The 109,049-nt window shown below is 66.0% G+C and carries 105 protein-coding genes and 3 pseudogenes; 61 read left to right on the plus strand and 47 right to left on the minus strand.

Features of this window, described 5'->3' with window-relative positions:
• Both ACETK3_RS15035 and ACETK3_RS15040 read left to right on the plus strand, forming a co-directional pair.
• On the plus strand, positions 1 to 235 hold a 235-nt coding region (locus ACETK3_RS15035; RefSeq protein ID WP_373993140.1), incomplete at its 5' end, for a transposase.
• A 349-nt stretch (positions 236 to 584) separates the two neighbouring features.
• The gene (locus ACETK3_RS15040) at positions 585 to 1,157 is read left to right on the plus strand and encodes a recombinase family protein (protein ID WP_237429414.1); all 573 of its coding nucleotides are present in this window, start codon (positions 585 to 587) and stop codon (positions 1,155 to 1,157) included.
• 433 nt (positions 1,158 to 1,590) lie between these two features.
• On the opposite strand, the gene ACETK3_RS15045 is transcribed toward ACETK3_RS15040, so the two are convergent.
• The 6 genes from ACETK3_RS15045 to ACETK3_RS15070 all read right to left on the minus strand — a co-directional run bounded on the left by ACETK3_RS15045 (position 1,591) and on the right by ACETK3_RS15070 (position 5,908).
• Positions 1,591 to 1,911, minus strand: a complete 321-nt coding sequence (locus ACETK3_RS15045; protein ID WP_237429413.1) for a hypothetical protein — start codon at positions 1,909 to 1,911, stop codon at positions 1,591 to 1,593.
• Positions 1,911 to 2,543 (minus strand): division plane positioning ATPase MipZ, encoded by a 633-nt coding sequence (locus tag ACETK3_RS15050; protein WP_373993141.1) that lies wholly within the window; start codon positions 2,541 to 2,543, stop codon positions 1,911 to 1,913. The genes ACETK3_RS15045 and ACETK3_RS15050 overlap by 1 nt, the downstream gene beginning before the upstream one ends.
• Before the next feature lie 547 nt (positions 2,544 to 3,090).
• The gene (locus ACETK3_RS15055) at positions 3,091 to 3,888 is read right to left on the minus strand and encodes an SDR family oxidoreductase (RefSeq protein WP_237429412.1); all 798 of its coding nucleotides are present in this window, start codon (positions 3,886 to 3,888) and stop codon (positions 3,091 to 3,093) included.
• A gap of 82 nt (positions 3,889 to 3,970) precedes the next feature.
• Positions 3,971 to 4,417 carry a hypothetical protein gene (locus ACETK3_RS15060; RefSeq protein ID WP_236800514.1) on the minus strand — a complete coding sequence of 149 codons (447 nt, stop codon included), beginning with the start codon at positions 4,415 to 4,417 and terminating at the stop codon, positions 3,971 to 3,973.
• An 89-nt stretch (positions 4,418 to 4,506) separates the two neighbouring features.
• Positions 4,507 to 4,956 (minus strand): hypothetical protein, encoded by a 450-nt coding sequence (locus tag ACETK3_RS15065; protein ID WP_236800513.1) that lies wholly within the window; start codon positions 4,954 to 4,956, stop codon positions 4,507 to 4,509.
• A gap of 175 nt (positions 4,957 to 5,131) precedes the next feature.
• Entirely contained in the window at positions 5,132 to 5,908 is a 777-nt protein-coding gene (locus ACETK3_RS15070) for a class I SAM-dependent methyltransferase (RefSeq protein WP_237430578.1), read from the minus strand.
• A 196-nt stretch (positions 5,909 to 6,104) separates the two neighbouring features.
• On the opposite strand from ACETK3_RS15070, the gene ACETK3_RS15075 reads away from it, so the two are divergent.
• The 3 genes from ACETK3_RS15075 to ACETK3_RS15085 all read left to right on the plus strand — a co-directional run bounded on the left by ACETK3_RS15075 (position 6,105) and on the right by ACETK3_RS15085 (position 10,590).
• Positions 6,105 to 7,790, plus strand: coding sequence for an ATP-binding protein (locus ACETK3_RS15075; RefSeq protein ID WP_373993142.1), 1,686 nt, complete (start codon positions 6,105 to 6,107; stop codon positions 7,788 to 7,790).
• Between the two features lie 19 nt (positions 7,791 to 7,809).
• Positions 7,810 to 9,357 carry a bifunctional diguanylate cyclase/phosphodiesterase gene (locus ACETK3_RS15080; RefSeq protein WP_237429410.1) on the plus strand — a complete coding sequence of 516 codons (1,548 nt, stop codon included), beginning with the start codon at positions 7,810 to 7,812 and terminating at the stop codon, positions 9,355 to 9,357.
• Positions 9,358 to 9,528: 171 nt separating this feature from the next.
• Entirely contained in the window at positions 9,529 to 10,590 is a 1,062-nt protein-coding gene (locus ACETK3_RS15085; RefSeq protein WP_237429409.1) for an EAL domain-containing protein, read from the plus strand.
• Positions 10,591 to 10,644: 54 nt separating this feature from the next.
• Here the strand turns inward: ACETK3_RS15085 and ACETK3_RS15090 are convergent, their stop codons facing one another.
• Positions 10,645 to 10,881, minus strand: a complete 237-nt coding sequence (locus ACETK3_RS15090) for a DUF6480 family protein (protein WP_236800509.1) — start codon at positions 10,879 to 10,881, stop codon at positions 10,645 to 10,647.
• A gap of 135 nt (positions 10,882 to 11,016) precedes the next feature.
• Here ACETK3_RS15090 and ACETK3_RS15095 point away from each other — a divergent pair, with 135 nt between their 5' ends.
• Entirely contained in the window at positions 11,017 to 11,385 is a 369-nt protein-coding gene (locus ACETK3_RS15095) for a hypothetical protein (RefSeq protein ID WP_237429408.1), read from the plus strand.
• 33 nt (positions 11,386 to 11,418) lie between these two features.
• On the opposite strand, the gene ACETK3_RS15100 is transcribed toward ACETK3_RS15095, so the two are convergent.
• From ACETK3_RS15100 to ACETK3_RS15115, 4 genes are all read right to left on the minus strand, one after another.
• Positions 11,419 to 12,246, minus strand: coding sequence for a glycerophosphodiester phosphodiesterase (locus ACETK3_RS15100; RefSeq protein WP_237429407.1), 828 nt, complete (start codon positions 12,244 to 12,246; stop codon positions 11,419 to 11,421).
• Between the two features lie 46 nt (positions 12,247 to 12,292).
• Entirely contained in the window at positions 12,293 to 12,541 is a 249-nt protein-coding gene (locus tag ACETK3_RS15105; protein ID WP_237429406.1) for a hypothetical protein, read from the minus strand.
• A 120-nt stretch (positions 12,542 to 12,661) separates the two neighbouring features.
• A complete protein-coding gene (locus tag ACETK3_RS15110; RefSeq protein WP_237429405.1) occupies positions 12,662 to 13,480 on the minus strand; it encodes an HAD family hydrolase in 819 nt (272 codons plus the stop codon).
• Between the two features lie 118 nt (positions 13,481 to 13,598).
• On the minus strand, positions 13,599 to 14,156 hold the full coding sequence (locus ACETK3_RS15115; RefSeq protein ID WP_237429404.1) for a hypothetical protein: 558 nt from the start codon (positions 14,154 to 14,156) through the stop codon (positions 13,599 to 13,601).
• Between the two features lie 137 nt (positions 14,157 to 14,293).
• On the opposite strand from ACETK3_RS15115, the gene ACETK3_RS15120 reads away from it, so the two are divergent.
• Both ACETK3_RS15120 and ACETK3_RS15125 read left to right on the plus strand, forming a co-directional pair.
• On the plus strand, positions 14,294 to 14,725 hold the full coding sequence (locus ACETK3_RS15120) for a LexA family transcriptional regulator (RefSeq protein ID WP_237429403.1): 432 nt from the start codon (positions 14,294 to 14,296) through the stop codon (positions 14,723 to 14,725).
• A gap of 23 nt (positions 14,726 to 14,748) precedes the next feature.
• Positions 14,749 to 16,047 carry a Y-family DNA polymerase gene (locus tag ACETK3_RS15125; RefSeq protein ID WP_236820953.1) on the plus strand — a complete coding sequence of 433 codons (1,299 nt, stop codon included), beginning with the start codon at positions 14,749 to 14,751 and terminating at the stop codon, positions 16,045 to 16,047.
• An 83-nt stretch (positions 16,048 to 16,130) separates the two neighbouring features.
• Here ACETK3_RS15125 and ACETK3_RS15130 read toward each other — a convergent pair whose 3' ends face one another.
• Positions 16,131 to 16,277, minus strand: coding sequence for a lmo0937 family membrane protein (locus tag ACETK3_RS15130; RefSeq protein WP_236800501.1), 147 nt, complete (start codon positions 16,275 to 16,277; stop codon positions 16,131 to 16,133).
• 290 nt (positions 16,278 to 16,567) lie between these two features.
• Here ACETK3_RS15130 and ACETK3_RS15135 point away from each other — a divergent pair, with 290 nt between their 5' ends.
• Positions 16,568 to 17,746, plus strand: coding sequence for an ABC transporter substrate-binding protein (locus ACETK3_RS15135; RefSeq protein WP_237429402.1), 1,179 nt, complete (start codon positions 16,568 to 16,570; stop codon positions 17,744 to 17,746).
• Positions 17,747 to 18,105: 359 nt separating this feature from the next.
• A complete protein-coding gene (locus tag ACETK3_RS15140; protein WP_237429401.1) occupies positions 18,106 to 18,888 on the plus strand; it encodes a matrixin family metalloprotease in 783 nt (260 codons plus the stop codon).
• A gap of 114 nt (positions 18,889 to 19,002) precedes the next feature.
• Here ACETK3_RS15140 and ACETK3_RS15145 read toward each other — a convergent pair whose 3' ends face one another.
• Together ACETK3_RS15145 and ACETK3_RS15150 are read right to left on the minus strand one after the other, a co-directional pair.
• The gene (locus ACETK3_RS15145; RefSeq protein WP_373993143.1) at positions 19,003 to 19,929 is read right to left on the minus strand and encodes a carbohydrate kinase; all 927 of its coding nucleotides are present in this window, start codon (positions 19,927 to 19,929) and stop codon (positions 19,003 to 19,005) included.
• Positions 19,930 to 19,971: 42 nt separating this feature from the next.
• Positions 19,972 to 20,763 carry an alpha/beta hydrolase gene (locus ACETK3_RS15150; RefSeq protein ID WP_306968489.1) on the minus strand — a complete coding sequence of 264 codons (792 nt, stop codon included), beginning with the start codon at positions 20,761 to 20,763 and terminating at the stop codon, positions 19,972 to 19,974.
• A 146-nt stretch (positions 20,764 to 20,909) separates the two neighbouring features.
• On the opposite strand from ACETK3_RS15150, the gene ACETK3_RS15155 reads away from it, so the two are divergent.
• From ACETK3_RS15155 to ACETK3_RS15170, 4 genes are all read left to right on the plus strand, one after another.
• Entirely contained in the window at positions 20,910 to 21,557 is a 648-nt protein-coding gene (locus ACETK3_RS15155; protein ID WP_237429399.1) for a cyclodeaminase/cyclohydrolase family protein, read from the plus strand.
• A gap of 92 nt (positions 21,558 to 21,649) precedes the next feature.
• Positions 21,650 to 22,615, plus strand: a complete 966-nt coding sequence (locus tag ACETK3_RS15160) for a hypothetical protein (protein ID WP_237429398.1) — start codon at positions 21,650 to 21,652, stop codon at positions 22,613 to 22,615.
• A gap of 90 nt (positions 22,616 to 22,705) precedes the next feature.
• Positions 22,706 to 22,939, plus strand: a complete 234-nt coding sequence (locus ACETK3_RS15165) for a hypothetical protein (RefSeq protein ID WP_236800495.1) — start codon at positions 22,706 to 22,708, stop codon at positions 22,937 to 22,939.
• A gap of 93 nt (positions 22,940 to 23,032) precedes the next feature.
• Entirely contained in the window at positions 23,033 to 23,773 is a 741-nt protein-coding gene (locus tag ACETK3_RS15170; protein ID WP_237429397.1) for an SDR family NAD(P)-dependent oxidoreductase, read from the plus strand.
• Between the two features lie 124 nt (positions 23,774 to 23,897).
• Here ACETK3_RS15170 and ACETK3_RS15175 read toward each other — a convergent pair whose 3' ends face one another.
• The 3 genes and pseudogenes from ACETK3_RS15175 to ACETK3_RS15185 all read right to left on the minus strand — a co-directional run bounded on the left by ACETK3_RS15175 (position 23,898) and on the right by ACETK3_RS15185 (position 27,408).
• On the minus strand, positions 23,898 to 24,860 hold the full coding sequence (locus ACETK3_RS15175) for a ribokinase (RefSeq protein ID WP_306968486.1): 963 nt from the start codon (positions 24,858 to 24,860) through the stop codon (positions 23,898 to 23,900).
• A complete protein-coding gene (locus ACETK3_RS15180) occupies positions 24,857 to 26,287 on the minus strand; it encodes an MFS transporter (protein ID WP_373993144.1) in 1,431 nt (476 codons plus the stop codon). Before ACETK3_RS15180 ends, ACETK3_RS15175 begins: the two co-directional genes overlap by 4 nt.
• Positions 26,288 to 27,408, minus strand: a pseudogene (locus tag ACETK3_RS15185) (nucleoside hydrolase).
• Between the two features lie 218 nt (positions 27,409 to 27,626).
• Between ACETK3_RS15185 and ACETK3_RS15190 the strand changes: the two are divergent.
• The 12 genes from ACETK3_RS15190 (at position 27,627) to ACETK3_RS15245 (ending at position 41,058) form a co-directional block, all read left to right on the plus strand.
• Positions 27,627 to 28,616: a LacI family DNA-binding transcriptional regulator gene (locus ACETK3_RS15190; RefSeq protein ID WP_373462139.1), complete on the plus strand. Its 990-nt coding sequence runs from the start codon at positions 27,627 to 27,629 to the stop codon at positions 28,614 to 28,616.
• 47 nt (positions 28,617 to 28,663) lie between these two features.
• Positions 28,664 to 29,770, plus strand: a complete 1,107-nt coding sequence (locus tag ACETK3_RS15195; RefSeq protein WP_236800489.1) for a GTP pyrophosphokinase family protein — start codon at positions 28,664 to 28,666, stop codon at positions 29,768 to 29,770.
• Complete coding sequence (locus tag ACETK3_RS15200) at positions 29,771 to 30,751, plus strand: hypothetical protein (protein ID WP_236820930.1); 981 nt, start codon at positions 29,771 to 29,773, stop codon at positions 30,749 to 30,751.
• Positions 30,752 to 31,010: 259 nt separating this feature from the next.
• Positions 31,011 to 33,161, plus strand: a complete 2,151-nt coding sequence (locus ACETK3_RS15205) for a glycogen debranching N-terminal domain-containing protein (protein ID WP_373993145.1) — start codon at positions 31,011 to 31,013, stop codon at positions 33,159 to 33,161.
• 108 nt (positions 33,162 to 33,269) lie between these two features.
• Positions 33,270 to 34,322, plus strand: a complete 1,053-nt coding sequence (locus tag ACETK3_RS15210) for a D-2-hydroxyacid dehydrogenase (protein ID WP_373993146.1) — start codon at positions 33,270 to 33,272, stop codon at positions 34,320 to 34,322.
• Between the two features lie 12 nt (positions 34,323 to 34,334).
• Positions 34,335 to 35,072, plus strand: a complete 738-nt coding sequence (locus ACETK3_RS15215; RefSeq protein WP_236800485.1) for a fumarylacetoacetate hydrolase family protein — start codon at positions 34,335 to 34,337, stop codon at positions 35,070 to 35,072.
• Between the two features lie 86 nt (positions 35,073 to 35,158).
• On the plus strand, positions 35,159 to 35,956 hold the full coding sequence (locus tag ACETK3_RS15220; protein WP_373993147.1) for an IclR family transcriptional regulator: 798 nt from the start codon (positions 35,159 to 35,161) through the stop codon (positions 35,954 to 35,956).
• Between the two features lie 156 nt (positions 35,957 to 36,112).
• Entirely contained in the window at positions 36,113 to 37,462 is a 1,350-nt protein-coding gene (locus tag ACETK3_RS15225) for an MFS transporter (RefSeq protein ID WP_236820926.1), read from the plus strand.
• A complete protein-coding gene (locus tag ACETK3_RS15230) occupies positions 37,459 to 38,388 on the plus strand; it encodes an NAD(P)-dependent oxidoreductase (protein ID WP_373993148.1) in 930 nt (309 codons plus the stop codon). The genes ACETK3_RS15225 and ACETK3_RS15230 overlap by 4 nt, the downstream gene beginning before the upstream one ends.
• A gap of 58 nt (positions 38,389 to 38,446) precedes the next feature.
• Positions 38,447 to 39,223, plus strand: coding sequence for an SDR family oxidoreductase (locus ACETK3_RS15235; protein ID WP_373993149.1), 777 nt, complete (start codon positions 38,447 to 38,449; stop codon positions 39,221 to 39,223).
• A gap of 1 nt (position 39,224) precedes the next feature.
• Entirely contained in the window at positions 39,225 to 40,283 is a 1,059-nt protein-coding gene (locus tag ACETK3_RS15240) for an L-idonate 5-dehydrogenase (RefSeq protein ID WP_373993150.1), read from the plus strand.
• Positions 40,284 to 40,422: 139 nt separating this feature from the next.
• On the plus strand, positions 40,423 to 41,058 hold the full coding sequence (locus tag ACETK3_RS15245) for an ANTAR domain-containing protein (RefSeq protein ID WP_373993151.1): 636 nt from the start codon (positions 40,423 to 40,425) through the stop codon (positions 41,056 to 41,058).
• Between the two features lie 20 nt (positions 41,059 to 41,078).
• Here the strand turns inward: ACETK3_RS15245 and ACETK3_RS15250 are convergent, their stop codons facing one another.
• The 5 genes from ACETK3_RS15250 to ACETK3_RS15270 all read right to left on the minus strand — a co-directional run bounded on the left by ACETK3_RS15250 (position 41,079) and on the right by ACETK3_RS15270 (position 49,502).
• Positions 41,079 to 41,966 (minus strand): helix-turn-helix domain-containing protein, encoded by an 888-nt coding sequence (locus ACETK3_RS15250; RefSeq protein WP_373993152.1) that lies wholly within the window; start codon positions 41,964 to 41,966, stop codon positions 41,079 to 41,081.
• A gap of 30 nt (positions 41,967 to 41,996) precedes the next feature.
• Positions 41,997 to 44,336 (minus strand): beta-galactosidase, encoded by a 2,340-nt coding sequence (locus ACETK3_RS15255; protein WP_373993153.1) that lies wholly within the window; start codon positions 44,334 to 44,336, stop codon positions 41,997 to 41,999.
• A 12-nt stretch (positions 44,337 to 44,348) separates the two neighbouring features.
• Positions 44,349 to 45,668: a cellulase-like family protein gene (locus ACETK3_RS15260; protein ID WP_373993154.1), complete on the minus strand. Its 1,320-nt coding sequence runs from the start codon at positions 45,666 to 45,668 to the stop codon at positions 44,349 to 44,351.
• Positions 45,665 to 48,991 (minus strand): DUF5107 domain-containing protein, encoded by a 3,327-nt coding sequence (locus tag ACETK3_RS15265; protein WP_373993155.1) that lies wholly within the window; start codon positions 48,989 to 48,991, stop codon positions 45,665 to 45,667. The genes ACETK3_RS15260 and ACETK3_RS15265 overlap by 4 nt, the downstream gene beginning before the upstream one ends.
• Before the next feature lie 121 nt (positions 48,992 to 49,112).
• Complete coding sequence (locus ACETK3_RS15270) at positions 49,113 to 49,502, minus strand: hypothetical protein (protein ID WP_236800475.1); 390 nt, start codon at positions 49,500 to 49,502, stop codon at positions 49,113 to 49,115.
• A gap of 220 nt (positions 49,503 to 49,722) precedes the next feature.
• On the opposite strand from ACETK3_RS15270, the gene ACETK3_RS15275 reads away from it, so the two are divergent.
• The 3 genes from ACETK3_RS15275 to ACETK3_RS15285 all read left to right on the plus strand — a co-directional run bounded on the left by ACETK3_RS15275 (position 49,723) and on the right by ACETK3_RS15285 (position 53,069).
• On the plus strand, positions 49,723 to 50,172 hold the full coding sequence (locus ACETK3_RS15275) for a helix-turn-helix transcriptional regulator (protein ID WP_237429378.1): 450 nt from the start codon (positions 49,723 to 49,725) through the stop codon (positions 50,170 to 50,172).
• Positions 50,169 to 50,588 (plus strand): VOC family protein, encoded by a 420-nt coding sequence (locus ACETK3_RS15280; protein ID WP_236800473.1) that lies wholly within the window; start codon positions 50,169 to 50,171, stop codon positions 50,586 to 50,588. Before ACETK3_RS15275 ends, ACETK3_RS15280 begins: the two co-directional genes overlap by 4 nt.
• A gap of 111 nt (positions 50,589 to 50,699) precedes the next feature.
• Positions 50,700 to 53,069 (plus strand): ATP-binding cassette domain-containing protein, encoded by a 2,370-nt coding sequence (locus ACETK3_RS15285; RefSeq protein WP_373993166.1) that lies wholly within the window; start codon positions 50,700 to 50,702, stop codon positions 53,067 to 53,069.
• Here ACETK3_RS15285 and ACETK3_RS15290 read toward each other — a convergent pair.
• Both ACETK3_RS15290 and ACETK3_RS15295 read right to left on the minus strand, forming a co-directional pair.
• Entirely contained in the window at positions 53,066 to 53,185 is a 120-nt protein-coding gene (locus ACETK3_RS15290) for a hypothetical protein (RefSeq protein ID WP_373993167.1), read from the minus strand. The two genes, ACETK3_RS15285 and ACETK3_RS15290, sit on opposite strands and share 4 nt — an antisense overlap.
• A gap of 107 nt (positions 53,186 to 53,292) precedes the next feature.
• Positions 53,293 to 54,030 (minus strand): annotated as a pseudogene (locus ACETK3_RS15295) (alpha/beta hydrolase); the annotation flags it as partial.
• 104 nt (positions 54,031 to 54,134) lie between these two features.
• Between ACETK3_RS15295 and ACETK3_RS15300 the strand changes: the two are divergent.
• The gene (locus ACETK3_RS15300; protein ID WP_373993156.1) at positions 54,135 to 54,716 is read left to right on the plus strand and encodes an MOSC domain-containing protein; all 582 of its coding nucleotides are present in this window, start codon (positions 54,135 to 54,137) and stop codon (positions 54,714 to 54,716) included.
• A gap of 243 nt (positions 54,717 to 54,959) precedes the next feature.
• On the plus strand, positions 54,960 to 55,943 hold the full coding sequence (locus ACETK3_RS15305; protein WP_373993157.1) for a serine protease: 984 nt from the start codon (positions 54,960 to 54,962) through the stop codon (positions 55,941 to 55,943).
• A gap of 136 nt (positions 55,944 to 56,079) precedes the next feature.
• Here ACETK3_RS15305 and ACETK3_RS15310 read toward each other — a convergent pair.
• The 8 genes and pseudogenes from ACETK3_RS15310 to ACETK3_RS15345 all read right to left on the minus strand — a co-directional run.
• Positions 56,080 to 56,724, minus strand: a pseudogene (locus tag ACETK3_RS15310) (cyclase family protein); the annotation flags it as partial.
• Between the two features lie 70 nt (positions 56,725 to 56,794).
• Entirely contained in the window at positions 56,795 to 57,052 is a 258-nt protein-coding gene (locus tag ACETK3_RS15315) for a hypothetical protein (protein WP_236820915.1), read from the minus strand.
• A 9-nt stretch (positions 57,053 to 57,061) separates the two neighbouring features.
• Positions 57,062 to 58,396, minus strand: coding sequence for a TRAP transporter large permease subunit (locus tag ACETK3_RS15320; RefSeq protein WP_373993158.1), 1,335 nt, complete (start codon positions 58,394 to 58,396; stop codon positions 57,062 to 57,064).
• A 79-nt stretch (positions 58,397 to 58,475) separates the two neighbouring features.
• Complete coding sequence (locus ACETK3_RS15325; protein WP_236800466.1) at positions 58,476 to 59,255, minus strand: NAD(P)-dependent oxidoreductase; 780 nt, start codon at positions 59,253 to 59,255, stop codon at positions 58,476 to 58,478.
• Between the two features lie 37 nt (positions 59,256 to 59,292).
• Positions 59,293 to 59,922: a methyltransferase gene (locus ACETK3_RS15330; RefSeq protein WP_236800465.1), complete on the minus strand. Its 630-nt coding sequence runs from the start codon at positions 59,920 to 59,922 to the stop codon at positions 59,293 to 59,295.
• Between the two features lie 31 nt (positions 59,923 to 59,953).
• Complete coding sequence (locus ACETK3_RS15335) at positions 59,954 to 60,967, minus strand: tripartite tricarboxylate transporter substrate binding protein (protein WP_236800464.1); 1,014 nt, start codon at positions 60,965 to 60,967, stop codon at positions 59,954 to 59,956.
• Positions 60,968 to 61,025: 58 nt separating this feature from the next.
• Entirely contained in the window at positions 61,026 to 62,528 is a 1,503-nt protein-coding gene (locus tag ACETK3_RS15340) for a tripartite tricarboxylate transporter permease (protein WP_236800463.1), read from the minus strand.
• Positions 62,529 to 62,530: 2 nt separating this feature from the next.
• Entirely contained in the window at positions 62,531 to 63,034 is a 504-nt protein-coding gene (locus ACETK3_RS15345) for a tripartite tricarboxylate transporter TctB family protein (protein WP_236800462.1), read from the minus strand.
• A 121-nt stretch (positions 63,035 to 63,155) separates the two neighbouring features.
• Between ACETK3_RS15345 and ACETK3_RS15350 the strand changes: the two genes are divergently transcribed.
• Positions 63,156 to 63,956 (plus strand): IclR family transcriptional regulator, encoded by an 801-nt coding sequence (locus ACETK3_RS15350; RefSeq protein WP_236820910.1) that lies wholly within the window; start codon positions 63,156 to 63,158, stop codon positions 63,954 to 63,956.
• A 229-nt stretch (positions 63,957 to 64,185) separates the two neighbouring features.
• Here the strand turns inward: ACETK3_RS15350 and ACETK3_RS15355 are convergent, their stop codons facing one another.
• Complete coding sequence (locus ACETK3_RS15355; RefSeq protein WP_236820909.1) at positions 64,186 to 65,565, minus strand: MFS transporter; 1,380 nt, start codon at positions 65,563 to 65,565, stop codon at positions 64,186 to 64,188.
• Positions 65,566 to 65,785: 220 nt separating this feature from the next.
• A complete protein-coding gene (locus ACETK3_RS15360) occupies positions 65,786 to 66,658 on the minus strand; it encodes an NAD(P)-dependent oxidoreductase (RefSeq protein WP_237429374.1) in 873 nt (290 codons plus the stop codon).
• A gap of 120 nt (positions 66,659 to 66,778) precedes the next feature.
• On the opposite strand from ACETK3_RS15360, the gene ACETK3_RS15365 reads away from it, so the two are divergent.
• Complete coding sequence (locus ACETK3_RS15365; RefSeq protein WP_237429373.1) at positions 66,779 to 67,030, plus strand: DUF3072 domain-containing protein; 252 nt, start codon at positions 66,779 to 66,781, stop codon at positions 67,028 to 67,030.
• A gap of 146 nt (positions 67,031 to 67,176) precedes the next feature.
• Here ACETK3_RS15365 and ACETK3_RS15370 read toward each other — a convergent pair whose 3' ends face one another.
• A complete protein-coding gene (locus tag ACETK3_RS15370; protein WP_236820908.1) occupies positions 67,177 to 67,380 on the minus strand; it encodes a hypothetical protein in 204 nt (67 codons plus the stop codon).
• A 300-nt stretch (positions 67,381 to 67,680) separates the two neighbouring features.
• Between ACETK3_RS15370 and ACETK3_RS15375 the strand changes: the two genes are divergently transcribed.
• The gene (locus tag ACETK3_RS15375; RefSeq protein WP_373993159.1) at positions 67,681 to 69,024 is read left to right on the plus strand and encodes a glycosyltransferase 87 family protein; all 1,344 of its coding nucleotides are present in this window, start codon (positions 67,681 to 67,683) and stop codon (positions 69,022 to 69,024) included.
• A 28-nt stretch (positions 69,025 to 69,052) separates the two neighbouring features.
• Positions 69,053 to 70,309 (plus strand): DUF2029 domain-containing protein, encoded by a 1,257-nt coding sequence (locus ACETK3_RS15380; protein ID WP_236820907.1) that lies wholly within the window; start codon positions 69,053 to 69,055, stop codon positions 70,307 to 70,309.
• Here the strand turns inward: ACETK3_RS15380 and mptB are convergent.
• Positions 70,306 to 71,937, minus strand: a complete 1,632-nt coding sequence (gene mptB / locus ACETK3_RS15385) for a polyprenol phosphomannose-dependent alpha 1,6 mannosyltransferase MptB (protein ID WP_306968447.1) — start codon at positions 71,935 to 71,937, stop codon at positions 70,306 to 70,308. The two genes, ACETK3_RS15380 and mptB, sit on opposite strands and share 4 nt — an antisense overlap.
• 170 nt (positions 71,938 to 72,107) lie before the next feature.
• Between mptB and ACETK3_RS15390 the strand changes: the two genes are divergently transcribed.
• Complete coding sequence (locus ACETK3_RS15390; protein WP_373462138.1) at positions 72,108 to 73,691, plus strand: SulP family inorganic anion transporter; 1,584 nt, start codon at positions 72,108 to 72,110, stop codon at positions 73,689 to 73,691.
• A gap of 74 nt (positions 73,692 to 73,765) precedes the next feature.
• Here the strand turns inward: ACETK3_RS15390 and ACETK3_RS15395 are convergent, their stop codons facing one another.
• From ACETK3_RS15395 to ACETK3_RS15415, 5 genes are all read right to left on the minus strand, one after another.
• Positions 73,766 to 74,887, minus strand: a complete 1,122-nt coding sequence (locus ACETK3_RS15395; RefSeq protein WP_237429370.1) for an FAD-binding oxidoreductase — start codon at positions 74,885 to 74,887, stop codon at positions 73,766 to 73,768.
• A gap of 73 nt (positions 74,888 to 74,960) precedes the next feature.
• On the minus strand, positions 74,961 to 76,004 hold the full coding sequence (locus ACETK3_RS15400; RefSeq protein WP_236820903.1) for a Gfo/Idh/MocA family oxidoreductase: 1,044 nt from the start codon (positions 76,002 to 76,004) through the stop codon (positions 74,961 to 74,963).
• Positions 76,004 to 76,780 (minus strand): amino acid ABC transporter ATP-binding protein, encoded by a 777-nt coding sequence (locus tag ACETK3_RS15405; protein WP_272912535.1) that lies wholly within the window; start codon positions 76,778 to 76,780, stop codon positions 76,004 to 76,006. The genes ACETK3_RS15400 and ACETK3_RS15405 overlap by 1 nt, the downstream gene beginning before the upstream one ends.
• Positions 76,777 to 77,565 carry an amino acid ABC transporter permease gene (locus ACETK3_RS15410; RefSeq protein ID WP_236820902.1) on the minus strand — a complete coding sequence of 263 codons (789 nt, stop codon included), beginning with the start codon at positions 77,563 to 77,565 and terminating at the stop codon, positions 76,777 to 76,779. Before ACETK3_RS15410 ends, ACETK3_RS15405 begins: the two co-directional genes overlap by 4 nt.
• 110 nt (positions 77,566 to 77,675) lie before the next feature.
• Positions 77,676 to 78,539, minus strand: a complete 864-nt coding sequence (locus ACETK3_RS15415; RefSeq protein WP_236820901.1) for an ABC transporter substrate-binding protein — start codon at positions 78,537 to 78,539, stop codon at positions 77,676 to 77,678.
• 172 nt (positions 78,540 to 78,711) lie between these two features.
• Between ACETK3_RS15415 and ACETK3_RS15420 the strand changes: the two genes are divergently transcribed.
• Entirely contained in the window at positions 78,712 to 79,815 is a 1,104-nt protein-coding gene (locus tag ACETK3_RS15420) for a LacI family DNA-binding transcriptional regulator (RefSeq protein ID WP_237429369.1), read from the plus strand.
• 34 nt (positions 79,816 to 79,849) lie between these two features.
• Here ACETK3_RS15420 and ACETK3_RS15425 read toward each other — a convergent pair whose 3' ends face one another.
• Positions 79,850 to 80,551: a polysaccharide deacetylase family protein gene (locus ACETK3_RS15425; protein WP_237429368.1), complete on the minus strand. Its 702-nt coding sequence runs from the start codon at positions 80,549 to 80,551 to the stop codon at positions 79,850 to 79,852.
• 144 nt (positions 80,552 to 80,695) lie between these two features.
• On the minus strand, positions 80,696 to 81,724 hold the full coding sequence (locus ACETK3_RS15430; protein ID WP_236800447.1) for a LacI family DNA-binding transcriptional regulator: 1,029 nt from the start codon (positions 81,722 to 81,724) through the stop codon (positions 80,696 to 80,698).
• A 186-nt stretch (positions 81,725 to 81,910) separates the two neighbouring features.
• On the opposite strand from ACETK3_RS15430, the gene ACETK3_RS15435 reads away from it, so the two are divergent.
• The gene (locus tag ACETK3_RS15435; RefSeq protein ID WP_306968437.1) at positions 81,911 to 83,077 is read left to right on the plus strand and encodes an endo-1,4-beta-xylanase; all 1,167 of its coding nucleotides are present in this window, start codon (positions 81,911 to 81,913) and stop codon (positions 83,075 to 83,077) included.
• Positions 83,078 to 83,196: 119 nt separating this feature from the next.
• Entirely contained in the window at positions 83,197 to 83,448 is a 252-nt protein-coding gene (locus ACETK3_RS15440; RefSeq protein ID WP_306968434.1) for a hypothetical protein, read from the plus strand.
• Between the two features lie 17 nt (positions 83,449 to 83,465).
• Here the strand turns inward: ACETK3_RS15440 and ACETK3_RS15445 are convergent, their stop codons facing one another.
• The gene (locus tag ACETK3_RS15445; protein ID WP_236800445.1) at positions 83,466 to 84,674 is read right to left on the minus strand and encodes a mandelate racemase/muconate lactonizing enzyme family protein; all 1,209 of its coding nucleotides are present in this window, start codon (positions 84,672 to 84,674) and stop codon (positions 83,466 to 83,468) included.
• 42 nt (positions 84,675 to 84,716) lie between these two features.
• Positions 84,717 to 85,760: a LacI family DNA-binding transcriptional regulator gene (locus ACETK3_RS15450; protein ID WP_236800444.1), complete on the minus strand. Its 1,044-nt coding sequence runs from the start codon at positions 85,758 to 85,760 to the stop codon at positions 84,717 to 84,719.
• Positions 85,761 to 85,996: 236 nt separating this feature from the next.
• Between ACETK3_RS15450 and ACETK3_RS15455 the strand changes: the two genes are divergently transcribed.
• Genes ACETK3_RS15455 through ACETK3_RS15485 form a run of 7 tightly spaced genes read left to right on the plus strand, consistent with a single transcriptional unit; the run spans position 85,997 to position 93,269 of the window.
• On the plus strand, positions 85,997 to 87,325 hold the full coding sequence (locus tag ACETK3_RS15455; protein ID WP_236800443.1) for an extracellular solute-binding protein: 1,329 nt from the start codon (positions 85,997 to 85,999) through the stop codon (positions 87,323 to 87,325).
• Positions 87,322 to 88,257, plus strand: a complete 936-nt coding sequence (locus ACETK3_RS15460) for a carbohydrate ABC transporter permease (protein WP_236800442.1) — start codon at positions 87,322 to 87,324, stop codon at positions 88,255 to 88,257. Before ACETK3_RS15455 ends, ACETK3_RS15460 begins: the two co-directional genes overlap by 4 nt.
• A gap of 1 nt (position 88,258) precedes the next feature.
• Complete coding sequence (locus ACETK3_RS15465; RefSeq protein ID WP_236800441.1) at positions 88,259 to 89,164, plus strand: carbohydrate ABC transporter permease; 906 nt, start codon at positions 88,259 to 88,261, stop codon at positions 89,162 to 89,164.
• Between the two features lie 31 nt (positions 89,165 to 89,195).
• Positions 89,196 to 90,386 carry a Gfo/Idh/MocA family protein gene (locus tag ACETK3_RS15470; RefSeq protein WP_236800440.1) on the plus strand — a complete coding sequence of 397 codons (1,191 nt, stop codon included), beginning with the start codon at positions 89,196 to 89,198 and terminating at the stop codon, positions 90,384 to 90,386.
• 33 nt (positions 90,387 to 90,419) lie between these two features.
• Positions 90,420 to 91,424 (plus strand): sugar phosphate isomerase/epimerase, encoded by a 1,005-nt coding sequence (locus ACETK3_RS15475; RefSeq protein ID WP_236800439.1) that lies wholly within the window; start codon positions 90,420 to 90,422, stop codon positions 91,422 to 91,424.
• 46 nt (positions 91,425 to 91,470) lie between these two features.
• The gene (locus ACETK3_RS15480; RefSeq protein ID WP_236800438.1) at positions 91,471 to 92,169 is read left to right on the plus strand and encodes a ThuA domain-containing protein; all 699 of its coding nucleotides are present in this window, start codon (positions 91,471 to 91,473) and stop codon (positions 92,167 to 92,169) included.
• Entirely contained in the window at positions 92,154 to 93,269 is a 1,116-nt protein-coding gene (locus ACETK3_RS15485; protein ID WP_236800437.1) for a Gfo/Idh/MocA family protein, read from the plus strand. Before ACETK3_RS15480 ends, ACETK3_RS15485 begins: the two co-directional genes overlap by 16 nt.
• 41 nt (positions 93,270 to 93,310) lie before the next feature.
• Here ACETK3_RS15485 and ACETK3_RS15490 read toward each other — a convergent pair whose 3' ends face one another.
• On the minus strand, positions 93,311 to 94,462 hold the full coding sequence (locus tag ACETK3_RS15490) for a diguanylate cyclase (RefSeq protein WP_236800435.1): 1,152 nt from the start codon (positions 94,460 to 94,462) through the stop codon (positions 93,311 to 93,313).
• A 147-nt stretch (positions 94,463 to 94,609) separates the two neighbouring features.
• Here ACETK3_RS15490 and ACETK3_RS15495 point away from each other — a divergent pair, with 147 nt between their 5' ends.
• From ACETK3_RS15495 to ACETK3_RS15555, 13 genes are all read left to right on the plus strand, one after another.
• Positions 94,610 to 94,846 carry a zinc-ribbon domain-containing protein gene (locus tag ACETK3_RS15495; protein ID WP_236800434.1) on the plus strand — a complete coding sequence of 79 codons (237 nt, stop codon included), beginning with the start codon at positions 94,610 to 94,612 and terminating at the stop codon, positions 94,844 to 94,846.
• A 126-nt stretch (positions 94,847 to 94,972) separates the two neighbouring features.
• A complete protein-coding gene (locus ACETK3_RS15500) occupies positions 94,973 to 96,334 on the plus strand; it encodes a hemolysin family protein (protein WP_373993160.1) in 1,362 nt (453 codons plus the stop codon).
• Positions 96,327 to 97,367 (plus strand): hemolysin family protein, encoded by a 1,041-nt coding sequence (locus tag ACETK3_RS15505; protein WP_373993161.1) that lies wholly within the window; start codon positions 96,327 to 96,329, stop codon positions 97,365 to 97,367. The genes ACETK3_RS15500 and ACETK3_RS15505 overlap by 8 nt, the downstream gene beginning before the upstream one ends.
• A gap of 295 nt (positions 97,368 to 97,662) precedes the next feature.
• Entirely contained in the window at positions 97,663 to 98,823 is a 1,161-nt protein-coding gene (gene rsgA, locus ACETK3_RS15510; RefSeq protein WP_373462137.1) for a ribosome small subunit-dependent GTPase A, read from the plus strand.
• 43 nt (positions 98,824 to 98,866) lie between these two features.
• A complete protein-coding gene (locus ACETK3_RS15515; protein ID WP_236800431.1) occupies positions 98,867 to 99,583 on the plus strand; it encodes an alpha/beta fold hydrolase in 717 nt (238 codons plus the stop codon).
• A 42-nt stretch (positions 99,584 to 99,625) separates the two neighbouring features.
• Positions 99,626 to 100,729, plus strand: coding sequence for an agmatine/peptidylarginine deiminase (locus tag ACETK3_RS15520; RefSeq protein WP_236800430.1), 1,104 nt, complete (start codon positions 99,626 to 99,628; stop codon positions 100,727 to 100,729).
• Positions 100,726 to 102,498 carry an amidase gene (locus ACETK3_RS15525; RefSeq protein WP_373993162.1) on the plus strand — a complete coding sequence of 591 codons (1,773 nt, stop codon included), beginning with the start codon at positions 100,726 to 100,728 and terminating at the stop codon, positions 102,496 to 102,498. The genes ACETK3_RS15520 and ACETK3_RS15525 overlap by 4 nt, the downstream gene beginning before the upstream one ends.
• A 30-nt stretch (positions 102,499 to 102,528) precedes the next feature.
• Positions 102,529 to 103,419, plus strand: coding sequence for a pentapeptide repeat-containing protein (locus tag ACETK3_RS15530; protein WP_236800428.1), 891 nt, complete (start codon positions 102,529 to 102,531; stop codon positions 103,417 to 103,419).
• Between the two features lie 59 nt (positions 103,420 to 103,478).
• Complete coding sequence (locus tag ACETK3_RS15535; RefSeq protein ID WP_373993163.1) at positions 103,479 to 104,729, plus strand: D-arabinono-1,4-lactone oxidase; 1,251 nt, start codon at positions 103,479 to 103,481, stop codon at positions 104,727 to 104,729.
• A gap of 63 nt (positions 104,730 to 104,792) precedes the next feature.
• Complete coding sequence (locus tag ACETK3_RS15540; protein WP_236800426.1) at positions 104,793 to 105,137, plus strand: hypothetical protein; 345 nt, start codon at positions 104,793 to 104,795, stop codon at positions 105,135 to 105,137.
• A 105-nt stretch (positions 105,138 to 105,242) separates the two neighbouring features.
• Positions 105,243 to 105,458, plus strand: coding sequence for a hypothetical protein (locus ACETK3_RS15545; RefSeq protein WP_237429351.1), 216 nt, complete (start codon positions 105,243 to 105,245; stop codon positions 105,456 to 105,458).
• Positions 105,455 to 106,594 (plus strand): Vms1/Ankzf1 family peptidyl-tRNA hydrolase, encoded by a 1,140-nt coding sequence (locus ACETK3_RS15550; protein ID WP_373993164.1) that lies wholly within the window; start codon positions 105,455 to 105,457, stop codon positions 106,592 to 106,594. Before ACETK3_RS15545 ends, ACETK3_RS15550 begins: the two co-directional genes overlap by 4 nt.
• A gap of 46 nt (positions 106,595 to 106,640) precedes the next feature.
• Positions 106,641 to 106,928, plus strand: coding sequence for a hypothetical protein (locus ACETK3_RS15555; protein WP_236800423.1), 288 nt, complete (start codon positions 106,641 to 106,643; stop codon positions 106,926 to 106,928).
• A gap of 69 nt (positions 106,929 to 106,997) precedes the next feature.
• On the opposite strand, the gene ACETK3_RS15560 is transcribed toward ACETK3_RS15555, so the two are convergent.
• The gene (locus tag ACETK3_RS15560) at positions 106,998 to 107,531 is read right to left on the minus strand and encodes a MarR family winged helix-turn-helix transcriptional regulator (RefSeq protein ID WP_236800422.1); all 534 of its coding nucleotides are present in this window, start codon (positions 107,529 to 107,531) and stop codon (positions 106,998 to 107,000) included.
• Positions 107,532 to 107,804: 273 nt separating this feature from the next.
• On the opposite strand from ACETK3_RS15560, the gene ACETK3_RS15565 reads away from it, so the two are divergent.
• Both ACETK3_RS15565 and ACETK3_RS15570 read left to right on the plus strand, forming a co-directional pair.
• Positions 107,805 to 108,695 carry a hypothetical protein gene (locus tag ACETK3_RS15565; RefSeq protein ID WP_236820895.1) on the plus strand — a complete coding sequence of 297 codons (891 nt, stop codon included), beginning with the start codon at positions 107,805 to 107,807 and terminating at the stop codon, positions 108,693 to 108,695.
• Positions 108,695 to 109,049, plus strand: a 355-nt coding sequence (locus ACETK3_RS15570; protein ID WP_373993165.1) for a phage holin family protein, incomplete at its 3' end; no start/stop codon positions are given. The genes ACETK3_RS15565 and ACETK3_RS15570, both read left to right, overlap by 1 nt.

Genomic DNA, 109,049 nt, shown 5'->3' on the forward strand with positions numbered 1-109,049 from the left:
CCCCAACGAGCGGCTGAACAGAGAGATCCGCCGCCGAACCGACAGCGTCGGAATCTTCCCCAACCGGGACGCGATCATCCGCCTCGTCGGTGGCGTCCTCGCCGAGCAAACCGACGAATGGGCCGAGGGACGCCGCTATCTGGGTCTCGACATCCTCGCCCGCTCTCGCATGCGCCCCACCACTGACACCGGAAGCGAGGTGGACACCGACACGATCATGGCCCTCAGCACATAAGCGAAGGATCAACCGTTACACCACTCCACGGGACTTGACCTCGCACTTCTAGGATCATCGCCCGTGGACTACGTCGTGGCGCTCTTTTTTCTCCACTGTCAAGCCTCGCCGTGCCCGATCATGTATTTCACCTCCCTCCGGAAAGCAATGTCCTGGCTCCGCGCCGACAATGGGGTGGATGTGAATTCGTCGAAAATCAAACGCTAAGCAACGAAACGTTCGCTAACGATCGTTCACGAGACATACCCGGAGCTTTTCAACAGACCGCTCCAACCCAGTGCTCAATTTGTAAAGCTTGCCGCGTACGCGCCAATGTAACGACTAACAGGGTTGGTGATACGTTGTGGTGATGCGCATTGGCTATGGGCGGGTCTCTACCCGCGATCAGCACCCCGAAGCCCAGCATGATGCCCTGGCCGCGGCTGGCTGCGAACAAGTGTTTGTTGATGTGGCATCAGGAAAGCTAGCCCGCCGCCCTGAACTAGACAAGGCTCTACTCTCGGCCAACCGGGCAGGAGACCAACTCGTCGTCACCAAACTCGACCGACTCGGCCGGTCACTGGAAAACCTCATCGAAGTCTCCAAGACTCTCCAAGAGCGCGGGGTCGATCTGGTGGTCCTGGACCAAAACATCGACACGTCCACCGCAATGGGGCGGATGTTCTTCCAGATCCTCGGCTCAATCGCCGAATTCGAACACGCCCTGATGTCCGAACGAACGCGTGACGGTTTGGCCGCGGCGAGGGCGAGAGGCCGGACCGGCGGCCAGAAACCCAAACTCGGCCCCCGCCAGGTAAAGCTGGCCCGGGAAATGTATGAAGAAAGAGGCGCGGACGGGAAGCGAGCACACACGGTCGAACACATTGCCCAGGAATTCGGCGTCACCCGGCCCACGATCTACCGGCACCTCGCGAAACCATGACCTGCCGCCCGGTTGTGGAACACGATGCCGGCATGTCCGTGGGGCGAGAGCCCTGCGCAGATCGTGCAGGTTAAACAACTACGAATTGTGCAGAGGAGTATTGAGCGAAATGCGGTTTCGTGCAGGCGACTTCTGACACTTCGGTATCCATACTCGGCTGCACAACCCCGGAAACACGCAGCCAGTTGTGCAGACGGGTACTGAAAACGACATGTGATTGGCGGCAACTGCTAAGTCAACAGGCTGCTGATACTGCAGCCGTTCGCTTGTGGGTCGGGCTCACCCTGATTAGAGGACCGTCACGGCCCAAACGGGCACCTACGCAACCTCGCGCAGATTGTTCACTGCCAAGCGATCATTGACGAGGGCCGCGTTCGCAGCCCCCAGGTGATACGGAGTTGCTATCAAACTGATAGCAACTCCTATCAATAGCTCATTCGTAAGTATCGCGGACCTGCTCGAGACCGATCCTAAGCGCGCGCAATGCCATTGGATGCTTCTTGCGGCCTTCAAGCTTCGCCACGACCGCGAGCAACTCCATGAGCTCACGGTCCTCGTCGAAACGAAGCAACATCGTCCTGGCGCTTCCCTTGTCCCTCGAATCGCTCAGTGTGGGCGTCACGCTGGGCCTAACCGGAGCTCCACGCGCAGCACTGACAGCCGGCGGAGTCAGTAACGGTTCAGCCGCATTGCCGAAGGCCTCGATAGCCTCGTCCCTAGCCTTCTCAGACGCGGAACGCTTCTTGATTGCCACTACCCCATCAACTCCTCTGCCAACCCGCGGATTTCCCTCGCCGCTTTAGGGTTTTTCCGCTCAACGACCCCGAGCCCCTCCCCCACCACGTCTCGATAAGCCTTGCGCTCGTACAGGACAGTTCGCAGTGGCTCGATACTCGGATAGTCGGAAAGGTAATCCCTGGCGTCACCACTTTCGGACTCGAACGCGTTGGTCGACACCCGCGTGAGGGCCCCCCTGACACGTAACGAGGGGTTGAAGTCCCGGGCTGTTTCAATCAACCTATCGACAGTCGCGAGTGTGTCGAGATCAAACTGGCTCGATTGCGTCAGAACCAACAATTGATGTGCGGCAGTCATGGCTGTCCGCATCTCCTTGCTGTCCTTCCCTGCCACATCAACGAGGACAACGTCATAGCTCGTATCCAGTTCACGCAAGGTCTCGTGCAGGCTGCCAAGTTTCTCCACCACAAAGATGCGAGGTTCATGCCCAGCCTCTTCTCGGTCTCCCGCCCAACGTGCAGTGGACCGCTGCCGATCACCGTCCACTACTGCTATGCGCATCCCTCGCTTCGCCAACTCAACGGCAAGGTTGGTTACAACGGTGGACTTGCCTACGCCGCCCTTTTCGCTACCCACAACAATGATCATGGCTCCAACCTAATGCCGACGTTGATAGCAGAAGGCTAGCGACACGCTACTTATTTGATAGCACTATGAAAGTAGTATCTAGGCCGCAGTTTCAAACTGCTATCAAAGTGCTACTTTGGCCTCACCGTCTGATGAGTAGCCCTGGGCTGCGGGGGCGACTCCGAATCCCCGACCCCAAGGCCCTCCGCTCGCGTCTTGGCCCAAAGCTATGCGGCATTCCAGTGTCTCGGCTATCAATATGCTACGAATTCGATAGTGCTTTGCTAGCGATTGTAGGCATGGGATGACTAATCCCTGCGAAGATAGCAATGGTTAGCGTAGTGCTACCTATTTGATAGCACTATCAAAGTACTACCAACCCTTGCCGCAGCGCGGATCGATGCGCGTATGCCCAGTTGTTCTAGCAGTTTCAAACTACTATCAATATGCTGCTTATGGCTCGGGCCAGCGAAGAGCGGCGCCAGGGGGCAACCAGAGCGAAGAATGCAGAAACTGGGGTGCCAGTGGTTGGGCCAAATCAAGATGCTAGCGACTGTCTATCAAAGCGCTAGCAGTGGCTGGTAATGTGCGAACCCGCCTGCGGACCCATCTGCAGCATGCCACCGTCGACAACCCAGCCTGCGCCGGTGACATAGCTGGAGGCCGGTGAGGCGAGGAACGCGATGACGTTGGCGATCTCCCAGGCGTTTCCCGGCCGGCCCAGCGGCACCCCGGGCCGCTCCGCCGTCGTCGGGTCCTGGTCCTCCTGCCCGGTCATCGGGGTGGCAATCTCGCCGGGGGCCACCGTGTTGGCCGTGATGCCGTACTGTCCCAGCTCAAGGGCAAGCGTCTTCATGAGGCCGCCCAGTCCGTGCTTGGAGGCGTCGTAGGCGGATGAGCCCACACGCGGCTGGAACTCGTGCACGCTGGACACCGCTACAAGCCTTCCGCCCTTGCCTGCCTTGACCATGCGCCGTGCCGCAGCCTGCAGGCAGACGAACGCGCCGTTGAGGTTCGTGTCCAGGATCTGCATCCAGTCGTCGATTTCCATGTCCAGGAACTTGGTGCTTGCCCCCGTCCCCGCGTTGTTGACGAAGACGTCCAGTCCGCCCAGCTCCTCGGCAAGTTCGTCGATGACGCCTGCCGCGTGGCGCAGTTCAGTCGTGTCCAGCTGCCGGACCACAGCCTTGCGCCCCAGGCCCCGGATTTCCTCAGCAGTTTCCTCCGCCCCCTCCTTGTCCGAGTGCCAGGTGACGCCGACGTCCATCCCGGCGCGGGCGAGTGCCACGGCAGTGGCCTTGCCGATCCCGGAATCGGATGCGGTAACGATGGCGGTGGTGGGGGCAAAGTTGCTGGTATCCGGCATGGCGGGCCTTTCGTTAGGTCGAGCGGTGCGTTCGGTTAACGGTCGTCGGGTCAGGCGGCGGGCGGGTCAGGCGGGGGGTGGCTCAGGCGGGCCGGCGCATGTCCGGTTGATAGGACTCGCTGGCGGCTTCGGCCGCGTCCTCGCGGCCCGCCGCCTCCGAATCATCAGCGGTTTCCGGCACGGCCATCAGCGGGACGGCGAAGGTCACCACGGGACGGCCGTCAGAGTCGTCTGCGGACCTGATGGTCAGGCTCCGGGTGCCCGGCGGTACCGACGGGCTGAACACCTGAAGATTGCGGGAACCGATGGCGGCCGATTCCCGCAGGGTGTATTCGGTACCAAAGTGGTCCTGCAGGATGAGCCGCGGTTCGGGTGCGTTGTCCGAGGGCAGATGGATGTTGACCACCAAGCCGGAGGCCCACACCTCCACGGAAAGGACGGTGAACTCGGTGGCGGAGGTGACATGCCGCCCGTAGGTGGGGGGCAGCAGCATCCGACGCAGTGCGCCGGATGGAATCAGGTTGCTCATGATATGTCCTGTAGGTCTTGCGCCGGCGGTTGGCGGGTAGCGCCGGAGGATGATCCGGTGCGCGTCAAGCGCTGGGGCGCGGGTGCGGCTTAGGCGTCTTCCCGGTTGGGGTTTTCCAACCGGAAGAAGTTCGATTGGGTGCCGTCGCTGCGCTGTTCCTGGTAGATGAAGTTGAGTTTTCGGGAGTCGAAAGTGTCAAACCATTCCTCCCAGCTAACGTGGCGGAGCTTGTCGTCCTTGCCACCGAAGTCGATCCGCAATACGCCGAGATGGTCGCCGTGTTCCGTGCCCTCCACTGTGGCGGGCACGCCATCGCGCTCTTCCGCCCACTGTTTGATGACTTCGTGGTGCGTTGTGGCCAGGCTGCGGCCTTCACGCTCCGGCTCATCCTCGGTTGAGGTGACTTCCTGCGAGTACTTCAGGGACTTTGCGGAGTCCGGTCCGCGGCGTATCTTCCCGCCCTCCGGGCCGGCCCCCAGGCCCTCTTCGTCCCCGCTTCCATCCGATTCACGGTTCTTGCTGCCTTTGTCTTCTGCCATGCCCGCCTTCCTTTCACCCCGGGCTAACTAGTAAGTCTACTTACCATGGAGCCTCCGGACAGGACCCGCTGTCAAGGGGACGGAAGACACTCTGCGGCCTGCCTGCGGAAGATGGGCAAAATCTGCGGGACCGGTGGAATGCTGCCGCTGGTGGGCTGCTCTACTTGCAGGGCGACTACCGGAGCGGGCGGACCACCGCGTAGTAGCCGGGCACCCGGTCCTGTCCCGGGACGCCGGTCACGGGGTTGGTTTCAATGGCCACGTGGCCATCCTCCAGCAGTTCCCATGCCGACGCCGGGAAGGCACGTTCGCGCTCTTCGGGCCCGAAGTGCCCCGGCATGGGGAGTCCGCGGATGGCGAGTTCCAATGGCGCCGGAATGCCGCGGGTGGTGGCTCCGAGGTGGGACACGTACTCCACCGGATTCCCCTGGAAATTGGTTTCGGCCATGAAGACCGTGCCGCGGCGGCCGGCAAGGTGCCGCAAGTTTTCGACGAGTGCCGTTTGGTGCTCCGGGTCGAGGACGTGCAGTACGCCGCGGATGAAAACATTGGCCCCGTCATCGCCGGCGCCAATGGACCGTGCCAGGGCTGTACCGGCACCATCCGCCGTCATGTCCCGTGCTTCAAATGCTGCGGTGCTGCTGCCTGCCGACTCCGCGCGCGCCCTGGCAATGGCGTGCCGCGACACATCAACGCCAATGACCCTGGGAAAGATCCCGGCGAGTGCGCGGGTAAAACTGCCGTGCCCGCAGCCGGTGTCCACCACGGGAAGCGCGGGATCGAGGTAGCGCAGGAGACCGTCCTTGTAGCCAAGGAACTCATGGTCGCTCCCGGAGTCCCACAGGACCTCCCCGCCCGGGCCCGTGGCGGTGATGCTGGCCCAGTAGGTGTCCCATGCCTTATGCCGGTCCTTCGGGGCGTTCCGCGAGAGCCTGACGAGTTTGGGGATCATCAGGTACTTCTGCCAGGCCGAGGAGGATGACTTTGTTGGGGACACGGCTCAAATATATGTTCCCTTGCTGGGAGCCGCGGCACGTTGGGCTGGATTACGGCGCGCCACGCCGCACATCGCGCGAACCGGGACGGAAACGGCAGAGGTGGGACGGGCGTCCTCCCTGGTAGACCCGCCAGGCTGCCATCCCCCTAGAATGTACTCAACTGGGAGGGAAGGGAGCACTGTGACGGCTGCGCCGAGTGACGTCCTCCTGCCCCGCACCGCCGTCGTCGCCGATCCCGACGCCGGCCGGCTGGCCACCAACGCCCGGGCACTGCGCGAAGCCGGATACAGCGTCTTCGAAGCAACCGACGCCGATGGCCTCGCCGCCCTGCTGGACACCACCGAACCCTCCGTCATCGTCGCCGATGCTGTCCTGTCCACAGCATTGCCAAACGCCCCCTCCGCCGCGCCCGTCCTGGTAATGGTGGACCTGGACAACCCCCAGGAGATCGGCGCGGCCAACCCGTCAGGCGTCCACGACTGCATCACCAAGCCGCCGGCGCCCAGGGAGTTGGTCCACCGCGCCTCCGTCCTGATCGAGCAGGTGTCCCGGCGCCGCGCATCCCGGCAGGAGGCCGAAGGGCTGCGCGGGCAACTGCGCGAGGTCTCGGCTGCGGTGCGCGCCACCAACGATCCCCAGGAGATCGCAAACCACGTCGTCGCCGGATTCGGGCGGACCTTCAAGGCGGACCACGTTGTCCTGGCCACCTTCGAGGACCACCGGGTCCCGGCGATCACTGCCGAGTGGCACCGACCCGGCCTGGCGGCCCTGCCCCCGGACGCCCTTCCCGGCGAAGACGAAGCCCGCGCCATGGCGGACACGCTCTGGGCGGGGACCGAGACCCTCTCTGCCGAGGGGAACGAGGCCGAGCCCAGGACGGATGACAAGCCAGCGGCCGCCGTCGCCGGAGCCGCCTCCACCCTTGCGGTGCCCATCGGCGAAGGAAATTCCTCCCTGGGCATCATCTGGATCGCCACGATGGACCGGCCCCGCACGTGGTCCAACGCCGAGCTGGGGCTGATCCAGCACGTGGCGGGCAACGCCGCCTATGGCCTGATCCAAAGCCACCTGATCAGCAGCCAGCAGCAGGTGGTGAAGCAGCTGCGCGAACTCGATAAAGCCAAGACAGACTTCCTGGCCACCGTGAACCACGAGCTGCGCACGCCGCTGACCTCGATCATGGCGTACCTGGACATGATCCAGGAAAGCACCGAGCACCCCGTGTCCAGGGAAGTCCACCAGATGCTGGACATCGTGGTCCGCAACACCGAACGGCTCCGGACGCTCATCGAGGACATGCTCAGCGTCTCGCGCGGCGGCCTCGACAACACGGAGATGCACCTGGCACCGGTCCGCCTGGGACACACACTGGACCTCGTGGCCGCGGCGCTCCGGCCGTTGGCCACACTGCAAAACGTGACCATCGACGTGGACCCGGTGCCGGAGGATCCGGAAATCCTTGCCGACGAGGTGCAGCTGCAGCAGGTATTCACCAACCTGGTGTCCAACGCCATTAAGTTCACGCCCAAGGGCGGAAGGATCGAGGTGGGCAGCGAATCCCACGCGGCGGAAGACGGCTCCAAGTGGGCCACCGTGCGGATCGCTGATACCGGCATTGGCATTTCGAGTGATGAAATCAACCACGTCTTCACCAGGTTCTACCGCGCCTCCAACGCCATGAATGGCGCCATCCCGGGCACGGGGCTGGGCCTTGCCATTTCCAAGGACATCGTGGACCGCCACGGCGGGCGGATCGACGTCGACTCCACCCTGGGCGCCGGGACCACGGTTACCGTCTGCCTCCCCCTTGGGACTGACCGCGTGCAGGCCAACTAGGCGCCGAAGGAGGACTGCCATGTTTGCCGACGACGACCCCCGGCTTTCCCAGCTGCTGGAAGGCATTGTCCGGCTTGCCTCCGGCGACCTCAATTCCCGCATCGAGGTCTCACCTGCCCGGGATGAGCTGGATGCGATCATCATGGGCACCAACCTGCTGGCCGAGGATCTGCAGGTCATTTACGAGGAACTTGAGCAGCGGGTCCAGGTCCGCACCCAGCTCCTGCACGAGGCACACCTCGAGATGCAAAAAATGGCCATGCAGGACCCGCTGACAGGCCTGGCCAACCGTTCGGCGCTGATCGAAGCCCTTCGCACCGCCCTGGAGGCGCGCCCGGGGCCGGAGCGGGAACCGGCAGAAGGTCCGGCCATCCTGCTGATGGACCTCGACGCGTTTAAGTCGATTAACGACAGCATGGGGCACACCGCGGGTGACCAGGTGCTGGTGACCGTGGGCGAAAGGCTGCGGACCGCCGTCCGGGCATCCGACGTCGTTGCCCGCCTGGGCGGGGACGAGTTTGCCATAGTCATGCCGTCGGCGTCGGCGGACCAGGCTGCGGTGGTGGCACACCGGATCCTGGCCTCGCTCAATGACCCGATTGAACTGCCCGGCCGCAGCGTGCGCTGTGGTGCCAGCATCGGGCTCAGCGTGGGCAGCGAAGGCCAGACCCCGGAGGACATGCTGATGGAGGCCGACGTCGCCATGTACGCCTCCAAGGCTGAGGGGCAGAACAAGCTGCACAGGTTCGAGCCGGCCTTGCTGCTGATGCGGCGGCTCCGGAGCCAGTTGGTGGACGACCTGCGGGCCGCCATCAAGGACGACGCGCTGACGCTGCACTACCAGCCGGTGGTGGAGCTTGGTACCGGACGGATTGAAGGCGTGGAGGCGCTGGTCCGCTGGAACCACCCCACCCGCGGCTTCATCATGCCTGAAGAGTTCATTCCCCTTGCCGAGGAAGCCGGGCTGATCTCGGAACTGGGCCTGTGGGTGCTCCAGACCGCGGTGAAGCAGCTCCGGTGCTGGACAGACGCCGAGTTGGTGGACAGCACCTTCTCGGTGCGCATCAACATTTCCGCTACCGACCTGCAGAGCCTGCAGTTCATTGAGGATGTGCGGAACATCCTCCAGGACACGGGGGTCAAGCCGGAGCAGGTGGTCCTGGAACTGACGGAAGTGGCCATCGTCAAAGGCAACGAGTTGGACCGGTATTCGCTGGGCGGGCTCCGCGGCCTGGGCGTGGGCATTGAAATCGACGACTTCGGCACCGGCTACTCCTCCATCAGCTATCTCCGCCGGCTGCCGGTGGACCGGGTCAAGGTGGACAGATCGCTGATCACTGGCCTTGAGAGCGACCCCAGCCAGCCTGCCCTTGTGGCAGCGGTGCTGCAGCTGGTGCGAGCCTGCGGACTGGAGGCGGTCTGGGAAGGCGTTGAGACGGCGGAGCAGGCGCAAATCCTGCGGGACCTGGGCTGCCGCAGTGCCCAGGGCTACTACTTCAGCCGTCCCGTTCCGCCGGAGCAGATCCCGGATCTGCTGGCTGACCAGCAGGAAAGCGCTAACCAGTAGCGCAAAACTACTGCGCTTTTGGAGCCGCCGTTATACGATCAGCGTGCGGTGTCCGGTTCGTCGCTGCCGCGGAATTCAGGGTCGTTCGGCACCGTACTTTTATAAGGCGTTTGGAAATTTGAACATAATTGGGCCATTGGGTCATTACTTCGTCAACTGGGGGCGTTGCTAATGTCGGTTCGGGTACAGGCATGGGGAATTATCGCCGCTGTCCTGGCGGATACGGATCCTGCGGGAGCGGCTGTCCGGCAGCGGTTGAGCAACAGCCTCGACGAAAATCCCGGCGTGCCGGAGCGGGCGCTGCTGGAGTATCTGCTTGAGACCAGGCGCAGTGATGCCAATACGGTGGAGACGCTGGAAACGGCCAGGGAAATGCGCCTGACCCCGCCCGCCCTGCCACCGCAGTTCGCGGAGCAGTTGGACGCCATCCGCAGCATGTCCCGGATAAGCGCCCTGCTCGAAAACCAGATGCTGATGACCGCCTTCCAGCCGATCTATGGGCTCGAAGGAAAAACCGTGGTGGGTGCAGAGGCTCTCTCCCGTTTCGTCAGCGACGACGGAGCCGCCGCTGAATTGTGGTTCGCCGAGGCAGCCGCCGTGGGCCTTGGGGCAAACCTTGAGTTTTCTGCGCTCGGCTCCGCTGCCGCGGCGGCCCGCACCCTGCCGGAAAACCTATATGTTTCGCTGAACATTTCGCCCACGTCCTGCACGGACCCGCGGCTGCCGGAGCTGTTCGACCACATCGAGCTTCCCATCGACAGGGTGGTTCTCGAATTGACCGCGGATATTCCGGAAGAGGAATACCTGCAATTTATTTCTGCGATTAATCCGCTGCGCGAAAAGGGGCTGCGGATCGCCGTCGACGACACCCACACCGGCGCAGGGGCACTGAGCCGCATGATCCACCTGCGGCCCGACTTCCTCAAGGTGGGCCGCAACGTCATCGCCGATGTGGACAAGGACGGGCTGCAGCACGCCCTTGCGTCGTGCCTGGTGGACTTCACCGAGCAGATTGGTGTGACTCTGGTGGCGGAAGGCATCGAGACTGTGGGCGAACTGAAGGCCCTCACCGAGCTTGGCATCAGCGCCGGCCAGGGCTACCTGCTGGGTCGGCCGTCCGTCCGGCCCGAGGACTGGGCCAACTGGAATACGCGCCTGGACATGGACGGCCTGGAGCGCCACTTGGCCGGCCCGGGCGAGTCGCGGAAGAAGCGGGGCACAACGGCGTCGTGACGATGGACCAGCGGCCGGCGGACCGAAAGCCGCCAGCCGCTGCCCACCCAGGCACTACTCGGAGTGGCCCTGGTCCCTGCTCATTTGGTCCTCGGCGGGCGGGGTCTCCCCGGGAGGAACTCCCCCGCCCGGCTCCAGGCCGGTGACGTTGCCCTCCGCAGGGTCGGGGTTCGGCGATCCGCCCGACTCTTTGCTGCGCTGCTCAGCGAGGTGGGGCTGGGCGGCGCCAACATCGTCCTTCCCGGGACGGTCGGGATTCGCGGGGTCATTTTCCGGATGGTAAGTGCTCATGCTGCCTTTCCTTCCTCTCCGGCTGCGGTTCGGTTCCCCAGCACTGGACTAATTGTAAGCATGCTGATAATTCTGGAGGAGTAGGGCCGGTAAGCCGCTGGGGCGCCGGCATACGACGTCGGAAGGAGCAGTCAGATGGGAATCGGCGACAGCATCGGCAAGGCAGCGGAAAACGCGATGGAGGACCTGGCCGGGACATCCAAGCCGACAGAAAAGATGGATGTTCCGAATCCGGCGGACCCCAATGACGACGTTGAAGTGCACTCTTCCCTGAGTGAGGGTTCGAATGCGATGGAGGCGGAGAAGCAGAAGGCTCCAGGCCTCAAGACCGGGGCCGCCCCGGCCCCGGTGTCCAACAGCCCGTTGGGCGGGGACGTTGATGAGACGGACAACCTCAGGGCGCACAGCGGCATGGCCCGGAACGACCAAAAGCAGAACGAGGCGTCGGACGACGGCGGCCTGGCCGGCGATGCGACAGCGCCCACCGAAGCGGACCGCGGCTAAGTCTCCCGACAGGTTGGATAAGCCGGGTGCGCTTCAGCCGGCCGGGTCCTCCGGCCCGGGCGCATGCCGCCACTGGCCGCGCGCCCGCAGCACGTCGCGAAGCAGGTCCGCCCGGTCCGTGACAATCCCGTCCACGCCAAGGTGGAGGAGCCGGTGCATTTCCGCCTCCTCATTGATGGTCCATACGTGCACCACCAGGCCCAGCTCATGGGCGCGCCGGATGAAGCCGGCAGTGACTACAGGTATCCGTCCATAGCGGACGGGTACCTGCAGTGCGTGCACGTCGCGCAGAGTCCGGCGCATCAGCCGCCGGAACACCGGGCGGGGCAGTACCGGGCCCAGCAGCGTGAAGAGGGCATTCGAGGCCACTCCGGCGGACGAAGCCACCGGTTGGCTGAGCAGCTTCAGCACCGCCCGCCGTCGGCGGTCCGAAAAACTGGTGACCAGCACCCGGTGGTGCACCTGGTGCCGCTCGATGGCGGCCGCAGTGCTGCGGACCGAGCCCCAGTCCTTGACGTCGAGGTTGAGCCGGGCGTCTGGAAGCTGGGTTACCAGTTCGTCGAAGGTGGGGATGGGCTCGCGGCCGTTGATCCGCGCCTTTGCCACCTCCGCCGCGGGCAGCTCCGCAACCCGGCCCTTGCCGTCCGTCACCCTGTCCAGGGTTTCGTCGTGGAAGAGCAGCAGCACGCCGTCGGACGTGGTGTGGACGTCCGTTTCGAGGTACCGGAAGCCGAGTTCAACGCCGGCGCGGAACGCGGCCATGGAGTTTTCCAGGCCCTCGCCCGAGAACCCGCGGTGGGCCATGGCGATGGGCAGCTGCCGCCCGGCGTCGTCCGGGTGCTCGAAGAAGGGCAGGGTCACACTGCGAGCGTACCCGAGGCCCGAGGCCTTCAGTCAGCGCGGCAGTTCAGCCAGCGCAGGGAAGGATGTCCACGCCGTCACCGCAGTGCAGCAGGGTCCGCCCGCGGCCGCCGTCGAGGTGGACCCAGACCGCCGTGTGGTCCGGCGTGATGGTGTCCACCACGCCGCCCGATTCAAAGCCGGGTGAAAAGAGGACCCGGACCCGGTCGCCCTGGCGCAGCTGCTTCCAGTGCGGAGCGGGCGTTGCTGCGTGGAGCGGCGCCTCGGCTGCGTGCTGCTTGGTGCTTCTTGCCATCGTTACCCCCTTCGAGCCGGCGGAGGTGCCTGCTCTCCACGCTTGACGCTACGGCGGGAAGGTAAACGCCAGGTGAGCGGAAGCTGGGAAAACGGTGGCGCCGGATGCGGCAGGCTGGGGTCAGGAAAACTGGACGCCCAGGGAAGCGAGGCGGGCCTCCAAAACCTGGGCCACGCCGTCGTCGTCAAAATGCGGTGCCTGCTGCCCCGCCGCGCGGATGGCCTCCGGGTGGCCGCTGGCCATGGCATAGCCGTGGCCAGCCCACCGGAGCATTTCAATGTCGTTGGGCATGTCCCCGAAAGCCACTACGTCAGCGGCCCCAATGCCCAAGGCGGACGCATACTCGGCCAGCGTGACGGCCTTGTTCACACCGGGCAGGGACAGTTCCAGCATCGCGACGCCAGGCGAAGAATGGGTGGCCGCTGCCAGGTGTCCGACAGCGGGAGCCACCTCGGCGAGAAAGTCGTCAGGCGTGCCGTCGCGGACGATGGCGAGGAATTTCACCACAGAGTCCTCGCCCGTGAGCGTGTCCTTCAGCGGCGCCGGGGTGAATTCGGCGAGCAGCTCGCTGGACTCGTTCTCGATGAAGCCCGGTTCCAGATGGAAGCCGGTGAGCGTCTCCGCGGCGAACAGCGCAGCCGGGCGGAGCTCCTTGATGATGTGCCGGACTTCCAGGACAGTGTTGATGGCCAGGGTACGGGCGGAGACCAGGCAGTCCGCTTCCAGGTCCCACACCACGGCGCCGTTTGAGCAGATCACTCGACCGGTGTGGCCCAGCTGTTCTTCGAGGGGGTGCAGCCACCGGGGTGGCCGGCCTGTAACAAAGACAAGTTCGACGCCGGCATCACGGCAGGCGCGGAAGGCGCGGACGGTGCGGGGGCTGATTTTTCCGTCATGCCCGAGGATCGTTCCGTCGATATCGCTTGCTACCAGCCGCATCCTGCAAGTCTACGTGGGTCATTGGGCAGCCGGAGTGCGCTGGAAGGCGGCAGGGCGTCGTCGTACTTCCCCGCAACGCACCTCCCGCGTCTGTTGGATCACGGACGTGCCCCTTTCATCAGGGGATGATGGCAGCCGATTCCACGGAGTAGAGCCGGGCATAATTCAGGCACATGCTCACGCTTTCGTCGGCGGGGACCCGGTTGCCGGTGAGGGCTACCGGGTCGCGGATGGCAAGCCGGGGGCCGGCGGGCAGGAGGAGTGTTTCGCCATCGAGGCTGGTTCCTTCGGGGAAGATCAGCGTGTAATCATCCCCAGCCTCCGACTGCAGGATGACGCAGCCTGCCCCGTCCTTGGCCAGCGTGCCTCTGAGCTCCGCCTCAGGCCCGGAAGCGGAAGGCTGGCCGGAATGGACCACCACTTTCAGCCCGTCCGCGCCCTGCAGCATGGCGGTGGCAAGTTCCGGGGCGGCCGGCACCGGCCGGAAGGCGTAGCGGCTGGCGGCGCCGTCCGCAGGGTTCATGAGGAAGTCCACTCCCCGCGCCTGGTCGGTGTCCAGGTTCCGAGGTGCCGTTGTCGGCGGCGCTGACGGCTTCGCCTGCCCCTCCGGCGGGCCGCTGTACTCGCAGCCCGTCAGCGCGGCGAGTATCACTGCAGGAACCAGCCAAAACCGCACGAACCGCATCCGCTTCCCCCAGAGCTGACAGTGCTCCCAGCCTAGCCTCTCCGCGCCCTGGGCCGTGAGGAGTGCCGGTTGTCAGCCTCCGGGGCTACACTGAAACTATCGAACATATTTTCGAATAAAGGTGTGTTGTGGGCGTTATTGTCGGTCCCCGCGTGATAGACGCGGGTGCCTCGTTGTTCTCGGTGCTGATCTCGCCCGTGGCGGTGGCGGCGGGCTTTCCGTCGCCCGCACAGGACTACTTTGACGGCCGGATCGACCTGAACGCGCACCTGATCAAGGACATCACCAGCACCTTCGTGGTCCGCGTGACCGGTGACTCCATGGAGGGAGCGGGCATCAGTGACGGCGACGAACTGATCGTGAACCGGGCGTTGGAGCCCAAGGACGGATCCGTGGTGATCGCGGTGCTTGACGGCGAACTGACGGTCAAGCGCCTCCGCATCACCCGCACCGGGGTGCTGCTCCAGGCGGAAAACCCCAAGTACCCGGACATCCGTGTGCCCGCCCTGTCCGAGCTGACCGTCTGGGGCGTTGCCACCAGGTGCCTGCACCATGTTTGAGGCCGTGAAGGCTGGGAAGTCCCATGGCTAAGCCTATGGTGATGCGGCAGATGCCGCAGATCGCTCATGTGGACGTCAACTGCTTCTATGCCTCGGCCGAGCGCGCGTTCGACCCCTCCCTGGAGGGACGCCCGCTGGTGGTGCTGTCCAATAACGACGGGTGCGCGGTGACCCGCTCCCCCGAGGCGAAAGCCCTGGGCATCACCACCGGTGAACCCTGGTTCAAGCTCGCGCCGCGGGCCAAGGAGTGGGGCCTGGTGGCAAAGTCGAGCAACTATGAGCTGTACGGGGATATCAGCGCCCGTGTGATGGAACTGCTGGGCAGGTACTCGGCTTGGCTGGAGGTCTACAGCATTGATGAGGCATTTCTGGGCGTGAAGGGCGGCCCGGGAGAGCTGCTGGCCTTGGGCCGCAGGATGAAGGAGGCAGTCCGGCGGCACGTGGGCGTCCCGGTCTGCGTGGGCATTGCGCCCACCAAGACCCTGGCCAAGCTCTGCAATAAGTGGGCCAAGAACAATCCTGCTTTTGGCGGGGTCTGCCTTTGGGAGTCGGTCCCGGCAGACATGCGGGAGGCACTGATGGGCCGCCTGCCCGTGGATGAGATCTGGGGCATCGCCGGCCGGCTCACCAGGCGATTGAACGTCCTGGGGATCTTCACCGTCCTGGACCTGGTCCGCGCGGACCCCGTGGTGATCCGCGACAGGTTTTCCGTGGTCCTGATGCGCACCGTCCTGGAGCTGCGCGGCACCCCGTGCATCCCCATGGAGGAGGAACGGATTGGACGCGACCAGTTGATCTTCTCCCGCTCCTTCGCCACGCCTGTGACCACCACCGCAGGCCTTCGGGAGGTGCTCAGCATCTATGGGCAGCAGGCGAGCGCCAGGCTCTCAAAGCACGGGCTGCAGGCCAAGGTCCTGACGGCGTTCGCTGCCACTTCCCCGTTCCGGGACAACGAGCAGGCCTACCCCTCGGTATGCGTCTCACTGCCCATGCCCACGGCGGATCCGCTGCTGCTCACCAAGGCCGCGCACGCCCTGTTGCCCCACACCCGCGAAGGGCTGAAGTACGCCAAGGCGGGCCTGATGCTGACCGACCTGCGGCCCACGGGAAACCAGCCGCCGCTGGAGCCGTTCGAGAACCGGCATGAGGAACGCGGGATCGGGCCGCTGCTTGAGGACGTGAGCAGGCGTTTCGGGCGGGGTGCCATCGGATTGGGGCACGCGGGCATCAAGTCCGGTTTGGACTGGACCATGAAACGGGACATGCGCTCCCCCCGGTACACCACGCACTGGGACGAACTCCCCCTGGTCAAAGCGGCCTGAAAAGCAGCAGGTCCCGCCGCCGGCACAGTGCCAGCGGCGGGACCTCATTCCTGCATGGAAGTCTTAGTCCGGACGTTGCCCGCCTAGACGCGCTTCCGGGCTGTGACGAAGTGGAAGATCAGGACGACTACTGCAACGACCAAAAGAATGTGGATAAGGCCGCCGCCGATGTTCGCGAGCAGTCCGAGAAGCCAGAGAACAGCGATGATAATGGCGATCCAAAGCAACATGAGAGTCTCCTTGACTAGTTTTTCAAAATCCCCATGCGGGCCACGTACCCACCAAGGCGGCAGCTGAATCAATGCAGGCGAAACAGGAAAAGCAAGCGTCGATCGCATCCGCCGCCGATACCGGCTGCCTATCAGCCCGAACCAAGACGTCCCGGGACGAATTTTGACTTCCCGCTACGCCGCGTTGAGCCTGCGAGTCGCCCCGTGAACGCCTGCTACATGATCGATTGTCGGGCCGCCGGGCGCTCCGTAATCTCGTCTCAGCATCCGCCCCAGCAAAGGATTTACCCATGGCAAACCCGCAGGACAACAGTCCGCAGAACCAGCAAGGCTCCACCCGCATCGTCGCCGGCCAGTCCGCCAAACCCAACCGCTCGGTAGGCCTGAAGATTGGGATCGCGGCAGCCGTCCTGGCCCTCATTGGCGGGGGTGCCGCCGTCGCCTCCTCCGTTAACAGCGCCACCCCTGCCGCCACGCAGGAGACCGTCCCGTCCGGCAACCCCGCCGCCGAACTGAAGCTGGGCTACTTCGGGAACGTCACGCACGCCCCCGCACTGGTGGGCGTCAGCAACGGCTTCATCGCCGATGAACTCGGCAGCACCAAGCTCAGCACGCAGGTCTTCAACGCCGGCCCCGCAGCCATCGAAGCGCTGAACGCGGGCGCCATCGATGCCACCTACATCGGACCGAATCCGGCCATCAACTCGTTCGTCAAGAGCCAGGGCGAATCCGTCAACATCATCGCCGGCGCAGCCGCCGGTGGTGCGCAGCTGGTGGTCAAGCCGGAGATCAACTCCGCCGCGGACCTGAAGGGCAAGACCTTGGCTTCGCCGCAGCTTGGCGGCACGCAGGACGTGGCGCTCCGCGCCTGGCTTTCGTCCCAGGGATACAAGACAAACGTCGATGGCAGCGGCGACGTCGCCATCAACCCCACGGAGAACGCCCAGACCCTCAAGCTGTTCCAGGATGGAAAGCTCGACGGCGCGTGGTTGCCTGAGCCATGGGCCTCACGCCTGGTACTGACCGCCGGAGCCAAGGTACTGGTGGACGAAAAGGACCTGTGGGACGGTTCGCTGTCCGGCAAGCCGGGCGAGTTCCCCACCACCATCCTGATCGTGAACCGGAAATTCGCCGCGGACCACCCGGACACCGTCAAGGCCCTGCTGAAGGGCCACGTGAAATCGGTTGAGTGGCTGAACTCAGCGTCCACCAGTGAGAAGGCCACCGTCATCAACGCGGCACTGAAGGAAGCTGCCGGCGCCGAGCTCAAGCCCGACGTTATTGACCGCTCCTTGAAGAACATCGTCTTCACGGTGGACCCGCTGGCCGGGACCTACCAGAAGCTCCTGGCCGACGGCGTGACTGCCGGCACTACCAAGCAGGCCGACATCAACGGCATCTTCGACCTGCGGGCGCTCAACAGCGTGTCCGGCGACAAGACCTCGGCGGCGGGACTCGGCAAGGAGTAGCTCTCACCCCCATCCATTGCTGCGCTGATTTCTTGCGCAAATCCTGTGCTTTTCCGGCGCCAAGGCTGGAAAGCCCGCCGCTAGGCTGAGGGGGTTGCCCTGCGGCGGGCGGCGAAGGATTGGGGGTGCCGGTGCACGGTTTCGGGACAAACAGGGATTCGCTGTCGGAGGTCCCAGGCGGTTTTCTCCCACCCAACGTCCGCCGTTCCGCCAGCGGACGGATCCCGCAGTGGGCCATCGATGAAGCTCTTGGAAAGGCCGAGCCCCCGGCATCTTGGCGCAGTCCTGACCCTTCCCCGCCTGGCCGGCGGAAATTCCGGCGCCGGCCAAGGAAGCAACAGCGCCGGCCGAAGCGGTCGGTGCAGTTCAGGACGATGCTGGGAATCGCCGTCGTGGTCTGCCTGTATTTCACACCGACGCTCTTCGACCGCGTGGTCCTCCCTGTCGCTGCCCCGTACCTGCCCGGCGCGAAGGTGCCGCCGCCCGGCGTCGAGGCTGCTCCTTCTCCCCTCGGGACGCCACCGGCAAGCACCGGTTCCACTGCATTCGTGCTGCAGGAGTCGCCCAGGGCGGGACAGTCCCTAGTAGCGTACGATCCGTGCCGCCCCGTGCACTATGTTGTGCGTCCGGACAATGCCTTGCCGGGTGGAGATGCCCTGATCAGCGAAGCGGTGGCATCAGTTTCCCGTGCCTCCGGGCTGCAGTTCGTCTACGACGGACCCACTACGGAGGCGCCGGCCGATCAGCGGCAAGCTTTCCAGCCTGACCGCTACGGGAAGCGCTGGGCCCCAGTGCTGATCGCCTGGTCAACGCCGACGGAAACCCCCGATCTCGCGGGAAACGTGGCAGGCCTCGGCGGGAGCGGGTACGCGGAAGCCGTGGGGCAACCGCTGGTCCTTGCCGCCGGACAAATCAGCCTGGACGCCCCTGACCTCGCCGGCATCATGGCCAGCCGGGCGGACGGCGCCGCGGAAGTGCGGGCCATCATCATGCACGAACTCGGACACGTGCTGGGCCTGGCCCACGTCAACGATCCAAGCCAACTCATGTATGCCGAGAACAAGGGCGTGCAGGACTTCGCCGCCGGCGACCGGGCGGGGCTTGCGCTGCTGGGAAGCGGCCCCTGCGTGCCGCAGTTGTGACGCCCGCCGAAGAAGAACCCATCGATTGCTGCGTACATGCCCTTTTGAACCCTCAAAACGGCACTTAGGGAGCAGCCGATTCCGGCTTAGGCTTCCTTTTCGGCGCCGCGCTTTTCAACCCCGTGCAGCTCGGCGCGGGGGCGGGTTCGCGCCGGGACGGGAGACCGTGACCGCTGCCGCACGGGCAGCGTGCTCCAGGAGCTCAGCCAAGGCCTCGACGGGGAGTTCCCGCAGGTCCTGCCGGTTCTGCGCCCCGTCCAGCTCGCGGTCCACCAGGCCCGACAGCAGCGCCGCCATGAACGAGTCCCCCGCACCCACCGTGTCCGCCACTTCAACCTTGGGCGCGGGAACGGATGTTTCGCCGGCGCGGCATACACCCCAGGGGCCCTCCGCGCCGCGGGTCACCACCACCATTGCCGGTCCTTCGTCACCGCCCAGCGCCAGCCACTTTCGCGCCGAATCCAGCACGTCCTCCCCCGGGTATAGCCAGGCCAGGTCCTCGTCGGACGCCTTCACCACATCCGAAAGCGTGACGAACTTCTCCGCCTGCCCCCGCGCATAATCCACGTCCGTGATGATGCTGGGCCGGCAGTTCGGATCGAAGCTGATGGTGGCGGACGGGTGGGCGTATTCGACGGCAGCCAGCACCTCGGTGGCGCCCGGCTTCAGCATCGTGGCGATGGACCCCGTGTGCAGCAGCGTGGTGCCCTGCAGCATGAAGCCGAGCCGGTCCCCCATGCCGGGAAGCTCCCAGGCGAGATCGAACGTGTAGGTGGCCGCGCCGTCGTCGTCAATCAGCGCAGTGGCCACGCTGGTAGGCAAGTCATCCGGGGGTACCGGCAGCATCACCGAACTCGCCCGCAGGTGCGCTGCCACCGAATCCCCGTAGGCATCCCGGCCGTAGCGGCCGATGAACTGCACCGGATGGTCCAGCCGGGCCAGGCCCACTGCCACGTTCAGGGGGCTGCCGCCCACGTGGGCCTGGATTCCGGAGGCGCGCTGGACAACGTCAACAAGGCCTTCGCCGATCACTGTGAGCATGCTCATACTCTGCCAGAAATAGGCCGCTGCCAGCAGTTCGTGTCAGCGGAGCAGCCTGCCCACCAGTTCCCGGCACGTCACATAGGCTTCCGCGGTGACGTCGATCAGGGAGAAGTGATCGCCCGGCACCATGACGAGCTCCGCTGGCACAGGGCTCACGCTGCTGGCATCCACGTACGTTGTGGACATGCTCAGCGGCACGTCCACATCCTCCGCTGCGTGGAGGGCAATGACCGGGACGTCCAGCGGCAGGGCGGCCATAGGGTCAGCCATTCGGTGCCGCACGGGGAAGTCCGACGACGGTCCGCCCATCAGGTTGGCCACGGCTCCGTTGCTGAGGTTCAGGCGTTCGGCCTCGGCCAGGTTGAGGACGCCGGACTGGCTCACCACGCCGGTGAGGCGGACGCCCTCATTCTCCATCTGCAGGCCGTCCGCAGGCCCAAGCCCGCGCAACCGGTCCCTGCCTGCGGCCCACACTGCCAGGTGGCCGCCGGCCGAGTGGCCCAGCGCCACCACTTTGCCCAGGTCCAGTGCGTGCGGTTCCGCGAGCGCGGCGAGCTTGTCGATCCCAGCGAGGATGTCCTGGAAGGTGCCGGGCCAGCCCCCGCCGTTCCCGGCCCGCCGGTATTCCAGGTTCCAGGCGGCCATGCCGTGTTCGGCGAGGTCCTTCGCCAGCGGCTCCCCCAGTTCTGCCCCGTACTGCGAGCGCCAGTAACCGCCGTGAATCACCACCACTACGCCTCGGTGTTTCCCACCGGGTGGAAGGTCTGGCAGGAACAGTTCGCCCCACTGGTTGGGGTCCTGGCCGTAGTCATAGCGGTGGCGTTGCGTCACACTGGCCCACTTTAGCTGCCCGGTTCGGCGGAGATGCCGCGGACTTTCGGGGCCACGGCCGTGAAAAGTGGGCCAGTTTGTGCGGTCCGCGGTTCCGTTGCCCTTGCATCGTTTAGCCTGAGGCCTTTGTGGGCACGCCTCCTGGTATGGAAAAGCCTGAAGTGACCACCCAGGAATCGACGGTTGAGGAATGGACGCGCGCGCTGGCGGAGTCAACGGGTTCGCCCGGCGGCGGGGCGGGCACGGGGCTGATGCTGGCGGTGGCGGCGTCGCTGACGTCGATGGTCGCCGGCTACAGCGGGGACGAGGGCGGCGAGCCGGACAGGATCCGGGAGCGCGCCCGTGCGCTGCGGCAGGAAGCCCTTCGACTGGCAGATGACGACGCCTCGGCGTCCAAGGCATTCGGTGCTGCCTTCCGGCTGGAGCCGGGGGACGAGCGGGACGAAGCAATCCGCCGCGCATCCGTGGAGGCCGCGGCTGCTTCCGCCGTCCTTGGCGAGCGGGCCATCGAAGCGATCGACGACCTCGCCTGGCTGGCGACCAATGGCAACCGTGCACTGGTAGCGGATGTCGTCGTCGCGTTCGGTGCCCTCCGCGCTGCCGTGGCGGGTGCACGCACCAATGTCAGTTTCGATCTCGGATCGCTCCGATCGGCCGGCACGGACCTGGAACAGGTCCGGGAGCAACACCCGGACCTGTGGGCGGCCGTCGAAAAACTCAACGCCGGGATGGACCGGATTGACGAACTTACCGCAGCCATTGATCACCGCGCTGCCCCTACGGATGCCATCTGACGCTGCCGCACCGCATTTGGACCTGCCACCTGACCTGTGCTTATGGTGGACAGCATTGCTTGCCGAAGCGCACCTGTGGGGAGGGGTACCAAGTGAAGTCCGAAAGCACTGCTTGGGCGTTCCTCCGGCCCCTCCTGCTCGCTGTGGCGGCAACTGCAGCCTGGATTGCCCTGTCGGCCGCGGGCGCGTCGGCTGACTCCTCACCCTCCCGCGACTTGCTTCCGGGGGTTTTGGATTCTGCCGCCGCCAACCTTACCCACCAGGGTAAAGATGCCCCGGAACCGGTGATGGCAGGGCCGGACGGCGGGAAGGCCACGGCCACGGCTTCCACGGTTGCTTCACTTGTTCCGGCGCCGTCCCTCCGCCCCGCCGCGGAGGAGGTCTCCGGCCTGGCCGAGGATGTTGTGCAGTCGGTTCCGGCGGCCAACGAGCTTGTGCCCTCGGGAACGGTAGCGGCTGTGGTGGATCCTGCAGTGGTTGCCGTGGATGGCATCGTGGACGGGACGGTGGGGGCTGCTGTTCCGCTGGCAGTTACCGTCCTGGCACCCCTGGACCCGGTCCTTGAACCGGCCCTTGAACCGGTCATCGACGCAATGCCCCTGCCCATCGCTGCCCCGGAAGCAGAGCCCGTCGCGGTCCTTCCCGTCACTACGGATGTCGCCGCGGCTCCCGCTCCGGAGCCCGCACCTGCCTCTCCCCCAGCTGCTGAACTGCCGCAGACCACCGGGGGCGTGACGGGTCCCGCGCAGTCCCCCGGATTGTTGCAAAGCACCAGCCCGGAAAGCCGCGTCCAGATGAAGCTTGCGGCCGTAACGCCGGTGCTTTTCAAGGCCGGCCCCGAAGACGAGCCATTCCGCACGCCGTGGGATGTTCCCCCTGCCGTGCCAAGTGCTGCCACGAGCGGAAGCAGCCTATCCGGTGGCAACGACCCGGCGGCTTCGGGCTGGACCAGCTCACCTCACTTCCCAGCCCCGGCAGCTGGGACGTCTGCCATCGGGGGCCCTTTGCTTACCGCCCCCTCTCCGGTGTCCTTCGACCCCGGCTCTTCACCTGACTAGTTAAGGCCCTCCCCGCGTCGCTTTCGCGCGGGCACGCGCCAGCTTCCGGGGTAAGCAGTAGCCCCAATTCAACTTTCAGGAGAATTCCCCATGATGCACCGCACCTTCCGCAGATGCCTGTTCGGTACCGCTTTCGCCGGCGGACTCTTGGCCTTCGGCGGTGTCGCAGCCAATGCAGCCGCTGCGGCAATGCCAGTGGGCTACTCCTCAACTCCATCAACGCTGGCCAACACGGGCGTGAACAGCGGCCTTTTGATAGTGGGCCTGTTGTTTCTTGCCTTTGGTGGACTGCTGACGCTGGTCCTGAGCCGCAAACGCCGCTGAGCGCACCCGCTGCTGCCGGGCGCGGCCTGCGTCATGAACTAAAGCCGGCAGAAGTAGCGTAGGGACAACACCCACAAACCAGGGAGGTCCCGCATGGCACGCGTCTTCATTACCGGATCCACCGACGGGCTGGGCCGGGCCGCCGCCGCCTCGCTCCTGCAGGACGGCCACGAGGTGATCGTGCACGCCCGTTCCTCCCACCGGCTCCCCGCGGTGCAGCACCTGCTGGACCGCGGGGCGCAGTGCGTCACCGGGGACCTCGCCAAGGCGGCGGAAGTCCGGGGGATCGCCGACCAGGTCAACGGGATCGGCGGCATTGACGCCGTCATCCACAACGCTGGTGTCCTGAACGGCGCCGCGCTGCTGCCAGTGAACGTGGTGGCACCTTACCTCCTGACGGCCCTCATTTCCGGCCCCCGCCGGCTCATCTACCTGAGCAGCGGCATGCACCGCGGCGGCGACACCGGCCTGGACGGCCTGGACTGGTCAGGACGGACGACGACGGCCTCCTACTCCACCACCAAGCTCCAGGTCACGGCACTGGCGGCAGCCGTGGCCCGGCTTTTTCCGAACGTCACCAGCAACGCGGTGGACCCCGGCTGGGTGCCCACGAGGATGGGCGGCCGGTCCGCACCGGACAGCCTGGAACTGGGCCACCGCACGCAGGAATGGCTGGCCACCAGCGACGACCTGGCGGCGCTGGCCAGCGGCGGCTACTGGTACCACCAGCGCCGGCAGACCCCGCACCCCGCCACCCAGGATCCCCAGTTCCAGGACGCCCTGCTGGACCGGCTCGCCGAGCACACCGGTGTCACGCTGGACGCTCTTACTTAGTGCCCCGCCCCCTCATCGATTGCTGAGTACTTGTCGTTCTCGAGCCTGAAAACGACAAGTAGTCAGCAATGGACGGGTGTAAAAGGTGCGGAGCGCTCAGACAAGGATGGCGAGGGGTGGGGGGTTAGGGCGTGCGGAGGCGGCGTTCGACGTCGGCCGCTTCCGGGTAGGCCGCCTGGGTGCCTTTGCGAGTGGTGGCCAGAGCCGCAGCAACCGAGGCGAAGGCTGCAGCGTCCGCGAGCGCATCACCGGCCGCCAGCCGAACAGCAACCGCACCGGTGAAGGCATCACCCGCCCCGGTGGTATCCACGGCCTGCACCTGCATGGGCTGGACAAATGCCACCCGGGAACCCGCCGAAGCCAGCGAGTCCAGCACAACGGAACCCTGCGAACCCAGCGTCACCAATACCTGCTGGATTCCCCGCTCAGAGAACCGAGACCGCACCGCATCCCACTCAGAGGCAGCGGCGCCGGCAGCGGGAACCGAAGAACCCAGGAACAGCGCGGCCTCATGCGCGTTCACCAGCAGGATGTCGGCCAACCCGGCCAGGGCTGACGGAATCTCCGCATACGGCGAGAGGTTCAGCAAGACTGTGGCGCCGGCGTCGTGCCCTGCCTGGGCCGCGGCCAGCACCGTGTCCATGCTGACCTCCAGGCACAGGCTCACCACTGCGGCCCCCTCCAGCACGTCCGCGGCATCCGCCACGTCCTTCGGCGACAGCGTGCCGTTGGCGCCGGCCGAGATGATGATGTTGTTCTCACCGTGGGCGTCCGCGGCGATCACAGCAACACCGGTGGATTCGCCCGAGGTCCGCACATGCCCCACATCCACGCCGGCCCCGGCCACCGAGGCCTCAAGCATCGCGCCGTTGGGGTCCTCCCCCACTGCACCCACCAGGCTGACGTGGCCGCCCAGGCGCGCCGCGGCGACGGCCTGGTTGGCGCTCTTGCCACCCGGATTCACTGCGAACCCGTGGCCCTGGACCGTTTCGCCGGGCTGCGGGAGGCGGTCGCAGTAAATGGTGAGGTCGGCGTTGAGGGAGCCGACGACGACGATCCGGCCCGCCCCGGCAGCTGCGGCACTCATGGTGCCACCTCGGCCTCAACCGGTTTGGGGATCAGCAGCGAGGCAGCGAACGCGGCCACAGTCAGCGCCAGGCCGACCACCACCACGGTCAGGTACGACGCCGCCGCATCGCCAAGGGCCGACGTCGCCACCAGCACGGCCGGCAGGATCAGGAAGCTCAGGCCCGCGCCGAGGTTGAAGGCGCCGGCGTTCATGCCGGGCAGGAAGCCGGGGTTGCCGGCGGGCGAGAGGACAACGCCGAGTCCGTTGAGCATGATGTTGACCGTACCGGCGTACATGATGCCCAGCAAGACCGTACCGGCGATCATCATCGGCAGGCTGTGCAGCCCAAGGAACCCGATGATGGCGAGCGCAGCGATGCTGCCAAGGAGCCCGATGCGCAGCACCTTGGTGTAGCCGAGGACCGGGGCCAGCTTCCCGCTCAGCGGTCCCACCATCCAGCCGAGCAGGGCGTACGGGGTGAGGATGATCAGCGACATCTCGGTGGGTCCCAGGCCAAACCCAGGGGAGGCGGCCTGGACGTAGGCGGGGACGATGCCGTTGATCACGGCGAAGATGCCGGTCATGGTCAGCGTGGTGGTCAGCAGCGGCGCCCAGGTGGCGCGCTGGCGCAGGTGGACCGTTTCCACCATGGGCTGGGCCGCACGCTGCTCGGTTCGCCAAAACGCAAGGAACGCGACGGTGGCCACGAGCACCAGTGCCAGGCTCAGCACCAGCACGCCTGGGTTAAATCCGACCACCAGCTTGGAGCCTTCGTTCAGGGCGGTCAGCAGGGCGCCCACGGCCACCACGATGAAGAACACGCCCAGCCAGTCCATCCGGGTGCCGGCGGCAGGCTTGCTTTCGGCGGCGAGGAGCAGGATGAGGGCGGTAGCCGCGACGGCGGGGACCACCATGAGCCAGAAGATGCTGCGGAAGCCGAAGTGCTCTGCGAAGTAGCCGCCCACGAAGGAGTCCACGCCCGCCACGCCGCCGTTGACGGCGGTAATAAGGCCCATCAGCGTGCCGTACTTGCGCGGGTTACTGACGGCCGAGCGCAGCATGATGAGGCAGAGCGTGACGGTGGGTCCGCTGACGCCCTGGATGATGCGGCCCACAAAGAGCCACGTGATGTCCGGGGCGAGCGCCGCGATGACAGAACCCACCGCCATGAGCACCATCATGCCCACCAGGACCTTCTTGCGGCCGACGATGTCGCTCAGGCGGGGCAGGAACAGGGAGAACAGGGCGGCAGCGGTGAAGAACCAGGTCTGCGAGAGCCCGATGAGGGCCTGGTCCGCCTTGAGTTCCTCGCCCATGGTCACCAGGGCGGGGCTGAGCATGGAGGCGTTGAGCTGGAACGCGACGCAGGCGGCCAGCAGGGCGGTCATGAGGGCGGCGGTGTTGCCGCGGCCGGTCTTGGTTTCAGTGAGGATTGCGGTTGCCATTTACTTGACCCCTCCGGCGGTGAGGTGGGCACTTTCCGGGCGTACGACGTCGGCTGCCCCGCCTTGGGTGCGGGCCGCACCGAGGTGCGTGCCGCCGTCGTCCGCGTTGCCTTTGTTGGTTTTGTCGCCGGCGCCCGGCTCGCCGATCCTGACCAGCGCGTCGGTGACGAGGTCCCAGAAGCGCGCGTGGTCCAGGTCCACGGCCACGCTGGTGTGGCAGTCGGCGGGGGCGGGGGCGCGGAAGTCGGCGACGGTCATGCCCAGGGTGAGCGTTCCGGTCAGTTCGATGTTCACGGGGACCTTGCGGGTGCTGACGATGCTGGGGTCGATCACGTAGGCGACGGCACAGGGATCGTGGACGGGCGGGTAGTCGAAGCCCTGGGCGTCCTTGTAGGCATGCGCGAAGAAGTCCATCAGCTCGGTGACGAAATTTGCAGGCTTCGTGCCGATGGCGGCGATCTTTTCCACCACGTCCGGGGTGGCCAGCGCCTGGTGGGTGAGGTCCAGGCCCACCATGACCACCGGCCACTTCTCGTTGAAGACGATGTGCGCGGCCTCAGGGTCGATGATGATGTTGAACTCGGCCACGGCGCTCCAGTTGCCCACGTGGTAGCCGCCACCCATGAGGACAACTTCCTTGACGCGTTCGACGATGCGCGGTTCCTTGCGGGCGGCCATGGCGATGTTGGTCAGGCCGGCGGTGGGGACGAGTGTGACGGTGCCGGGCTCGTGCGCCATGACGGTGTCGATGATGAGGTCGACGGCGTGCCGCGGGTCCAGCTCGATGGTGGACTCGGGCAGGGCCGGGCCGTCCATGCCCGAGTCGCCGTGGATGTCCGGCGCGGTTTCGATGCTCCGGACCAGGGGGCGCGGGCAGCCGGCGGCGAAGGGGACGCCGGTGATGCCGGCGATGGTGGCCACGGCCAGGGCGTTGCGGGTGACTTTTTCGAGGGTCTGGTTGCCCACCACGGTATGACGGCCAGCAGTTCGATGTTGGGGTTGCCGTGCGCCAGCAGGAGGGCCACGGCGTCATCGTGGCCGGGGTCGCAGTCCAGGATGATCTTCCTGGGTTCTTGCTGGTTCGTTTGCGGACTTGGTTCCACGATGGTTCTCCACGTCATTGGGGCCTGCCTTTGGGGCAGGGGCTTCTGTCTTCCGGGAGCGATCATGGCAGGGTTATGTGGTCTGCGTCAAACGCTTAACGTTGGTCAGGTATCAGCGCACGTCAAACGCTTGACGCCTTGCCCTCTCTAGTTGGTCCACCGGCGGATAGGATCGAGGTATGGATTCCGGCAAACAGGTGCAGCAGCGCGCGCGGCCAAGGCGGGTGACGGCGGCGATGGTCGCCGCCCGGGCCGGGGTGTCGGTGGCAACGGTGTCCCTGGTGGCAAACGGCAAGACGGCGGGCCGCGTCTCGGAGGACAACATTTCCCGGGTGCGCGATGCCATCTCCGATCTGGGCTACGTGGTGGATGGGATCGGCAGCTCGCTGGCCAAAGGCGTCAGTTCCATCGTGATTTTGGTGGCGCCGGATATTTCCAACCCGTTCTTCGCCAAGGTGATCGGCGGGGTGCGCGAATCCTTGGGGCCCAGTTACCAGCTGCTGCTTTCCGTCACGGATTCGGGCGAGTTCCCCAAGGCCGACGACGTCCGGAAGCTGATGTCCCTCCGTCCCGCCGGGCTTTTGGTGGACGCGCCGAACGCAGGTTTCCTGGCCGATCTCTCGGTTGCCGGGCCGCTGGTCCTGCTGGACGCGCCCGGCCTTGAATCGCTGGCCCCGGCCGTCAACCTGGACGTCGCGCAGGGGGCCCGGGAGCTGGCCTCCCACCTCGCCGCCGCTGGCCACCGACGGGTGGCCTACCTTGACAGTGTCACCGGGACGGAAACCTTCGCGATCCGCCGCGAGGCATTCCTGGCCGAGGCCACTGCACTGGGCATGTCTGTGGATGCGGACCACATGCCTGCCACCACCATCGACGTCGGCGAGGCGGCGGCCGCCTTCGCCGCAGCGTGGCCGGACTGGCAGCGTGAGGGGGTGACCGCCGTCGTCTGCGCCACTGATACGCATGCCTATGGCGTGCTGCAGGAAGCACGCGTGGCGGGGGTCCGGATTCCGGAGGAGCTGGCGGTGGCCGGGTTCGACGACCTCCCGTACTCCGCCACCAGCAGCCCCGGCCTGACCAGCGTGCACCTGCCGGCCAAGCTGCTGGGCCTCAAAGCCGGGGAACAGCTGCGCCGGCTAATGGAGGGCCAGGAGCTGGAGCAGGAGGAGCTGACGCTGGAAAGCTCGCTGGTGGTGCGCGGGTCCACATCGCCGGCCGCAACGTAAGGGCTTTTTGACCGGCTCGTGTCGGACCCCGGCCGTAAGCTGGGATCATGCCGAGTAACTGGGAAAGCCTGGACGCCCCGCTGCGCGAGTCCGTGCAGCACAACGTGGAGATCTACGAGCGCGTCCGGCCTGCCCTGAAGCTTGTCACCCGGGACGTCCTGCTGACCCTGCGCGGCATGCTGAAGGACAGCGAGGTGACGCCGCTGTTCGTCACCGGCCGCACAAAGACGGTGGAGTCCTTCAAGGAGAAGATTTCCCGCACCGAGGAACCGCTGGAGCCGGGCGGCCGGCGGCTGCTGAAATTCCCGGACCCGTTCCGCACGCTGAATGACATGGTGGGCATCCGGGTCATCACCAAGCTGCCGGCGGAAAACGCTGTGGTGGCCAACATCATCAAGCGGCAGCGCCAAGTTTTCGATTGCCGCGGGGACCGCGAGAAGGACATTGGTTCCATCGAGTCCGGCACCTACGGGTACTCAAGCCGCCACCTGATCCTGCGGAGCATCCAGAACGAGGCCGTCAAGGAGTACCAGCAGGTCTTCAACCCGGACGCGCAGCCCAACGGCAGCTACTTTTTCGAGTGCCAGATCCGCACCATCTTCGCCCATGCCTGGAGCGAGATCGAGCATGACATCCGCTTCAAGGCCGAGGATCCCCGCGCCTGGACGCCACACTTCGACCGGCAATTCACCGCCACCGCTGCCATGCTGGAGACGGTGGAAACCGCCTTCGCCGACCTGCACGAGCGGTATGAGGAAGTCCGCAGCTACTGGGATATGGACGGCGAGGGGGCAGCCCCCCTCACGCCCAACCGGATCCGCGACGTCTGGCGAACGCTGCTCCCCCACGTTGACCGGAAAGTGGACGATGACTGGGGCTGGGCCGCCGAACTGCTCGCTGCACACGACCTGAACCAGACCATGCAGCTGGCCGGGCTCCTGAATGCCAACCGGATCACCGAGGTCCGCAAGGCCCTGGACCACCGCTACTCCCCCGGCCCGGACCGGCTCCTGGACGACCTCCTCCTCTGGCAGTACGGCACCAGGCATGTGGACCTCACCGCAGAAGCGCCCGACGTCGTCCCGCACCCGCGGCGCGACAGCCTCCTGCGGCGGCTGCGGCAGATCGAGCGGTACCGGATGACGAACAAGTAGATGGCTTTGGGCGTGCGCCTGGTCCTGTCCGGGTTCGGTGCCGTGGGACGGGCGTTTGTTGACTCCGTTTTGGAGCAGGATTCCTTGTTGCAGGTCGCCGCGGTCCGGGGTCACGGGACGGAGGTTCTCCTTGCGCCCGGCCGCCCACTGCCGGAGCGCTCTTCCTGGGGGCCTCTGCGGCCAATCGAGGAGACTCTTACCCTTACCCGGGCTGACATCCTGGTCCAGGCGCTGCCTTCTTCACCCGAGGCCCACGCGCGTGTCCTGCACGAGGCGATTGCTGCGTTGAGGAGCGGCGTCGATGTGGTGACGGCGACGAAGAGCCATGTACTCAGCCATTGGCGTGACCTTGAGCGCGCTGCGGAGGAAGGCCAGGCCGGGATCCGGTTTTCCGGGGCCACCGGCGCTGCGCTTCCATCGGCCGACATGGCGCGAGTCGCGCTGAGGGGGATGGGCTGTACCGGTATACGGGCCTGCCCCAACGGCACGTCAACCTTCATCCTGGATGAGCTTTCCGCTGGCACCGGGCTTGACGCGGCGGTGTCGGAAGCACAGCGGCGGGGCATTGCGGAGGCCAACCCTTCCGCGGACCTGTCCGGACAGGATGCAGCCACCAAGGTGCGGCTGATCGCCGGACTCCTGTGGGACTGGGACGTTTCCCGGATTGCGGTGGAAACGGAGCCAATCGATTCTTCCACGCCCGACAGGGCGTTGGCTGCCACTGGGAACGGCCTGCGCCTCCGCGCCGTTGCCAGGGCGTCCCTGGACCGGCCCATGGTGGTCAGCGTGCAGTTGGAAGCTGTGCCGCCCGGCGACCCGCTGTTCTCCCTCACTGGTCCGGAAAAGGCCATGGTCTTCAGCTGCCCCGAGGCCGGGGACATCACTGTGCAAGGGGGCCGCTCCAGTCCGAAGGGCGCGGCGCTGGCGATGCTGAAGGACGTACTTAACTTGGCCGGGTCAAAGCTGGGCGGTTTCCGCTAGCCGTAGGTGCCCTTTTCATCAGCGACGCACCCCTGTCCCCGACGAACAGCCAAAAGGTCCAACAGCGCAAAATGTAGTGCCTCGGTTCTGTCGTCGGAAATGTTATCGACGAGATGGCCCCGGGTTCCAAAATCCCGGCATGGGACTCTGGCGGCCAAACCGCAGCAAGCGTAGCGTCGAGCAGAGAGCCGCCATGGTCAAGAAACAGGGGCCCGATGGCCCATGGCCAGCGGTTGTCGAGTTCCCAAGGAGACAGGTAATGGCGGGGTGGAACGCTGATACGGCAGCCGGACCTTTAGGGGCCGGAACTGTCACCCTGGTGGAAGGTTCGTCCTTCTGCATCTCCATGCCCAACGGAGATATCAATCCAGCGCATCCCCATGGCCTGTTCGTCCAGGACACCCGTTATGTTTCCAAATGGGCCCTGACAGTGAACGGGCTGCCGCTGGAGCCGCTCACTGCCGAGCTTAAGGAACCCTACCGGGCCCTTTTCGCCGGCCGTATTCCGCGTTCTGACGGCTATGCGGACAGCCCCCTGATCGTGGAACGGCTGCGTGAGGTGGGTGAAGGCATCCGGGAACAAGTCACCATCCGCAATTTCTCCCTTGAACCCATCGAATGCACTCTGCAGCTGGTGGTTGGCTCGGACTTCGCTGACCTCTTCGAAGTCAAGGAAGCCAGGATCCAGAGGCAATGGGAAGAGCTCCGGCACGCTAACGCGGGCATGCTGGCGATCCGTGGCAGGTGGAAGGACGTCCAAAAGGACATCGCATTCAATGCTCCCGGTGCGGACGTGACGCCGGAAACCATCACATACCGGACCACCGTCCAGCCAAGGTCGGAATGGTCCACACTTATCAGCGCCGTACCGGCCACCGGGAAGTCAGGTCCGGCAAGCTTCAGCCACTCGGGGGGCGGGCTGTCCCCAAGTGACCGGCGCCGCCGGGAGTGGGTGGCAAGGATCCCGATGCTGCGGATGGGAAACCCGGCTATCGAGCGCACCCTCCGTCGCAGCTATGACGATCTGGGCGCTCTCCGGATCGAGGACCCGAACCATCCGGACCGGGTGGTGGTGGCAGCCGGGGCGCCATGGTTCATGACCATCTTCGGCCGCGATTCGCTCTGGGCCTCAGAGATGGCGCTTCCGGTCGACCCCTCCCTTGCACTGGGCACCCTGCAAACCCTTGCCGACCGCCAGGGAAGCGTGGTTGATCCAGTAAGTGAAGAGGAACCGGGGAAGATCCTCCACGAAGTCCGGCTGGATGTCTCCAGTGGGCTGTCACTCGGAGGAAAATCCACGTACTACGGCAGCGTGGACGCCACCCCTTTGTTCGTCGACGTTCTGGGCGCTGTCAGCCGCTGGGGCTTCGCAAAGGAAACCATCAACGCCCTGCTGCCCCACGCGGACCGCGCCCTGGACTGGATCCGCGACTTCGGCGACAAGGACGGTGACGGGTTCGTCGAATACCAGCGGCTCAACCCCAACGGGCTGGTCAACCAGGGGTGGAAGGACTCGTGGGACGGGATCAATTTCGCGGACGGACGGCTGGCCGAACCTCCCATCGCGCTGTGCGAAGTCCAGGCATATGTCTACGCTGCATACCTGGCCAGGGCCTGGATGGCATACGACGACGGCGATGATGGGCTCGGAGCCGCATATGCGGACCGCGCAGCGGTCCTGAAGAAGCGGTTCAACGAGGAGTTCTGGATCCCGGAGCGGGGCTATTACGCCATTGCCCTCGACGGTCACAAGCAAAAGGTCGACGCGTGCGCCTCCAACATGGGCCACTGTCTGTGGCTGGGCCTGGTGGACGACGACAAAGCTGCGGAAGTGGCCGGGCACCTGATGTCACCCGAAATGTTCAGCGGCTGGGGCGTCGGCACGCTGGCAAGCAACATGGGCGCCTATAACCCTGCCAGCTACCACAACGGCTCAGTATGGCCCCACGACAACGCCATCATCCAGGCAGGCCTGGTCCGCTACGGGTTCGTGGAAGAAGCGCAGCGGATCTCCACCGCGCTGCTGGAGGCAGCTGAATTTTCCGGTGGCCGGCTACCGGAGCTTTTTTGCGGGTTCAGCCGCGATCAATTTGCCGAACCCGTCCCCTACCCCACCGCCTGCTCGCCCCAGGCATGGGCGGCGACCTCGCCGATCCTGCTGCTGACCAGCCTGATGCGCTACGACGCCCATGTTTCCCGCGGCGGAGTCTGGATGGACCCGGTGCTGCCAAAATCCTACGGCGACCTGCAGATCACCAATGCACCGCTGGCTGGCGGACGCGTCACGATCAACATCAGGGACTCTGTCCCCAGCATGGACGGGCTTCCGGAGGGCATGGCGTTCCACCGCGGCCACCGCCCCTGGATTACCGAACTCGTAGAACAAGCCGACCACCGCAGCAAGAGCTGACCAGGCCGTGAGGTCAACCCTGAAGGAAGTCCTATTTCACGAACCGGGCCCCTGAACACCGGCCCATGCAGGGACATTTTTTCGAACGCCGTCCACTATACTGAACTCATGACTTCACGTAAGACCGTGGCCATCGCCGTCCCGCTCGAAGCTGAGCTCGTGGAACGGATCCGTGCCGTTGACCCGTCCATCACCGTCCTCTACGAACCGGACCTCCTGCCTCCCGAACGTTTCCCGGCGGACCATGCCGGTGATCCCGCCTTCAAGCGCAGCGAGGAGCAGGAGGAACGCTACTGGGCCATGCTCAACAGCGCCGAAGTGCTGTACGGCTTCCCCAACGAGAGCCCTGCGGGGCTGGCCCGGATCGCACGCGAAAATCCAAAGCTGCAATGGGTCCACGCCATGGCGGCCGGGGCGGGCGGGGCCGTCAAGGCTTCGGGTCTCAGCCAGGACATCCTGCAGAAGTTCAAGATCACCACGTCGGCCGGAGTGCACGCCCTGCCCCTGGCGGAATTCGCAGCGATGGGAATCCTGAACGGCTTCAAGCGGAGCGCGGAACTCGCGCAGGACCAGTCGGCAAAGGTCTGGCCCGAACTCCGGGTCCCCACCCGGCTGGTCAACGGATCCAACCTGGTTATTACCGGCCTAGGTGAGATCGGACTGGAAACCGCCCGGATAGCCAAAGCGCTCGGCATGAAGGTCAGCGGCACCAAACGGACCGTTGAACCCATTGACGGCATCGACGAAGTGACAGACAACGAAGGCCTGCCGGGCCTCCTGGCCGCGGCAGACGCCGTCGTCAATACACTGCCCGGGACCGCCTACACGGAGAAACTGTTCAACCGTGAACTGTTCGCCGCCATGAAGCCCGGAACCACCTTCGTCAACGTGGGCCGCGGAACCGTGGTGGATGAGGAGGCGCTGCTGGAGGCGCTGGACAACGGCCAGGTGGGCTACGCGTGCCTGGACGTCTTCGCCGTGGAACCGCTGCCGCAGGACAGCCCCCTGTGGGACCATCCGAAGGTTATGGTCTCCCCGCACACTTCCGCGCTCAGCGCCGCTGAGAACCGCCTGATCACCGAGCGGTTCTGCAGCAACCTCCGGACGTTCCTCGACGGCGGGGATCTCCCCCACCTCGTGGACACCGTGCATTTCTACTAAGCCGGAGCACCCATGCGTATCGCCAGAATCAATACAGCAGCAGGTGCCCAGCATGCCGTCGAACGGGACGGCACATGGCACCACGTCAGCGACCCCTTCGAGGCCCCCCTTTGCTACACGGGGGACGCCACTCCACACGAAGAGGCCGTATTCCTCGCCCCGGTGGCACCCGCCGTCGTCATCGGTATTGGCCATAACCGGACCCTGAATGACCATCCCCTGCCCATTCAGGCATGGCACAAGTCCGTCCACACGGTGGCGAGCCCCGAGGATGCCATTGTGGCGGCCCGCGATCGCGGCATCGTCCATGCGGAGGGTGAACTCGCCGTCGTGATTGGCAAAACGGCCACGGACCTCACAGCGGAGAACGCCCTGGAGCACGTCCTGGGCTACACCTGCGTCAACGACGTCACCAACGTGGACCAGAACGCCGTGGACGAGCGGAACTTCCAGGGCAAGGCCGGCGTCAACTACACCCCCCTTGGCCCCTGGATAGAGACTGAACTCCCGGACCCCGAGCAGGCGGCCATCGACGTCCACGTCAACGGCACCGCAAGGGCCAGGTCCGGCACGTTCAACCTGCCCTCCAGCGTGGTCGAGTGCCTCACCTACGTCACGTCCTGGCTGACCCTTGAACCGGGTGACGTCGTGATGACGGGGGCACCCGGCACCGCCGTTCCCGTGGAACCCGGCGACCGGGTAGACATCGTGGTGGAAGGCATCGGCACGTTGAGCAGCACCGTAGCCTGACGTCGGCGGCGGCCTCGACGCCTTTATGATGGATAGCGTTCAGTTGACTGAACGCTCAGCCATCGTCCGGCGACCTAAGGAGAATCATGGTCGATTCCCATACCCCCGCTTCATCCGAAAAGCCGGGAGCCTCCTCACCGGCACCGGCAGTCACCCGGGCAGCAGCCGTACTGGACGCCCTCGCTGCCTCGGCTACCGGACGGCTGACCCTGAGCGACCTCTCGCGCGAGGTGGGAATTCCCAAGTCCTCCACCTCCAACCTCCTGCTGGCCCTGGAGGAAGCACGCCTGATCAGCAGACAGGGTGCAGAGTTCACCTTGGGCCGCAAGCTCGTGGAGCTCGGCGCGGCCTACCTTGGCCGCATGGATGAGGTGCAGGAGTTCTACCGATACTGCGAACAGGCCTCCGTCCTCTCCCGCGAGACGGTCCGGATCGCCATGCTGGACGGCGTGAACGTGATTTACCTTGCCCGCTACGAAGGCCATCCCGCCGTACGGCTCACGTCCAATATCGGCGACAAGATGCCCGTTTCCCTCTGCGCAGTGGGCAAGGCGCTGATCGCCCGGCTCAACTGGCATGACATCGAGGAGATGTTCCCGGACGACGCCGAACTCCCCGTCCTCACGCCCAAATCCCTGCGCACTGGCGCGGAACTGAAGGCACAGCTGAAGGAGATCCGCGAGCAGGGCTTCGCCTTCGAAGATGAGGAATCGACCACCGGGGTGGTGTGCCTCGCCGTCTCCGTCCCCACCCGCGGCGCCCACGGTCCCAGCCTTGGGCTCTCCGTCACGGCACTCAAGGCCACCTACACCACCGAGCAGGGATCCCAGATGGTCAAGGAACTGCAGGAACTGGCCCACTCCCTGGGCAACCCCATGGGATAGGCGCGGCCCGCCCCCGCCTAACCCCTTCGCAAAACTGAAAACTATTGCCAGCCGTTCAGGATGCTGTATTGTGTTCAGCATAGTGACCGGCACAACAGGTGTTGTCGCTATCCCACCAGGCCAACGGGGGCCTGGAGTGCATTAGAGGGAGTTTTCGTGACAACTCGTACTAACTCACCGCAGGCCATCACGGACGGCGCCGTCGTCGATCCGGATCAGCTGCGAAGGGCAACACTTGCCAGCTCCGTAGGCTCCGCCTTGGAGTACTACGACTTCTACATCTACGGCCTTGCCTCGGCCCTGATCTTCGGACCGCTGTTCTTTGCCCCGCTTGGGGAGAGTGGAGCGGTCATCGCCTCCTTCGCCACCTACGGCGTCGGGTTCGCCGCCCGGCCGTTCGGCGGCGTGGTGTTTGGCCATATCGGCGACCGGTTCGGCCGCAAGATGGTGCTGATCCTGACCATCGGCCTGATGGGCCTGTCCAGCTGCGCCATCGGCCTGCTGCCCACCTTTGACCAGGCGGGAATGCTGGGCGCAGTGCTCCTGGTGACGCTGCGCATCCTGCAGGGCCTGGGCGCCGGGGCCGAGCAGGCAGGCGCCACCACCCTCATCTCGGAGGTGGCCCCGCGCCGCCGTCGTGGATTCTTTGCTTCCCTGCCCTTCGTGGGCATCCAGCTGGGCACCCTCCTGGGCGCAGGCACCTTCGCCCTCATGGCGTTGGCTGACAAGGAAGTCCTGCACGGCTGGCTGTGGCGCGTTCCCTTCCTGGCAAGCATCATCCTGATTGCGATCGCGGTGTTCATCAGGCTGCGGCTCAAGGAGACCCCGGTCTTCCAGGAACTCGAAAAGCACAAGGCCGTGGTGAAGAACCCGGTGGGCCAGATCTGGAAGCACTCGAAGAAAAACGTACTGATCGGCATCGGCCTGCGGATGGGCGAAAACGGCAACTCGTCCATCTACTCTGCCCTGTTGGTCTCCTTTATCAGCATGCCGGCGGGGGTCTTTGCCGGGGACAAGTTCATCGGCCCCACGGGCCTGCTGATTGCCGCCGGCTTCGCCGCGGTGCTGGTGGTTGCCTTCGGCGCCCTGTCCGACCGCTACGGCCGGGTTCCTGTTTACCGCTACGGCGCGCTCTTCCAGGCCGTCATCGCCCTGCCCGCGTTTTACCTGGTCACACTCGGCAACGTCGCCCTGGTCTGGGTGGTCATGGTGGTGGGCATCGCCCTCGGCGTGCAGGCCATGCTCGGCCCACAGTGCGCGCTGCTGCCCGAACTCTTCGGTTCCCAGCACCGCTTCACCGGCGTGGCCCTCAGCCGTGAACTCTCCGCGGTACTCGCCGGCGGATTCGCCCCGATGATCGGCGTGGCACTGCTGGCCGCCACCAACCACTCCTGGCTGGTCCCGGCGCTTTATTCACTGGTCCTGGCAGCAATCTCCTTCGTCACTACGTTCTTCACCCCGGAGACAAACGGCCGTGACCTGGTGCTCGTAGAGGATGCCAGGTGAGCAGCGGCACCACCGTGCCCGCCCCGGCGGATCCTGCGCCCCAGCGTGCAGGGTTCGTCGGGCTGGGACTCATGGGTGGGCCCATGGCGGCCAACCTGCTCAAGGCAGGCTGGCAGGTCAAGGGGTGGAACCGCTCCCCCGGTGCCGTCCGGGCGCTCGAGGGGTTGGGCGGGACCGGCGTGGACAGCGTCACGGACCTGCGTGATGAACCCGTCCTTATCTTCATGCTCCCCGACCTTCCATTCATCGAAGAGGCCGCGGCGGGGCTTCTTGAGGCGTGGCGGGAGGTGCCGCCCGCCCCTGGAACGCTCGTAGTGGTTATGAGCAGCGTGTCGCCGGTTGGTGTGCGGGCTTTCGCCAGCACTGTTGCGGACGCGAGTAATGGAAACGCCTCGGTGCTGGACGCCCCGGTCAGCGGCGGCACGGACGGCGCGCGGCGGGGAACCCTCGCCATCATGACGGGCGGTTCGGAGCAGGACTTCCGGCGGATCCTGCCGGCCCTGGAAGCCATGGGCTCGTCAGTCCGCCTGCTCGGGGACCTGGGCGCGGGATCGCTGGCCAAGGCATGCAACCAGCTGATCGTAGGAACCACGACGGCGGCACTCGCCGAGGCTGCCGAACTCGCCGAAAGTTCCGGCATGGACGTCCACGCCCTCTTTGAGGTCCTGTCCGGCGGCCTGGCAGCCAGCCGGGTGCTGGAGCTCGTGGGCCCCCGGCTGGCGGCAAAGGACTACACTCCGACGGGGCCCGCGAAGTTCATGCTTAAGGACCTCTCCTTTGTCCTCGAAAGCGCCGGCACTGCCGGCACTGCCGCTCCCATGGCTTCGGCCGGCGTCGACCTCTACGCGGAGGTGGTGGCCCAAGGCCTGGGCGACCTGGACCTGGCCGCGGTGCGGCAGGCCATCGCCACTATGGGTACCGCGTAAAGTGCCACTGACCACCACCACGTAATCCCGCAGCGCACATCGAGAAGAGGCCCCCTCCATGGACCACGCATCACCATTCGACCTGACCGGACGGACGGCCCTGGTCACCGGATCAAGCAGGGGCATCGGGAAGGCTTTGGCCGCGGGCCTCGCGCAGGCCGGTGCCACGGTGGTACTCTACGGACTGGACGCGGCACGCCTGGAAGCCAGCCGCAAGGAACTGGCAGCCATCTTCGGTGACGACAAGGTGGGCGCGGTCTCTTTCGACATCACAGCCGAAGGCCAAGTGGCGGCGGGGGTAGCCGAGGCCGAGGCAACCTTCGGCGCGCTCGACATCCTGGTGAACAACGCCGGCATCCAGCACCGGGTGCCCTTGCTGGAACTGGAAGTGGCGGACTGGAACCGGGTGCTCGCCACCGACCTCACCAGCGCCTTCCTGGTGGGCCGCGAGGTGGCCCGCCGGATGCTGGAGCGCAAGCGCGGGAAGATCATCAACATCGGCTCGGTCCAGTCGGACCTGGCCCGGCCAACCATCGGCGCCTACACGGCCGCCAAGGGCGGACTCCGCAACCTGACCCGGGCCATGACGGCCGAATGGGCCTCCCAGGGTCTGCAAATCAACGGCATCGCCCCGGGCTACATCCACACCGAAATGACCCAGGTCCTGGTCGATGACGAGGCCTTCAACTCATGGATCCTCGGCAGGACACCCGCCGGCCGCTGGGGAACCGTGGAGGACCTGGCCGGGCCTGTCACCTGGCTGGCCTCGGACGCCTCCAACTACGTGAACGGCCAAACAATCTTTGTCGACGGCGGAATGACGACGGTGGTCTGACGTGGCAACGGCAACAAGCAGCCCACTGTCAGGACAGGCCATTGTGGTCCATGGCGTCAACGACCTCCGGATCGAAACCGTCGAGCAGGCCGCCCCCCGGCCCCACGAAGCCGTGGTGGACGTCGCCTACGGCGGCATCTGCGGATCGGACCTGCACTACTGGCTGCACGGGGCAGCCGGTGAATCGATCCTGCGCGCACCCCTGGTGCTGGGCCACGAAGTGGTGGGCACAGTTGTCCAGGCCGCGGCGGACGGCTCCGGCCCCGCCGTCGGCACCAACGTCGCCGTTCACCCTGCCACCCCGGGCGGAACGGGCGTCCGGTACCCGGAAGACCGGCCCAACCTTTCGCCGGGCTGCACCTACCTGGGCAGCGCCGCGCGCTACCCGCACACCCAGGGCGCCTTCAGCCGCTATTCAGTCCTGCCCGCCAGGATGCTCCGGCCGCTCCCCAGGGGCCTGGACCTGCGCGCCGCCGCCCTCACCGAACCGGCCAGCGTCGCGTGGCATGCCGTCGCCCAGGCCGGCGACCTTGCCGGCAAACGCGTCCTGGTGATCGGCAGCGGTCCCATCGGCAGCCTCGTCGTGGCCGTTGCCAAGCGGGCGGGCGCCAGGGAGATCATCGCCGTCGACATGCATGAGGAGCCCTTGAAGATCGCGACGGCGGTGGGCGCCACCGGGACCATCCTCGCCACCGACACAGACGCCATCGCAGCCGTGGAGGCCGACGTGGTGCTGGAATCTTCAGGCAACCACCGCGGCCTGGCGTCGGCGCTTCGCGGCGCCATGCGCGGCGGCCGCGTGGTCATGGTGGGGCTCCTGCCCAGCGGCGACCAGCCCGTCCCGATCTCCCTGGCCATCACCCGCGAACTCCAGCTGGTGGGCTCGTTCCGCTTCAATGATGAGATTGACGACGTCCTGGCCGCCCTGGCCGACGGATCCCTGTACGTGGAGCCGGTGGTCACCCACGAATTCCCATCCACCCGGGCACTTGAAGCCTTCGAGCTTGCCAAAGACCCCACCAGGTCCGGCAAGGTGCTGATTTCGTTCCGCACCGGGTAAAGCCACCACGGAATCACGTGGCCGGTGAACCTGGCTGCGCCGGGACTGGACACCTAACTGGCATTCAAATTGCTATATTCTGGTGTTTTCGCGCCGGGCAGGGGGTAGCCCGCGTACCGCACGTAGGAATGGCCCTTTATTGACAGCCAGCAGCAAGGATCCAGGACCCGTGCAGGGGAGGGTCCACCAAAACGACTTCCTCGACTGCCCCACCGGCCTTGTCGAGTACTACTTCGAGGACGGCATCTTCCGCTGGTCTGACGGGCTGTACCGCATGTACGGGTATGAGCGGGGCGAGGTGGTCCCCTCCATGGACATGGTTATGCCCCATCTCGAGCCCCAAGACCGCCCAAGGGTCCAGGCGTATTGGGAGCACGTGTCCAAGAACGGCGGGCCGTCATCCATCTATGTGTCCATCCGGGACCGCAAGGACCGGCAGCACAAACTGCTTTACTCTGCCGACTACATCCTGGACGGAACCACCCCCATCGGTGTCTGGGGCGTAATCGTGGACCTGACCACGTCAATCCATTCGGACCGGCACCAACTCGCCACGGAGGCGGTGGCCGCGTCCGCCGTGAACCGGGCGGTCATTGAGCAGGCCAAGGGCATCCTGATGGGGCGCACCGGCATCACGGCCGACGAGGCCTACGGGCTCATGAGCCAACTGAGCCAGGATACGAACCGCAAGGTGTACGCGATCGCGCAGGAGATCGTCGAACGCACCACCGTCGGGGCCGGCAAACAGGGCAACCAGGACCATCCCCTGCTCTAGCTGCAGGACTGGAAGATGAACTACCCCTTCCGCTCCGCCCGGTAGACACTGGGGCTGACCCCGTGCAGGCGCCGGAACTGGCGGGAAAAGTAGAACTGGTCCTGCAGGCCCACTTCCCGGCCCACCTGCGCAATGGTCAGGTCGGTCGTATCCAGCAGATGCCGTGCGCGCGCCATCTTCAGGGCTGTGTGATGGGCCAGCACTCCCCCGCCGGTCGCCTCGCGGAACAGCTTGCTGAGGTGCGACGACGACACCCCCACCAGCGCGGCAAGCTCAGGCAGCCGGATGGTCCCGTCCGCCCGTTCCTCCAGGAAGTTCATCGCCTGCTGCAACGGTGTCCCCTTCTCAGGGACGCGACGGTCCACCGCCAGCGTGGCCAGCAGCTTCCACGCCATGCCCGCCGTAACTACCAGCCGCGCCGGTGACTGGTCCTTCTCCAGTGCCGTGATGATCTCATCCAGCATGGCCGTCAAACGGTCCACGGCCAGCAGCGGGATGATGGGTCCATCGGGGCGTATCCCGGCCTCCGTAACCAGCTCGGGGACATCGCTGCCCCGCACGTGGCACCACCAGATCGTCCATGGATCATGTGTCGCGGCACCGTATGCATGTGCCTGGCCGGTTCCGCCGGGAAGCACCACGGCGGTTCCCTTGCCTACGTCGGTCCGGGTACCGGCGGTTTCCACCCAGCCCCGTCCGGCGACGCAGAGGATAATGATGGTTTCCTCGGCACCCCCCGGACGGTAGCGTCCATGGTCCTCCGCGGCCGGGAAGACGCCGGCGTCCGTGACCACGAGGTGCCGGGTGATGGGACGGGCAAGCGCCTCACGGACCAGCGGACGTGGCACCACCACCAGCCGCTGGTTGGCGAACCCGTGTGCCCGCTCCACATCCGCTCCCTCCGTCACGAAACGTCCATCCTATGCCGGAGGGGCGCCTCAGGCTCGGGCTTCCCGCCATTCAGTCCAGTGCACCATCTGCACGCTGTCCAGGGCGAGCAGGTCCCCGTCCACGGCATCCCTTCGGAGCTGGGCCGGTGCGGGCACGCCCACCTTGGCTGCCTGGGGCAGCGGCAGGATCTGAAGGACGACGTCGGAACCTGGCTGGATGCCCACGTCACTGGTTTCGAGGATCCACGGGGAGCCGTTCCAGAAACGGTCCGCCACCACCCTGCCGTCCACCACAAGGCGGGCGACATCGCCCGCCCAGGCGACCTCCAACTCAGCCAGCCCTCCCCCGGTGGTGGGTCCCGCCGTCGGAAGTTCCAGCCGGTACACCGCTGCGGAGTGGCTGATGGCTGCATCGTCCGGGGCTGCGGCCCGGCCCGCCAGTGAGCCGAAGGACGCAGGAACGGCCTGCGCGGAGCGGACAAGCTCCACCGGCACGGCCTGGCGTGCGGGGTCCAGTCCTTCCGTTTCGACGGCCACGTCCTCAAAGCAGCCAGGCTCCGGGGAGTACCGCCGGACAGCCGGCGTTCCCCCAGACCTTCCCGACAGCCGGCCCCCGGCATCCAGCCAGACTGGATCTGCGGACAGAACCAGCTCCCGGCCGCACGAGGTATCCAGGACCCAGGTCTGGTCCACCAATACGGCGGGCAGCACCAAAATTGCCAAGGAACCTATGGGGGTAGCCGCAGCCAGCGTCACCGGAGCAGAGGCAGCAACCACATAGGCGTTGCCCCCAAGCGCAGTTGCGGGGCCCTCCAGCACCGTCCCCTCCTGGAAACACAGCTGGGGCTCGATCCCCTCTTCGGCTGCAAGGACCAGGGTGGCCGAACCGTCGGCATCGAGAACGGTCAACGGCGTTGCCGTGGCCCACAGCAGCCGCACACCCCCAACTTCCAGGTTCACCGGCCACGCCGCGATGGTGCCGGCGGGAACGTCCACGGCAGCGGCGGGAAACGTCACCGGCTCCACATCGAGGTCCAGCCGGAACTGCGCACCGGAGTATTCCGGAAGGGGAATATGCGGCTGGTGCCAGGTGATGAAGACAAATCCGGAGTTCCCATCGGAGCGAAGGGCCCAGCGGAGGGTCGCCGAATCCTCCACCCCGGAGGGCACCCGGTCCGGCAGCGTGGAGGGCATCGGCGCCAGAAGCTCTCCGAACGCGGCCAGGAACGCGTGCTGCCGGCGCAGCAGCCCGAAACTCTGCGCCAGCCGACCCGAGGCGCCGATCGGAGCGTGGAAGTCGTAGTCGAATGCCGGAAGATCGTTGGGGTAACCCGTCGCCTGCGATTCCTGCAGCTCCGGCCCCGGGTTCATGCCGCCGGCGAACATGTAGTAGCCCTGCCAACTGGAGCCGCTGCCGATCTTGTTGTTCGCCACCGCCGCCACATCCTTGCCCGAAGGCCACGGCCGGCGCTGGTACGCCGTGGCCATGCCGCCGGTCAGCTCGCAGGTGGCAGGCGGGTAGAGATCGGATGAAGAGCGCGGAGCGGAAGCCTCCGCCCCGGAGAAATGCTCGCGCAGATCCGCGCCGATGCCGGCATCGTCCCACTGGTGGCTGAAGAGGTAGTGCTGTCTGAAGGTGGGGTCCCAGGGAGCGTCGGCGTCCACCCAGAACCCGTCGCCATAGCCCCCGAAGACCGGCAGCACCTCCTCCAAGGGAAGATCGGCACCGCCCCACGCCGTCGCCGTCCAGATCGGGGCAGTGAGCCCCGACGCACGCGCCAGCCTCTTCAGCTCGGTGATATGCCCGGGCTGGTCGTACAGCTCGTTCTCCAGCTGGATGCCGATCACGTTGCTGCCCGGCCCGGTCAGCCCGTTCAACTGGGCACCAACGAGGTTGAACCAGCGCTCTACCAGTGCCAAGTACGCGGGATCGTTGGTGCGGTGCCCGACGTCGGTAGCCTGCACCCAGTCCGGAAACCCGCCGTTGCGGGCCTCGCCGTGGGCCCAAGGCCCGATGCGCAGGACGACGTCCAAGTCCAGGGCCGCGCACAGCCGGACGAAGGCAGCGACGTCCAGGTTGCCGTCAAACCGTGGCTCCCCCTGCACCGGCTCGTGGTGGATCCAGAAAATGTAGCAGGCCACCACGGTGATGCCGCCGGCCTTCATCAGCCGGAGCCGGTCCTCCCAGCGGTTCCGGGGAAGCCTGCTGAAGTGGATCTCGCCCGACACCGGAATGTAAGGGCCGCCGTCGCGCTCCAGATAGTGGCTGGTAAGCCGCCAGCGGTTGTGCACGTCCTCGGTATTGCTCATGGCAGGCAGTTGCCGCCGCCCGGCGAAAGGCCGGTGGACGGCAGTCAGCAGCTCAAGGGCGGTGTGTTGGCCAGTCAATGCGGGAGTCCTTCAGTTCGCAGGGGCGGTAAGTATCAGCTTGTTGACGCGGCGTTGCCACGCCTCGTCGGCCCACAGGGGATGGTGGGGAGCCGCGTTGGAGCAGGGCACCATGCCCCATACGCCATGGTCCAGGGCTGTGCGGATGCCGTGCTCGGCCAGGTCCCGCCCCACCGGCCCCTCCTCGAACGTGCCCAGGAGCGGGGTGTACCCGATCCAGCCCTCACCCACCAGGGCGGGCACGTTTTTCCACCGCGCCCAGGCGGCGATGGCGATGACGCGGGACTCGATCTCGCGCCGCATCACCTCCCGGTAGGGACCGTAGTTGTTGTACAGCCAGGTGTCCCACGCGTCCGGGTCGATCCAGTCGTAGCCGTAAAACATCTGGTCGGTCACCACGGTGGCGCGGTATTTCCAGGCGGCGAGGCGGCCGTAGTCCGGAAAAGGAGGTGTGTCGGCCCGCAGCAGCGCACGCAGTGCCGGGTTGGGGAAGCCGGCCGTCCCCTCGGACCGAATGTCGATCTGCTGCTGCAGCGCGTCCAGCACGCCATAGCTGTAGACATGGAACTGCGCTGCACCCAGGCCGTCGGGCACCGTGTGCATGGCCAGGTGCGGGGGTTTTCCGTAGCTGGCCGTCACCAGCAGGTCGGGATGCAGCCGGCGCAGGCGCTGCACCTGCTCGCTGCCGCCGTCGGCCAGGGCCGGCAGGATGGAAAAGTCCACCTCGTTGTGCAGTTCCACGAGGGCGATGCTGTCCCGGTGCCCGGCGTCGGAGACCGCCCGGATCAACCGGTCCCAGGCGTCGGCCAGGACCCCGTACCGGTCCGCCTGCGGGACGGCATCGATGGCTTCGAACCACTGCGGCGACGCGGCAAACACCGGCGACTGCTGGTACTCCCAGCTGGCCAGGACCACCACCAGGCCGTGCCGTTGGGCGGCGTCGAACAGGTCCAGCAGCCGCTGCCGCAGGTTCAGCCGGTAACCGCCCGGGGCGTCATACCAGCGGGTCCCGCGGCCGTAGATTCCGCCGTCGGGCGCCGTGCCCAGTCCCTCGATCTCCAGATCCTCCGCCAGCGCGTCCAGGCCCAGGCCTCCGAAGAGCAGCAACGGCGCGGCGCAGATGCGGATGGCGTTGTACCCGAGCTCCGCTGCCTTGGCACACGCCTTGTCCAGGTCCGCGTACGGCCCGCCGTCCTCGGCGCGGGTGTACCAGGAGAAGTCCCAGAGCGAGATGGCCATGCGGGAGGGAAGGTGCGCCGGCGGCGCCCCGGTCAGGCTGCGCGTGTCACCTTCCAGGGTCCCGGACCCGAGGTATCGCGGTTCTTCAGTCACCGGGAGACCTCTTCCTTCATTTGCAGGGGCCCGGACAGCCGGCCGCGCCTGGCCAGTTCCCGAAGCGAGGCCGCCGCAGCGCCACGCGACGCAGCGGTATCAGTGGCGAACAGCAAAAGCTCCGGCAGCGAGGTGGCGAAATAGTCGGGTTCCGCGGGCGCCGCCTCCAGTTCGGCTGCCCGGATTTCCAGGCTGTCCCAGATCCGGTCCGCTTCCTGGCGCCTCCCCAGACGGATGAAAGCCACACCCCTCCAGTAGTCGGCCGGCCCGGCCGGACCCCGATCCACGGCCAACGCATTCCCCCCGCCGCAGGCTGCAGCCCAGGCCTCCCTCGCAGCCACGCCATCACCCGACCGTTCCAGCGCATCGCCCAGCGCCACGAGCCGTTCAGCCATGCTGTCCCCCGGATGCCGCCCCTCGCCCAGGTTCGCCGGCGCTGCGATGCCCTCGCGCAGCAGGGTGATTGCCGCCGTCGGCTCCTGCTCCATTAACGTCCGCGCCTGCTGGACCGCGGCCCGGTCGTAGGCGGCGAGCGCCAGCCCCTCGCCGCCTTCAAAGGGCTGGAAGGTGCGCGAGGCCAGGAGTGCCAGGGCGTCCTGGGCGCGTCCGACGTCGGTCAACAGGTTGGCGTAGAGGACGGCGAGATCATCACGGGCCAGGACGGCGGGCCCCTGCTGTTCGATGTCCGCGATACGCTGCTCGGCAGGCAGGCCGCGCAGCCCCGACAGCACGGCCCGTTCAAAGACAAGCCGGGCGTCCCCCGGACTGAGGTTTAAAGCCCGCGCAAGGCAGCTGTCGGCAGTGGCGGGGTCGCCGCCGGTGTTGGTCACAGCCAGGGCGCTGTTCCGCCACACCACAGGGTCTGTGCTGCCGTGTGCCATGGCCTGCTCCAGGTGGCCCAGAGCGTCGGCGGTCCGCCCGCTGTCCAGCAGCCAGCAGCCCAGGAGTCCGTGGGCCACGTGGTCGCGCGGGTCGGCTTCGAGGGCGCGGAGCAGCGCGTCATAGTCATCCAGGCCGTAGGGGAAGGCGTAGCACGAGTCCGCGCACCGGGCCTTCGTGCGCTCGGCAGCCGCGGCCCGGAAATCCAGGAGTTCCTCCAACCAACAGGCACGCAGATAGTGGCGGAGCGGACCGGGGTTGCCGAACGCCGGGTAGTCCGCGGCTTCGGCTTCGGCTTCGGTCAGGTCCAGGGCACGCTGCCACTGCCCCGCCCGGGCCAGCCAGCAGGCCACAGTCAGCCCGGTCTTCGGATCCGCCACGTCCAGGGCCCCCGCGAGCGCCAGGGCCACGGGATCCAGCGGGTCGGCGGCCACGATGTCCTGCAGCAACTGCCCACTCTCCGTCCTGCACCCCAGCTGTTCCAGCGCCAGGTACCGGAGGTGCCGTGCTTCGGGGCTGGTGGTTTCCAGGGACGATGCGGCGTCAGCGTGCTGCAGGGCACGGGCTGGGTCTTCGCCGCGCAGGGCCAGCCGGGCCAGCGCAAGCTGCGCCGGATGTGCCCATGCCCTGTCCCAGGCAGCCTTCCCAAACCGTTCCCGGGCTTCGTCCATGAGGCCAAGGCGTTCCAGGACGAGGCCCAGCCGGTAGCTGGCCTCCCCGCTGGGCGGGTTAAGGTTCCGCCGGGTCAGTCGTGCCAGTGCATTCGCCAGCAGGTCCCGCGCCTGGCCGTAGCGGCCTTCCCGGTACCTGGCTGCGCTCAAGGCGATGGACGCGCGGGAGTCCAACGGATCCCGGCGGATCATCTCCTCGAAGTAGGGCAACGGCGACCGTGTGGGGTGCCGGTTTTGCGCCAGGTGGGTTGCGGTGACAAACAGCTCGTCCTGGCTTTCCATATCCCGCGGCTGCGCGGGTTCGGTGGCCACCCAGGGCCCGGCCGCATTATCGACGGGCTCCCGGGGCGTCCAGGTAATGAGTTCGCGCCCGGCATCGAGGACCTGGAGCGTCAAGTCCGTTGCCCTGGCCGGCGAGGGCAGGTCAAAGGTGGCGGTAAACGGATGCGCTGGCGAGAGAAGGACAGTCCAGCTCCGGACCGTTTCGCCGGAGCACTTCAGGACAACGGCCGCATGTTCCCTGCGGGTGGTGCCGGAGACGCCAACGGTGGCGGTCCTGCCGGAACCGTCCAGGGAAAGCGCGACGGCGGCGTCCAGGTTCGCCTGGTGCGCTGGCCCCATCTGCCGGATGGGGTACCAGTACTGGCTGAAGGTGCGCGTCTCGCCCGGGGCGAGGTAGCTGAAGTCCGGCTGGTTGTCCGTGAAGACGCCGGCCATCAGCTCAACGTACGGGCCGTCGTCGTCCGTTAGATGCCCGTCCCATGCCTGGCCCACCGGACCGTTGCCCCACGTCCACTGCTTCTTGCCGGGCGCGATGCTGCGGTCCGCCCAATGGACGAACCCGGCATCCGCCTGGTGGTCGTAACCGCCGAAGAAGCTGTCCGCCGTGTCCGTAACCATGTAGGAGGTGGGGACGGGGATGTTGGCGTAGAAGTCGAGCCGGTCCGCGTCCGGCCGGCCCTCGGCAGGGCTGCTTGCGGCGGCCAGCGCGGGATAGTCCACGCCGTAATAGGGCCGGTCAGCGCGCGGAAAAGCGGTGATGGCCCGGCGGGCGTGGTCCGCCACGTACCGGACGTCGGTGGGAAAGAAAGACTGGTAGCTGTCATGCGCCCGCGCGGCCACGTTGGCCCACCAGAGGAAGGTCTGCGGCTCATCGGTCCGGTTATGCAGCCGCGCATCGACCTCGATGAGTGAACTGCCGGGCCGGAGCCGGACGCCGTGGGTGCCCCGCATCCGCTGCAGCGGGTCCAGGTCGCTGTGCCAGACGGTCACGTCACCGTTGCCGGCGCGCTCAACGGCCGTTTCCACCGGCAGGAACGTGGCGGGCCGGTGGTGCTGCGGCCAGTTGAACTCCACCCCGCCGGAGATCCACGGCCCGGCCAGGCCCACCAGCCCGGGCTTGATCACGTTGTTCCGGTAAAAGAAGTCGTAGCCGGTGGTCTTGTCGTAGCCGACGTGGATGCGGCCCCCGATCTCCGGGAGCAGCATCAGGCGGACGTACTCATTCTCCAGGTGGATGGCCTGCCACAGCCTGGGCTGTTTCACCGCCTCGATGCTGTCGATGAACGGCATCGGATATACCTTGCCGCTGGATCCCTGGTAGACGCGCCGGTCCAGGAACAGCGGATATCTGTCCGGCTTACCGGGTGCGTAAGTGTCGATCCATACCGGCTCGCTCCAGCAGGCCACGCCGCCTGCCGCCAGGAGGTCCTGCTGGCCAGCGGGGGCGTCGGGCAGGAGGATCATGCTGGGGTTTTGGGGGTCGCTGGTCACCCCTCAAGGCTATGGAGCCCTGGAACCGGTTCCCATGGCAAAAACGATCAGCTATATGGACGATCGTGTACCACGCGGGAGTGGACGCCGGCGATTCCCGCGGCGCCTGTCCGCCGGATTGCTACAGAGCCAGGCGCGGCCCGTCCGCCACTACCGGCGCCGAGGACACCACAGGCAGGGCGTCGGTGAGGGCCTCGACAATGGCCATCTGGCCTGTGGAGTCCGGAACGCCCGGGTACTGGACATGGGCAGCTTCCGCAGGCTCGGCGGCCGCCTCCTCCGAGCGCATCCGGACCAGCGCCACCGCGGAGATGAGGAACCACGCAACGTTAGTGACCACGGACGGCCAGGCGCTGTGCAGGGTGCCGTTGATGATGAAGGCCACGGAACCGAAGAGGTTCGCTGTCTGGAAGCCCTTCCCTGCCTTCAGCCAGCCCATGGAAACGGCGAGGTACGCACTGAGAATCGCAACCGCGCCTGCCCAGCCGGCGATTTCCCACAGCAGATTCATGGCGTCCTTTCAAGGGTCCCGAGCAGTATTCGGGCAGGGTTTAGGAGGGGGTGAAACAGGGTTGGTTTGCCGGTGCCGGGTTTCTCGAGCCCTGTTCGGGCGAGGACCTCATGCTGGTCAGCGGGATAATCATACCCTCCGCCGCAGGGTCAAAATGTCCACCGGAACCCCGGTGTCCGGACTCTGGACAACCCCTCCCGGACGTAGCACGATCGGAGCTGTGACCAGCACACCCGCCAATGATCCGTACCTGCGCGAACTCGTCCAGCTGAGGCGCGTCAAGGACCGGATGGACCGCGAGTACGCCCAGCCGCTCGACGTCGAATCGCTCGCCAAGGACGTCCACATGTCCGCAGGCCATTTCAGCCGCCGCTTCAAGCTCGCCTACGGCGAATCGCCCTACAGCTACCTCATGACGCGCCGAATCGAACGGGCCATGGCACTGCTGCGCAAAGGTGACCTCAGCGTCACGGAGGTGTGCTTCGCCGTCGGCTGTTCCTCCTTGGGGACTTTCAGCACCCGCTTCAGTGAACTGGTGGGAATGCCCCCGAGCGTATATAAGCAAGAAGCGGGAGGATCGACGGCGGGGATCCCCGCGTGCGTGGCGAAACAGGTCACCAGACCGGTCAGGAATCGAGAAGCGCCCACCCCTGAGCCGTTACTAGCATGACTGCCATGGACATCAACATTTCCTCAACCTTCCTTCCCGCAACCGATCCCGATGCTTCGCTGGCGTTTTACCGCGACGCTTTGGGCTTCGAAATCCGCAACGACGTGGGCCGCGGCACCATGCGCTGGATTACCGTTGGCCCCGCCGGGCAGAAGGACGTTTCCATCGTCCTGCACCCGCCTGCAGTAGACCCCGGAATCACCGAGGATGAGCGCCGTACCATCACCGAAATGATGGCCAAGGGCACCTACGCCACCATCGTGCTCTCCGCCCCCGACGTGGACGCCGCCTTCGCCAAGGTGGAGGCGACCGGGGCCGACGTTGTCCAGGAACCCATCGACCAGCCGTACGGCATCCGCGACTGCGCCTTCCGCGACCCCGCCGGAAACACCGTCCGCATCAACCAGCAGCCTTAGGCATATAAACAGCCACGTATATAAGGGACGACGCCGGTCGGAGACTCACAGTGCAGCCTCCGTCCCGCGCCGCTCCACGAGAAGGGGGACACCTTGAGCACGGACGCCGACATGGAGACCAGGCAGGCGCTGCACATCGCCGACAGCCACGACCGGATCCAGGTGCAGGGCGCCCGGGAAAACAACCTGAAGGACATCAGCCTGGAGTTGCCGAAGCGCCGCCTGACCGCCTTCACCGGCGTGTCCGGCTCCGGCAAGAGCTCGCTCGTGTTCGCCACCATCGCCGCGGAGTCGCAGCGGATGATCAACGAGACCTACAGCGCGTTCGTGCAGGGCTTCATGCCCAACCTTGCCCGGCCGGATGTGGACCGGTTGGAGGGGCTGACCACCGCCATCATTGTGGACCAGGAGCGGATGGGCGCCAACCCGCGCTCCACCGTGGGCACCGCCACCGACGCGAACGCCATGCTGCGGATCCTGTTCAGCCGCCTGGGTAAACCGTATGTCGGGCCGCCCACCGCCTTCTCCTTCAACGTGCCCACCCGCAAGGCCAGCGGCATCATGAGCACCGAAAAGGGCGGCCGGGTGGAAAAGAACGTGGTGCGCCAGGTGACCTACCTCGGCGGCATGTGTCCTCGCTGCGAGGGCATGGGGAACATCAGCGACATCGACCGGACTGCGCTGTACGACGATTCCAAGTCCCTGAATGAGGGCGCGCTCACCGTCCCCGGCTACTCGATGGACGGCTGGTACGGACGCCTGTTCGAGGGCATGGGCCTGCCCATGGACAAACCGATCGCCAATTTTACGGCGAAGCAGCTGGACACAATGCTGTACGCCGAACCCACCAAGATCAAGGTGGAAGGCGTCAACCTCACGTTCGAGGGCATCATCCCCAAGATCCAGAAGTCCATGCTGTCCAAGGACGTGGAGGCCATGCAGCCGCACGTGAAACGCTTCGTGGAGCGGGCGGTCACCTTCGCCACCTGCCCGGACTGCGGCGGAACCCGGCTCACCCCGGAAGTGCTCAATTCGAAGATCAATGGCAGGAACATCGCGGACCTGTGCACCATGCAGATCAGCGACCTGGCGCAATGGATCCGTGACCTGGACGAACCCTCGGTCCGGCCGCTGCTGGCCGGGCTGCGGGACCTGCTGGATTCCTTCGCCGAGATCGGCCTGGGCTACCTGTCCCTGGACCGCCCGGCGGGCACCCTCTCCGGCGGCGAGGCGCAGCGGACCAAGATGATCCGCCACCTGGGCTCCTCGCTCACCGATGTCACCTATGTCTTCGATGAGCCCAGCATCGGGCTGCATCCGCACGACATCGAGCGGATGAACACGCTCCTGCTGCAGCTGCGGGACAAAGGCAACACCGTGCTGGTGGTGGAGCACAAACCGGAGATGATCGCCATCGCCGATCACGTCGTCGACCTCGGCCCCAAAGCCGGCACGGGCGGCGGCGAGATTGTCTACGAAGGCGACGTGGACGGGCTCCGTTCCAGTGGGACCATCACCGGCCGGCACCTGGACGACCGCGCCCGACTCAAGGAATCCGTCCGGAAGGCAACCAGCGCGCTTGAAGTCCGGGGCGCCGCCACGAACAACCTGCAGAATGTGGACGTCGACGTCCCTCTCGGCGTGCTGTGCGTGGTGACGGGCGTGGCCGGCTCGGGGAAGAGCTCGCTGATCCATGGCTCGCTGGCCAAGCGGGAGGGCGTGGTGGTGATCGACCAGGGCGCCATCAAGGGGTCCCGCCGCAGCAACCCGGCCACCTACACCGGCCTGCTGGAGCCCATCCGCAAGGCCTTCGCCAAGGCCAACGGGGTGAAACCGGCGCTGTTCAGCTCCAACTCCGAGGGCGCCTGCCCCACCTGCAATGGCGCCGGGGTGATCTTCACCGAGCTCGGCGTCATGGCCACCGTGGAGTCCACCTGCGAGGACTGCGAGGGCCGCCGCTTCCAGCCCGCCGTCCTCGAATACACGTTGGCCGGGCAGAACATCGCCGACGTTCTGGACATGTCAGTGGACGCGGCGCTGGCGTATTTTGCCGGGGGTGAGGCGAAGACGCCCGCCGCGCACAAGGTCCTTGAGCGGCTGGCGGACGTCGGCCTCGGCTACATCACCCTGGGCCAGCCGCTCACCACGCTGTCCGGCGGCGAGCGCCAGCGGCTCAAACTGGCCACGCAAATGGCGGAGACCGGGGACGTGTACATCCTGGACGAGCCCACCGTGGGCCTGCACCTGGCGGACGTCCAACAGCTGCTGGGCCTGCTGGACCGGCTCGTGGATGCAGGGAAGTCGGTGATCGTGATCGAGCACCACCAGGCGGTGATGGCCCACGCGGACTGGGTCATCGACATCGGCCCGGGAGCAGGGCACGACGGCGGCAGGATCGTTTTCGAGGGAACGCCGGCTGAGCTGGTGGCCGGGCGGGCAACGCTCACCGGGCGGCACCTGGCAACGTATGTGGGGGCCTAAAGCCGCCCCAGGAAGGCGACGGTGGCGGCGGCGATCTGCTGCTGGGCGGCCTGGCGGCTGACGCCGGGTTCGCCGTCGCCCGGCTGGTTGCCGTAGTCGCCAAAGAACGCGTGCACTCCGCCCCTGACAGCCGCAAATTCCGTGTCGGCGGGCAGCAGTTGGCGGGAGCCGCGTCGATTTTTGCCGGGGTGCTTAGTCCGTCGCTACTGCCGGAGACGGACAGGATGGACAATCCGGTCCTTCCCCGCAGCGACTCCACAGGGTAGGAGGCGTACAGGACCAGGCCCTTGATGTCGGCGTTGTGGAGGGCGAACGAGGATGCAGAGACACCGCCGAGCGAGTGGCCGCCCACGGCCCAGGTGGTGATGTCCGGGTTGTCCCCGATGGCGCCGCGGGCCTGGTTGCCGTCCAGCAGGCTGAGCCCCAGCGGTTCCTTCAGGATGACCACCCGGTACCCGGCGCCTACCACCGGCGCAAGAATGTCCTGGTAGGCCCGGGCATCCACGCGCGCGCCGGGGTAGAAGACCAGGCCCTTGGCAGTGGCGCTCCCCTCGGGTGACATGGTGACGGCGGCGTTCGTTTCTGTGACGCTGAAGTCCGAGGTCGGGCCCGCCTCCGCCGCCGCTCCCGGCTGGTAGGCAAAGGGGTTGAGCCAGGCAAGCCCGGCAGCGAACACCAGAACGGCCAACCGGCCCAACCATGCGCCAACAATCCTGGGTAGGGAGCGGGGCCGGGGAACATCCCGGCGCAGCCACAGCAGGACCGCCCAAGCCACGCCCGCGGCGCCGGCCGCCAGCAGGATTCCCGGCAGCAGCGGATGACCGGCCAGGACGGCGGGGTTCCCGGCCAGCATCCACACGGCAACCCCCGAGAGGGCCGCGGCGCAGACCACTGATACCCAGAAAATAGCCGTCCGCCGTCTGGGCGGCGCGACGGCGGCGGGTGAGGATGAGGTGTCCATGGTTCCTGATCCTGCCACCGAAGCGCGGGATTTCAATGCCGGCCTGCCCTACGCTGGTTTAACCAGGGCCCCCGGCCGCAGGGTTCCCTGGCCGAGCTTGCGAGGTGAGGGAACGGTTGGGGACCTACCGGTACGACGTCGAGATCCTGCATCTGCTGGTGTCCCCCGCACATGCCTATTTCGGCCGCGCCCGGGAAGGTGCCGCCGACGTTCCCACCACTGATGCAGACCAGGCGGAGGTGGTGGCCGGCAAGGGCATCGTGGGTGACCGGTTCTTTGGCAAGGCCGCGCACATGGACGCCGCGGTGACCCTGTTCGCCGTCGAATCCCTCGAAGCCATCGCCGCCGAGCTGGGCGCCCGGCCGTTCGATCCCCTGCTGACCCGCCGGAACGTGGTGCTCCGCGGAGCCCAGTTGGCGCCCCTGCTGGGGCAGGACTTCGTGCTGGAATCCGGCGGGTCTGCGGTGTCCCTGCACGGCGGCCGGCACGCCCAGCCTTGTTCGTGGATGAACGAGATGCTGGCGCCCGGTGCGCATCCGGCCATGCGGGGCCGCGGGGGCATCCGCTGCCGGGCCGTCTCCAGCGGCTTCCTGCACCGGGGCCCTGCGGTGCTGGTCAGTCCGGTACCGCTGCACCCGGACCGGGCCGGCGAAGCGACCCTGCTGCGGCCATCCCGCCTGCCGTAGATCCGGGCGCCCCGCGGCGGGGGACCTGCATCCTGTTGGTCCTGAAGCTCCACGGCAGTCCGGCGGACCGGCTTGAGGAACTCACCGGCGAGCCCCACACCCTGCGCCGCAAGCCTGGGATTACAGATTAGTTGAGCGAATAACTGATTCAGGAATCTTATTTACAACTTTGTCATACCGGGATAGGTTCATCCCCAGCGAACCACATCAGGTCCGCTTCACCCGAACCTACCGAGGACAGCTATGACATCACCCAGGACTCTGGCCACAAGCCTCATGAGCCTCACAACAGCAGCACTGTTCGCCCTCTGCTCAGCAGGTCAGGCAACGGCGGCGCCCGCATCGTCGGACACCAAGGACGTTGCCGGCGTCAGCAGCATGGCCCTCACCGACACAACCGGCGCCGACTACTGGACGCCCGAACGCATGCGCTCGGCCATCCCGGCGGACGTTCTGGCGAAGAAAGCTGTGGACCGGCAACAGTCCAGCCCGGCCGTCCTCCCCGAGCAGGCTAAGGGCCCGGAGACCAAGGTCCAGGGCTCGGCACCCCAGATCCAGACCAAGGCCAACGCCAGCGAAAGCCCCGTGTCCCACATCGGCAAGGTGTTCTTCACCCTCGGCGGCACGAACTATGTCTGCTCGGCAAACTCGGTGGCATCGGCCAACCGGAACACCGTGTCCACCGCCGGCCACTGCCTCAATGAAGGACCCGGAGCCTTTGCCACCAAATTCACGTTTGTTCCTGCATACCTGAATGGCTCCGCACCCTACGGAAAGTGGACTGCCAAGGCGCTTTACGCCCCAACCCAGTGGAGCTCGTCCGGCAGCATGGAGTATGACACGGGCTTTGCCGTAGTAAGCCAGCTCAACGGCCGCAACCTCGCCGATGTCGTCGGGGCCTCCGGGGTGAGCTTCAACGCCGCCCGCGGCCTCGCCTACAAGGCATTCGGCTATCCGGCAGCCTCACCGTTCAACGGCGAATCCCTGAAAAGCTGCTCCGGCACCGCCACCAACGATCCCTACAACCCCCAGTTCACCAGCCAGGGAATTCCCTGCAACATGACGGGCGGTTCCTCGGGCGGGCCGTGGTTCATCGGCACCAGCTCCAGCGGCTACCAGAACTCGGTCAACAGCTACGGCTACGGCAGCAACTCCACCAAGATGTACGGCCCGTATTGGGGTTCAGTGATCCAGCAGGCGTATAACGCGGCGTCCTCAGCCCCTTAAAGCGGACGACGGCGATGCCCGGCATCTTCCGCTGATCCACGCCAGCTTCACAATGAACGCAGAAAGGTCCGGTCGGTGACTCACACCGGCCGGACCTTTCTGTGGCGTCACGGAGGGCCCTCCCTAGTGGTCGGGGTCAGGTGATGGCTGTGGCGTTGGCCGGGGAACCGGTAGCCCCGGTGATGTTCAGGGGCTTGATGCTGATGAAGGCATCCCAGCGGCCGGTGGTCTTCATGTGCCGGGCCAGGGGCGTGAGTTTCCAGAGTTCGCCCAAGGGCAGGCCGAGTTTGGCCAGGAGTTGCTGGTGCATCATGCCATGGTCGTTGGTGGCCGAAGACCGGTACGGGCTCTCAGGTACCGCCGGCAGGCATTCGAACGCGAAGTTGTCCGCGGCGACAAGAGCGAACTGGCTGTCCCACGCCCAGGCCACGAACTCCTCCGACTGTGCCACACCGGACGCCTTGCGGCTCTCGCGGATGCGTTGCTTCTCCTCCGGACCAAGCGCAAGGAACCATTCGCACCAGCCGGTGTGGAGCATGAGGATGTCGCCGGGACGGGTGGTGATGGATTGCGCCGCCATGGCTGCCTGGACCAGGCCCAGGGTGAGAGGTTCCCCGGCAGTGTGGTCGATCGGCTCTCCCGCAGCGTTCCGGTACCCCTCCACGTCGACGAGCACGGCCCGGCCGGTGATCGGGTGTTCCGCCCATTCCTGGATGCCGAGGTCCGGGGTGCCTTCAGTGATCCGGTCATCCGCGGTGCCGTTGTAGAAGCCCACGTCGTCCAGGATGTCCCTGACAACCCGCCTTCCCGCTGCAGGAGATCGGCGAAGCGCGGAAACTGTTTGTGCCCGGTCATCGGGTGGTTGCTTCCTGTTGCTGCGGCGACTGCTTTTGCGGGCGCTTGTAGCTGAGCAGGAACCCGGCCACCGCGCAGACGGACGCCGCAATGCAGATGGGGGGCTTGATGAAGTTATTGAAGAAATCGAGCCATCCGCCCTGGCCGGCCACCAGCCCAGCGGCCTGCCCTGCCACAAACAGAACGCCACCGATGAGGAGCGCTCCGAGGGTGATGACGAAGACGGTTTCGGTGACTCTTCGAGATGTGTCCATGGTGGTTCCTTAGATCGGCAGGACGCCGAGGATGATCAACACGCCGATGACCAGCAGGGGCAGGGCGTAGTGGGTGAGCAGGCGCGCGAAGGTCTTGATGGGGTTGACGTCCGCTATGCCACAGGCAACATAGAGCGGGGCGCCGCCGGGCGGGACCGCCGCTTCGCAGGAGGAGAAAACCAGGACGGCGACGGCGGCCGTGGTGGCCGGAACACCGGCCGCGACGAGGGCTGCGACGCCAACCGTCCCGACGGCGGCCATGGTGGCCGTGGCGGACAGCGGGGCCGCGACGGCGATGACGATCAGGCCGATCAGGATGGCGAGCAGCCAGAGGGGGAGGTTCATTCCGTTCAGCAGGGCCGTCATCTGCTTGGGAAGGCCGGTGGCGGCGAGCGCATTGGCACCGGCGAAAGCGAAGACCACCGTCACGCCAACAATTCCGAAGCGCGGTGCAGAGCCTTGGAGCAGTTCGACCCAGGCGCGGCCGGTGCGTGGCAGTTGTTTCCGCCCCAGCAGGGCACCTGTGATGAGCAGGACCACAGGGATCCAGACGATCACGCTGACGGACTTGCTGACGTCACCACCGGTCCAGTCCGAGAGCGCCGACGTGAGGAATCCCGAGGTGATGACCAACGGGATGGCGACGACGAACAGCAGGAGGGTGGCCCAGCCCTGGCCGAAAGCGGCCCGGACGGACATCCGGTGGGCTGCATCAAGGGGTGCCATCCCGCTTTTGCGGATCAGCAGCCAAGTGACGATGAGCCGGTGCAGGAAGCACCACAGGCCTCCGAAAAGCAGTGGCAGGACCAGCGCGTTGATGTTCAGGAGGGGCCCCACCGTGGCTGAACCGACCAGGACGAACATGGAGGCGCTGAACGGGAAGGTAATGCCCATCCCGGCGTTGCCTGCCACAAGGGTGGCGGCCGCGGGCTTGTCCAGCCGGGACTTCTCCATCCAGGGGATGGTGACCGACCCCACGGTCGCGGCGATCGCAGCCTGGTTGTGGACCACGCCGCCCAGGCCCGCTGAAGCCACTGTCGAAACCCATGCCGGCCCGCCCTTCACGCCGCCAATCAGGGAGTTGAGCAGGTCGATCAACCTGTCCAGGACGCCGCCCTTGTCCAGCAGGTAGCCCATGAAAACGAAGGCCATGGTGGCGTAGACAATTTCGTCAGTTGCAGCCGAATAGAGTGCCGACCATCCAACTTGCGCCGCGGCTGCGCCGGTGAACGGGAGGACCACCAGGAATCCCAGGATCATCGCTTCCCCCACGCTGCGCTTGATCAAGGTGGTCCAGAGCAGGATGACGGCCAGATAGGCGCCGAGTGCCCAGATGCCGATCATGCTGCTGCTCCTGACGGCGGAATGCCGGTTGTTGTGGAAATCATGTGTTGCCTGTTCCTGATTGTGCCCGACCGGGCGGTCAGCGCAAGGCCGGTTCCGTTGCGTGCGCGATGCGGGTCAAGGCATTGGCGGAAGCGGTTGTCATCTCTGCGGGGACGCCAAGGTCCGAGAGGTAGCCGGCGGTGTCCTGCATCTCCCTGGACCGGCGGGCGGCATGTTTGGCGGTGCCGGTGAGGAACCTGTCGATAACGGCCTGGCCGTCACCGGCAAGCTGCCCGGCAATCTGGGCGCGGATCCAGTCCTCGAGGCCTGCGGCCTTGCCTGCCGTGACGGCCTCGACCACCACGGAGGCCAGGCCCTTCATGAGGACGCTGCGCAGCAGCTTGTGCGCCATGGCCGCCCCGGGGCCGCCGTCGGCGATTTCCACCTGGACGCCCAGGGGTTCCAGCAGGGCGGCGACGGCCTGGGCGCCGGGGCCACTGACCATCAAGGGCGTCTTCTCCCCCAGCGCTGAGACCGGGCCGAGGATGGCGACGTCGGCGAAGGCGGCCTGGGTGGGCAGCTGCCCGAGTTCCTGCATGACGCCGGGCGATGAGGAGGTGAAGTCGGCGTAGCAGCTGCCGGGGGCCAGGACCGGCAGGCACTCCTGGGCTACACTGCGGGCAGCTGCGGCTCCGGTCATCACCAGGACGATATCGGCCCCTTCACAGGCTTCTGCAGCGGTGGCGGCGCGGGTGACGCCGGCGGGGGTGGACGCTGCCACGGGGTCGAACCCAGTGACCGCGTGGCCGGCAGCGGTAAGTGCCGCGGCGTAGGTGGCGCCGGCTTCGCCGAGGCCAATGACGGTGCATGCTGTCATGGAATTGGTGTCTTTCTTGCTTGGAAAGGTGCGGCGGCTAGGAGCGTGCCGCGACGATGGTTTGACGGCGGTTGGTTTCGTCCGCGAACACGGCCTCCGCTGCTTCGGCGACGGCGTTTGCCTGTTCGCGGGGAACCACCACCACGCCGTCGGAGTCTCCGATGATGATGTCGCCTGGCAGGACAGGAACACCGCCAAAGGCGACGGCGGTGCCCATTCGGAACGGACCGTCCTTGTAAGGACCTGCCGGCGAAGTAGCCCGGGCAAAGACCGGCATGCCGATCTCACCCAGCGCCTCGGCGTCGCGCGCTGCTCCGTCCAGCGCAAAGCCCGCGACGCCGAGGTTGATGGCGCGCTCCCCTATTAGTTCCCCCAGCAGGGCGCGGGACTCATCGCCGCCGCCGGCAACGACAATGACGTCCCCGGGCCGCACCTGCTGCAGGGCGGCGTGGATTCCCTTGTTGTCTCCGGGCCGGGTCCACACCGTGAAGGCCGGTCCTGCGAGCTTTGCACCGGGCCAGACGGCCTGGATGGCCGAGTCGGCTACGCCGAGCCGGTCCATGGCATCGCCGATGTTCGCGGCGGGCAGCTTGGCGAGGCGGTCCACTACGTCCCGGTCCGGCCGGGCGAAGTCAACGTCAACAGTGTCAAGGGCTGGGGTTGTCATAGGGGTTCTTTCGGTGGGTGGGGCGGGTGGATCAGTCTTTTTTCTGGACCAGCGGGAGGACCTGCTTGAAGTCGCCTTCCTGGCCGGCCCACATCTGTTCGTAGTCCTTGGCCGTGAGGTAGCTGGTCTGCAGGCCCAGGTCCTTCATCTTCTGCACTACGGCCGGGTCTTCGATGGCCTTCTCAAGGGCAGCTTCGAGTTTCTTGGCAACGGCATCGGGGAGTCCGGCCGGTGCGGAGTAGCCACGGGCGGTGCCCGCTTCGACGTCGTATCCGGATTCCTTAAAGGTGGGCACGTCAGGCAGCGCCGGAGAGCGTTCGGCGCTCATGACACCCAGGACGCGGGCCTTGCCCTGCTTGGTGAGGTCGTTCACGTCGCTGACGTTGGCCACCAGGACGTCCACGTGCTTGCCGAGGAACGCGGTGGTTGCCTGCGAGGCCCCTTCGGAGAAGTGGACCGGGGCAAACTCGGAGCCGGTGACCTGCTGGATCTGGGCCAAGGCGAAGTGCTCGCCCGTCTGGATGCCGGTGGTGCTGGCGGTGAGGGACTTGGGGGTGGCCTTCTCGGCGTCCAGGAGTTCCTTCAGCGTCTTGTAGGGACTGTCCGGCTGCACGGCGATAACGGCGGGGTCAAAGACCTGCCGGCCCAACGGCTTGAAGCTGTCCCGGGTGTACTTTGCGCCGCGGGCGGGATCGAGCGGCGAGACGACGACGGACGGTGAGCCCGTCGCGCCGATGGTGTAGCCATCCGGCTTGGCGCTGGTCAGCGCTGTGTAGCCGATCTGGCCGCCTGCGCCGGGCTTGTTGACCACTTCGACCTTGGTGCCGAGTTCCTTCTCCAGGACGGGCTGGATCAGCCTGGCGGCCGTGTCCACGGCGCCGCCGGAGGAGAACGCGACGATCAGGTCGATGGACTTCCCCTTTTTCGGGAAGTCGGTGGCACCTGCGGTCGAGTTGGAGGCGCCGGCGTTGGCGTTGGCGCCGCAGCCGGTGAGGGCGATCAGGGATGCTGCTGCGAAGGCAGCAATGATTTTCTTGCGTGACAAGGGTCTTCTCCTTTGAAGTGATGCGGATGGAGCGGGGATGGGTGTTTGTTGGGGAGTCTTAGGCTTCGGGGTCCTCGGTGAGGGCTTTGGGCTTGCGGATTTTCAGCAGCGGGCTGCAGAGGATCAGCAGGCCGACGGCGATCAGCACGGCTGAGATTGGCCGGCTGAGGAAGACGCTGAAATCGCCCTGGGAAATCTCCAGCGATTCGCGCAGCGAGCGTTCCATCAGGGGGCCCAGCACCAGGGTGAGGACCATCGGGGCCAGCGGAATGTCGAGGTTCCGCAGTGCAAGGCCCAGGAGGCCGAAGCCGACCATGACGTAGACGTCGAAGACGCTGAAGTTGATGGTGTAGGCGCCGATGACCATGAACAGCAGGATCACGGCGGTCAGGATGGGGGTGGGGACGCGCAGGATGGAGGTCCACAGTCCCACCAGCGGAACGTTGAGCAGGAGCAGGATGACGTTTCCGATGAAGAGGCTGGCGATGATTGCCCAGGCAATATCCGAGTGCTCGGTGAACAGGCTGGGCCCCGGTGTGAGGCCCTGCTGGAGGAAGGCTCCCATCAGCACCGCAATGGTGGGCGATGCCGGGATGCCCAGGGTGAACAGCGGGATGAGTGCCGCGTTGGCGTGGGCGTTGTTGGCGGTTTCGGGGCCGGCCACACCTTCCACCGCGCCCTTGCCGAGCTCGTGGCGGAAGCGGGAAAACTTCTTCTCGGCGGCGTAGGACAGCAGGGAGGACACCGATCCGGTCATGCCCGGGATCAGGCCAAGGCCGAAGCCGACGCCGGTGCCGCGGGCCATGGACGGAGCGCTTCGCCGCCACTCGGTCCGCGATGGGAACAGCTGCCGGAAACCGGGAGCGTGGACGATGGGGGTTACGTCGTTCCGGCGGAAGGAGAGGATTTCCGAGAGCCCGAAGACACCCACGATGACGGCCACGAAGCTCACGCCGTCCAGAAGGTTGTCGATGCCAAAGGTGAAGCGGGGGGCGCCTGCCACGGGGTCGATGCCCACCATGGAGATCAGCAGGCCCAGCGCGCCGGAAATCACGGCCTTGACCAGGGATTTTCCGGCCAGGGCCACCAGCAGCGAGATCCCGACGACCATGAGCGCGAAGAACTCGGGCGGGCCGACCAGGAGTCCCATTTCACCGAGAGGCTTGGCCGCCGCCACCAGGCCTACGGTGGCGATGGTGCCGCCGATGAAGGACCCGACCGCGGCCAGCGTCAGCGCGGCCCCTGCCCTGCCGATCTTGGTCATGGCGTAGCCGTCGATGGTGGTAATCGCGGACGACGCTTCACCGGGGGTGTTCAGCAGGACGCTGGTGATGGTGCCGCCGTACTGGGTGCCGTAGAAGATGGCGCAGAGCATGATGATCGACCCCGCAGGGTCCAAATTCAGCGTGATCGGGATCAGCAGGGCCACGCCTGCCACTGGTCCTACACCGGGCAGGACCCCGATGATGGTGCCCAGCAAACAGCCGAGGAAGGCAAAAATCAGGTTCTGCCAGGTCATGGCGGTGGCAAAGCCGCCAAGGAGTTCATTGAGGGTTTCCATGCCTAAAGTCCGATCAGGTTCAGCGGAGCGAGTGACGAAACCGGGAGTGCCACGTTCAGGCCGTAGTTGAAGGCGTAAAAGGCGCCGACGCTCCCCGCCAGGGCGATGATCAGGGAGGGCACCCACGCCCGGTGTCCGCGGATTTTCAGGTGGTAGAGCAGGAACGCGAACATGCTCAGCTGGAAGCCCAGCAGGTCCATCACGGACGCCAGGATGACCAGGCTGGCCACGACGGAAATGACCACTCCTTTGTCCACACCTTCACCTCTGGCGCTCGGCCGGCGGAGTTCCTGGAGGAGCCAGACTGCCGACATCGCCACCAGGAGCGTCCCCATCGCGAAGGGGAACAGTCCGGCGCCCGGGCCCAAGGACGTCCAAAGGCCCAGGCCCAACGAGCTGACCAGGACGTAGATGCCGACGGCGGCGAAGGCGCCAATTCCCGCCAGCACACCGGGAGCAATCCGGATGGTGCTGCCTGCTTTCGTCGTGACTGACTCCGTTGTCATGAGCTTCCTTTTCACAGCGCGTCATTGCGTTTCACAGAATGAAACTATATTGCGTACTGAGAAATAGTGACAGGAGACACAGATGCTGTCAAGCGCAAGTAACCTTACATACAATGAAAGAATGGAAACCACGACTTCCACCCCGGCCAGCACGGCAGAAGAGAGCCCCAAGTCCTCGAACATGCGCTCCCTTTCGAGGGCCATGGAGGTCTTTGCCGAGCTGCAGCGGGCCGAGCGGCCGCAGCGGCTCAGTGATCTGGCGCGGAACTGCGGCATGAGCCTGCCCACCACGCTGAGGATCCTCCGGGTGCTGCAGGATTTCGGAATGGTGAGCCAAACGGACAAGTCCTACCGGATCGGCCCCGCCGTCCTGCCGGCGGCAAAGAGTTTCCTGGAAAACGATCCCTTGGCGGTCGCGGGACGTCCGGTTCTGCAGCAGCTCGCGGCCCAGACCGGAATGTCTGTTTCCCTGCACACCCGGCTCGGGTTTGAGCGGATCCTGGTGGCACGGGTTCAAGGCGAAGCGCCCATGCAGTATGACCTGCCCCTGGGTAAACGCCTCCCCCTGACTCGTGGCGCGGCCGGAAAGATCCTGATCGCGGGCGCCTCCGATGCCGAACTCCAGCAGGTGGTAGCGGCCGCTATCGCCTCCGGTCACGAGGAGCAGGGATTCACGGTTGAGGAACTGAAGTCACGGCTGCCCGAACCTGGTTGTGACTACGCCTATTCTGCGAATGAGCGTGTGGTTGGCGTGCTCTCCGTAGGGGTGGCATTGACGAACAGAGCCGGCCGCGCCAACGAATCAATGGCTTTGAACTGCCCAGCGGAGGCGACGACCGAGGAGAAGATCAAAGCCAACGTTCCGGAACTGCGCCGTGCCGCCAGGCGACTCTCCGAACTGCTGGAGGGCTCCGTCTACTGAGCGGCAGCCCTCCGGCCCACTGCAGGAAGGCGGACGACGGCGTCACGCACGGCACGCCTTCGGCCCACCCTTGGCGGGGGTACCCCGGAAACGCGGGCCACCGCCGTCGTACGCTGACTGAAAGCGTGCCCAGCGTGACGGACCTGCCGGAGAAGGGCTCCATGGGCAGGCGCGGGAAAAGGAGGAGACAGCCACCGGCTGTCCCCTCCTTTTCAGGTCGATGGTGAAGTTATGCGTGCAGGTTTCCGGCCCGGCCGGCCCTCGGCGCCTCAAGGTCCTCCAGCGAAGTGCCCTTGGTGTCGCTCGACATCAGGGTGGCCACCGCAGAGACCAGGCAGATGCCCAGCGTGGTCAAGCCGATCGTAAGCGGTACATTGGCGGATCCTGGAGGCGCGATCGCCGTGAAGATGCTGGGAAAGAACGAGGCAATCATGAGCCCGATGTTCTGCGATACCGCAAAACCGGTCACCCGGATCCGCATGGGGAACTGCTCCTGGAAGAACGTGGCGAACGTGGCGTTCCACATCTGGAAGAAGATGCCCTGCACGATTACCACGCAGACGAAGACCAGCGGAAGGCTTCCCTGCTCGATGGCCCACAGGTAAACGCCCACCAGCAGGCCTCCGACCATGCCGCCGGCCGCCATGAGCATCCGCCGGCCAACCCGGTCGCTCAGCGCGCCGAACAGCGGGATGGTCGCCACGGCCGCGATGTTGGCCACCAGCGTGACCCACAGGAACTCACTGCTTGAGAAGCCATTGCCGTAGCCCTTTTGGGTGGCGTAGGAGACACCGAAGATCAACGTGGCCATGCCGATGACGTTGGTGAAGGTCATGAGGACGCAGCGGACCAGGACCCCGGGGCGGGTGCGCAGGAGTTCCACGAGGGGAAAGCGGCGCTTGGTTTCACCGGCACCGGACTGCGCCACATACGTGGGCGGTTCCTGCACGCGGCGCCGGATGAAGTACCCGGCCAGGATCACGACGGCGCTGAGCAGGAACGGGATGCGCCAGCCCCAGCTGCCGAACTGGTCGGCCGGGAGGACTGCGGCGAGAGGGAGCAGGACCGCGGTGGCAAGGATGGAGCCCACCTGGGTGCCCTGCAGGCTGAAGCTTGCAAAGAAGCCGCGCTTGGCATCGGGAGAGTGCTCGACGATCATGGCACTGGCGCCACCCAATTCCCCGGCCACGGCAAAGCCCTGGATCAGGCGAAGGATCACCAGGAGCGCCGGCGCCAGGAGGCCTACTTGGCCGTACGTGGGCAGCAGCCCCACAGCGAAGGTCGCGAAGCCCATAAGCAGCATGGCGAAGACGAGCACCTTCTTGCGTCCGTGCCGGTCACCGTAGGCACCCAGGACGACGGCGCCCACCGGACGGGACACGTAGCCCACGGCATACGTGGCAAGGGAGGCGATGATCCCGACGGTTGGGTTCTCCGAAGGAAAGAAGATGGAGGGAAAGATCAGCGTTGCCGCCAATGAGTACAACGCGAAGTCGTAGTACTCCAGGGCGCTTCCGATCCAGCCGCTCATCGCCGCTTTCCGCGGATCCCGCGAAGGGGCGTCAACACCCTGGCTGGGAACGGCGACGCGGGTGGGGGTGGTGCTCATGTGCTTATGTCCTTCGTCTTCATTGGCAAGGAACCGGAACCGCTGGGCTCAGCAGGTGTTCTTGGCTGTGTCTGCGCCGGAATTGGTCCAACCGGACCTGAAGCGACAGCTCTTGAATCGATTCATCCAATATAGAAGGTGACCCCCGTTACGTCAACGGGCAAGCGTTATCCCCCATTCTCCCCGCGGTCCCGGCCGTTCCTCGGAAGGACCCTGCCTGCTACCGGCTGGCGTAATAGGCCGCAGCCATGTCCTGCTTGGCCCGACCCTGCTCCGACACCCGGTCCAACCTTGCGGCGAAAGCTTCCGCGCCGTCGAGCTTCACGCCCTGCTCAGCAGCCGCATCGACAATGAGGTGGGCATCCTTGCACGCCGTATCCACTGCGAAGGAGGCGGGGTCCAGGCCGTCTTCCATGATGAGGCCCATCTTGGTCCGCAAGTAAGGAAGGTCAAGGCCGCCGCCTTCGATCACGCCGAGGAACTGCTGCGGATCGACCCCAAGGGCTTCGGCGAGCGCAACCACTTCCCCGGCGGCGTTGGAGGCGGCGATGACCCAGCTGTTGACCACGAGCTTGAGGCGGGCTGCCGATCCGGTTGAGGCGTCTTCCCCAGTCCAGATGGTGCGGGCGCCGATGGCGTCGAGGACTTGCTCCACGCGCCGGCGCACAGCTTCGGGCGCGGCGGCAAGGACCAGCAGCTGGCCGGCTTCGGCAGGACCGCGCGTACCTGAGACCGGCGCCTCCACCAGGTCCAGGCCAAGCTCGCCGGCCAGGCCAGCCAGGACGGGTACGTCCCGCACGCCCACGGTGGTGGACTGAACCCAGGCCGTACCGGCCTTGAGCCCCGGGGCCGCGGAGCGCATGACCTGCTCCACCGCGGCGGCGTCGTACAGCATGGTCAGGACCACATCAACATCTGCCACTGCTTCGGCGGGGTTGGCGGCCCGGTGTGCGCCGTCTGCAGCCAGCGGTTCGGGTTTTGCCGGATCCCGGTTCCACACGGAGACGTCGTGACCGGCACGCAGGAGGTTGCGGGCCATGGCCGCCCCCATGATTCCGGTTCCCAGCACAGCCACTTTGAGCTTCGTATCCATTGAGCAGTCCTCCTTGGTCCAGGTTTGGCTTTCCCTACCAACTCAACGTCTCCAGGATTCACTCACTTATGCAAACAGCGTTCCAGCGGAATGTCGGCGCCCCCGCCTAGACTCGTACCCATGAGCGACAGCAACCAGGAAACAATCGGCAGCCCGGAACCCGAACCCAATGCAGGCCTCAACAGGGACCCGGAAGACTGGGTGACCGGGGACGAACCCATGACGGCGGCACAGCGCAGCTACCTCGACACGCTGGCGCGCGAGGCCGGGGAGGAACTGCCCGCGGACATGAGCAAGGCTGAGGCGTCAAAGCACATCGACCGGCTGCAGCAGCGCAGCAACCGCGTGGCCGGCGACGGGGCCGGCAGCTAGGCTGCCGGAGCCGCAACACGCTGACGACGGCGGCAGCGCAGGATGGTGCCTAAAGACAGGATTGCGCCAAAGACACCTGTGCGAAAGGCGACTGCCCAGCGGCGGCTACCGGAGGTTGGGTGACGAAAGCCCGCTGAAAAGGAGCCTTACCAGGCCTGGCACTCACGGGTGACGCCGAAGGGAACCGTCTCGCTGAGGTCAACGGTGAACTGGTTCACGCCGTGGCGGGTTACCAGGATGCCGTGGCGCTTGCCGCTGAGCGCATGGGCCTTAGCGGCTGCGACGGCGGCGTCGAGTTCGCTGTCCATGCTTTGGCGGTCGGACACGGTGAGGGTCAAGGGGAAGTTCATGGAGTTGCCTTTTGTTTCTTCGGGGGTGGTGGTCATGCACCGCCCTGCGCTCCCCCTGGCTGCATCGGCGGCGGACGCCTCAGCGCCTCGATCCATGGTGCCCGAGCATGCTTGAACCATCAACTTTACATAAAGCCCGCAGGTCAGGCGTCAGACTACCGGCCATGTCCTGACAATTACACCCCTGAAGCGCCGTCAATTAGAGTTGAACAGGAGTGGCAGTCGGTTTTCGAGGCCTCCGCCGCCTCCCGCAACCCGCTTTGCGGCATGACCCGAGCCATTATTGCGCGACCGCTGACTGTGCAACGACCTGACAAGGATTCCGCCATTTCCACCGACGCTCTTTTCGGCAATCTGACCAGGATCCGCAACCTCATCCTCCCCACCCCGGTGCGGAACGGATTGAACACGGGGCGCGGGCTGCTGGGCGGCTTCATCGTGGTCCATCTTGTCTTCCTGGTCTTCGCGGCTTCGCTCTCCCTGCGCGGCGAGGCGTTCAGTGACACCTTCATTTACCGCGACTGGGCCATGGCGGGGTTCAACGACGCCAACCTGAGGGGCGGCCCCAGCCCTTGGGTCTACCCCATCCTGGCGCTGATCCCCATGGCGATCGCAGGGCTGGCGGGACCTGCGCTGTTCTTCTTCGTCTGGGTCCTCATGACCACGCTCCTCAACGGCTGGGCGCTCCTGAAGCTGACGGATCGCGGCCGGAACAAACAGGCCATCCCTGCCGGTTGGTGGTGGCTGGTGTTCACCTTCCTGATGGGCTGGCTGGGCTTCGCCCGCGTTGACGGGCTGACCGCGCCGCTGGTCCTGGTTGCCTTGGCCTACGGCGTCCAGCGCCCGTTTGTTGCCTCGGTCCTGCTGGCCATCGGCACCTGGGTGAAAGTGTGGCCGGCGGCCATCATGCTGGCCCTCTTCGCCGTCGTGAAGAACCGCCTGCTGGTGGTGCTGGCAGGGGTGGTGACCACCGTCGGAGTGGTTGCGCTGGCAGCCGTGCTGGGCAGCGTTCCCAAGCTGTTGAACTTCCTCACGCAACAAGGTGACCGCGGAATGCAGCTCGAGGCCACCTTCACCACCCCCTGGCTCTGGCTTTCCGTCCTGAACGTGGGCGGCTCCCGCATGTACATGAATACGGACATCAACTCGATGCAGGTGGACGGGCCGGGCACCGCCATCCTGTCCGTCCTCATGCAGCCGCTCCTGGTCCTGGCCGCCGTACTGGTGGCCGGGCTGACCTTCTGGGCCCTGCACAACGGCAAGCAGCACAGGGTGGCCGGCGGTGTGGACCGCACCGAACTGCTCCTGGCCGGCGCGCTGACCCTGGCCACCGCCTTCGTGGTGTTCAACAAGGTGGGCTCCCCGCAGTTCATGGTGTGGCTGGGCCCCGCCGTCGCCGTCGGCCTTGCCCACAACTGGCGGGAATGGCGTGTCCCGGCACTGATGCTGATCGCCATCGCCGTGGCCACGTACTTCATCTACCCCCTCTTCTACGATGCCCTCAGCCACAACAACCCCTGGATGGCGCTGGTGCTGACCATCCGCAACGTCCTGCTGGTGGTGCTGTTCCTGTGGAGCGTCCGGCGCCTTTACTCGCTGGGCAAGAAGACGGCCGCACCTGCCCCCGCGCTCAAGGAGACCTAAGATTTCCACGAGGTTCTTTGACCGCCTGGTGACGGTCCGCACCAAACTGCTCCCGGCAAAAGTGGTGGACTGGTTCGCCCGCCCGTCCAGTGTCTGGTGGGGCTTCGCCGTCGTCCATCTCTATTTCCTGGGCTGGATGGCGTCCTTCTTCCTGAACGGCGATACGTTCAGCGACACCGAGCAGTACCGGCAGTGGGCCATGGACGGCTACAACCCGGCGGACCTGACCGGCAAGATCAGCCCCTGGGTCTATCCGGTGCTGGCGCAGATCCCCATCTTCCTCGCCAACCTTGCCGGGCCCAGTCTCTACCTCCTGGTCTGGTTCCTGATCATCGCGGCGCTCAACGCCGTCGGCCTGCTCTACCTCACCCGGGGCCCCCGGAAAGTGACGGGCGTTGCGCCGGCCTGGTGGTGGCTGTTCTTCACGGTCTTCATGGGCTACCTGAGCTTCGCCCGGGTGGAAGGCATCACGGCCCCGATCGTGCTGATCGCCCTGCTCTACGCCGCCGAACGGCCCGTGGTGGCGGGCCTTCTGCTCAGCATTGCCACGTGGATCAAGGTGTGGCCGGCCGCCGTCCTGGTGCCCATCGTCATCGCAAGCCACAAGCGCCTCCAGGTGGTGCTCGCCGGCGTTGCCGTCACCGCCGTCGTGGGCCTGGGGACGTGGCTGTCCGGCGGCCTCCCGCACATCATGGACTTCCTCCTGAACCAGGGCGAGCGCGGCATGCAGCTCGAGGCAACGTTCTCCACCCCCTGGGTCTGGTTGAGCGTGTTCCATATCGCCGGTTCGAAAATGGCGGACAACACGGCCATCAACTCCACCGAGGTCTACGGGCCGGGAGCCAGCACCGCGGCGTTCCTCATGCAGCCGCTGCTGATCCTCGCCGCCGTCACCGCGGCCATCCTGCTGGTGCGGGCCATGCGCCGCGGCGCGGAGCGTGAGGAACTCTTCCTTGAGGGTTCGCTCATGATGGTCACCGCGTTCATTGTGTTCAACAAGGTGGGCTCGCCGCAGTTCATCATCTGGCTGGCCCCGGTGATCATTGCGGGCCTGACGCACGACTGGGAGCGGTGGAAAGTCCCGGCGGCCCTGCTCATGGGCATCGCCATGACAACCTTCGTGATCTACCCCCTGTTCTACACCCCGCTCATCCACGCCCACCCGGTCATGGCCGCCATCCTCACCACCCGCAACGTGCTCCTGGTGGTGCTGCTGTGGTGGTCGGTGAAGCGGACGGCCGAGCTGGGACGGAAGACTGCAGCGACGGTTCCGGCGGGAGCCTAAGGGGCTTCGCGGCGTTCGACGGCGGCGCTGTCGCCCTGGCGGGCGGCCGCTGCCCGGCGCTGGGCCCGGCGTTCCAGAGCCCACTCCCAGCCCCGGCGGGCCAGGTCCAGCGGTTTGCCTTCGATGAGCAGTTTGCGCGTGTGGACGTCCAAAACCAGCAGGTAGAACGTGAACGCCAGGGCGGTGAAGAACGCCAGGGACGAGGCGTCGATGGGCAGTTCCACGAAGGACCAGACCGAGAGTTGGTCCTGGGCGCCGAACACGACAAAGAACGTCACGCCCACGTACAGCGACCGGATCTGCCAGTCGTCCCGGATCCCGGTGACGGCAAGGAACGGCAGGAACCACAGGATGTACCAGGGCTGGATGATGGGCGAGAGCATCACGACGGCGGTGAACGCCAGGGCCATCCGGCGCACCGCCCGGGAGTAGTCGCCGCGGAACATCAGCAGCAGGACCAGGGCGATGGCGGCCCACTTCATGGCGGTCCGCAGCCACGTGGCCAGCGTCCCGCCGGGCAGTCCCAGCGCGTTGGCGAGCATCTCCACCTGTTGGCCGAGGAAGCCTGACGGTGAGTAGCCGGTGTAGCCGGGGGTGGGATCCATGATGGCCCAGGTCCATCCGATGCCCAGATTGAATGGGATGCCGCTGAGGACCAGGACGCCGAAGCTGATGCCCGCCGTCGCGGCCCACATCAGGAACTTGCGCGGCCAGGTGGCGGAAGGACCGGCCCACATGATGCCGATGAACGGCAGCAGCAGCACGGTAATGGGCTTGATGCCGATGGAGGCGGTGACCAGGAGGATGCCAAGCAGGTAGCGGCGGGTGGCGGCGAGGTACACGCCCGCGACGGCGAGACCCACCATCAGGGCGTCATTGTGGGCGCTGGCGATGAAGCTGATCAGGAAGAGCGGGTTGGCCACGGAGATCCAGAGGGCGCGCGCACCGTTGATGCCGTGCAGTTCGGCCAGTTTGGGCACGTAGATGACGCACAGCAGCACCCCGACGCCGGCCAGCAGCCGGAAGAGCAGGACGGACGCGTCCGGCTGGGCTCCCGTCAGTCCCACCACCGCCCGCGCCAGCCACAGGAAGTAGGGGCCGTAGGGGGTCCGGTTTTCGGCCCAGGCGGGATCGGCGCCCAGGGCGAACCAGTTGTTGAGGGTGGAAATGCCCACCTCGTACGGGTTCTGGCCCTCCATCACCAGCCTGCCTTGGCCCGTGTACGCGTAGACGTCGCGGGAAAAGACCGGCACGCAGAACAGCAGGGGCAGGGACCACGCGGAGATGGCCACCACCACGGAACGCAGGGACGACTGTCCCCAGTCCCCCAGCCGCTGGCCCAGGCGCAGCCACGAGCGCATCAGCAGCATGGCGCCGGCCGTCAGCAGCACAGTGGACACCGCCACCCCCCAGCCTTCGGTGCGGAGCGCGATCACCACAGGCTGGCGGATCATGGGGGAACCGTTGGCGATCCAGCCCGTTCCGATGGAGCCGACGAACATCATGAGGGCGCCGATGAAACCCTCGAGGGTTGCCAAGTAGGCACGACCCTTGGCAGGCATGGAAGCGCCGGCCGACGTGCCCGGCCTGCTTTCCGATGTCCTGAGGTGCGACCCGCCTGCCGTCATGATTGTGTGGTCCCCTACTTCGTTACGGCACTGCTCGCCCCAGCTTCACAAGGCCGCCCTGCAACCCGGTCATTTTATCAGCCATACTTACTGCCTCTTCAGGGCCCCGGGGTAGTGTTGCATGCGCAGCCGATATCACCGGCGCACTCCCTCCACCCCCATTGTCTTCCATGGCAGGGCGGGACCCGGCGCACCGTGGCGCACAGAAACATTGCACACCGCTCTCCCAGAGCCAAGTCCCCTGGAGCCGCTCCTTGGCCGTCGCTGACCGCACCCGTCCCCTTCGGCAACCGATCACAGTCCTCACCGCCCTGCGTTCCCCGCGGCAGCTCAGCCGCGAGGTCCTGGCCGGGATGGTCACCACGCTCGCACTGGTTCCGGAAGTCATTTCATTTTCGATCGTGGCCGGTGTCGATCCCATGGTGAGCCTTGTCGCCTCCATCGTGCTGGCCCTGGCCATGTCCGCCCTGGGTGGCCGACCGGGTGTGGTGACCGCGGCCGCCGGTTCCGTCGCCCTGGTGATCGCCCCGCTGGTCCACGGGCACGGCGTCGAGTACGTCCTGCCCACAGTGCTCCTTGCCGGCGTGATCCAGATTGTCTTTGGCCTGGCCGGGCTGGCGAGGCTGATGCGGTTCATTCCACGGTCGGTGATGATCGGGTTCGTCAACGCCCTGGGCGTGCTGATCTTCATGGCGCAGGTGCCCCATGTCCTCAACGTCCCCTGGCTCGCCTACGCCCTGTTCGCCCTGACGTTCGCCATCATCTTCATCCTGCCCCGGTTCACCAAGGTGGTCCCGTCGCCCCTGGTGGCCATCGTCGTCGTCACCGCAATCGTCATCATCGCCGGCCTCACCGTTCCGAGCGTCTCGGACGAAGGCCCGCTCACGGGCAAGCTGCCCGGAATCACGCCATTCCTTTTTCCGGTAAACCTTGAGACCTTCCAGCTGGTCCTGCCCACGGCGCTGAGCGTGGCCTTCGTCGGACTCATGGAAACCCTCCTCACGGCGAAGCTCGTGGACGACATCACAGAGACCCCTTCGCACAAGGGCCGCGAGTCCTGGGCACTGGGCGTCTCGAACATCCTTGCCGGCTTCTATGGGGGCATCGCCGGCTGCGCCATGATCGGGCAGACCGTCCTCAACGTGAAGACCGGCCAGGCCCGCACCCGCATTTCGACACTCGTGGCCGGGCTGTTCCTGCTGGCACTGGTGACCGGGCTCAGCTCGATCATGGGCCAGATTCCCATGGTGGCCCTTGCCGCGGTGATGATGGTGGTTGCCGTGACCACCGTCGACTGGCACAGCGTGAAGCCGTCCACCCTGAAGCGGATGCCGGTGCCCGAGACGCTGGTCATGGTGGTCACCGTCGCCGTCGTGGTCTTCACGGGGAACCTGGCCTACGGTGTGCTGGTGGGCGTCATCCTGGCGATGGTGCTGTTCGCCCGCCGGGTGGCCCACGTCATCACGGTGGATCGGACCCTGGCGGACGACGGTGGAACCGTCCGCTACGACGTGGTGGGGCCGCTGTTCTTCGGAAGCAGCAATGACCTGGTGGAGCAGTTCGCGTACGCCGACGATCCCGCCTCGGTGACCATCGACCTCAGCCGCGCGCAGATCTGGGACGCCTCAACCGTCGCCGCGCTCGACTCCATCGAAACCAAGTACGCGGACCACGGAGCCACGGTGGCGATCGAAGGCCTCGACGAACGCAGCACCGGCTTCCACCGACGTCTCACGGGACACCTGGGCGCCTGAGCGGAACCTCACCCCCGGCATGCGGAAGAGGCGGGGCTGCAGACTGCCGCCCCGCCTCGTTTTTCCAGGCGTGCCTAGGAAAAGCGGCCGGGCCGGAACGTCGCCAGCATGGGGTGCTTCCTGCCCATCAGGATCTCACCGGCCAGCAGTTCGCCGGCGATGAGTCCCAAGGTGGCACCGGAGTGCGTAAAGGCGACGAAGCAGCCCGGTACCTGGCCCAGTTCGCCCAGGACCGGCTCGCCGTCGCCCGGGATCGGCTTGTAGCCCATCTTCCAGGAGGCCGGCTTGAGTTCCGGGTTGCCGGCCACCAGCTTGGAGGCCTCGTCGGCCAGTTCCTGCACCACGTCGTCCGGAATGGTGAAGGAGCCGTCCGCGTGCTCAGTGATGTGCTCCTCGTACCAGTCGTGGTCCAGGGCGAACGTGCCGCCCGGGTTGGGCCGCAGCGCGGCCCGGGGGGTGTTCATCACGGCGGTGACCTCGTGCTGCACCTGCTTGGTCACCACCAGCATGGAGACGGGCGAACCGTTGGGAATGTGCACACCCAGGGGTTCGACGACGGCGGGCGTCGCTGCGCCGCAGGCCACCAGAACGGCGTCGGCCGGGTACGTCCCGCCCGCCGCGGTTTCCACCCCGGCGGTCCTGCCACCCTCCACCATGACGGAGGCCTTGCCGGCGTTGAGCACCAGCTCGCCGCCGCGGGCGTGGAACTCCTCCATCAGGAAGTCGATCAGGTCCGGCAGGCTCACCCAGCCTTCGCCGGGGTTGAAGATGGCCTTGTCCGTGACGGCGCTGGAATCGACGCCGGGGGTAGCCGAGGCGATCTCCTCCGAGGCAAGCAGCTTCGAGTCATAGCCAATGGACTTCTCGTAGGCATGCCGCGCCTCCGTGGCGTCGGCCTGGCCGGCCGCGTTCCACATGAGGCCGCCGCCGAACTGGAGCCACTCCCGCTTGGGGTCCGAGGCGAAGAGGGTGCGGTAGCGGTCCACGCCGGCAACACGCAGCTGGTGGTACGGGGTGGACCGTTCGCCGGCGGAGTTGAGCCAGGACAGCGAGCGGCCGCTGGCTTCGCTGGCGAGTCCGCGCTCGGTCAGCAGGATCACGGAGGCGCCTTCGCGGAGCAGGTGCACGGCAGTGGAAACGCCCAGGATGCCGCCGCCGATGATCGCGACGCGCTTGGAAGCTGGAGCAGAGGACATTGGTGTCCCTTTCTGTGGAATTCGTGGTTGGGATGGACGCGAACGGTGCGTCAACGGAACAGAGCGCGGGCAGTCAGGCCAGGGCGTGGATGCCCTCGATGACCTTCAGGACTTCGAGCGGACCGGCGGGATCCACCGGCAGCGGTCCGTTCCCGCGAAGGGCGGCGGCCAGCTGCACGTAGAACTGCGGGTAGTCGCCGCGCTCGGCAGGAACGGGACGCGTTGCTCCATCGACCCCCAAGAGCCCCCAACGCTCCTGGGGATCGATGCCATAGGCCGGGTCCGACGGCGGGATCCCCGCTGCGAGGGCAGGTTCCTGCCCGTCGAGTCCCCATTTGGTGTAGGCGGCCTGCGAGCCAAGGATGTGGAAGCGGGCGCCCGCCTGGGCAGCCATGCCGTTCATCCACAGGCGTGAGCGGACGCCGGATGCGTGCAGCAGGGACACGAAAGCCTCAGTGTCGGCTGCGTCCGGATGCGGGCCGCGGTTGGCGGTCTCGCCGTAGCTCTGATCCACCGGGCCGAACAGCTGGATGGCCTGGTCGATCAGGTGGGCGCCCAGGTCGTGGAGGATCCCGCCGCCTTCGGCCAGGGATACCGTGTCCCGCCAATTTCCAAAGCCTTCCGGCCGCCACCATTCGAAACGTGACTCGAAGCTGCTGACCTGACCCAGCGCTCCGGAGGCCAGGACCTTCCGGAGGGTCAGGAAGTCCGCGTCCCACCGGCGGTTCTGGAACACCGTAAGCCGCACCCCGGCGTCGTCCGCCCTGCTGATCAGTTCCTCCCCCAAGGCGGACGTGGGCACGAAAGGCTTGTCCACCACCACGTGCAGGCCGTGGGCGATGGCCGCTGCCGCCAGCCCGAAGTGGGTGTGCGGCGGGGTGCCCAGGATGACCAAATCCAGGTCGGCGGACAGGACGAAGAGCTCCTCCGGGGTTCCGACAATCCGTGCCTGCGGGTAGAGGCGTGCCGCCTCCGCAGCCCGTTCCGGCTGCGCCGTCACGATCACGTCAAGCGAGAAATCCGGGTTGGCCGCAATCAGCGGCGCGTGGAACACCTTGCCGGAGATCCCAAAGCCGACGACGGCGGTCCGGATGGGTGCCGCTGCAACAGTGCGCATCAGAGCACCTCGGAGAGGAAGCGTTGGAGGCGTTCGCTGCGGGGGTTGTCGAAAAGTTGGGTGGGAGTTCCTGCTTCGACCACTTCGCCTTCATCCATGAAGACCACCTGGTCTGCGACTTTGCGGGCGAATCCCATTTCGTGGGTGACCACGAGCATGGTCATGCCGCGGCGGCCCAGGCCGGCCATGAGGCTCAGGACGCCTTTGACCAGTTCGGGGTCCAGGGCACTGGTGGCTTCGTCGAAGAGCATGACTTCGGGTTCCATGGCCAGGGCCCGGGCGATGGCGACGCGCTGCTGCTGGCCGCCGGAGAGGTCGCGGGGGCGGTGGTCGGCGCGTTCGGCGAGACCTACCTCGGCAAGGCGCTGGCGGGCTTTGGCCATGGCCTGGGCTTTGGGCATCCCCTTGACGGCCCAGAGTGCCAGGGCCACGTTTTCTTCGGCGGTGTGGTCCGGGAAGAGGTTGAAGTGCTGGAAGACCATGCCGATCCGGGTGCGCAGCGTGTCCGGGTTGCTGCCCAGGGTGCTGTCTCCGGCCAGGAGCACATCGCCGCCTTTGGGCTCGTGGAGCCGGTTGATGCCGCGCAGCAGGGTGGACTTGCCGGAGCCGGAGGGGCCGATGATGCAGGTGGTGGTGCCCGGGGCGACCGTGAGGCTGACGTTGCGCAGGACCTCGATGTCGCCGTAGGCCATGGTCAGGTTGCGCAGTTCCAGGGACGAGCCGTGGAACGTTGGGGCTTCCTGGCCGCTGGTGGTGTCTTTGGTGGGGGTGGTCATGTGTTGCTCCCGGTGGTGAGCGGCGAAGCGGAGGCGAGTTCCTTGACTTCCTTCAGCCCGCTGGTGGGCGGTACGGGGCGGCGGCGGCCGGTGCGGAACTTGTTGTCGAAGTAGTTGACCAGGTGGGTCAGCGGGACGGTGATCACCAGGTAGAACAGGCCCGCGGCGACCAGGGGTGAGAGGTTGCCGGAGAGCACGGCGGCGTCCTGGCCCACGCGGAACAGTTCGCGTTCGCTGACCAGCAGGCCCAGGAAGTAGACCAGGGAGGAGTCCTTGACGATGGCGATGAACTGGTTCACCAGGGCCGGGAGGACCCGGCGGACGCCCTGCGGGACCACCACCAGGGCCATGGACTTGGCGTAGCTCATGCCCAGGGCGCGGCAGGCCTCGCCCTGGCCCTTGTCCACGCTAAGGATGCCGGCGCGGAAGATTTCGCCGATGTAGGCGCTGGCGATCAGGCTAAGCGCGATGATGCCGAGTGGGTAGGGGGACGGGCCGAAGATCGACTGGCTCAGGCGTGCGAAGCCCTGGCCGATCAGCAGGATGGTCAGGATGGCCGGCAGGCCACGGAACAGGTCGGTGTAGATCCGGGCCGGGATGCGCAGCCACTTGGACGGTGAGATGCCCATGACGGCCACCACCATTCCCAGCACCGTGCCAAGGACGGTGGCGGCAATGGAAATGATCAGCGTGTTCAGCAGGCCGACCGCCAGCAGTTGGGGCAGGACCTCGGCCATAGCGCCGAAGTCAAAGAAAGTTCGGATGATGGTGTTGAACCAGTCCATGATTGCTCTCAGACGTTGATTGGGTGAAGGTGCCGGGCGCGCCGCGGGCTGCAGCCCGCCCGGCAATGTGCTGAAGCCTTGCTGGCTCCGGCGCCTATGTGCTTACTTGCCTACTTGCTCGGCGTGGGCGACGCGGAGGCGCCCTGTTCGGCCTTGGGCAGGTACTGCTCGGGCATCGGGGAGCCCGGGAACCACTTCTGGTAGAGCTTTTTCCAGGTCCCGTCCTCCATCGCAGCTGCCAGTCCCTTGTTCAGGGCTTCCTTGAAAGCGGTCTTGCCCTTGGCCACGGCGAACCCGGCCGGGGCGTCGAAGGACGGAATGTCCGCGGCGCTGACCAGGCCGTGCTGTTCCTCGTAGGCTTTCGCTGCCTCGTAATCCAGGAAGTGTGCATCCACCGTGCCGCTGTTCACTGCGGCAATGGCGGTGTTGTTGTCCGGGAACCGCACCAGGCTGGCAGAGGTGAAGTTCTTCACCGCGTAGGCTTCCTGCAGCGTGCCCTGCACCACACCCAGGCGTTTGCCGGCCAGGCCGTCCACACCGGTGATGCCGGAATTCTTCGTGGTGATCACCGTCAGGTAGCCGGCCAGGTAGCCGTCGGAAAAGTCCACGGTTTCCTTGCGCTTGTCCGTGATGCCGATCGCGGCCACGCCGGCGTCGAACTGCCCGTTGGCAACTGCGGCAAGGAGGCCGGAGAAGTCCTGTCCGGTGAAGACCACATTGTCCACACCGGCCCGGTGGGCCACATCCTTGAACAGTTCCACGTCGAAGCCGGTGAAGTTACCGGAAGCGTCGGCGAAGGTGTAGGGCTTGGAGTCGCCCAGGCTGGCAACGCGGATGGTGCCGGGCTGGATCAGGCCGTAGGGGTTGTTTTCCGTAGTGGAAGCGGCGGAGGTGGAGCTGCAGCCGGAAAGTGCCAGTACCGCTGCAAGTGCGGCGGCGGCAAATCCGGCCGGTCGGAGGTTCTTTTTCTTCACAGCGTTGTCCAATCGTTGGGAGGGAGGCGGTGCTGTCAGGGCCGCCGAAGAAAGTCGCCGATGCTCTTGTTGAGTCCGGTCTCACACTCTAGGATTGAGACCGGACTCACATCGATGGATAGAAATGTAGCTGAAGTCACAGGGGCCGTCAACAGCCCCTCGAAAGGTGAAGATGAAGGCTGAAGGAGCACGACGGCGGGACGTCACCGTTGCCGACGTCGCCAAGGCTGCCCAGGTGTCCAAGGCCCAGGCCGCGCGGGCACTAGGGAATTACGGGGCCGTCAGCGAGGATGTCCGCGAACGCGTCCTCGCTGCTGCCGAGGCGCTTGCCTACCGGCCTAATGAGCTTGCCCGCAGCATGAACACCGGGAAGTCACACACCATCGGGGTGGTTGTGGGTGATATCGAAAACCCGCACTTTGGCTTGGCCACGCGGGGAATCACGGACACCGCAAAGAAGGCCGGCTACAACGTCATCCTGGTCAACACGGACGAGGACCGGGCTGCCGAAGTGGATGCGGTCCGGGTCCTGCTGGACAAGCGCGTGGACGGTCTCATCGTCGCTCCTGCGTCATCGGTGGACACCGGACACCTCCAGGAAGTGCACCGGTCGGGACGGCCCTTGGTCTTCATTGACCGCACGGCCGGTGACATGCCGGTGGAGACCATGGCCGTGGACATGGCACGGATTTCCCGGGAAGCCACCCAGTACCTGCTGGATGCCGGGCACCGCCGCATCGCCTTTATTTCAACGCTGACGACAGACGCTCCCTACACGGCCGGGATGGCGCTTGGGTCTTCCCAGATCGCTGACCGCATCGAGGGCATGCGGGAGGCTTACCTTGACTCCGGGCTGGATTTTCCGGAGGACCTGGTCCGGCTGAATGCAGGCGACGAAGACTCCATTCGGAGCATTACGCGTGAGGTGCTGCGGGGGCCGGACCGGGCCACCGCCGTGGTGGCGTCCGACGGTCTGATCGCCCTGAGCGTGGTGGAGGCCATCCAGGAACTGGGCCTGTCCTTTCCGGGCGACGTGTCATTCCTGATGTACGACGACTTTGCGTGGACCAGGCTCACAAGCCCGCCCCTGACCGTCATCGCCCAGCCGGTCTACAACATGGGGGTGGCAGCAGCCAAGGCACTGATTCGGCAGATGGAGGGGCTGCCTTCCGCCGCCCCCGCGCAGTTCACGGCCACCCTGGTGCGGCGGGGGTCGGTGGGGCCGTGCCCGGAAAGGTCGGCGAACGAGCCGGAGCTGGAAGCTGTGGATCGTTAGCTCCGCGATCCACAGCTTCCTCTTGTTGTTTCAGTCAGCCCCGGCGGGCGGGCTTGTCGAAGCGCCACCCCTCTGACCTGAGTTCGGGAATGATCTGGTCGACGGCGTCGACTGTTTGGCTCCTATCGCCGCCGCCGTCATGCACGAGGACTACCGCCCCGGGGGTGATGCCCTCCCGGAGGCGGCGGACCAGTTCCGGCGTTCCCGGCGGCTCCCAATCTCCGATGGCCAGGCGCCACCCGAGAGGCTGCATCCCCATGTCAGCGGCTACCTCCGGCGTCTGTCCCCAGCTGCCGTAAGGGGCCCGGAAATAGTTGATGGTGGCATCCGGAACGGCCTCGCGGATGACGGCACTTGTCGCTTCCAGGTCCGCCCTGATCGCCTCGGGGCTCCACGTGGACATGTCGTCGTGGTGCATGGTGTGGTTGCAGAGCGTATGCCCGGCGTCAGCTATCTGCCGGACGATTTCAGGGTGCTGCTTCACGTGGTCACCCCAAAGGCAAAAGGTCGCCTTCACGTGGTGCTTCTCCAGCACGGCAAGCAGCTTGGGTGTGTTGACAGGATCGGGGCCGTCGTCGAAGGTCAGGCTCAGGTAATTGCCGTCGTGCCGGGTGGAGTCGACAACGGCCGGCGTTGCCTGGTCCGCAAGGGCAGGAGCCGCAGTTGCAAGCCCCGCCGGAACAGCGGCGGCTGCCGCCAGGGCGATGGCAGCCAGGGGCAGCACAGTCTTTGGCATCAGATCGAGACGTCGTGGTGGCATCTTCATTGCTACCTCTTCAGGTCACAGGAACTTCCGGAAACTTCCGGAATGCGAACAGCGTAGGGAGCTGTCCGGAGCCACGTCAAGGGTTATTGGGGGAACTGAGCCGAAGAGGAGAAATCACTGCCGGCGTGGCGGCGCCGTGCTCTCCCGTGGGACGAGCCTCGTGGCCAACTCCACGCGTGGACTCTCCACGCCTTCACCCTGCAGCATCCTGAGGATGGTGCGCGCGGCGAGCTTGCCCATTTCTGCCAGCGGTTGCCGCACGGTCGTCAGCGGCGGAGAGGCCCAGCGGGCTTCCGGAAGGTCATCGAAGCCCACCACACTGATGTCTTCCGGCACGCGGAGCCCGTTTTTGCGGACCGCCTCATACACACCCAAGGCCATCTGGTCACTCGCAGCGAACACGGCAGAGGGCCGGTCGGCCAATTCAAGGAGCCTGCAGCCAGCGCGGAAACCCGACTCGTAATCGAAGTCCCCCTCCACTACAAGGGCAGGATCAAAGGCAATGTCGGCAGCATCAAGGCCTGCCCTGTAGCCGTCCAGCCGGGCCCGGCTGCACCACAAGCCCGGCACACCGGCCACGAAGCCGATCCGCCGGTGGCCCAGACCGGTGAGATGCTCGGTGGCACCGACAGCCCCCATCCAGTTGGTTGCGCCGATTGTGGGCACCTCCAGGTCAGGGACGCCGGCAGGATCGACCACCACAACGGGCACGTCCAGGCGCTGCAGTTCCGCTTGCAGGAAGGGATCGAGGTCGGTAGTGACGAGTATGGCACCGTCGGTCGCCCTGGCGCTGAGGTTGTCCAGCCATTGCCGCGTGGACGTTGTGCCTGCCCTGCGGTGGATGGCCGACACCACCGTGGATGCCCCGGCTTCATTGGAAGCTTCCTCCACACCACGGATGATTTCAACGGCCCAGGGGCTGTCCAGATCGTTGAAGACAAGGTCGATAAGGCCCGACCGTACCTCCGGACGGACGCCCCTCCGCTTGTAACCGTGGTCGCGCAACAAGTTTTCCACCCGTTCGCGGGTACGTGGCGAAACGTCTCCACGCCCGTTCAGCACGCGGGAAACGGTGGGTACCGAGACGCCGGCTTCCGCCGCGATCGCGGAAATTGTGACTGCCGGGCGTTGGGTCTCGCGCACGCATTTCCTCCTGCTTTCGCTGCAAGTATAGGCCTTCACAAATACGCGGATCCGAAACTTTCTGCGAAAACCCTTGACGCAGCGCTGGGAAGATTCCTAAGTTACAACGACGCGGTTCCGGAATTTTCCGGAACCGCGGGTCGGCTTCCCCACCCGATCCACTCGTACCTCAAAGGAGAGCTCTCAATGAAGGTTGCCAAGACTCTCGCCGCTGCAGTGCTTGCCTCGGCGTTCGCCCTTCCCACGGCACTACCTGCCCTGGCCGGCGGGAACGACACCCCGCAGCCGCCGGGACTGGCCAAGCAGGACACCCTGCGCTGGGCCGCGCCAAAGGATTTGCGCATCGGTACCGCCGTCGCCGGCGGCGGCCACCACGAGACCATGCCGTACCCCAATCCCTTCACCTTCGACCAGCAGTACCGCAGCGTCCTGGCCTCCGAGTTCAGCTCGGTCTCACCGGAAAACCAGGCAAAGTGGGAATTCATCCACCCGCAGCGGGACCAGTACCGTTTCGCAGAGATGGACGCGATTGTGGAATTCGCCCAACAGCACGGACAGGTGGTCAGGGGCCACACGTTGTTCTGGCACAGCCAAAACCCGGCCTGGCTGGAGCAGGGCAACTTCAGCAAGGAGGAACTCCGGTCCATCCTTAAGGACCACATCACCACTGTTGTTGGCCGGTATGCGGGCAAGATCCAGCAGTGGGACGTCGCCAACGAGATATTGAACGGTGACGGCACATTGCGGACCTCGGACAATATTTGGATCCGCGAACTTGGCCCGGAGATCATCGACGACGCCTTCCGGTGGGCGCATGAGGCTGATCCCGCCGCCAAACTTTTCTTTAACGATTACGGCGTAGAAAGCATCAACCCGAAAAGCACCGCGTATGTGGCCCTCATCTCCAAGCTCCTCGCAGAGGGCGTGCACGTGGATGGCTTCGCGGTCCAGGGCCACCTCAGCACGCAGTACGGCTTCCCGGGTGACCTGAAGGCGAACCTCCAGCGCTTCGATGACCTCGGCCTGGAGACGGCTGTGACGGAAATCGATGTCCGCATGAACATCGCTGCCGGGACCAAGCCCACGGAGGCGCAGCTGGCAAAGCAGGCAAGCTACTACCAGCAGGCGCTCGAAGCATGCCTCAATGTCGAAGACTGCAAGTCCTTCACAATTTGGGGCTTCAACGACAAGTACTCGTGGGTTCCCGTCTTCTTCAGCGGTCAGGGTGAAGCTACGGTGATGTGGGAGGACTACACGCGCAAGCCCTCGTACTACGCACTGCAGTCCACCCTTCTTCAGGCGAACCCCGGCGGCGGCGCCCGCGACGCCCACCACCCCGCCTACCAGCAGTAGCGATTCCCGGAAGAGCTGGAGCGGTCTGGGAACACCTGTTTCCAGACCGCTCTGCTGTTCCTGTTACCAAGCTTCCGAAGCCGGTGGCGGTAACTCTCGAATCCCTGAAAGGAAACCCCATGGAAACGTTGCAGTCCCTCATTGTCGAGGCCACCACCCGCTCGGAGGTTGATGAGAAGCTCAACGCCTCGATCCAACGGCTCCAGGGCCTGGCCCAGCAGGAGCCGTTTCGGGGCATCCTCGTGACCCACCAGGGACCGGGCCGCTACTCAGTCAAACTGAGCGACCAGGTCCCGTACGGCGAGACGTGGGAAATGGTTCAGTTTGTTTCCCACGAGGCAGAATGGCCCATCCCTTGCGAGGACCGGTAGCCCGCCTCCTGCAACGGTTATCGATGCCCGCCAATGGCGGGGCCCGCGGCTGCAGTGGCCAGGTTGAAGTAGGAGCGGGCATCCGGCGGGCGGATGTCAGCGACCGCATCAGTGAAGATCCGCATCGGGTGCGGCGTGTACGGATGCTCGGCGATGGCGTCCAAGTCCAATTCGATGCCCAAGCCAACGCCCTCGGGAATGAGAACATCACCCTCGTCCGTCAGTTGGAGGCGCTCATTCGAGATCTCGCTGCGCCAAGGCACGTCCGTCGCCATGATCTCCAGGTAACGGAAGTTGGGCAGGGTGGCCCCCAGTTGCAGGGTCGCCGCAGTACTGAGCGGGCCGCTGGGGTTATGCGGTGCGAACGGAACGTAATGCGCGGCCGCGAGGGAGGAAATGAACGAGAGCTCCAGGAGGCCGCCGGCGTGGGTGACGTCGGGCTGGACGTAGTCAACGGCGTTGCGGGCCAGGGCAGGGATGAAAGTGTTGCGTCCCATCCACCGTTCTCCCGCTGCAATGGGAACGGGGGATTTGCTGCGAACCTCAATAAGCGCATCGATCCCATCAGGCGGGCACGGCTCTTCGAAGAACACCGGCTGGAACTGCTCGATTTCACGCGCCACCCGGATCGCTGTGGGCACATCGAACCGGCCGTGTCCTTCGATGAAGAGTTCAACATCATCACCGACCGCCTCCCGGACAGCGGCGACGGGTTCGAGCATGCGCCGCAGGTCCCGTGGCTCCAGGATGAGGTCGGCCGCCTCGAAGGGGTCCCACTTGAGTCCCCGGAAGCCTTGCGCAACTGTCTGGACGGCCGCCTGGGCAAAATCTTCAGGGGTTTTGGCGCCGGAAAACCAGCCGTTGGCGTAAGCGCGGACCCGGTCACGGACCTGTCCGCCCAGCATGCGGTGGACTGGCACATCCAAGGCGCGGGCTGAGACGTCCCACATCGCCATTTCAAGGGCACTTAGCGCGGTCATCGACACAGGTCCGCCGCGCCAGTACGCGTCGCGGTTTACCTCGTAAATGGTTTGCGTGATTCGAGTCGGATCCTTGCCCCGGACCGCGTCGGCCAGGACCGCCACGGCTCCGCGGACTGCATGTTCCTGGCCCTCAAGGGTGGCCTCCGCTATCCCGGTAAGGCCCTCATCGGTGCGCAGCCGGACGAAGACCAGGTTGGTCCGGTAAAAGTCCACGACCACAGTGTCCAGGTTGGTGATTTTCATATGTCCGCGTCTTTCGTTGGAGGCAGGGCTCAGTGGGTTCAGTCAGGCCGCCGGCGGGGCGGTGGATTCGCGGACGATCACTTGGGTGGCCAGCTCCACGCGGTGGGAATCCAGCACCTCGCCCTGGGCCTGGCGCAGGAGTGACCTCAGTGCGGCCCTGCCCATCTCTTCAAGGGGCTGGGCCACCGAACTCAACGAGGGGACGGACTGCTCGCCCTGGTTCGTGCCGTCAAAACCGATGAGGCTCATGTCCTCCGGAACCCTGATCCCGTGGTGCCGCGCCTCGCTGAGGACACCCAGGGCAATGGAGTCGCTGCCGGCAAAGATGGCCGTTGGGAGGGAGTCCAGCTTCAGCAGCTCTTTGAATCCGCTAACTCCGCCCTCGGTGCGGAAATGGCCTCCGGACACCACGTACTGAGGGTCCACCGCGATGCCTTGCGCCATCAGGGCAGCCATGTACCCATGCAGCCGCGCCTGGTTGCACTCCGAGCCCTCGATTCCGCCGATGTAGGCGATGCGGCGGTGACCGAGTTCCAGCAGGTGTTCGGTGGCCGCCTTGCCGCCCGCCCAGTTGGTTGCGCCAACACTGACCACGTCCGCGGAGGGCGGGTTGAGCGGGTCGATCACCACAACCGGGATCTGGCGCCGGCGGAAGGCATGCAGTTGTGCCTCGCTGAATGCCGAGGTCACCACGATCATCCCCGCCCTGCCCTCTTCGAGCATGCGCTGGGCCCGGCGTTCCGGGGTCTGCCGGCCAGGTGTGGACCTGCCTGTCACACTCACCAGGATTTCGACGTCGGCACCGGCGGCGAACTGCAGGATGCCGTTCAGTACCTGGATGGTGTAGGCGGAATCGAGCACGTCGATCACCACTTCGACCACGGTCCCGCTTTCCGCGGCCGCCCGGCGCTGCACCGGCGACTGGTAACCCGCCTGCTCAAGCACGGCAAGGATCCGCGCCCTGGTTTCAGGTGCTACATCGTCACGGCCATTGACCACCTTGGAGACAGTGGGCGCTGAGACTCCTGCTTGCCTGGCCACGGTTGCGAGCGTGGGTTTGGTCCGCTCCGGCAATTTGGTCGTCATGGGTTCGCAATCTTTCGAAGGTGGGAAGTGCATTCATTCTGAGGAACAGGCACTTCGTCCGTCAAGGTTTGGTCAAATTAGGCTGTTTCTCCAAAAATATCCTCTACGATCCCTTGACTACGGGGGTTTTTGCCGCTTTAGTTTACAGCGTGACTTATATCACCGTTCGAAATGTTTCGAACGAACGTCGGAGCTGACGCCCCGTACCTCGACAGCAAATTCACAATGGAGAAGCAATGAAGCAACCCCAGACCTCACGGCGCTCTTTCCTCGCCCTCGCTGCCCTTACTCCCTTTGCCGTTGCCGCAACCTCTGCCTGCGGCACGTCAGGTCCGGGTGCCTCCAGCGGCAATGGTGGCGCCAGCATGTGGTTCCTGTCCGGTGAGCCGAACCAGACCAACATGCAGAAGGCTGTCGATGCCTTCAACCAGGCAAACCCGGACAACAAGATCGCGATCACGTTCTTCCAGAACGACGCCTACAAGACCAAGATCAAGACCGCGATTGGCGCCAACCAGGCACCCACCATCATCTACAACTGGGGTGGCGGCACGCTGAAGACATACGCCGAGGCAAACCAGGTTGAAGACCTCACCAGCTGGCTGGATTCCGAACCGGACTTGAAGAAGAAGTTTTTCCCCTCCACCTTCAGTGCCGCCACGGTCAACGGCAAGATCTACGCCCTGCCCAACATGTACGTCGGTCCGATCGTCCTGTTCTACAACAAGGAACTTTTCCAGAAGGCCGGCGTCACGCCGCCCAAGTCCTGGGACGACGTCATGTCCCTGGTCAAGACCTTCAACGGCATGGGGGTGGCACCCTTCTCCCTGGGCGGCCAGTCGCGCTGGACTTCCATGATGTGGCTCGAATACCTGCTGGACCGCATCGGCGGACCCGACGTGTTCAAGGCAATCTTCGAAGGCAAGCCCAATGCCTGGATGGACCCGGCTGTGATCGAAACCGGCACCAAGATCCAGGAACTGGTCTCCGCCGATGGCTTCATCAAGGGCTTCTCCTCCATTACGGCCGACTCGAACGCGGACCAGGCCCTGCTGTACACCGGCAAGGCCGCCATGATGCTGCATGGTTCCTGGACGTACGGTCCGATGAAAAAGGACGGCAAGAACTTCGTCCAGGACGGCAAGCTGGGCTTCGTCCAGTTCCCCTCAGTTCCCGGCGGCAAGGGCGACCCCAAGAACGGCGTCGGCAACCCAGCCAACTACCAGTCAATCTCCGCGAAGGCCAGCGACAAGGAAAAGGAGTCGGCCAAGAAGTTCCTCAAGGACGGCATCATGACGGACGCGATGATCGACGCGTACATCAACTCCGGTTCGGTCCCCATTGTCAACGGCATCGAGAGCAAGCTGAACACGTCCCCGGACAAGGATTTCCTCAACTTCGTTTACGACCTGGCTAAGAACGCCCCCAGCTTCCAGCAGTCCTGGGACCAGGCACTGAGCCCCACCGCCGCCGAGGCCCTGCTGAACAACATCGACCAGCTGTTCCTGAAGTCGATTACGCCGCAGCAGTTTGCCGAGAATATGAACGGCACCCTCGGGAAATGAGTAACGCCGTCTCCACCGCCCCGGGGCCCAGCGTCGGCGTCAGGAATTCCAAGCAGACCGAACAGCGCAAGGCCGCGCTGGCATGGCTGACCATTCCTGCACTGTTCTTCTTCCTGGTGTTCGCCGTCATCCCGCTGGCTGGTGTGCTCATCCTCAGCTTCACCAGCTGGGACGGCATCGGTGCCATCGGGGCGGCGGGACTGGACAACTGGTTCTCCGTGCTGGCAGATCCGGGGCTGTACAACGCCCTGGGCCTGACCTTCCTGATCATGATCGTCTCCTGGCTGGTCCAGACGCCCATCAGCCTCCTGCTGGGCGTCTTCACCGCGGGAAGCCAGCGCTACCGGGCGGTCCTGGCCGTGCTGTACTTCCTGCCCCTGCTGCTGTCTTCAGCCGCCGTCGCCATCGCTTTCAAGGCGCTGCTGGATCCCAACTTCGGCCTGGCAACCGGCCTCGGCCTGCCGTTCCTTGCCCAGGACTGGCTGGGTGTCCCGCAGTTGGCCCTCGGCCTGGTCATCTTCGTCATCGCCTGGCAGTTCGTGCCGTTCCACACGCTCATCTACCAAGGCGGTGTGCGGCAGATCCCGAAGTCTTTGTACGAGGCGGCCCAGATCGACGGGGCCGGGACCATCAAGCAGTTCTTCCACATCACCCTTCCGCAGTTGAAGTACACGATCATCACCTCCTCCACGCTGATGGTGGTGGGTTCACTGACCTACTTCGACCTGATCTTCGTCCTCACCGGCGGCGGGCCCGGAAACTCCACCCGCATCCTGGCCCTGGACATGTACCTCCGCGGCTTCCGGGCCAACCTCATGGGTCCGGCCAGCGTCATCGCCGTCATTCTCGTCATCATCGGCCTTGCACTCGCTTTGTTCCTCCAGCGCCTTGGGGGCAAGGACAAGCAGGGCAGCCAATTGGAAGGTTTGTAGGGTGAGCACCGTCCTGAAAAGCAATACCCAGGAAGCCCGCACCGGGTCGCTTGGCAGCACTGCAGCCGCCAAGCGGGGACTTGGCACCAAGCTTCGGGGCCTCAATATCCCCGGTGGCCTGGGCGGCTGGATCTGGCTGGCCATCATCATCCTGCCCGTCTACTACGTGGTAATCACCAGCCTCAAGACGCAGGCCGGCTACTTCGGCCAGAATCCGCTGGCCATCCCCACCGAGCCCACGCTGGAGAACTACCAGCTGGTCCTGGAGGCGGACTTCGCCCAGTACTTCATGAACAGCGCCATCGTCACGCTCGGTTCCGTGATTCCCACGGTGCTGATCTCATTTATGGCATCGTTTGCCATCGTTCGCGGCGCCGGCAGGTTCCTGAAGCTGGTCAACGGTATGTTCCTGATGGGGCTGGCCATCCCGCTGCAGGCCACGATCATCCCCATCTACCTGATGATCATCCGGCTTAACCTGTATGACAGCCTGCTGGCGCTGATGCTGCCGTCCATTGCCTTCGCCATTCCGCTGACGGTGCTGATCCTGTCCAACTTCATCCGCGACGTCCCGAACGAACTGTTCGAGTCCATGCGGCTGGACGGCTGCAGCGAGTGGCAGACCATGTGGCGGCTGGCCCTGCCCCTGACCCGGCCGGCCATTGTGACGGTTGCCATCTACAACGGGTTGCATGTCTGGAACGGGTTCCTGCTTCCGTTGGTTCTTACCCAGAGCCCCAGCCTGCGTGTCCTGCCCCTGGGCCTGTGGACCTTCCAAGGTGAATTCAGCGTCAACATTCCTGCCGTTCTCGCCTCCGTGGTGCTTAGCACACTGCCCATCCTGGTGCTTTACGTCGTCGGCCGGCGACAGCTGCTCGCAGGCCTGACCGCCGGCTTCAGCAAGTAACGCCCCGGAATTTACCGAAAGGACTTTCAACATGACCACCGCCAAGCCCCTGCGGGTCGGAATGGTGGGCTACGCCTTCATGGGTGCAGCCCACTCCCACGCCTGGCGCACCGCGCCCCGGTTCTTCGACCTGCCGCTGCAGCCACAGCTCACCGCGGTGGCCGGCAGGAATGCCGACGGCGTCCGTGCCGCCGCGGACAAGCTGGGCTGGGACTCTGTTGAGACTGACTGGCGCCGCCTGATCGAGCGCGACGACATCGACCTCATTGACATCTGCACTCCAGGGAACACCCACGCCGAGATCGCCATCGCCGCCCTGGAAGCCGGCAAGCACGTGCTGTGCGAAAAGCCGCTGGCCAACTCCGTGGACGAGGCTGAGCGGATGACGCTCGCGGCGGAAACGGCCGCAAAGAACGGCGTCTTCTCCATGTGCGGCTTCAGCTACCGCCGCACCCCGGCACTGGCACTGGCCAAACGGTTCGTGGAACAGGGCAGGCTCGGCGAGATCCGCCACATCCGTGCCCAGTACCTGCAGGACTGGCTCTCCGACGCCAACGCCCCCATGACCTGGCGGCTGGACAAGAGCAAATCCGGGTCCGGCTCCCTGGGTGACATCGGAGCCCACAGCATCGACGCGGCGCAGTGGGTCACGGGCATGAACATCAACGGGGTATCCGCAATGCTGGAGACCTTCGTCCGGGAACGCCCGCTTGCGGGCGACATGGTGGGCCTGGGTGGCCACGGCGACCTGAGCGACGACGCCCCGCGCGGGCAGGTCACTGTGGATGATGCGGCCATCTTCAGCGCAAAGTTCGACGGCGGCGCTTCCGCAGGTGCCATCGGCGTCTTCGAAGCCACGCGCTACGCCCTGGGCAGGAAGAACGCCATGCGCCTGGAGGTCAACGGCACCAAGGGTTCCCTCGCCTTCGATTTCGAGGACATGAACGTCCTGTCCTTCTATGACGCGGCGGAGTCCCCGGATGCGGGCTTCCGTCGGATCTTCGTCACCGAGCCCGAGCATCCCTACGTGGGGAACTGGTGGCCCACCGGCCACGGACTGGGATATGAACACGGCTTCACCCACCAGGTGGTGGACCTCGTCACGGCCATCGGTGAAGGACGCCAACCGGAACCATCCTTCGCCGACGCCCTGCAGGTGCAGCGGGTCCTCGCCGCGGTGGAGTCCAGCGCCGCCAACTCCAGCCAATGGCAAAAAGTCTGAGCAACGTACGGCTTCGATCAAATAGGAACTCACATGACACGACCAATCACGCTCTTTACCGGCCAGTGGGCCGACCTGCCCTTCGAGGAGGTGGCGCGGCTTGCCGGCGAATGGGGCTTTGACGGGCTCGAAATCGCCTGCTGGGGCGACCACCTTGACCCCCGCCGGGCCGCCGAGGACGACAACTACCTCCAGGGCCGTCTGGACATCCTCGAAAAGAACAACCTCAAGGTGTTCGCCATCGCCAACCACCTGACCGGACAGGCCGTGTGTGACGATCCCATCGACGAGCGCCACCGGGACATCCTGTCGGCAGAGACCTGGGGCGACGGCGAGCCCGAAGGGGTGCGCCGCCGGGCAGCGGAGGCCATGAAGGACACCGCACGGGCGGCTGCCCGCCTCGGGGTGAAGACAGTAACGGGTTTCACCGGCTCCTCCATCTGGAAAGCCGTGGCCATGTTCCCGCCGGCCTCGCAGGCAATGATCGACGCCGGCTACCAGGACTTCGCCGACCGCTGGAATCCCATCCTTGACGTCTTCGAGGAAGAGGGTGTCCGGTTCGCCCTGGAAGTCCACCCGTCCGAAATCGCCTACGACTACTGGACCGCCAAGCGCACGCTTGAAGCCATCGGGCACCGCGAGAGCTTCGGCCTGAACTTCGACCCCTCCCACTTCATCTGGCAGGACCTGGACCCGGTGATGTTCCTGCAGGACTTCGCAGACAAGATCTTCCACGTTCACGTGAAGGAATCCGTCCGCCAGCTTGACGGCCGCAACGGCCGCCTGGGCTCGCACCTTGCCTGGGCGGACCCCCGGCGCGGCTGGGACTTCGTCACGGCAGGGCATGGCGATGTGCAGTGGAACCGCATCTTCCGGACCTTGAACGCCATCGGCTATGAAGGTCCCACCAGCATCGAATGGGAGGACGCCGGGATGGACCGGCTCATCGGCGCCCCGCAGGCGCTGGCCATGGTCCAGGAACTGGCCCGGATCGCCCCGCCGGCAGCTGCCTTCGACGCCGCCTTCGCCAGCCGCTGACCATGCTTCGCCGGCACCAGCCGGCAACCAAACAAAGGAAACTTTAATGACAGATCGCAAGCACGCGCTGGTCGTCCGCGGCGGCTGGGACGGCCACCAGCCCTACGAGGCCACCGAGCTCTTCATTCCCTACCTCAAGGACAACGGCTATGACGTCCGGGTAGAGGAATCGCCCAAGGTCTACGCCGACGCCGAATACATGGCCGGGGTGGACCTGATCATGCAGTGCATGACCATGAGCACCATCGAAAAGGACGAATTCGCCGGACTGCGGACGGCCGTGGAAAACGGCACCGGCCTGGCCGGCTGGCACGGTGGCATCGCCGACTCCTACCGGAACACCTCCGACTACCTGCACCTGATCGGCGGCCAGTTCGCCTGCCACCCCGGCAAGCACCCGGACGAGTGCATCGGCGAACAGTCGGACAACTACGTTCCGTACACCGTCAACATGCTGCCCGCCGCGGCGGAGCACCCCATTACCAAGGGCATCAAGGACTTCGACCTGGTCACCGAGCAGTACTGGGTCCTCGCCGATGACTACATCGATGTCCTGGCCACCACCACCCAGAAAGTCCGCGAGTGGGATCCCTGGCACCGCGAAGTGACCTCCCCGGCCATCTGGACCCGCCAGTGGGGCAAGGGACGCATCTTCGTCTGCACTCCCGGCCACCGCGTCGAAATCCTCCAGGACCAGAACGTACGCACCATCATCGAAAGGGGCCTGCTGTGGGCAAGCCGTTGAACGTCGGAATCATTGGCTGCGGAGCCATCATCGCCCAGTACCTCACCAATTTCCGGCGGCTGGACCAGGTCAACCTGGTGGCCGTGGCGGACCTGGATCCGGCACGTGCCCGGGCCGTAGCGGATGATTACGACGGCGTCCGCGCCCTCTCGGTCGAAGAACTGCTCGCCGCTGACGATATCGACCTGGTTCTGAACCTGACCATCCCCGCCGCGCACGCCGACGTGGCACTGAAGGCGATCGCGGCCGGCAAGAACGTCTACGGCGAAAAGCCGCTGGCGGCCACGACTGAAGAGGCACGCCAGGTGCTGGACGCGGCACGCCAGGCAGGCGTCGTCGTCGGCTGTGCCCCTGACACCGTGCTGGGCACCGGAATCCAGACCGCCCGCAAAGCCATCGACGACGGGCTCATCGGCGCCCCCATCTCGGCATCGGCCACCATGGTGACCCCCGGCCATGAACGCTGGCACCCCAACCCGGACTTCTACTACCAGCCCGGTGGCGGCCCCCTCCTGGATATGGGCCCCTACTACGTCACCGCCCTTGTGACATTGCTGGGTCCCGTGGTGTCGGTACTGGGCGCGGCCAGCCATACCCGCAACGAGCGGACCATCGGCTCCGGGCCGCGGCAGGGCGAAAAAGTGCCGGTTACCATCGACTCCCACGTCACGGGCATCCTGGTCCACGCCTCCGGGGCGCTTTCCACGCTGTTCATGAGCTTCGACGCCGTGAAGTCCAAGTCGCCGAACATCGAGATCCACGGCGAACGCGGGTCCCTGGTGGTGCCCGACCCCAACCACTTCGACGGCGACGTCCAGCTGTTCTCCCTGGGCGCCGAGGACTGGGAAACCCTGCCTGTCTCGGCGGGATACGTGGATGCCGGCCGCGGGTTTGGCATCGCCGATCTCGCTTCCACCCCCCGGGGCAAGGAACCCCGGGCAGGCGGAGCCCTTGCCTACCACGCGCTGGAGGTCATGGAATCTGTCCTCAAGGCCGCGCACAGCGGCATGACCGTAAGCATCCAGAGCACTGTTGAGCGGCCGGAAAGCGTGGCACTCACCGTCCTCGCCGAACAGGCAGACGCCCTCCAGGCGAAGTAGCCCTCTCCGGAACCGGAACCGCGCCGCCCGCCGCAGTGGAGCTAGTGCAGCTCATCGCTGCGGGCGGCGCGGTTCCTTCCCAGTGACTTGGCCCTGTACAGGGCCGCATCCGCTGCGGCGATGAGGCGGTCCACGTCGGAGGTCCCGCCGTCGTAGGTCGAAATGCCGTAACTGGCGGTGGGCATCTCCATGCCGTCCGGCGCTTCGGCGCCTGCCAGCCGCCTGCTGATTTCCTCGGCAATCGTCTCTGCCCGTTCGGCGTTGGCCCCGGGGACCAGGATCACGAATTCTTCCCCGCCATACCTGCCGGCCAGGTCGGTGGAGCGGACCGTGGCAACGCAGGCGTCAGCGAAGGCCTGCAGCGCCAGGTCGCCTGCGGCGTGGCCGTGGGTATCGTTGACCACCTTGAAATGGTCAAGGTCGGCCAGGATCAGCGCGCCGGAGCCACCGGTGATGGTGCGGTCGGCCAACTGTTCCGCAGCCAGGTCCAGGAAGGCCTTGCGGTTCAGGAGTCCGGTGAGGTCGTCCCGGGTGGCAACCACCCGCAGGGCGCGGGTCTGCTGTTCGGTGCTCAACCCGGCCATGCTGAAGGACACCACCACCAGCAGCACCATGGTCACCATGGTGGTGACGGCGGATCCAAAAACGGTAACGAAAATGGCCCCGTCCGGGCCCTCCACCAGGAACGCCAGCCAACGGAAGAAGTAATAAGCGGACAGCCCGCCCGCGGCCACTGCCATGGGAATCCGCACCCGCGAGTAGCCCGGCTCGAGCCGCCACAGCTCACGCGACGCCAGTCCGATGGTCAGGCTCATGGCGGCGAGGAACACCGGACCGCCGGACCAGGTGTTGGTGGCGGGATGGTCCAGCAGGGACGCCACCAGGGTGGCAAGCGGAATACCCGTGAAGGCCCACCGGGGCCGGGGCACCGTGCGCAGCGAGCGGGCGCCCGCCCACACGGCAACTCCGCCATGCACCAGCAGCGTGTTACCCACCGGGTTGGCCCACCACTGGTGCGGCGTGCCGTCCAGCAGGAAACAGGCGGAGCCGGAAAGGAAGAAGAGCAGGGCGCCGCACCACCAGGCGCTGTAGGGCGAGCGGGTTACCCGGTAGGCGGAAAAGTAGAAGAGAACCACCAGCACCAGGGCCATCAGGCCAAACGCGATGCGCAGGGTTGCCGTATCCAGAACCATGTGCCAGAAGTCCCCCCAGAAGCCCGAATGCTGCCCACGCCAGTATCGCACCCGCCCATATGGCGCAAAGCATCCCTACCCCGGATGGGCACCCGTCAAACTCGCCTAGGGTGGGAGGTTAACCATCCGGACAACGTAAGGCCGCCAATGCTCCTCCTCTTCGGGTTCAAGACCGTGTTCAAGGCGCTGCCGGGCAGGACAGCAACCTGCCCGCACTGCGGCGCTTTCATCCACCACCTCCTTGAAGAACAAGCCACAAAATTCACCCTGTTCTTCATTCCGCTGCTCACGGTGTCCCGGAAGTTCCGGATTACCTGCACTAACTGTGGCTACGTTTCGTCCATCAGCGGGCGTCAGAAGCGGGCCTTGGAGCTGCGCCGGTAGGAGGCAGCGGGAACTTCGCCGGTGCCAGCGGAGTTGAACCACATATGGACGACCCTCCTTCACACATGCCCTGGCCCCTCTGCCAACTGACCGGACCACCGGCCACCACAGGAGAGGGGCGCTCCAATGTATGAATGGATCATGTTGGGCATCGGCCTGGTCCTGACCGTCGGCACCGGCTTCTTCGTCGCCTCGGAGTTCGCCCTGGTGAACCTGGACCGGCACGATCTCGAAGCACGCCAGGCCCGCGGCGAGAAGCGCCTGGGCCCCACCATCAAGGCCCTTCGCATCACCTCCACCCACCTCTCGGGTGCCCAGCTGGGCATCACGCTGACCACGCTCCTCACGGGCTACACCTTTGAACCGGCCATCAGCCGCATGCTCAGCGGCCCGCTGCAGTCCGTCGGCGTCCCCCAAGCCCTGGTGCCCGCCGTCGGCTCCGTTGCCGGCATCTTCCTGGCCACGGTCTTCTCCATGGTGGTGGGCGAGCTGGTGCCCAAGAACTTCGCCCTGGCCCTGCCGCTGGCCACCGCCAAGGTGGTAGTCCCCTTCCAGGCACTCTTCACGGCCGTGTTCAAGCCCGTGATCCTGCTCTTCAACAACACCGCCAACAAGATCATCCGCGGGTTCGGCATCGAGCCCAAGGAGGAGCTTTCCGGCGCCCGCAGCGCAGAGGAGCTAAGCTCCCTGGTGCGCCGCTCCGCCGTCGAAGGCGTCCTGGACCTGGACCATGCCACCCTGCTGCGCCGCACCCTCCGGTTCTCCGAGTACAGCGCCGCGGACGTCATGACACCCCGCGTCAGGATGGCCGCCGTCGGCCTGTCCGACACCGCAGAGGACATCGTTTCCCTTGCCACGGCCACCGGCTACTCCCGGTTTCCCGTGATCGGGCGGGACCGGGATGACGTCCTGGGCCTCCTGCACGTGAAGCAGGCGTTCGCCGTCGCCCTGGAGCATCGGGCGGACACCACCGCGGCGGAGCTCATGATCGAGCCCCTGCGGATCCCGGAATCCATGGGCGTAGACACCCTCCTGGGCCTGCTGCGGCGCCAGGGCCTCCAGGTGGCCATCGTTTCCGACGAGCATGGCGGGACCGCCGGGATCGTCACCCTGGAGGACTTGGTGGAAGAGATCGTTGGCGAGCTGGAGGACGAGCACGACCGGGCGCGCGCGGGCGTTGTCCGCGTGGGCCGGTCCGTCACGTTCGATGCCGCGCTGCGGCCGGACGAGCTGCTGGACCGCACCGGAATCGAAGTGCCGGACGGGGACGAGTACGACACCGTGGGCGGGTTCGTCACGGACCGGCTGGACCGCCTGCCCGAGCTGGGCGACGAGGTGGAGGTCGACGGCGGCACCCTCCGCGTGGAGCGCATGGCAGGCATGCACGTGGAGCGGCTGCGCTTCACGCCCGCCGCGTCCGGCGAGCCTCCGCGAAGCCCGCACGATCGGATCATCGACAACCTGACCCAGGAGCTGACCCATGAGTGAATACCTTCCCGGCATCATCTGGCTGGCGGTGCTCCTGGTGGTCAACGGCTTCTTCGTGGGAGCCGAATTCGCCGTCATCTCCGCCCGCCGCTCCCAGATCGAGCCCAAGGCCGAGGCCGGCAGCAAAGCGGCAAAAACCACGCTCTGGGCCATGGAACACGCCACGCTCATGCTGGCCACCAGCCAGTTGGGCATCACCGTCTGCTCCCTGGTCATCCTGAACGTCTCCGAACCGGCGATCCACCACCTGTTGGAGATCCCGCTGGGCCTGACGTCCCTGTCCTATGAGGCGATCAGCATCATCGCGTTCATCGTGGCGCTCCTGCTGGTGACCTTCCTCCACGTGGTGGTGGGCGAGATGGTGCCCAAGAACATCTCCTTCTCAGTGCCTACCCGTGCGGCCCTCCTGCTTGCGCCGCCGCTGGTCATGGTGGCCAAGGTGTTCAAGCCCGTTATTTGGGCCCTGAACGGGATAGCCAACTCCATCCTGCGGCTCTTCCGGGTGGAGCCCAAGGACGAGGCCACCAGCGCGTACACCCTGGACGAGGTGGCCACGATTGTGGAGCAGTCCACCCGGGACGGCATGCTGACGGACACCACGGGCGCACTGACCAACGCGTTCGAATTCACCGCCAAAACCGTGGCGGACGTCCAGGTGACCATGGCCGACATGGTGCTTCTGCCGGAATCCGCCACGCCGGCGGACATCCAGCAGGCCGTGGCAGGGCACGGCTACTCGCGCTACATCCTGACCAACAGTGCCGGGGAGCCCGATGGCTACCTGCACCTCAAGGACGTCATGGACCTCACTGCGGCGGAGAAATTCCACCAGCCGGTCCCGGCCAAACGGGTCCGGCGCCTGGCGTCGGCATTTGCCGGCGCGGACCTTGAGGATGCACTGGCGGCGATGCGGCGGACCGGAGCCCACGTGGCCCGGGTGTTCGACTCAGACGGCAGGACCACCGGGATGCTCTTCCTCGAGGACATCATCGAGGAACTGGTGGGCGAGGTGCAGGACGCCACCAGCGCGTAGTCTGCTTCCTGGGATTGGGTGCGGTTTCCTTCGGGGGCCGCACCCTTTTTGCGCCCGCACCCTAGCGCCCGACGGCGGCGGGAACTAAGGTGGGATCGGTTCTCCCCTGCCGTCCCCGGCAGGAGGACGAAAACCCGCACGAGGGAAGGGAGGTGGTTTTGATGACTGCTGTTGCCGCGCGCCCGGAGCGCCCCGCACCCACCCCATCACCCATCCTCCCGGCTGCCCACGATTGACCGACGGCACCTGCCCGCCATAGCACCGCGGCACCGGGGACCCTCGCAAGGAAACCAACGTGCACAATTCTTCAGGCAACGCCCTGGACAACACCCCCAGTACCACCCAACCAACCCGCACGCTAGCCGCGTACGGCTACACCCCTGCCGTCGCCCGCCACTTCGACCATCACCCCTGCCCGGGCGCCACGGGACGCGGACGGGTGGTCCGCGTGGACCGAACCCTGCTGCTGGTTGCAGTCGACGACGGACTGCTCCACCTGCCCTATCCGCTGTCCGGCGAGCCGGCGGTCACCGGCGACTGGGTCTGGACCGGTCCCAACCGCGCCGGAGGGTGCCAGATCCTGGCAGTCCTCCCCCGGCGTTCCGAGCTCACCCGCAAGCGCGCGTTCGAGGACTCCTCCGAGGAACAGGTCCTCGCCGCCAACATGGACACCGTGGGGGTCGTAGTTCCCGTGGACCGGCCGCTCACCCACAACAGGCTTGAACGAACCCTCGTTGCCGCCTGGGACTCCGGCGCCACCCCGCTGGTGATCATCACCAAGGCGGACCTGGCCCAAGTGGCTGACGACGTCGTCGGGAAAGTCATCCTGCAGGCGGCGGGCGTCGACGTTGTGACCACGTCGGCCGAAAACGGCGACGGGGTCGACGAACTGATGTCCCGCATCCCGCCCGGCGGCACCATCGTGCTCCTGGGACCGTCAGGCGCCGGCAAGTCCACCCTGATCAACGCGCTCGTGGGCCGGAAGGTGCAGCAGACCGCGGAGGTGCGGGCCGGTGACTTCAAAGGCAAGCACACCACCACCTCCCGCGAGCTGGTGCCGCTGTCCAACGGCACCGTGCTGATGGACACTCCCGGGGTGCGCGGCTTCGGGCTGTTCGACGCCGGGGAAGGCCTGGGCGGGATGTTCGGCGATGTGGAGGAACTGGCCGCCGGCTGCCGGTTCTCAGACTGCGCGCACGGGAACGAGCCGGGCTGTGCGGTCCGTGAGGCGATCGACAGCGGTAACCTTCCCGAGCGCCGCTGGAACTCCTATCTGAAGATGCAACGGGAGCTTGCAGCGCTGGCACGGCGGTCCGACGTCGCGGCCCAGCGCGCGTACCACCGCGAGTGGCACCAGAAGGTGGTGGCGGCGGGAAAGTCGCAGCGCTGGGCGGAGCGGGAGGCCACTGAGCGCGGCAACCGGAGCGAAGGGAAGGACCGGAAGCGGAAGCGGTAGGAATGCCGTATTCCGTGTCGGGGGTGGGGAGTAGGGTTCGGTCATGGACATCATCCTGGTACCCGGTTTTTGGTTGGACGCCTCATCGTGGGAGGGAGTGGCACCGGCCCTGGAAGCGGCAGGGCACCACCCCCACCCCCTCACCCTTCCCGGCAAGGAGTCGGCGGACGCCAGCCGCGCGGGCATCAACCTGCAGGACCACATCGATGCGGTGGTGGAGGTGATGGACGGCCTGCCCGGCAAGGTGGTCCTGGTGGGGCATTCCGGCGGCGGAGCCATCATCCATGGAGCCGTGGACGCCAGGCCGGACAAGGTGGAGCGCGCCATCTACGTGGACAGCGGCCCCCTGGGCGAAGGCGGCGTGATCAATGACGAGTTGCGGGTTGTCGGGGACGATGTGCCCTTGCCTCCCTGGGAGGATTTTGACGACGCCGACCTGGTGGACCTCGACGACGGGCTGCGGCAGGCACTCCGGGCGCGGGCAGTACCGGAGCCCCGCGGCGTGGCCCGCGGCAGGCAACAGCTGCACGATGAGCGGCGTTACAACGTGCCCGTCACCGTGATCACCTGCGAGTTCCCGTCCGCCATGCTCCAGGAATGGGTCGCCGCCGGCAATCCTTTCGTTGCAGAGCTGGCCAGGATCCGGGACGTGGAGTACATCGACCTGCCCACCGGGCACTGGCCGCAGTTCACCAAACCTGGCCAACTGGCCAAGGCCATCCTGGCGGCTGTGGACGGAACGGAGGCGGATGAAGCCTGAAACACTCTTGCGTGCGGCCTTAGCCGTCCCCATAATAAATGAATGGCATTCATTTATTCGACCACCGTCACGGGCAACGCCGCCCCTGGCCACGCGGTAATCGGCACCGCAACCCACATGCCCGCAGAGTGGGAACCGCACCAGCGCACCTGGATGGCCTTCCCGCCGCCCAACGACACCTTCGGCCCGCTGGGAAGCTCCACCCTTGACCAGGCGCGGGCCGCGTGGACCAGGGTGGCGCGCACCATCGCCCGCTACGAACCCGTCACCGTCATCGCCGATCCCCGGGACGCCACCGCCGCCAGGGAATGGCTTGGCAGTGGCATCGACGTGCTGGAGGTGCCGATCGACGACGCCTGGCTGCGGGACAGCGGCCCCACGTTCGTCCACGCGGCCGACGGGTCGCTGGCCGCGGTCGACTGGACCTTCAACGGCTGGGGCGCCCAGGACTGGGCCGCCTGGGGCAAGGACCAGGAGGTGGCCCGGACGGTCGCGGCAAGCGCAGACGTGCCCGTCCGGGCGTCCGCCCTGGTGAATGAGGGCGGCGGCTTCCACGTGGACGGTGCAGGAACCGTGCTGCTGACCGAAACAGTCCAGCTTGACCCCGGACGCAACCCCGGCGCCACCAAGGAATCTGTCGAGGCAGAAGTCCACGCGGCCCTGGGCACCACCAAGGCCATCTGGCTGCCGCGCGGGCTCACCCGGGACTACGACGAATTCGGAACCCGCGGCCACGTAGACATCGTGGCCGCTTTTGCCGGGCCGCGCACCATCCTGCTGCACCGCCAGGACGACCCCGCGCACCCGGACCACGCGGTCTACCTCCAACTGAAGACGGTCCTCGCCGGACAACTGGACGCCCAGGGCCGGCCGCTGCGCATCATCGACGTCCCCGCACCCACCACGCTCAAGGATGAGGAGGGCTGGGTGGACTGGTCCTACATCAACCATTACGTGGCCAACAACGTGGTGGTGCTCTGCAGCTTTGGCGATCCGAACGACGCCATTGCGGCAGGCATCCTGGAACGGGCCTATCCCGAGCGCAACGTGGAACTGGTGGACGCCCGGGACATCTTTGCCTTCGGCGGCGGCATCCACTGCATTACCCAGCAGCAGCCAGCCCCGCGGGAAGGCGATGCGGCATGAAACTGGCAGAGCACATGCGGCAGCCGGTGGCAGCGGAAACGTTCGACGTGGTGGAAGCCAGTATTAGCCAACTCCGGGCTGCCCTGGAGGGCGGTGACGTGACCAGCGAGGAACTGGTCCGTCTGTATCTTGAGCGCATCGAGAAGTATGACTCAACGGGCATATGCCTGAATGCACTGGTCGTCATGAACCCTTACGCCATTGCCGAGGCGCAGGCGTCCGACCGTCGCCGCGCTGCCGGGTTCACACTTGGCCCGCTCGACGGCATCCCCTACACGGCAAAGGACAGCTACCAGGTTAAAGGCCTTACCGTGGCTGCGGGGTCGCCGGCCTTCAAGGACCTGGGGGCGCAGCAGGACGCATTTACCATCGAGCGCCTAAAGGCCGGCGGGGCAGTCCTGATAGGACTGACCAACATGCCGCCCATGGCCAACGGAGGTATGCAACGCGGAGTATATGGACGGGCGGAAAGTCCCTACAACGCCCGCTTCCTCACGGCGGCGTTCGCCTCGGGATCGTCCAACGGGTCAGGAACCGCCACCGCGGCCAGCTTCGCTGCCTTTGGCCTGGCGGAGGAAACCTGGTCCTCGGGGCGCGCGCCGGCGTCGAACAATGCCCTCTGCGCCTACACGCCGTCGCGCGGCGTCATCTCCGTCCGAGGCAACTGGCCGCTGGTCCCCACCATGGACGTGGTGGTTCCGCACACCCGGACCGTGGCGGACCTGCTGGAAGTCCTGGACGCCGTGGTGGCGGACGACACCCAAACGCGCGGTGACTTCTGGCGCACCCAGCCCTGGATCCAGGTGCCCAAGGCATCCGCCGTCCGCCCGCCGTCGTACCTTGAGCTGGCTGTCCCGGACGCAACCGCCGCCGCAGCCGTCCTTGCGGGCAAACGTCTGGGTGTCCCCCGGATGTACATCAACGCCGACCCAGAGGCCGGAACGGCGCAGGCCCCGGGCATTGGCGGCCCCACCGGCCAACGGATCGAGACGCGCGCGTCCATCCTGGACCTGTGGGCTGCGGCCCGCCGCGACCTGGAAGCCGCCGGCGCCGAGGTGGTGGAGGTGGACTTCCCGGTGGTGTCCAACTACGAAGGCGATCGGCCCGGCGCGCCCACCATCGCCACCCGTGGCCTGGTGTCCCCCGAGTATCTCCGACGTGAAATCGTCGACCTCTCCGCTTGGGCCTGGAATGACTTCCTGGCCGCCAACGGCGACCCCCAGCTAAGCACGCTTGCCGACGTCGACGGTTCAATGATCTTCCCCGCTCCCCAGGGCGCTCTGCCGGACCGCTATGACGGGTTCGATGACGACATCGCGGACTATCCTGCCTGGATCCGGGAGCACGGCGTCCCTGCCCTCACTGACATCCCGCAGCTGCCCGAAGGCCTGGCGGGACTCGAGGAAACCCGCCGGGTGGACCTGGAGCAGTGGATGGACCAGCTGGGACTGGACGCCGTCCTGTTCCCGGCGGCCGCCGATGTCGCCCCGGCAGACGCCGACACCAACGAACGCTCGGCGGACATCGCCTGGCGCAACGGCGTGTGGGTGGCCAACGGGAACCTGGTCCCGCGGCACCTGGGGATTCCCACGGTGACCGTTCCCATGGGCCTCGCCGCGGACATCGCGATGCCGGTGGGACTCACCATCACGGGCAAGGCCTACGACGACAACGCGCTGCTCCGGTTGGCAGCGGCGTTCGAAGCCACAGGCCGACGCCGTGTACCACCGCCCCGCACTATGCCGCGAGGAGCTGTAGAAAGCCCCTGACCCAGCAAGCCGCATGGGTAGTCTGGAGGCATGGCACCGCCCCTTGCCACCCCGGCTGCCCTGCGGCCTGACTGCTCGCAATGCTTTGCCCTGTGCTGCACCGCGTTCGGCTTCACCCGCTCGGCGGACTTCGCTATCGATAAGCCGCCGGCCCGCCCGTGCCCCAACCTGGCCGCGGACTTTTCCTGCACCATCCATGACAGGCTCAGGCCGCGCGGTTTTGCCGGCTGCACGGTGTTCGACTGCTTTGGCGCCGGGCAGGCCGTCAGCCAGCGGCTGTTCCACGGCACCAGCTGGCGGGACAACCCGGGTTCGGCGCCGGACATGTTCGCCGCGTTCAGGGTCATGCGCCAGCTGCATGAAATGCTGTGGCACCTGGCGCAGGCGGAGGCGGTTGCGTACAGCCCGGACGCCGCCGACGAGGTCCGCCTTCTCCAGGTGAAAGTCCGGGAGGTGGCTGAAGGCAACCTGGGGAAGGTCTTTACTGCCGACGTCGGGAGCCTCCATCTGCAGGTGGGTGAAGCATTGCGCTGGGTCAGCGAGGAGGTCCGCGCGGGGTATTTCTCCGATGGGCCGCAACGCCACGGCCTGGCACCGGGCGCGGACCTGGCAGGAGCAAACCTGAGCGGGTCGGCCCTGTGCGGCGCCGATCTTCGCGGCTCATACCTGATCGGTGCCGACCTCCGCGGTGCAGACCTGACGGCGGTGGACTTCCTGGGCGCAGACCTGCGCGATGCAAGGCTCGACGACGCCGACCTCAGTCATTCCCTCTTCCTCACCCAGGCACAAATCACCGCAGCCCGCGGCAACCTGTCCACGCGGCTGCCCCCAGGGCTTGAGGTGCCCGCACATTGGATTCCATCACCGCCACGCCCGGCCTCCAGCCCGCCGGGTTCGGCCCACCCAGCGGAAGCGCCTTGACAGTCCCGATTGTTAGCGCTGACAGTGGGAGGAAACCGACGCCAACCGAAAGCCACTTGATGAAGAACTGGGCAGGAAACCTCGAATACTCCTCCGCGGATGTCCGGCGGCCGGAATCTGTAGCGGAGCTGGCCTCCATCGTGGTTGATTCGCCGCGCGTCAAGGCCCTGGGGTCCCGGCACTCGTTTAACCGGGTGGGCGACACGGACGGCGTCCACGTGCTCCTCGATGCCCTGCCCCAGCAGGTCGAAATGGATTCCGCCCGTGGCACGGTGCGCGTCAGCGGCGGAGTGAGTTACGGGGCGCTCTGCCGGACCCTCGAGAAATACGGCGTTGCCATCCATAACCTCGCCTCGTTGCCGCACATCTCGGTGGCAGGCGCGGTGCAGACCGGAACGCACGGCTCCGGGGTCAACAACCCTTCGCTTGCCGGTGCCGTGGAATCCATCGACCTGGTCCGCGCCTCCGGCGAGCAGGTCACGCTTACCAAGGCGGACGGGGACGAGTTCCTGGCCAGCGTCGTGGGCATCGGGGCCCTGGGCATTGTCACCGGCCTGGAGCTTGCGGTGCGCCCGAGTTTCCGGATGCGGCAGCGCGTCCTTGAGGACCTGCCCTGGGACAACGCCCTTGCCGACTTCAAAGCCATCGTCTCTGCGGCCTACAGCGTGAGCCTTTTTACCGACTACGCCGGTAACACCGTCAACCAGGTCTGGCTCAAAGCCCTTGATGAGGAGCCGGCGCTTCCCAGCCTGTTCGGGGCAACCGCCGCCCTGCGTCCGCGGCACCCCCTGCCGGACATGTCCGCGGAAAACTGCACGGCACAGCTGGACGAACCTGGATTGTGGCTGGACCGGCTGCCGCACTTCCGGCACGAATTCACTCCCAGCAACGGCGATGAACTCCAAAGCGAGTTCATTCTTCCCCTGGAGCACGCCCCCGCTGCCCTCCAGGCAGTCCGCGGGCTGGCCGGACAGCTTTCACCCCTGCTTTTCGTCTCGGAAGTGCGCACCGGGGCCGCCGACGAGTTCTGGCTCAGCCCGTTCTACCGGCAGCAGAGCGTGGCGCTGCACTTCACCTGGAAGCCGATGCAGCCGGAGGTTGAGGCATTCCTTCCGGTCCTGGAGGAGGCCCTGCGCCCCTTTGGCGCCCGCCCGCACTGGGGCAAGCTGTTCACCCCCGGCGGGCACGACTGGGAAAAGCTGTACCCGCGCTTTGCTGACTTCCGTTCCTTCGCCGCAGGTCACGATCCTGAGGGCAAGTTCCGGAACGGGCTGCTGGACAGCATTCTGGGTGTCCCGGCCCACCGCTAGCCGCAGCCGCGCCCGGAAGCTTCGGCCGGCCGGAGCGGAGACGTCCGCCGGTACGCTGGAGCCATGACCTTTCGTACCGCCACCACCCGCGCCGCTGCCCTGTCCACCGTATTGATGCTGCTGACCGGTTGTGGCGCTGTCGGGGAAGCGGCGGGCACCGCGGCCAGCGATGCCGCGTCCAAGGTCGCCTCCAGTGCCGCCCAGGAAATCAACCGGCAAATATGCGCCGTGGTGGAAGACGGCCTGGTCAGCCCTTCAGACCGGCAGGCACTGGCCGGCTTGGTCTCGGCAGCACGGACGGCAGGGGTCCCGGCGGAAATCACGACGCCGCTGGGCAAGATCGCCGAGGCCGGGGACCAGGTGCCGGAAGACTCCGTCCGGGCATTGCAGGACGCCTGCCACGCCTGAGCAGGAAGCCCCACCGAACCCCTTTAGCCGCCTGCCCGTTGGTGCTACGGTGAAGTGACGAACTAGTAAGCCTGTGATACTAAATCGCTCGCGAAGGAGATCGTCATGGCAGAACGCGGCAACACCACCCACGGCCAGAATCTGGACGACCAGATGAAGCATGAAGCGCAGGGGGTGGTCCAGGGAAACCAGCCCGCCCATGCCGAGGAATGGCGCGAAACAGAGCCTTTTCCGGATGACACGGACCCGGCGGAAGTCCGGGAGGCGTTGAATCCTGTCGCCTCGCCGGATCCCCTTCCCACCGAGGAGGGGGAACAGTGACCACCAGCCTGCAGAAATACGCCGACCTGTACCGCCGCCCCGGACCTTGGTGCACCGCCTACGTGCCTGCCGGGACCGGAACGGTGGACTCACTGGAAGCCGGCGATGTCCGCCCGGGCAACGCGCAGGCCCAGCTCGAGGCGCAGGGGGCAGCCGCAGCTGACATTGAGGCAATGGAGCAGGCACTCCAGCCGGCAGCAGGGCTGCCCTCCCCCGTCTCGAGATTCGTCCTGGTCCACAGCGGGAAGGCCGAAATCAACGAGGTACTTCCCGGAGACCTCGTCCTCCCCGAACGGGTGGCGGCCATGGAGTCCATCCCGGACCTGCTGCCCCTGGTCAAGCACCGGCCGGAAGAATTGCCGTATGTCGTGGCGGAAGTCAGCCGGGAACACGGCGAAATCCGGTTGTACCGGGCGGGCGCCGGGGCTCCCAGCAGCGTCCAGGAAGTGGAAGGCGAATCCGAGAACATACACAAGTTCCACGGCGGAGGCTGGTCGGAACTGCGGTTCCAGCACCACACCGAAGACGTCTGGCGCCGCAACGCGGATGATGTGGCGGGTGAGATTGACCGGCTGGCCCGTGCCAGCGGTGCACGGCTCATCGTCCTCGCCGGTGATATCCGGGCCCGCGGCCTGGTGAAGGACAACCTCTCCGAGGCCAGCAAGGCGCTTGTATCCGAGGTGGATTCGCACACCCACACCGGCGGGGCGGACAGCGCAAACCTGGAGGATCGGGTCAACCAGCACGTTGCAGAGGTATGGGCAGAAGAACAGCGGAGCGTGATGGACAGGCTGGCGGTCCAGGAGGGACAGGCCAACCCGGAAGCAGCCCACGGGGTGGGAGCCGTGGTGCACGCGCTGCAGCAGGCGCAGGTGGACACCCTGATCCTGGATGACGACGCCCTGTCTGAACGCACCATGCTGGCCCTGGGCGCGGAACCGTGGATCGCCACCGCCAAGGAGGAGGCCCTGGGTGCGGAAATCCTGGGCGAAGTCCCCGCTCCGGCGGCGCTGCTTCGGGCCGCTGCGTTGACTGACGCCCGCGTTCTCCTGGTCCCGGGACCGGTCCTGCCGGAGGGCGTCCATGTCGCGGCACTCCTGCGCTGGTCCTCGGGGCCGGGCGTCCCGTCGTCGTAAAGCCCTGCTAACCCTTTTCGCCGAACCATGTATTGGAAGGTGCGCCATGAGCACTGCAGATGAAAACCCGGATGATGTCCTCGACAGCGTGATGGTCCCGGAGGAGGACGCGCTTCCGACTCCTACCCGCACGGGCCACGGCAAGATGCCGGAAGACGTTGACGACGACGATTACCAAAAGGCCGTCGAACAGGAGCGGGTGGCGGCCGGGCTGGCCGATTACGCCCCCAGTGACGTTCCGCCGGCCACGGATCCATTGCCGCCGGAAGCGGCTGATGCCGCAGACCTTGCCCAGCGGGGCCTATTGGAAGAGGAACCGGACGACAACAGTTAAACCAAAAAGCAGTGGCCGGCCCCACTGGGCCAGCCACTGCTTTTGGTTTAGGCAACAACTTCTGTCAGCTCAGTTCTGGCCTGGCTGCTCCCAACCCCGCATGCCCGCCGCCCGCCCCGCCTGGGGACGGTGCCCGGTCCGGTGCTCCGGTGGGGCAAACGGGACAACCCCGGCATCGCGCGTGAGCGGCACCGCACGGACAAACTTCGTCAGTTCATCCCGCAGCACCTTCCACTCAATGTCCGGATCGTCCGGGTAGGCATTGATCTCAGCCTGTCGCGCCGCGTCAACGGCGGCAGCCCCGGCATCCGTCAGCTCAACCTTCAGCTGCCGGCGGTCGGAGGCGTGGCGGGTCCTGGTGATGAGTCCGGTAGCTTCGAGGCGGGTAAGGACCCGCCCCAGCGTCTGGCTTTGCACCCTGATCGCGTCTGCGAGCTGTTCCTGGTTCAGTGGGCCCCCCGTCAGGCCTTCCAATGCAATAACTGCCGCACGGGTGAGGCCAAGGGGGGCCAGTGCATCGTCCTGCCGCCGCTGGATCAGCCGGGCCGCCAAAGTGATCAGGCGGTAGCTGCTCCGGGCGTCCGGATCGAGATTGCTGGTCATCGGCCGCGGCCTTCCTGTAGGTGGCGAAGTGCTGGTCACCCTGCGTCGCTACACCTCTACAATAAGCATGCTTAGCAACATATTCGCAAGTAGGCTTACTATCCGATTGGCAAGCGGCGCCGGCGCCGGCCATCTTCCGACCCAAAAACCGGCACTGCCCCTTGCATTCGAAATGGGAAGTGTGCTTAGTATCTAATTAGTAACCTTGCTTACTAAGTCGCCAGCACTGCTGGTTCTTGATCGCCAGCTAACCCTTTCTGAAAGAGAGCGAAGATGACAGAGAACCAATGGCCCCAGACCCCGCACACCGGCGCCGACCCGGCCATCACTGATCCGTACGGAGCAACAGAGGTGGCTCCCGGGCAGGCCTCCTATGCTGCAGAGGGCGATACCTCGAAGACCCAGGCAGCCAAGGACGAGGCTTCCAACGTGGCCGGCGAGGCGGCATCTGCCGCCCAGGGAGTAGCGCAGACTGCCAAGAGTGAAGCCGCGAACGTGGCGCAGGAGGCGAAGTCCAATGCGCAGGACTTGCTGCACCAGGCCAAGTCGGGGCTGACCAGCCAGGCCGGCACACAGCAGCAGAAAGCAGCCGAAGGCATCCGCAACATTTCCAGCCAGCTGCACAGCATGGCCAGCGCCCCGGACCAGCAGGGCATGGCCAGCGACCTTATCCGGCAGGCAGCCGAGCGCACCTCCTCGGCAGCATCCTGGCTGGAGAACCGCGAGCCCGGTGACCTCCTGAACGAGGTCCAGCGCTTCGCCCGCAACCACCCCGGCACCTTCCTGCTCCTCGCAGCAGGCGCCGGCGTCCTGGCCGGACGCCTCACCCGCGGCCTCACCGCGGGAGCCCCGGAATCACAGGGACAGGTGCAGGCAGGATCGGCCCAGGGCACGGGCCAGTACCGGGCCGTGCAGTCGCCGCCGGTTGCGCCGCTGCACCAGGAGACCGTGTACGCCGCGGGCACCGATGACCTCTTCGATGAGCCGGTAGTGGGCGGAGCCCCCGTTTCCACCAGCACCCTGCCCTCGGGCACCGCAGAGGAGTCCCCACTTCGGTTCGAGGACGACCCCTACCGGGCCGAAAATGGCGCGTACACCGGTGAAGAAACCTTCGGCAGCGAAGGCACCTCCGGCAGCGGCCGCCACCAGACGGGTGGTCTGTGATGAGTAGCCAGATTCCTGAGCCGCCGCCCAGCGCGGCGCATGTGAAAGCGGACAACGCGTCCCTGGGCGATCTGCTCGGTGATGTGACCCGGGACCTGTCCACCCTGATGCGCCAGGAAGTGGAGCTGGCCAAGGCCGAACTCAAACAATCCACCTCCCGGGCCGGCAAGGGCGCAGGCATGCTCGCCGGCGCCGGCGTAGGCGGACACTTCGTCCTGCTCTTCCTCTCCCTTGCCCTGATGTGGGCCCTGGGCGCCGTCATGGCCCTGGGCTGGGCCGCGCTGATCGTCGCCGTGATCTGGGCGATCATCGCCGCAGTCCTGGCCTCGATCGGCCGCAAGGAACTCAAGCAGA

It is taken from the genome of Arthrobacter sp. E44, from assembly GCF_041877125.1.
Classification (GTDB): Bacteria; Actinomycetota; Actinomycetes; order Actinomycetales; family Micrococcaceae; genus Arthrobacter.

What these genes read in the sequence shown, in the direction of transcription:
- ACETK3_RS15390 (WP_373462138.1), top strand. Translation starts at nt 72,108, where the DNA reads ATGGCAGGGCGGGACCCGGCGCACCGTGGCGCACAGAAACATTGCACA.
- mptB (WP_306968447.1), bottom strand. Translation starts at nt 71,937, where the DNA reads ATGACGGCAGGCGGGTCGCACCTCAGGACATCGGAAAGCAGGCCGGGC.
- ACETK3_RS15135 (WP_237429402.1), top strand. Translation starts at nt 16,568, where the DNA reads ATGGCAAACCCGCAGGACAACAGTCCGCAGAACCAGCAAGGCTCCACC.
- ACETK3_RS15505 (WP_373993161.1), top strand. Translation starts at nt 96,327, where the DNA reads ATGAGTGAATACCTTCCCGGCATCATCTGGCTGGCGGTGCTCCTGGTG.
- ACETK3_RS15545 (WP_237429351.1), top strand. Translation starts at nt 105,243, where the DNA reads ATGGCAGAACGCGGCAACACCACCCACGGCCAGAATCTGGACGACCAG.
- ACETK3_RS15125 (WP_236820953.1), top strand. Translation starts at nt 14,749, where the DNA reads ATGGCTAAGCCTATGGTGATGCGGCAGATGCCGCAGATCGCTCATGTG.
- ACETK3_RS15495 (WP_236800434.1), top strand. Translation starts at nt 94,610, where the DNA reads ATGCTCCTCCTCTTCGGGTTCAAGACCGTGTTCAAGGCGCTGCCGGGC.
- ACETK3_RS15475 (WP_236800439.1), top strand. Translation starts at nt 90,420, where the DNA reads ATGACACGACCAATCACGCTCTTTACCGGCCAGTGGGCCGACCTGCCC.
- ACETK3_RS15425 (WP_237429368.1), bottom strand. Translation starts at nt 80,551, where the DNA reads ATGCCAAAGACTGTGCTGCCCCTGGCTGCCATCGCCCTGGCGGCAGCC.
- ACETK3_RS15190 (WP_373462139.1), top strand. Translation starts at nt 27,627, where the DNA reads ATGGTCGCCGCCCGGGCCGGGGTGTCGGTGGCAACGGTGTCCCTGGTG.
- ACETK3_RS15480 (WP_236800438.1), top strand. Translation starts at nt 91,471, where the DNA reads ATGACAGATCGCAAGCACGCGCTGGTCGTCCGCGGCGGCTGGGACGGC.
- ACETK3_RS15500 (WP_373993160.1), top strand. Translation starts at nt 94,973, where the DNA reads ATGTATGAATGGATCATGTTGGGCATCGGCCTGGTCCTGACCGTCGGC.
- ACETK3_RS15220 (WP_373993147.1), top strand. Translation starts at nt 35,159, where the DNA reads ATGGTCGATTCCCATACCCCCGCTTCATCCGAAAAGCCGGGAGCCTCC.
- ACETK3_RS15180 (WP_373993144.1), bottom strand. Translation starts at nt 26,287, where the DNA reads ATGGCAACCGCAATCCTCACTGAAACCAAGACCGGCCGCGGCAACACC.
- ACETK3_RS15040 (WP_237429414.1), top strand. Translation starts at nt 585, where the DNA reads ATGCGCATTGGCTATGGGCGGGTCTCTACCCGCGATCAGCACCCCGAA.
- ACETK3_RS15210 (WP_373993146.1), top strand. Translation starts at nt 33,270, where the DNA reads ATGACTTCACGTAAGACCGTGGCCATCGCCGTCCCGCTCGAAGCTGAG.
- ACETK3_RS15565 (WP_236820895.1), top strand. Translation starts at nt 107,805, where the DNA reads ATGACAGAGAACCAATGGCCCCAGACCCCGCACACCGGCGCCGACCCG.
- ACETK3_RS15555 (WP_236800423.1), top strand. Translation starts at nt 106,641, where the DNA reads ATGAGCACTGCAGATGAAAACCCGGATGATGTCCTCGACAGCGTGATG.
- ACETK3_RS15400 (WP_236820903.1), bottom strand. Translation starts at nt 76,004, where the DNA reads ATGCGCACTGTTGCAGCGGCACCCATCCGGACCGCCGTCGTCGGCTTT.
- ACETK3_RS15285 (WP_373993166.1), top strand. Translation starts at nt 50,700, where the DNA reads ATGGAGACCAGGCAGGCGCTGCACATCGCCGACAGCCACGACCGGATC.
- ACETK3_RS15090 (WP_236800509.1), bottom strand. Translation starts at nt 10,881, where the DNA reads ATGAGCACTTACCATCCGGAAAATGACCCCGCGAATCCCGACCGTCCC.
- ACETK3_RS15235 (WP_373993149.1), top strand. Translation starts at nt 38,447, where the DNA reads ATGGACCACGCATCACCATTCGACCTGACCGGACGGACGGCCCTGGTC.
- ACETK3_RS15435 (WP_306968437.1), top strand. Translation starts at nt 81,911, where the DNA reads ATGAAGGTTGCCAAGACTCTCGCCGCTGCAGTGCTTGCCTCGGCGTTC.
- ACETK3_RS15355 (WP_236820909.1), bottom strand. Translation starts at nt 65,565, where the DNA reads ATGAGCACCACCCCCACCCGCGTCGCCGTTCCCAGCCAGGGTGTTGAC.
- ACETK3_RS15330 (WP_236800465.1), bottom strand. Translation starts at nt 59,922, where the DNA reads ATGACAACCCCAGCCCTTGACACTGTTGACGTTGACTTCGCCCGGCCG.
- ACETK3_RS15405 (WP_272912535.1), bottom strand. Translation starts at nt 76,780, where the DNA reads ATGACCACCCCCACCAAAGACACCACCAGCGGCCAGGAAGCCCCAACG.
- ACETK3_RS15305 (WP_373993157.1), top strand. Translation starts at nt 54,960, where the DNA reads ATGACATCACCCAGGACTCTGGCCACAAGCCTCATGAGCCTCACAACA.
- ACETK3_RS15055 (WP_237429412.1), bottom strand. Translation starts at nt 3,888, where the DNA reads ATGCCGGATACCAGCAACTTTGCCCCCACCACCGCCATCGTTACCGCA.
- ACETK3_RS15065 (WP_236800513.1), bottom strand. Translation starts at nt 4,956, where the DNA reads ATGGCAGAAGACAAAGGCAGCAAGAACCGTGAATCGGATGGAAGCGGG.
- ACETK3_RS15060 (WP_236800514.1), bottom strand. Translation starts at nt 4,417, where the DNA reads ATGAGCAACCTGATTCCATCCGGCGCACTGCGTCGGATGCTGCTGCCC.
- ACETK3_RS15540 (WP_236800426.1), top strand. Translation starts at nt 104,793, where the DNA reads ATGACCTTTCGTACCGCCACCACCCGCGCCGCTGCCCTGTCCACCGTA.
- ACETK3_RS15145 (WP_373993143.1), bottom strand. Translation starts at nt 19,929, where the DNA reads ATGCTCACAGTGATCGGCGAAGGCCTTGTTGACGTTGTCCAGCGCGCC.
- ACETK3_RS15530 (WP_236800428.1), top strand. Translation starts at nt 102,529, where the DNA reads ATGGCACCGCCCCTTGCCACCCCGGCTGCCCTGCGGCCTGACTGCTCG.
- ACETK3_RS15130 (WP_236800501.1), bottom strand. Translation starts at nt 16,277, where the DNA reads ATGTTGCTTTGGATCGCCATTATCATCGCTGTTCTCTGGCTTCTCGGA.
- ACETK3_RS15070 (WP_237430578.1), bottom strand. Translation starts at nt 5,908, where the DNA reads ATGATCCCCAAACTCGTCAGGCTCTCGCGGAACGCCCCGAAGGACCGG.
- ACETK3_RS15105 (WP_237429406.1), bottom strand. Translation starts at nt 12,541, where the DNA reads ATGGCAAGAAGCACCAAGCAGCACGCAGCCGAGGCGCCGCTCCACGCA.
- ACETK3_RS15535 (WP_373993163.1), top strand. Translation starts at nt 103,479, where the DNA reads ATGAAGAACTGGGCAGGAAACCTCGAATACTCCTCCGCGGATGTCCGG.
- ACETK3_RS15370 (WP_236820908.1), bottom strand. Translation starts at nt 67,380, where the DNA reads ATGAACTTCCCCTTGACCCTCACCGTGTCCGACCGCCAAAGCATGGAC.
- ACETK3_RS15395 (WP_237429370.1), bottom strand. Translation starts at nt 74,887, where the DNA reads ATGTCCTCTGCTCCAGCTTCCAAGCGCGTCGCGATCATCGGCGGCGGC.
- ACETK3_RS15520 (WP_236800430.1), top strand. Translation starts at nt 99,626, where the DNA reads ATGGCATTCATTTATTCGACCACCGTCACGGGCAACGCCGCCCCTGGC.
- ACETK3_RS15515 (WP_236800431.1), top strand. Translation starts at nt 98,867, where the DNA reads ATGGACATCATCCTGGTACCCGGTTTTTGGTTGGACGCCTCATCGTGG.
- ACETK3_RS15360 (WP_237429374.1), bottom strand. Translation starts at nt 66,658, where the DNA reads ATGGATACGAAGCTCAAAGTGGCTGTGCTGGGAACCGGAATCATGGGG.
- ACETK3_RS15490 (WP_236800435.1), bottom strand. Translation starts at nt 94,462, where the DNA reads ATGGTTCTGGATACGGCAACCCTGCGCATCGCGTTTGGCCTGATGGCC.
- ACETK3_RS15460 (WP_236800442.1), top strand. Translation starts at nt 87,322, where the DNA reads ATGAGTAACGCCGTCTCCACCGCCCCGGGGCCCAGCGTCGGCGTCAGG.
- ACETK3_RS15050 (WP_373993141.1), bottom strand. Translation starts at nt 2,543, where the DNA reads ATGATCATTGTTGTGGGTAGCGAAAAGGGCGGCGTAGGCAAGTCCACC.
- ACETK3_RS15170 (WP_237429397.1), top strand. Translation starts at nt 23,033, where the DNA reads ATGGCACGCGTCTTCATTACCGGATCCACCGACGGGCTGGGCCGGGCC.
- ACETK3_RS15325 (WP_236800466.1), bottom strand. Translation starts at nt 59,255, where the DNA reads ATGACAGCATGCACCGTCATTGGCCTCGGCGAAGCCGGCGCCACCTAC.
- ACETK3_RS15345 (WP_236800462.1), bottom strand. Translation starts at nt 63,034, where the DNA reads ATGACAACGGAGTCAGTCACGACGAAAGCAGGCAGCACCATCCGGATT.
- ACETK3_RS15440 (WP_306968434.1), top strand. Translation starts at nt 83,197, where the DNA reads ATGGAAACGTTGCAGTCCCTCATTGTCGAGGCCACCACCCGCTCGGAG.
- ACETK3_RS15350 (WP_236820910.1), top strand. Translation starts at nt 63,156, where the DNA reads ATGGAAACCACGACTTCCACCCCGGCCAGCACGGCAGAAGAGAGCCCC.
- ACETK3_RS15200 (WP_236820930.1), top strand. Translation starts at nt 29,771, where the DNA reads ATGGCTTTGGGCGTGCGCCTGGTCCTGTCCGGGTTCGGTGCCGTGGGA.
- ACETK3_RS15525 (WP_373993162.1), top strand. Translation starts at nt 100,726, where the DNA reads ATGAAACTGGCAGAGCACATGCGGCAGCCGGTGGCAGCGGAAACGTTC.
- ACETK3_RS15075 (WP_373993142.1), top strand. Translation starts at nt 6,105, where the DNA reads ATGTACTCAACTGGGAGGGAAGGGAGCACTGTGACGGCTGCGCCGAGT.
- ACETK3_RS15365 (WP_237429373.1), top strand. Translation starts at nt 66,779, where the DNA reads ATGAGCGACAGCAACCAGGAAACAATCGGCAGCCCGGAACCCGAACCC.
- ACETK3_RS15445 (WP_236800445.1), bottom strand. Translation starts at nt 84,674, where the DNA reads ATGAAAATCACCAACCTGGACACTGTGGTCGTGGACTTTTACCGGACC.
- ACETK3_RS15155 (WP_237429399.1), top strand. Translation starts at nt 20,910, where the DNA reads ATGGAAAAGCCTGAAGTGACCACCCAGGAATCGACGGTTGAGGAATGG.
- ACETK3_RS15080 (WP_237429410.1), top strand. Translation starts at nt 7,810, where the DNA reads ATGTTTGCCGACGACGACCCCCGGCTTTCCCAGCTGCTGGAAGGCATT.
- ACETK3_RS15420 (WP_237429369.1), top strand. Translation starts at nt 78,712, where the DNA reads ATGAAGGCTGAAGGAGCACGACGGCGGGACGTCACCGTTGCCGACGTC.
- ACETK3_RS15320 (WP_373993158.1), bottom strand. Translation starts at nt 58,396, where the DNA reads ATGATCGGCATCTGGGCACTCGGCGCCTATCTGGCCGTCATCCTGCTC.
- ACETK3_RS15175 (WP_306968486.1), bottom strand. Translation starts at nt 24,860, where the DNA reads ATGAGTGCCGCAGCTGCCGGGGCGGGCCGGATCGTCGTCGTCGGCTCC.
- ACETK3_RS15270 (WP_236800475.1), bottom strand. Translation starts at nt 49,502, where the DNA reads ATGAATCTGCTGTGGGAAATCGCCGGCTGGGCAGGCGCGGTTGCGATT.
- ACETK3_RS15165 (WP_236800495.1), top strand. Translation starts at nt 22,706, where the DNA reads ATGATGCACCGCACCTTCCGCAGATGCCTGTTCGGTACCGCTTTCGCC.
- ACETK3_RS15450 (WP_236800444.1), bottom strand. Translation starts at nt 85,760, where the DNA reads ATGACGACCAAATTGCCGGAGCGGACCAAACCCACGCTCGCAACCGTG.
- ACETK3_RS15195 (WP_236800489.1), top strand. Translation starts at nt 28,664, where the DNA reads ATGCCGAGTAACTGGGAAAGCCTGGACGCCCCGCTGCGCGAGTCCGTG.
- ACETK3_RS15455 (WP_236800443.1), top strand. Translation starts at nt 85,997, where the DNA reads ATGAAGCAACCCCAGACCTCACGGCGCTCTTTCCTCGCCCTCGCTGCC.
- ACETK3_RS15110 (WP_237429405.1), bottom strand. Translation starts at nt 13,480, where the DNA reads ATGCGGCTGGTAGCAAGCGATATCGACGGAACGATCCTCGGGCATGAC.
- ACETK3_RS15085 (WP_237429409.1), top strand. Translation starts at nt 9,529, where the DNA reads ATGTCGGTTCGGGTACAGGCATGGGGAATTATCGCCGCTGTCCTGGCG.
- ACETK3_RS15205 (WP_373993145.1), top strand. Translation starts at nt 31,011, where the DNA reads ATGGCGGGGTGGAACGCTGATACGGCAGCCGGACCTTTAGGGGCCGGA.
- ACETK3_RS15560 (WP_236800422.1), bottom strand. Translation starts at nt 107,531, where the DNA reads ATGACCAGCAATCTCGATCCGGACGCCCGGAGCAGCTACCGCCTGATC.
- ACETK3_RS15215 (WP_236800485.1), top strand. Translation starts at nt 34,335, where the DNA reads ATGCGTATCGCCAGAATCAATACAGCAGCAGGTGCCCAGCATGCCGTC.
- ACETK3_RS15470 (WP_236800440.1), top strand. Translation starts at nt 89,196, where the DNA reads ATGACCACCGCCAAGCCCCTGCGGGTCGGAATGGTGGGCTACGCCTTC.
- ACETK3_RS15280 (WP_236800473.1), top strand. Translation starts at nt 50,169, where the DNA reads ATGACTGCCATGGACATCAACATTTCCTCAACCTTCCTTCCCGCAACC.
- ACETK3_RS15315 (WP_236820915.1), bottom strand. Translation starts at nt 57,052, where the DNA reads ATGGACACATCTCGAAGAGTCACCGAAACCGTCTTCGTCATCACCCTC.
- ACETK3_RS15410 (WP_236820902.1), bottom strand. Translation starts at nt 77,565, where the DNA reads ATGGACTGGTTCAACACCATCATCCGAACTTTCTTTGACTTCGGCGCT.
- ACETK3_RS15340 (WP_236800463.1), bottom strand. Translation starts at nt 62,528, where the DNA reads ATGGAAACCCTCAATGAACTCCTTGGCGGCTTTGCCACCGCCATGACC.
- ACETK3_RS15095 (WP_237429408.1), top strand. Translation starts at nt 11,017, where the DNA reads ATGGGAATCGGCGACAGCATCGGCAAGGCAGCGGAAAACGCGATGGAG.